The sequence below is a fragment of the Shewanella indica genome (assembly GCF_002836975.1).
GTDB lineage: Bacteria > Pseudomonadota > Gammaproteobacteria > Enterobacterales > Shewanellaceae > Shewanella > Shewanella indica.
This window is the reverse complement of the sequence record NZ_NIJK01000054.1, coordinates 115,344-206,793: the sequence shown is the minus strand read 5'-3', so window position 1 is coordinate 206,793 and position 91,450 is coordinate 115,344. Positions and strand designations below refer to the sequence as shown.

The 91,450-nt window shown below is 52.5% G+C and carries 71 protein-coding genes, 16 tRNA genes and 1 pseudogene (1 of these 88 running past the window's edge); 35 read left to right on the top strand and 53 right to left on the bottom strand.

The window, feature by feature from the left end:
• Window positions 1–216: 216 nt before the first annotated feature.
• Window positions 217–307, bottom strand: a tRNA-Ser gene (locus tag CX650_RS19890).
• Between the two features lie 621 nt (window positions 308–928).
• A tRNA-Ser gene (locus CX650_RS19885) sits at window positions 929–1,016 on the bottom strand.
• Window positions 1,017–1,399: 383 nt separating this feature from the next.
• On the opposite strand from CX650_RS19885, the gene CX650_RS19880 reads away from it, so the two are divergent.
• Complete coding sequence (locus CX650_RS19880; RefSeq protein WP_083399903.1) at window positions 1,400–3,349, top strand: TonB-dependent receptor plug domain-containing protein; 1,950 nt, start codon at window positions 1,400–1,402, stop codon at window positions 3,347–3,349.
• An 87-nt stretch (window positions 3,350–3,436) separates the two neighbouring features.
• Here the strand turns inward: CX650_RS19880 and CX650_RS19875 are convergent, their stop codons facing one another.
• From CX650_RS19875 to CX650_RS19850, 6 genes are all read right to left on the bottom strand, one after another.
• Window positions 3,437–4,828 carry an ATP-binding protein gene (locus CX650_RS19875; RefSeq protein ID WP_101096812.1) on the bottom strand — a complete coding sequence of 464 codons (1,392 nt, stop codon included), beginning with the start codon at window positions 4,826–4,828 and terminating at the stop codon, window positions 3,437–3,439.
• Window positions 4,825–5,484 carry a response regulator gene (locus CX650_RS19870; RefSeq protein WP_039035905.1) on the bottom strand — a complete coding sequence of 220 codons (660 nt, stop codon included), beginning with the start codon at window positions 5,482–5,484 and terminating at the stop codon, window positions 4,825–4,827. Before CX650_RS19870 ends, CX650_RS19875 begins: the two co-directional genes overlap by 4 nt.
• A 164-nt stretch (window positions 5,485–5,648) precedes the next feature.
• Window positions 5,649–6,581, bottom strand: a complete 933-nt coding sequence (locus tag CX650_RS19865; protein WP_229800127.1) for an FAD:protein FMN transferase — start codon at window positions 6,579–6,581, stop codon at window positions 5,649–5,651.
• A 57-nt stretch (window positions 6,582–6,638) separates the two neighbouring features.
• A complete protein-coding gene (locus tag CX650_RS19860; protein ID WP_101096811.1) occupies window positions 6,639–7,988 on the bottom strand; it encodes a DUF3570 domain-containing protein in 1,350 nt (449 codons plus the stop codon).
• On the bottom strand, window positions 7,979–8,203 hold the full coding sequence (locus CX650_RS19855) for a DUF4266 domain-containing protein (RefSeq protein WP_101096810.1): 225 nt from the start codon (window positions 8,201–8,203) through the stop codon (window positions 7,979–7,981). Before CX650_RS19855 ends, CX650_RS19860 begins: the two co-directional genes overlap by 10 nt.
• A 3-nt stretch (window positions 8,204–8,206) precedes the next feature.
• The gene (locus tag CX650_RS19850; protein WP_101096809.1) at window positions 8,207–8,704 is read right to left on the bottom strand and encodes a TlpA disulfide reductase family protein; all 498 of its coding nucleotides are present in this window, start codon (window positions 8,702–8,704) and stop codon (window positions 8,207–8,209) included.
• A 321-nt stretch (window positions 8,705–9,025) separates the two neighbouring features.
• Here CX650_RS19850 and hyaA point away from each other — a divergent pair, with 321 nt between their 5' ends.
• From hyaA to CX650_RS19770, 15 genes are all read left to right on the top strand, one after another.
• Entirely contained in the window at window positions 9,026–10,162 is a 1,137-nt protein-coding gene (gene hyaA, locus CX650_RS19845) for a nickel-dependent hydrogenase small subunit (protein ID WP_039035909.1), read from the top strand.
• Window positions 10,163–10,165: 3 nt separating this feature from the next.
• Window positions 10,166–11,869, top strand: coding sequence for a nickel-dependent hydrogenase large subunit (hyaB, locus tag CX650_RS19840; RefSeq protein WP_039035910.1), 1,704 nt, complete (start codon window positions 10,166–10,168; stop codon window positions 11,867–11,869).
• A 12-nt stretch (window positions 11,870–11,881) separates the two neighbouring features.
• Window positions 11,882–12,553: a Ni/Fe-hydrogenase, b-type cytochrome subunit gene (gene cybH, locus CX650_RS19835; protein ID WP_028779964.1), complete on the top strand. Its 672-nt coding sequence runs from the start codon at window positions 11,882–11,884 to the stop codon at window positions 12,551–12,553.
• A gap of 7 nt (window positions 12,554–12,560) precedes the next feature.
• Window positions 12,561–13,160, top strand: a complete 600-nt coding sequence (locus CX650_RS19830; protein WP_093982780.1) for a HyaD/HybD family hydrogenase maturation endopeptidase — start codon at window positions 12,561–12,563, stop codon at window positions 13,158–13,160.
• A complete protein-coding gene (locus tag CX650_RS19825; RefSeq protein ID WP_101096808.1) occupies window positions 13,147–15,030 on the top strand; it encodes a NiFe hydrogenase in 1,884 nt (627 codons plus the stop codon). The genes CX650_RS19830 and CX650_RS19825 overlap by 14 nt, the downstream gene beginning before the upstream one ends.
• Entirely contained in the window at window positions 15,030–17,516 is a 2,487-nt protein-coding gene (gene hypF, locus CX650_RS19820; RefSeq protein ID WP_101096807.1) for a carbamoyltransferase HypF, read from the top strand. The genes CX650_RS19825 and hypF overlap by 1 nt, the downstream gene beginning before the upstream one ends.
• A gap of 75 nt (window positions 17,517–17,591) precedes the next feature.
• Window positions 17,592–18,461, top strand: coding sequence for a hydrogenase nickel incorporation protein HypB (hypB, locus tag CX650_RS19815; RefSeq protein ID WP_101096806.1), 870 nt, complete (start codon window positions 17,592–17,594; stop codon window positions 18,459–18,461).
• Entirely contained in the window at window positions 18,461–18,709 is a 249-nt protein-coding gene (locus CX650_RS19810; RefSeq protein ID WP_025010286.1) for a HypC/HybG/HupF family hydrogenase formation chaperone, read from the top strand. Before hypB ends, CX650_RS19810 begins: the two co-directional genes overlap by 1 nt.
• Window positions 18,696–19,820 carry a hydrogenase formation protein HypD gene (gene hypD / locus CX650_RS19805; RefSeq protein ID WP_101096805.1) on the top strand — a complete coding sequence of 375 codons (1,125 nt, stop codon included), beginning with the start codon at window positions 18,696–18,698 and terminating at the stop codon, window positions 19,818–19,820. The genes CX650_RS19810 and hypD overlap by 14 nt, the downstream gene beginning before the upstream one ends.
• Window positions 19,820–20,824, top strand: coding sequence for a hydrogenase expression/formation protein HypE (gene hypE / locus CX650_RS19800; RefSeq protein ID WP_101096804.1), 1,005 nt, complete (start codon window positions 19,820–19,822; stop codon window positions 20,822–20,824). The genes hypD and hypE overlap by 1 nt, the downstream gene beginning before the upstream one ends.
• Window positions 20,824–21,171, top strand: a complete 348-nt coding sequence (gene hypA / locus CX650_RS19795) for a hydrogenase maturation nickel metallochaperone HypA (RefSeq protein ID WP_101096803.1) — start codon at window positions 20,824–20,826, stop codon at window positions 21,169–21,171. The genes hypE and hypA overlap by 1 nt, the downstream gene beginning before the upstream one ends.
• Window positions 21,172–22,622: 1,451 nt before the next feature.
• The gene (locus tag CX650_RS19785) at window positions 22,623–23,138 is read left to right on the top strand and encodes an SF0329 family protein (RefSeq protein ID WP_025010283.1); all 516 of its coding nucleotides are present in this window, start codon (window positions 22,623–22,625) and stop codon (window positions 23,136–23,138) included.
• A gap of 36 nt (window positions 23,139–23,174) precedes the next feature.
• Window positions 23,175–23,618: a DUF2000 domain-containing protein gene (locus CX650_RS19780; RefSeq protein WP_044734545.1), complete on the top strand. Its 444-nt coding sequence runs from the start codon at window positions 23,175–23,177 to the stop codon at window positions 23,616–23,618.
• Window positions 23,619–24,002: 384 nt separating this feature from the next.
• Window positions 24,003–25,016, top strand: a complete 1,014-nt coding sequence (locus CX650_RS19775; protein WP_062793447.1) for a suppressor of fused domain protein — start codon at window positions 24,003–24,005, stop codon at window positions 25,014–25,016.
• 372 nt (window positions 25,017–25,388) lie between these two features.
• Window positions 25,389–25,904, top strand: a complete 516-nt coding sequence (locus CX650_RS19770) for a hypothetical protein (protein WP_101096802.1) — start codon at window positions 25,389–25,391, stop codon at window positions 25,902–25,904.
• Window positions 25,905–26,193: 289 nt separating this feature from the next.
• On the opposite strand, the gene CX650_RS19765 is transcribed toward CX650_RS19770, so the two are convergent.
• The 4 genes and pseudogenes from CX650_RS19765 to CX650_RS19750 all read right to left on the bottom strand — a co-directional run bounded on the left by CX650_RS19765 (window position 26,194) and on the right by CX650_RS19750 (window position 33,439).
• A complete protein-coding gene (locus tag CX650_RS19765) occupies window positions 26,194–27,183 on the bottom strand; it encodes a transposase (protein ID WP_101096801.1) in 990 nt (329 codons plus the stop codon).
• 445 nt (window positions 27,184–27,628) lie between these two features.
• Window positions 27,629–27,781 (bottom strand): annotated as a pseudogene (locus CX650_RS20645) (alpha-amylase family glycosyl hydrolase); the annotation flags it as partial.
• Window positions 27,782–28,081: 300 nt separating this feature from the next.
• A complete protein-coding gene (locus CX650_RS20495; protein WP_101096799.1) occupies window positions 28,082–29,569 on the bottom strand; it encodes a YecA family protein in 1,488 nt (495 codons plus the stop codon).
• Window positions 29,570–30,202: 633 nt separating this feature from the next.
• Window positions 30,203–33,439: a S41 family peptidase gene (locus CX650_RS19750; RefSeq protein ID WP_101096798.1), complete on the bottom strand. Its 3,237-nt coding sequence runs from the start codon at window positions 33,437–33,439 to the stop codon at window positions 30,203–30,205.
• A gap of 330 nt (window positions 33,440–33,769) precedes the next feature.
• Between CX650_RS19750 and CX650_RS19745 the strand changes: the two genes are divergently transcribed.
• Window positions 33,770–34,570, top strand: coding sequence for a phosphatase PAP2 family protein (locus CX650_RS19745; protein ID WP_157823091.1), 801 nt, complete (start codon window positions 33,770–33,772; stop codon window positions 34,568–34,570).
• Between the two features lie 70 nt (window positions 34,571–34,640).
• Here the strand turns inward: CX650_RS19745 and CX650_RS19740 are convergent, their stop codons facing one another.
• Window positions 34,641–38,069, bottom strand: a complete 3,429-nt coding sequence (locus CX650_RS19740; protein ID WP_101096796.1) for a hybrid sensor histidine kinase/response regulator — start codon at window positions 38,067–38,069, stop codon at window positions 34,641–34,643.
• Between the two features lie 327 nt (window positions 38,070–38,396).
• Between CX650_RS19740 and acs the strand changes: the two genes are divergently transcribed.
• Window positions 38,397–40,349: an acetate--CoA ligase gene (gene acs / locus CX650_RS19735; protein WP_044734647.1), complete on the top strand. Its 1,953-nt coding sequence runs from the start codon at window positions 38,397–38,399 to the stop codon at window positions 40,347–40,349.
• A 449-nt stretch (window positions 40,350–40,798) separates the two neighbouring features.
• Here the strand turns inward: acs and CX650_RS19730 are convergent, their stop codons facing one another.
• From CX650_RS19730 to CX650_RS19620, 23 genes are all read right to left on the bottom strand, one after another.
• Window positions 40,799–41,968 (bottom strand): DcaP family trimeric outer membrane transporter, encoded by a 1,170-nt coding sequence (locus tag CX650_RS19730; protein ID WP_101096795.1) that lies wholly within the window; start codon window positions 41,966–41,968, stop codon window positions 40,799–40,801.
• A gap of 225 nt (window positions 41,969–42,193) precedes the next feature.
• Window positions 42,194–42,269, bottom strand: a tRNA-Lys gene (locus tag CX650_RS19725).
• 19 nt (window positions 42,270–42,288) lie between these two features.
• Window positions 42,289–42,364, bottom strand: a tRNA-Lys gene (locus tag CX650_RS19720).
• Between the two features lie 35 nt (window positions 42,365–42,399).
• Window positions 42,400–42,475 (bottom strand) — tRNA-Lys (locus CX650_RS19715).
• Between the two features lie 28 nt (window positions 42,476–42,503).
• Window positions 42,504–42,579, bottom strand: a tRNA-Lys gene (locus CX650_RS19710).
• A 28-nt stretch (window positions 42,580–42,607) separates the two neighbouring features.
• Window positions 42,608–42,683, bottom strand: a tRNA-Lys gene (locus CX650_RS19705).
• A 37-nt stretch (window positions 42,684–42,720) separates the two neighbouring features.
• Window positions 42,721–42,796, bottom strand: a tRNA-Lys gene (locus CX650_RS19700).
• 35 nt (window positions 42,797–42,831) lie between these two features.
• Window positions 42,832–42,907: transfer RNA gene (locus CX650_RS19695), tRNA-Lys, on the bottom strand.
• Window positions 42,908–42,935: 28 nt separating this feature from the next.
• A tRNA-Lys gene (locus CX650_RS19690) sits at window positions 42,936–43,011 on the bottom strand.
• Window positions 43,012–43,046: 35 nt separating this feature from the next.
• Window positions 43,047–43,122, bottom strand: a tRNA-Lys gene (locus CX650_RS19685).
• A gap of 28 nt (window positions 43,123–43,150) precedes the next feature.
• Window positions 43,151–43,226 (bottom strand) — tRNA-Lys (locus CX650_RS19680).
• Between the two features lie 37 nt (window positions 43,227–43,263).
• Window positions 43,264–43,339, bottom strand: a tRNA-Lys gene (locus CX650_RS19675).
• Window positions 43,340–43,374: 35 nt separating this feature from the next.
• Window positions 43,375–43,450 (bottom strand) — tRNA-Lys (locus CX650_RS19670).
• A gap of 35 nt (window positions 43,451–43,485) precedes the next feature.
• Window positions 43,486–43,561: transfer RNA gene (locus CX650_RS19665), tRNA-Lys, on the bottom strand.
• A gap of 26 nt (window positions 43,562–43,587) precedes the next feature.
• Window positions 43,588–43,663: transfer RNA gene (locus CX650_RS19660), tRNA-Lys, on the bottom strand.
• Between the two features lie 137 nt (window positions 43,664–43,800).
• Window positions 43,801–44,529: a tol-pal system protein YbgF gene (ybgF, locus tag CX650_RS19655; protein WP_101096794.1), complete on the bottom strand. Its 729-nt coding sequence runs from the start codon at window positions 44,527–44,529 to the stop codon at window positions 43,801–43,803.
• A gap of 26 nt (window positions 44,530–44,555) precedes the next feature.
• The gene (gene pal / locus CX650_RS19650) at window positions 44,556–45,095 is read right to left on the bottom strand and encodes a peptidoglycan-associated lipoprotein Pal (RefSeq protein WP_025889363.1); all 540 of its coding nucleotides are present in this window, start codon (window positions 45,093–45,095) and stop codon (window positions 44,556–44,558) included.
• A gap of 24 nt (window positions 45,096–45,119) precedes the next feature.
• The gene (gene tolB, locus CX650_RS19645) at window positions 45,120–46,445 is read right to left on the bottom strand and encodes a Tol-Pal system beta propeller repeat protein TolB (RefSeq protein WP_039033353.1); all 1,326 of its coding nucleotides are present in this window, start codon (window positions 46,443–46,445) and stop codon (window positions 45,120–45,122) included.
• Between the two features lie 9 nt (window positions 46,446–46,454).
• Window positions 46,455–47,414 (bottom strand): cell envelope integrity protein TolA, encoded by a 960-nt coding sequence (gene tolA / locus CX650_RS19640; protein WP_101096793.1) that lies wholly within the window; start codon window positions 47,412–47,414, stop codon window positions 46,455–46,457.
• A complete protein-coding gene (tolR, locus tag CX650_RS19635) occupies window positions 47,415–47,852 on the bottom strand; it encodes a protein TolR (protein WP_071475836.1) in 438 nt (145 codons plus the stop codon).
• Entirely contained in the window at window positions 47,849–48,538 is a 690-nt protein-coding gene (tolQ, locus tag CX650_RS19630; protein WP_025011953.1) for a protein TolQ, read from the bottom strand. Before tolQ ends, tolR begins: the two co-directional genes overlap by 4 nt.
• Window positions 48,528–48,929 carry a tol-pal system-associated acyl-CoA thioesterase gene (gene ybgC / locus CX650_RS19625; protein ID WP_071475837.1) on the bottom strand — a complete coding sequence of 134 codons (402 nt, stop codon included), beginning with the start codon at window positions 48,927–48,929 and terminating at the stop codon, window positions 48,528–48,530. Before ybgC ends, tolQ begins: the two co-directional genes overlap by 11 nt.
• Before the next feature lie 128 nt (window positions 48,930–49,057).
• Window positions 49,058–51,235 (bottom strand): prolyl oligopeptidase family serine peptidase, encoded by a 2,178-nt coding sequence (locus CX650_RS19620; protein WP_039033357.1) that lies wholly within the window; start codon window positions 51,233–51,235, stop codon window positions 49,058–49,060.
• A 639-nt stretch (window positions 51,236–51,874) separates the two neighbouring features.
• Here CX650_RS19620 and CX650_RS19615 point away from each other — a divergent pair.
• Window positions 51,875–52,294 (top strand): hypothetical protein, encoded by a 420-nt coding sequence (locus tag CX650_RS19615; protein ID WP_071475839.1) that lies wholly within the window; start codon window positions 51,875–51,877, stop codon window positions 52,292–52,294.
• A 126-nt stretch (window positions 52,295–52,420) separates the two neighbouring features.
• Here the strand turns inward: CX650_RS19615 and CX650_RS19610 are convergent, their stop codons facing one another.
• Window positions 52,421–52,909: a CreA family protein gene (locus tag CX650_RS19610; RefSeq protein WP_039033359.1), complete on the bottom strand. Its 489-nt coding sequence runs from the start codon at window positions 52,907–52,909 to the stop codon at window positions 52,421–52,423.
• A 29-nt stretch (window positions 52,910–52,938) separates the two neighbouring features.
• Window positions 52,939–54,312, bottom strand: coding sequence for a molecular chaperone (gene yegD, locus CX650_RS19605; RefSeq protein ID WP_039033360.1), 1,374 nt, complete (start codon window positions 54,310–54,312; stop codon window positions 52,939–52,941).
• A gap of 467 nt (window positions 54,313–54,779) precedes the next feature.
• Here yegD and ppk1 point away from each other — a divergent pair, with 467 nt between their 5' ends.
• The gene (gene ppk1 / locus CX650_RS19600) at window positions 54,780–56,912 is read left to right on the top strand and encodes a polyphosphate kinase 1 (RefSeq protein ID WP_373297513.1); all 2,133 of its coding nucleotides are present in this window, start codon (window positions 54,780–54,782) and stop codon (window positions 56,910–56,912) included.
• Window positions 56,913–56,931: 19 nt separating this feature from the next.
• Window positions 56,932–58,422, top strand: coding sequence for an exopolyphosphatase (gene ppx, locus CX650_RS19595; protein WP_268248575.1), 1,491 nt, complete (start codon window positions 56,932–56,934; stop codon window positions 58,420–58,422).
• A 50-nt stretch (window positions 58,423–58,472) separates the two neighbouring features.
• Here the strand turns inward: ppx and CX650_RS19590 are convergent, their stop codons facing one another.
• The 4 genes from CX650_RS19590 to trhO all read right to left on the bottom strand — a co-directional run bounded on the left by CX650_RS19590 (window position 58,473) and on the right by trhO (window position 63,970).
• A complete protein-coding gene (locus CX650_RS19590) occupies window positions 58,473–59,264 on the bottom strand; it encodes a hypothetical protein (RefSeq protein ID WP_189484301.1) in 792 nt (263 codons plus the stop codon).
• A 271-nt stretch (window positions 59,265–59,535) separates the two neighbouring features.
• The gene (locus CX650_RS19585; protein WP_101096790.1) at window positions 59,536–61,173 is read right to left on the bottom strand and encodes an alkaline phosphatase; all 1,638 of its coding nucleotides are present in this window, start codon (window positions 61,171–61,173) and stop codon (window positions 59,536–59,538) included.
• Between the two features lie 14 nt (window positions 61,174–61,187).
• Window positions 61,188–62,690: an alkaline phosphatase family protein gene (locus CX650_RS19580; RefSeq protein ID WP_071475843.1), complete on the bottom strand. Its 1,503-nt coding sequence runs from the start codon at window positions 62,688–62,690 to the stop codon at window positions 61,188–61,190.
• A 299-nt stretch (window positions 62,691–62,989) separates the two neighbouring features.
• Window positions 62,990–63,970 carry an oxygen-dependent tRNA uridine(34) hydroxylase TrhO gene (gene trhO, locus CX650_RS19575; protein ID WP_039033453.1) on the bottom strand — a complete coding sequence of 327 codons (981 nt, stop codon included), beginning with the start codon at window positions 63,968–63,970 and terminating at the stop codon, window positions 62,990–62,992.
• A 282-nt stretch (window positions 63,971–64,252) separates the two neighbouring features.
• Between trhO and CX650_RS19570 the strand changes: the two genes are divergently transcribed.
• Window positions 64,253–64,957 (top strand): glutathione S-transferase, encoded by a 705-nt coding sequence (locus CX650_RS19570; RefSeq protein ID WP_226683985.1) that lies wholly within the window; start codon window positions 64,253–64,255, stop codon window positions 64,955–64,957.
• A 55-nt stretch (window positions 64,958–65,012) separates the two neighbouring features.
• Here CX650_RS19570 and CX650_RS19565 read toward each other — a convergent pair whose 3' ends face one another.
• The gene (locus CX650_RS19565) at window positions 65,013–66,800 is read right to left on the bottom strand and encodes a SulP family inorganic anion transporter (RefSeq protein ID WP_101096789.1); all 1,788 of its coding nucleotides are present in this window, start codon (window positions 66,798–66,800) and stop codon (window positions 65,013–65,015) included.
• Between the two features lie 549 nt (window positions 66,801–67,349).
• Here CX650_RS19565 and CX650_RS19560 point away from each other — a divergent pair.
• The 3 genes from CX650_RS19560 to ilvN all read left to right on the top strand — a co-directional run bounded on the left by CX650_RS19560 (window position 67,350) and on the right by ilvN (window position 71,287).
• Window positions 67,350–68,582 carry a multidrug effflux MFS transporter gene (locus tag CX650_RS19560; RefSeq protein ID WP_444544689.1) on the top strand — a complete coding sequence of 411 codons (1,233 nt, stop codon included), beginning with the start codon at window positions 67,350–67,352 and terminating at the stop codon, window positions 68,580–68,582.
• A 486-nt stretch (window positions 68,583–69,068) separates the two neighbouring features.
• Window positions 69,069–70,790 (top strand): acetolactate synthase 3 large subunit, encoded by a 1,722-nt coding sequence (locus CX650_RS19555; RefSeq protein WP_101096787.1) that lies wholly within the window; start codon window positions 69,069–69,071, stop codon window positions 70,788–70,790.
• Window positions 70,790–71,287 carry an acetolactate synthase small subunit gene (gene ilvN / locus CX650_RS19550; protein WP_039033365.1) on the top strand — a complete coding sequence of 166 codons (498 nt, stop codon included), beginning with the start codon at window positions 70,790–70,792 and terminating at the stop codon, window positions 71,285–71,287. The genes CX650_RS19555 and ilvN overlap by 1 nt, the downstream gene beginning before the upstream one ends.
• A gap of 85 nt (window positions 71,288–71,372) precedes the next feature.
• On the opposite strand, the gene CX650_RS19545 is transcribed toward ilvN, so the two are convergent.
• The gene (locus tag CX650_RS19545) at window positions 71,373–72,944 is read right to left on the bottom strand and encodes a mechanosensitive ion channel family protein (RefSeq protein WP_101096786.1); all 1,572 of its coding nucleotides are present in this window, start codon (window positions 72,942–72,944) and stop codon (window positions 71,373–71,375) included.
• A gap of 514 nt (window positions 72,945–73,458) precedes the next feature.
• Here CX650_RS19545 and CX650_RS19540 point away from each other — a divergent pair.
• Both CX650_RS19540 and CX650_RS19535 read left to right on the top strand, forming a co-directional pair.
• Window positions 73,459–73,632, top strand: a complete 174-nt coding sequence (locus CX650_RS19540; RefSeq protein ID WP_100145745.1) for a hypothetical protein — start codon at window positions 73,459–73,461, stop codon at window positions 73,630–73,632.
• A gap of 314 nt (window positions 73,633–73,946) precedes the next feature.
• On the top strand, window positions 73,947–74,183 hold the full coding sequence (locus tag CX650_RS19535) for a hypothetical protein (RefSeq protein WP_101096785.1): 237 nt from the start codon (window positions 73,947–73,949) through the stop codon (window positions 74,181–74,183).
• Between the two features lie 15 nt (window positions 74,184–74,198).
• On the opposite strand, the gene CX650_RS19530 is transcribed toward CX650_RS19535, so the two are convergent.
• Window positions 74,199–75,137: a pyridoxal-phosphate dependent enzyme gene (locus CX650_RS19530; RefSeq protein WP_101096819.1), complete on the bottom strand. Its 939-nt coding sequence runs from the start codon at window positions 75,135–75,137 to the stop codon at window positions 74,199–74,201.
• A gap of 348 nt (window positions 75,138–75,485) precedes the next feature.
• Here CX650_RS19530 and CX650_RS19525 point away from each other — a divergent pair, with 348 nt between their 5' ends.
• Window positions 75,486–75,893 (top strand): YccF domain-containing protein, encoded by a 408-nt coding sequence (locus CX650_RS19525; protein ID WP_025011114.1) that lies wholly within the window; start codon window positions 75,486–75,488, stop codon window positions 75,891–75,893.
• Window positions 75,894–75,958: 65 nt separating this feature from the next.
• On the opposite strand, the gene CX650_RS19520 is transcribed toward CX650_RS19525, so the two are convergent.
• From CX650_RS19520 to CX650_RS19510, 3 genes are read right to left on the bottom strand one after another with little or no spacing between them, the layout of a single operon-like run.
• The gene (locus tag CX650_RS19520) at window positions 75,959–76,735 is read right to left on the bottom strand and encodes an alpha/beta fold hydrolase (RefSeq protein WP_071475848.1); all 777 of its coding nucleotides are present in this window, start codon (window positions 76,733–76,735) and stop codon (window positions 75,959–75,961) included.
• Window positions 76,728–77,756: a M14 family zinc carboxypeptidase gene (locus tag CX650_RS19515; RefSeq protein ID WP_373297512.1), complete on the bottom strand. Its 1,029-nt coding sequence runs from the start codon at window positions 77,754–77,756 to the stop codon at window positions 76,728–76,730. The genes CX650_RS19520 and CX650_RS19515 overlap by 8 nt, the downstream gene beginning before the upstream one ends.
• 52 nt (window positions 77,757–77,808) lie before the next feature.
• Window positions 77,809–78,576, bottom strand: coding sequence for a substrate-binding periplasmic protein (locus CX650_RS19510; RefSeq protein ID WP_101096783.1), 768 nt, complete (start codon window positions 78,574–78,576; stop codon window positions 77,809–77,811).
• Window positions 78,577–78,919: 343 nt separating this feature from the next.
• Between CX650_RS19510 and CX650_RS19505 the strand changes: the two genes are divergently transcribed.
• Entirely contained in the window at window positions 78,920–79,909 is a 990-nt protein-coding gene (locus CX650_RS19505; protein ID WP_101096782.1) for a cytochrome-c peroxidase, read from the top strand.
• 63 nt (window positions 79,910–79,972) lie between these two features.
• Here the strand turns inward: CX650_RS19505 and CX650_RS19500 are convergent, their stop codons facing one another.
• Together CX650_RS19500 and CX650_RS19495 are read right to left on the bottom strand one after the other, a co-directional pair.
• Window positions 79,973–81,694 carry an AMP-binding protein gene (locus CX650_RS19500; RefSeq protein WP_101096781.1) on the bottom strand — a complete coding sequence of 574 codons (1,722 nt, stop codon included), beginning with the start codon at window positions 81,692–81,694 and terminating at the stop codon, window positions 79,973–79,975.
• Window positions 81,695–82,020: 326 nt separating this feature from the next.
• The gene (locus tag CX650_RS19495) at window positions 82,021–82,371 is read right to left on the bottom strand and encodes a DUF6508 domain-containing protein (RefSeq protein ID WP_100145733.1); all 351 of its coding nucleotides are present in this window, start codon (window positions 82,369–82,371) and stop codon (window positions 82,021–82,023) included.
• Window positions 82,372–82,514: 143 nt separating this feature from the next.
• On the opposite strand from CX650_RS19495, the gene CX650_RS19490 reads away from it, so the two are divergent.
• Together CX650_RS19490 and CX650_RS19485 are read left to right on the top strand one after the other, a co-directional pair.
• On the top strand, window positions 82,515–82,979 hold the full coding sequence (locus tag CX650_RS19490) for an EVE domain-containing protein (protein ID WP_101096780.1): 465 nt from the start codon (window positions 82,515–82,517) through the stop codon (window positions 82,977–82,979).
• Window positions 82,976–83,296 carry a hypothetical protein gene (locus tag CX650_RS19485; protein ID WP_028780804.1) on the top strand — a complete coding sequence of 107 codons (321 nt, stop codon included), beginning with the start codon at window positions 82,976–82,978 and terminating at the stop codon, window positions 83,294–83,296. Before CX650_RS19490 ends, CX650_RS19485 begins: the two co-directional genes overlap by 4 nt.
• A gap of 177 nt (window positions 83,297–83,473) precedes the next feature.
• On the opposite strand, the gene CX650_RS19480 is transcribed toward CX650_RS19485, so the two are convergent.
• Both CX650_RS19480 and CX650_RS19475 read right to left on the bottom strand, forming a co-directional pair.
• Entirely contained in the window at window positions 83,474–84,268 is a 795-nt protein-coding gene (locus CX650_RS19480) for a TIGR00266 family protein (protein ID WP_039033374.1), read from the bottom strand.
• Between the two features lie 118 nt (window positions 84,269–84,386).
• Entirely contained in the window at window positions 84,387–85,301 is a 915-nt protein-coding gene (locus CX650_RS19475) for a LysR family transcriptional regulator (RefSeq protein ID WP_101096779.1), read from the bottom strand.
• Between the two features lie 244 nt (window positions 85,302–85,545).
• Here CX650_RS19475 and CX650_RS19470 point away from each other — a divergent pair, with 244 nt between their 5' ends.
• The 3 genes from CX650_RS19470 (at window position 85,546) to CX650_RS19460 (ending at window position 88,582) form a co-directional block, all read left to right on the top strand.
• Complete coding sequence (locus CX650_RS19470; RefSeq protein WP_039033376.1) at window positions 85,546–86,706, top strand: homogentisate 1,2-dioxygenase; 1,161 nt, start codon at window positions 85,546–85,548, stop codon at window positions 86,704–86,706.
• Window positions 86,707–86,777: 71 nt separating this feature from the next.
• A complete protein-coding gene (hppD, locus tag CX650_RS19465) occupies window positions 86,778–87,818 on the top strand; it encodes a 4-hydroxyphenylpyruvate dioxygenase (RefSeq protein ID WP_101096818.1) in 1,041 nt (346 codons plus the stop codon).
• A 149-nt stretch (window positions 87,819–87,967) separates the two neighbouring features.
• The gene (locus CX650_RS19460) at window positions 87,968–88,582 is read left to right on the top strand and encodes a LysE family translocator (protein WP_039033377.1); all 615 of its coding nucleotides are present in this window, start codon (window positions 87,968–87,970) and stop codon (window positions 88,580–88,582) included.
• Here CX650_RS19460 and CX650_RS19455 read toward each other — a convergent pair.
• The gene (locus tag CX650_RS19455) at window positions 88,579–89,760 is read right to left on the bottom strand and encodes a GNAT family N-acetyltransferase (protein ID WP_101096778.1); all 1,182 of its coding nucleotides are present in this window, start codon (window positions 89,758–89,760) and stop codon (window positions 88,579–88,581) included. The two genes, CX650_RS19460 and CX650_RS19455, sit on opposite strands and share 4 nt — an antisense overlap.
• Window positions 89,761–89,852: 92 nt before the next feature.
• On the opposite strand from CX650_RS19455, the gene ggt reads away from it, so the two are divergent.
• On the top strand, window positions 89,853–91,450 hold the 5' portion of the coding sequence (ggt, locus tag CX650_RS19450; protein WP_101096777.1) for a gamma-glutamyltransferase. It continues 145 nt past the right edge of the window; 1,598 of the gene's 1,743 nt are visible here — the first part of the coding sequence; it begins with the start codon at window positions 89,853–89,855; the stop codon falls past the right edge of the window.

Genomic DNA, 91,450 nt, shown 5'->3' with positions numbered 1-91,450 from the left:
GAAATCCCCCAAACAACACCAAACGAATAACAATCATCAAAACTCAGATACGAAAAAGCCCGCCTGTTTGCACAAGCGGGCCTCTCTGAAGNGCATGACGGCGCTATAAACCCAGCAATCCCCGGAAATCCCCCAAACAACACCAAACGAATAACAATCATCAAAACTCAGATACGAAAAAGCCCGCCTGTTTGCACAAGCGGGCCTCTCTGAAGATGGCGGAGGAGCAGGGATTTGAACCCTGGATGGGCTATAAACCCATGCCGGTTTTCAAGACCGGTGCATTCAACCACTCTGCCACCCCTCCGGAACGAGGCGAATAATATATCTAACATAAAGGCGTGTAAACCTTTAATAAATCATTTCGTTCCAATTGCTTATTCGTTAGTCAAAGCGGCTTTTAGTTGAACATTCCAGCCTTGCAAGCCCTTGGAAATATACTGACGATATGGAGTTCCCAGTTTTGCCGCTCTGATGAAATTCAGTTCATGCCCCTACCTCCGAAGCCTCGTAATACCTTTCTGTTTCGGCTGTATCTTGTGCTAATCCGAAACTTACCCAGTCATTACATCGACATCATTGGCATGGCTATGGCCTTAAGCGCTTGAACTATCAGATTCTCGAACTCGTTAATAGCTAGAGAACCTTTGAGTCTTACTTCTGGGGGGCTTGATCTTGAGGCTCTAATTTACCCTCAAGGAAGGGGCTGAGTTCGACGGGAATAACCTGCCTGACCTTGTGCAAATCTTGTACAAGTCTGTCGTGGCGTCTGGCCTAGATTCAATCATAGACACCGCCTATGTTTGTACCAGCCTTTATCCCCTCCAGGCGCCAAAAGCTGACAGTGCTGGCTGAACCACTCACAATCATTCGAAAGACTGTGCTTAGAAAAGCAAAAACCCGACCATAAGGTCGGGTTTTTTAAATCTGGCGGTGAAGGAGGGATTCGAACCCTCGATACGTTGCCGTATACACACTTTCCAGGCGTGCTCCTTCAGCCACTCGGACACCTCACCATAGTTGGACTCTTGAGTCTCAACGGGGCGCTACTATAGAGAAGTAGGCAGACCGGGTCAATCTTTTATCGCGCATTCTCATTCGTTCGCTTGGTTTTTAGCCGCAACAAGTTGCTTCAGTGTCATCGCCTTAAAGCCTCCTCATCAGCATACGTCGAAGTCCATATCAGTATTACGAATATAATATTTTTCATACTCCTTGTCTGGAATTTGATCTCCATCAACAAATCACTTGGTTGAGTTTCTATAATCGTCACCGTGTTAATAAGCGATGTAACTCGGCGCACTCATACAAATCACACCTTTTGAATGCGCGGCAACACAAAGTTAACCCGATTAACGGTTGCCTGAATTATCACACAGTCTTTTTAAGGACGATTGAGATGTGTAGAAGTTACTCTTTAAAACGAACACAGCCTTGGCTGCCCTTTTACGCTATTGCCGCTTATATACTGCTGGTGCCTACCGGCCAGGCCGACGAAGCGATGGAGATCATCGCCGTCAACGGCACCCGCTATCAGGATGATTCTGTGTTGGCTCTAAGCCATACCGGTCAGAGTCTGACGGTTATCAGCCGCGACATGATAGTGTCGGCTGGTGCGGTGGATATCAATGAAATCCTCAACCAGTTTGTGCCCGGGCTATTTGCCAACGGCCGTAATGGCCGCCATACGGATACCGACTACTCGCTTCAGGGCAGTCGTCCTGTGGATATACTCTGGCTATTGGACGGCAATCGCCTCAATAACCGCCTCTATGGCTCCACCTATACCGACAGTATCAACCCCATGATGATAGAGCGCATTGAGGTGATCAAAGGCGCTCAGGGTTTGATCTACGGCTCGGATGCCATTGCCGGAGTGGTCAATATCATCACCCGCGACAGTCATGGCGAGCAAGGCGGCGAAGTTAACTTAAGCGCCGACACTCTCACCAGTTATGATCTCGGTGCTTATGTCAGTGGCGGCAGCGATACCTTAAGCTACAGCCTCAGCGGCAGCTCCAGTCAATCTGACGGTTACGCATTCTGGGAAGATGACGAATACTCGCCGGTAGCCGCGGAAGATAAAGACCGGGGTTATCGCATGATGAACATAGGCGGTAAGCTCAATTGGCAACCCGCTGCCGAGCACAAAATCACCCTGTTCGGCCAATACAATAATGGCGTACTAGAGCGGCCTCTGGCCTACAGCGCCATCGTCTCGGAAAACGAGCGCAAACAGACTCTGGCCTGGCTCGGCTGGCAATATCAAGCAACGGATAAGCTGAGCCTTGAAACCCGGCTTCACTATCAAAACTGGGACTCCTATTACTCTGAAATCACCCTGGAGCCGGATGGCAGCATGACCATCCCTTACCGGGATGCCTACTGGGGTTTTACCGACAAGGGCGCCAAGGTCAGCGGTCGTTACCGGGCAGATTCGGGTGACAACTGGCTCGGCGGCGTAGAGTGGCAAAGCTATTATGGCGCCGATGAAGTGATGGAGCTGCAAGCGCCCACCGACGATACCAAAGCCGCCTTTTTGCAATACAAGCCGAATTTTTCCGCTCTGCCAGGCACAGTGCTGGCGTTGGGGCTCAGGTATAACCGCCTAGCCAACAATGAAGACAAATGGGTGGCGTCACTGGGACTTGAGCAGGAGCTTGGGCAAAACTGGCAACTGAAAGCCGCCGTGGGCAATGGTTTTCGGCAACCCACTTCATCTGAGCTATGGGCCAAGGTCGGCACCCTGGGCAACCCTGATCTTGAGAGTGAAGAGAGTATCAACACCAATTTGACACTGGTTTATCAAGGCGACTTTACTTTCAGTGTCGAGGCCTACTGGCGTGAAACCGACAACCTGGTGGACAAACGGGAAATTGCTACCAATGTTTGGCAGTACGCCAACCTGGATGGCAAGGTTCGGGCTCAGGGGCTGGATATTCAATACATCATGAACCCCGCCCAGGGCTGGCAACTTGAGTTATCCGGCAGTTATAACCGTGCCCGCGAGCGCGGCAAAGATCAGCAGATAGAGCGGATCCCGCAATACATGGGCTTTGCCCGCCTCAGTTGGGATGCCACTGATTCACTGAATGTTTATCTTCAGGGACGTTATGTGGGTGAATTTACCGATTATGGGCTCAAGGCCGGCGACTATCTGCTGACAGGCATAGGCGCCGACTGGTGGTTGACCGCCAGCCAAAACCAGCAGTTAACGCTGCGGATAGATAATCTGTTTGATGAGGACAACACCAGCGCTATTTTCAAACATGGCCACAAGGCCGAGTACCCTATTGCCACTCTGGGCGCTCCGCGAACGGCGCAAGTAATCTATCGTTATCTGTTCTGAAAGTTGCCTTATTTAAAAGCCGCAACCCCATTGGAGGCTGCGGCTTTTATTTCTGCTCGGCTTTTTACTTGTCTTTGCCCGACTAACTCAAACCGGCAAGATGATCCTTACATCCAAGCCACGTTCAATGCCCGGTTGAATACTCAACTTACCTTTATGCAGCTCGACGATTTGAGCACTGATAGACAAGCCCAGACCTGCACCGGATACCGACTCATCGGCGAACCGGAAAAAGCGCTCAGTCAACTGCCGACACTGCTCCAATGGCAGCCCAGGCCCTGAATCCAATACCTGAATAACCACTTGTTTGCTGTCTTGGCGACCCTCTTGCCAGCAACTGACTTTGATCGGCTGATCTTTGCCCGAATACTTGCAGGCATTTTCCAGCAGGTTTTTCAGCACCAGTTTCATATAGAAGGGATCGACCCTGACACACACCTCTTCCGGCAATTCCAGCTGCCAACTGTAATCGGCAATCAGCGGCAGCAATTGATCCAGCACCTCCTGCACCATTACCGCCACCGGCGTTTGTGCCACTTCCAGCTCGGACAGGGATTCCACCCGAGACAGTAACAACAGCTGCTCTACCATATGGGTCATCTGACCAATACCTGTGTCTATGGCATTAAGGTGCAGCTGCTGCTCGGCCTCTGTCTTGGCCTGTTGCCAGGCCTGACGGTGCAGTTTAATGACCGCCAGCGGGGTCTTTAGCTCATGCGCCGCATCGGCGCTGAAACGCCGCTCTCGCGCTAAATTATCACTAATGCGGGTAATATAGGTATTGAGCGCATCTTGCACCGGCACTAACTCTTTGGGTAGTTGCAACGCCAGCGGCCGCATATCCGCAGGGCTTCGGTGCTTAAGCCTGACGGCCAAACTGTCCAGAGGTTGCAACAACCAATAAGAGAGAAACACCATCAGCAACGCCACTGCCGGCACCACCAAGGCCGGACCAATAAAACTGTTGCCCATGATCTGCTCCACCAGCTCGCCACGCACATCATCCCTTTGGCCGGTAATGATCCACACGCCCAGATCGTCAGAGAAATAACTGAACAGATGCCACAACTCGCCCTGATAATAGTGTCTGTGATAACCGCGCTCGAACGGCGCCATGGGCTCAATGTCACTGTTATCAGAACGCGCCATCAACTGTTTGGCCGGGGTCCACATCTGATAGGCAAGCTTCAACTCATAACTCAGCTCAGTGGCATCAGCCTGCTCGGTAAAAGTGTTGGCCTTGCCCGGGTTGACGCTCAAAATCAGCGGTTTTTCAAGCATATCCAGCTGATGCTCTTGCCCCTGAGCGCCATAAAACATCTCCAGCATCTTGGCACTTTGCAGCATCTGAGCATCGAACAGCTCTTCTATCTGACGGCGAGAATCCTGGGTGTTGAGGTAACTGCTGACACCAACCGACAAACAGATGCCAAGCAGCATCAATGCCATCATCACCACCCGCAAAGATACCCGGCTCATTCTACTGCCACCAAGGTATAGCCTATGCCACGTACTGTCTTGATAAGCTCATTGGCGGTTTTTTTACGTAAATGGTGAATATGCACCTCGATGGAGTTACTACCGACCTCATCCCAGCCATAGGTCAGCTGCTCAAGCTGATTACGGCTGAGCACCCGGCCACTGGACTGAGCCAGTTCAAGCAGCAATTGATATTCGCGCCGCGACACCTGAATATGATGACCGCGAAACAGCACCTGGTGGGCATCCATATCAATAACCAGTGCCCCCACTTCCAAACGGTTTTGATTAAGACCGTGTTGCCGCCTGACGATCGCCTTAATTCTGGCCACCAGCTCGCGTACATCGAAGGGTTTGGCCAGGTAATCATCGGCGCCGAGATCCAGGCAGGCAAGCTTGGTATCAAAGTCGGTGTTGGCGGTCAGCACTATAGTCGGGGTGTCTATGCCGCGGCGGCGCCATTGGGTCAATAATTGACGGCCGTTACCGTCAGGCAAGCCCAGATCCAGCACTATGGCGCTAAAGGTTTCATTCACCACTGCCGCCTCTGCTTGTTTGATACTGGTGACGTGATCTACTTGCATATCCAACTTGGCAAGACTAAGCAAGATTCCCTGAGCCAACAACTCATTGTCTTCTATCAGCAATATTCTCATGGGTATAACATCCGGTTTAGGTTGCCCCTATTTCGCAGCAGCGCCGCGCCTGTGTCAAGCTGAAGGCAAGAATCAAGCGGCCCGAAAAAACTCAAATGGCAGCATAATTACAAATAGTCAAAGAGAAGACTGCTGATTTCGGCAATCGCAACTCATTGAAGAGGTTATCTGATGACGCGATACTCCAGTTGCTGCACCTTGAGAAAGTCTTCTGCCGCCGCGCCTTTTAACATGGCAAGGGTCGCCAACATGCCGGCTGTGATGCAGCTCGCGGCCTTTACCGTCACGCTATGGGGCGCGTCCTGTACAGGATAACCGCTGCGAGGATCCAGAATATGACCATAACGATGCCCCTGATGTTCGATAAAGCGGCGACTGTCGCCACTGGTGGCCAATGCGCCCACATCGAGCGACATCAGCTCCGCTGCCCGGTCAAGATTGGCGGGATCTTCAATCCCCACCTGCCAACATCTGTTACCACTGACGGCGATATCACCACCGAGATTAACCAGCACCTCGGTGGTTGCGGCCCGGGTCATACACAGCCCGGCAACCCTATCGGTGGCATATTCTTTTACCAGGCCGCCGAAGTCCAACTGCATTGCCTCTGGCAGCATGATCCAGGGCGGCTCAGCTATTTCTCGGGGGCTTTTATCTTCAGCACTGTCATCAAAATGGGAACTGAACTTGAGGTGTTGAAAGCCAACCCGGGACAAGGCTTTTTTGATATCAGTCGAACCCGGCAGTGAAGTTTCTGAACCCTTTCCCTTTTCAAAACACCAGAGCGCGAGCAGAGGGCCGGCGGTGATATCAAATAAGCCCTCACTCAGTTGCCAGCAGCGTTTGGCAAACTGCAGCAACGCCGCCGCCTCGCTGTCCAGTATAACAGGCGCTCCGGCTGAATGATTGAGCTGCCATAGCCAGTTGCCCGCTAAAAAGCGGCTGTATTTCTGCTCAAGCCTTTGGCATTCCTTAATGGCAGCTTGAGTGAGGCTAAGCGCCAAACGCTCGTCATCGCTTGCAATCAGTAACTCACAGGGGCTAGCCATCGAGCGAAAACGGCCACGAAAACCAAAGTCGGTACGGCTAAGGTTCATCTCTGGCGCTGAGGTGTGGCTCTTAGTCAAAGGCAGCTTTCCTCTACTGTCTATTAACTAAAAACGGTAGCTGAGCTGGGCAATCACTGCCCTGAGTCTTGGAAACAGCTGCATATTACCAAGCTCACCGGGCAGTAAGGTGCCGTTGTTTTCACCCTGCTGCTGATAATATTCCAGGCGGTAGCTGAGCTCGCGACCCTCGCTGAGCTTATGTCCGAGCTTAACTCCGACCGTATAGGCTTGCAGCTCACCAAGGCGGTGGTCTGCGCTGGCGAATTCAGCTGAATAGCCGGGCATTGAGCCCTCATTGCGGAGCAACAAGGGCCGATAAAAGGATGCCGCACTCTGGCGGTAATAACGCAGGTGCAACTGACCATAGAAGCCATCAGAGAAATAGTGCCTGAAGTGGCTCTCCAGCGTATGAGAATCCAGCTGCCAATCATCGAAAGTGTAGCGCCAGGAAAGATCCAGCACGCCCCTATCAAGCGCCCCCTTGAGCAGCAAAAACAGGCTTTGCTTTTGCCGTGAGTCTGGCCTGGATTCATAAAGGTAACTCTGGGTGACACCCAGATTGTCCACCAGGCTCAGCACCTTGTAGGGGTCTGTCTGGTACCCCTTAACCAGGGAAAACCCATAGTTGCCCTGCAACAGCCAGCGACGGTTGAGCACCTGGGCAAAACCCAGCAGCAGGTCCAGGGTTTGCTTATGATCCGAGCCGCCTTCTCGACTTGCCTCAAAGGCTTGCCTGAAGGCCGTTTCCGAGTCGTAATCCACTCTTCTTGCCATGGTTGCAAGCGGCAAAGGTCGGCCGCCGACCGGATCTATGGTATCCAGGCCGTAAGCCAACGCCAGGGACGCGGTACTGTTGTTCTTGTTGAAGCTATGCTCCAGCGCGCCATTGACCCCGAGCGAAGTGTAATCATATTCCCGTGAGCCATAAAAGCCGCCTGCCAGCTGCCAGTTATTTTCAAAGAACTTATACCAATCGGCACTCAGTTGCAGTCGCTTATCATCAAAGCTGTCATCCAACACCTGCTCACCGGCGGCTATCTGATATTCGCCGTTGCCCGAAGGCCGGGTCAGGGTTTGGCTCTGTTGCTGCACCACGGCGCCCGTGGCCGATGCGCCGCTCAGGCTATCGAACACCAGTTTGATATCCAGGCCACTGCTGTCATCAAATTCGCCTTTAGCCAGCAGAACTCCCTCAAGAGTTGTCACCCTGTCCTGCTCGCCATAAAACATCAATGCGGCTTCCAACTGCCAATCGGTAGCCTTGTCGGCACTGTTATCCGGATAGCTGAGGTTATCATCTCCGGCATACGTCGCAACACTGGCAAGCAGTGAGCTGCTGGCCAGTGTCAGAGCTGCGGCAATATTGGTTTCGCCCTTTTGCCGCTTCAATTGCATCCGCAGCCTCCTCCGGCGAATGCGCGGCCACCACTGGCTCCCTCTTTGCTGAAGTAGATATGATCGTCCAGTGCCAAGTCCAGCCTTTCGTGCGCCAGCGACATATCCTCCCTCGCCAACTGATCCCGCTCCCAAGGTTCAACCCCGAGTTGAGCACAAGCTGTCAACCCAAGAGTGACAATAAGCGATAAGCCCAATAAACGAATCCTACGCATCTGTTACTCCTTTAACGCACGCTTGAGTTCAGCCTCATACTGGCTTTGTCGCTCGGTGAAAAAACCAACATGGCTACCGAGCAGTTTTCCATTCCGGTCAAATAGAAAACTTGAGGGCATCCCCTGCAAGTCCAGCCTGCGTGCCAGCCGCCCTTCTGGGTCATAAAGCACATCAAAGTCGGCATCCAGTTGCTGGAGAAACTCTCTACCTAATTGAGAGTCAGTGTCCAGATTCACCGCGATTATGGCGAGATCCGTCTCTCGGTATTTGTGATGCATCTGCTGCATCCAGGGGAACGATTTGCGACATGGCGCACACCACGAGGCCCAAAAGTCCAGATAAATCACCTTACCCTTGTAGTCATTGAGGCTGACTTGAGTACCATCATCACGGCTTAACGCCAGTGCCAGTGGGGACTGTAACGGTTTAGCATGCCCTTGACCACAAAAGACCAACAAAAGTATCACAAGTAGCAGTGACAGCAACTTTTTGACGCACATAGGTCGAACCCTCTCGATTCACTGGCAGCCCACAATTTCCAGTTTTTGAAAAATAGCTATAAAACGGATAGATAAGGATTTTAAGTTTGGCAAATAACAAATCTCAAATGCCTCAAAAGGGATAGTTGGACAATTTGTCCAATCCCTTGTCGTACCATTTTGATCCCGATCATGTAATTAAAAAGTAAACTTATCAAAAATCACACCCCGGCAGAAATCTTGACGCACATCAACTTTAATCATTCTGTTGCGACCTACACTCATAGGCGTGATTTGTGTGAGTTAAAAGCTATTACATTCTTATAAATAAAAGGTTCAACCATGGACACACATGCAGCCCTTTACGAGCAAGGACGGCAACGGCTGGAGAAGTTGCGCCAGCTGCCTGCCCGTCAGGACAAATCTTTACAGGAACGTATGCTGGAACTCGGCCTGACCCGCCGTGATTTCATGAAGTGGAGTGCTTCGGTTACCGCCATGATGGCGCTGCCATTGCCCTTCTCCAATCTGGTGGCCGAAGCCGCTGAACTGGCCGATCGGGTACCTCTGATCTGGTTACACCTGGCGGAGTGCACTGGTTGCTCCGAATCCTTGGTGCGCGCCGATACCCCGAATCTGGATTCGTTGATCTTCGATCATATCTCACTGGAATACCACGAGACCCTGATGGCTGCCGCCGGCTGGCAAGCAGAAGAGAATCTGGAACACGCCTTGGAAGCCTACAAAGGCAACTACCTGCTGGCGGTTGAAGGGGCCGTGCCAACGGCCAACAACGGCGCCTTCTTAACGGTCGGTTGTAAAGGCCACACCGGGCTCGAAATTGTCAAGCATGCCGCCGAAGGCGCTGCTGCGATAATTTCCGTGGGTACTTGCGCCGCCTTCGGTGGGGTTCAGGCCGCCGCGCCCAACCCAACCGGTGCCAAGGGTGTCCATGAAGTGGTCAACAAAACGGTCATTAACCTGGGTGGCTGCCCACCGAGTGAAAAGAATATTGTCGGCACCCTGATGTACTTCATCATGTTCGGCAAGCTCCCTGCCCTGGACATGTTCAATCGGCCCAAGTGGGCCTATGGTGCCAGGGTGCACGACAATTGCGAACGCCGCGGCCGTTTCGACGCCGGTGAATTTGTCGAGGAATTCGGTGATACCGGCGCCAAAGAAGGTTACTGTCTCTACAAGGTAGGCTGTAAGGGTCCTTACACCTACAACAACTGCCCGACCGAGCGCTTCAATCACCATACCAGTTGGCCTGTGCTGGCCGGTCATGGCTGCATGGGCTGCTCTGAGCCCAATTTCTGGGATGATATGGCTGACTTTGAAAAACCTCTTGGCAGACAACTGCTGCATGGCCTGGATGCCACCGCCGATACCATAGGCGCTGTCATTCTCGGTGCCACTGTGGTGGGTATCGGCGCCCATGCGGTTGCCAGTCTGTTTGCCGGTTCGAAGGAGGATTAATCAATGAACCAACGTGTAGTCATAGATCCCATTACCCGTATCGAAGGCCATCTGCGTGTTGAGGTGGAAGTCGATGAAAACAACGTGGTACAAAAAGCCTGGTCCTCCTCCACCCTGTGGCGCGGGATTGAGGTGATCCTCAAGGGCCGTACGCCTATGGATGTGGGCCTTATCGTGCAGCGGATCTGCGGGGTGTGTACCTATTCCCACTATCGCTGCGGCACCGAAGCGGTGGAAAATGCCCTCGGGATGAAAATTCCGCTCAACGCCCGCTATCTTCGCTCCTTGATGCATACTTCGCTGATCATGCACGACCATATAGTGCATTTCTATCATCTGCATGGTTTGGACTGGGTCGATGTGGTTTCAGCCCTCAGTGCCGATCCCGCCAAGGCGGCCCAGGTGGCACTCAAATACACTGACAAGCCGATTGCTGCCGGTGAAGGCGAGCTCAAAGCCGTTCAGGAGAGAGTCAAGGGCTTTGTTGAAACCGGTAAGCTTGGACCTTTCGCCAATGCCTATTGGGGTAACGGCACCTATAAATTCACCCCAGAGCAGAACCTGATCGCCCTGTCGCACTACCTTAAGGCATTGGAAGTACAACGAGTCGCGGCAGAGATGATGGCGATTTTCGGCGGCAAGCAGCCTCACCCTCAGTCTCTGGTGGTTGGCGGTGTCACCTCAGTGCGTGACATGTTGAGCCCGGCAAGATTGCAGGAATGGAAACAAAAACATGCCATTGTGGCCGACTTTATTGAACGTGGTTACAAGGCCGATATCGTAATGGCGGCCGAAGCCTTCGGCGGCGAAGCCTCGGTACTGGGCGGCGTTAACATCAAGAGCTTTATGGCCACCAACGACTTTGTCACTGCTGATGGTGAATATCTGTTTGAGCAAGGGGTTATCCTCAAGGGCGACCTGGCCGGTGTCAGCGATATCAACCCGGATCTGATTGCCGAAGACGTCACCCACGCCTGGTATAAGGCCGATAAGCCGCAACACCCTTACGATGGCACCACAATTCCGGATTACACCGGCTTTGTTGAGCGCGATACGGTTTACGGCAAACTGCCAACCCTGGATGGCGACAACAAATACAGTTGGGTGAAATCGCCTCGCTACCAGGGTGAACCTGTGGAAGTGGGCCCACTTGCCTGTATGCTGGTGAACTATGCCAGAGGCAATCAAGTGGTGGTCGATGCCGTCAATGGTTTGCTGCAACGTACCGGCTTGCCGATTGAGGCCCTGTTCACCACCCTTGGCCGCACCGCAGCGCGCATGTTGCAAACCTCGATTGTGGCCAAAGAGGGATTGCGCACCTTCGATGCCCTGCTGACCAATATCCAGAGTGACGACAGCACTTATATCAAGCCTGAACTTGACAGTAACAAGGAATATGTCGGCCACGCCATGCTCGAAGCACCTCGCGGTATGCTCAGTCACTGGATCCGCATCAAAGGGGGACTGGTGGAAAACTATCAGGCCGTGGTGCCCACCACCTGGAACGCAGGCCCCGTAGACGCCAACGGACAGATGGGACCTTATGAGGCATCACTGATAGGCTTAAAGCTCGAAGACCCCACCAAGCCACTGGAAGTGATCCGCATTATTCACTCTTTCGATCCCTGTATGGCCTGCGCCGTACACGTGATGGATTACAAGGGGCAGTCTTTGGGCGAATTCCGTATCGATCCCAATGCCCGCTAAGGAGGAAGCGTCATGGCTACATCGAGTGTTTCCTATAAACAGGAGATAGTATTCAGCGCCGCGATCCGGATATTTCACTGGCTCAGAGCGCTGGCCATTTTGGTACTGGTAGTGACAGGCTTTTATATCGCCTGGCCATTTCTGGTGGCGCCCGAGTCCAGTGATGTGTTGGTGCAAGGCTGGATCCGCTTTGCCCACCTGATCTTCGGCTTTATCCTCTGTGCCATTACCCTGGCCCGAGCTTATCTGTTCTTCTTCAGTAAGAGCGATATTGAGCGGCGCTCGTTTCGGGATGTGATGAGCGTGAAGAGTTGGATAGTTCAGCTCAAGTCCTATCTGTGGATGGGTAAGCTGAACAAGGCCGGTGTCTATGGCCCACTGCAGTTTATGACCTATCTGGCAGTGTCTGTAATGGCTGCGGTGATCTGTATTACCGGCCTGGTACTCTATGCCAACGTCTACCATCAAGGTATGGGCGGCTGGCTGTGGGATATCTCCGGCTGGATCACGGCGCAGATGGGTGGTCTGGCTATGGTCAGGATCTGGCACCACTATCTGACCTGGGCCTTTGTCATCTTCGTGGTTATCCACGTTTATATGGCAGTCTGGACAGGTATCCGCTTCAAACATAACTCAGTGGACTCTATTGTCTCGGGTTATGACTATCACCCGGACAAGCACTAGAGGTCAGATGAAGATATTGCTGCTGGGTATTGGCAATGTCCTGTACGCCGATGAAGGTATCGGCGTACATTTTGTCAATTACCTCAATGAAAACTACCAATTTACTCACCCAAGCGATCAGCTCGATCTCCTCGACGGCGGCACTCTGGCACAGGGGCTTACCCCTATCATCGCCAAGTACGACGCTTTGCTCTTGGTCGATACCGTCAATGCCGCAGGCGCCAAACCCGGCGAAGTCTATTTCTTCGACTTCGATAAGGCTCCCCCTGAAATCGACTGGCAAGGCAGCGCCCATGAAGTGGAAATGCTGCAAACCCTGATTATGATGGAGATGCTTGGCGACAGGCCCCACACCATGGTGCTTGGGATCACCCCTACCGTAATTGAACCCATGACCCTTGGGCTCACACCGCAAATTGCCGCCGCCGTGCCCTTGATGGAAACCACGCTTATCAACTATTTGCAGCACCTTGGCTGGCAATGCCAAAAAACCGGTAACACTGACATAGAAGCCCTTATTCCCCACTCCTATCGCCCAAAGCTGTCTGTAACTGCAAAGGTCGATGAAGAAGACAAACTGCCGGAAACATCCCATGAAACTCGTTAGATTCGAATTTGACTGCGCCTCGCAGCAGCCTTGGTATGGGCATTTATGTAACCAATATCTTAATTACGATAAGCTGAATATCACTATCGCCCTGTTGCCGCTGAAATCTGCGGCCAAGCAAAGCGCTGCTGCCGCCCTTGAGCACAATCATCAGGCGCCCAGGATCAGCTGGCGATATATTCTCGAAGCCGAGGGGGGCCAGAGTGAGCTTGAGCAGCTCGCCGATGAGATTGCAGGTGATTTTCTCTTGAGCACCAGCTTACTGGACTCACGTATTTTACTGGCAGAGGAAAGGCTCGGCGCCGCCACACCACTGGCTTTAGCCGACGTTCTTCCCAATGCAGCCACTCGGCCTAGCCTGGCGTTTTGTCAGCACTGCCAGCCACGTTTGGGCGATAACCAACACCCTGATTTTGCCAATATCCGTTTGCCCTGCCCCCACTGTCATGGTGAAGAGGCGGTATTGGCCGAGCCGGAGCTCTGCGCCCTGCAACCAAGCGATATCCGTGCCATGGCCGAGCAACTGCTTGAGGACAAATCGCTCACGCTTACCGACAGCGGCAATCGGCGCCTAAAACTGAGTCTCAAACAAGATGATATGCCTCAAGGCATATCCAACGGCCAAACACTTATCTGCTGCAATCCCAATAGCCTCAACGCCCACTTCCTGCTGAGCGATGCCGAAGTGCTGGCGCTTTCTTCGATGGAAAAACCTGCGCTGCGGTTAAGGCCCTGCTCGCAGCACCCCAGGCTCACACAGCCCTTGTACTCAGTGGCGTTTGCCGATAGCAGACTGCTGCTGATCATCTGCGAGTATTTGCGTATCAAGGGCTGCGATTATCTGTTTGCGGTTGAGTTATCCCAGCCTTCCCGTGTAGAGCTAAGCTGGATAGCCGGTCACTATCTGCCGCTCTATGCTCACCAGGCGCAGCTGAGTAAGGTAAGCTCAGGCCATGCCTTGCCGGAAACCCTGCACGATGAGGCAAGGTTCGGCAATTCAGTGGCAACCGTCCAAAACCTGGGCAACAAAAAAGAGCCGCAAATTGTATTGAGAGCGGCCACGGAGAATGACGCTAATATCTGGCAAGTGGCCACAGAGCACGGCGCCGAATGCGCCTTCAACGCGCTTAAGGCCGAATTCTGCGGTATAAAAAAAGCTGCACTGCTCTATTTCAGCGGCTCGAATCCCTCACAAATACGCTATCTGGATAAGGACGGCAAACAAGAGTGCTTCTTTGAACTGACTCAACTGCCCGCCAGCGGCTATGAAATAGTACACGCACTGGAGCAAAGTCCGCAGCGCACTGTGGTGCAAAAATTCAAAAACCAATTCCCCGAGTGTTATAACCGCCTGCTGGATATTGGCAGTCGCGAGCTATCTGTCTTCCCCGGGTTGGATGCACTGTGGGCCGTTATCGCCATCATCAGTGGGCTCGGGCAACAGGGCCAGTCGGCCACAGAGCTTAAAGATGCCTTTATTGCCGCCGCCATGAGTTACAAGGGCGCCAACGCACCGCGAATCGATTACCCCTTGGCCAAAGGCGAAGCGGTGCGCGGCCTTAACTGGTGCAAAACGCTGGGCACTGTCATGAGTTTCCGCCTCGCCGGCGACACAGATGCCGCCAAGCTCTGCTTCGCCGCCCAGGATTCACTGGCCGACTATCTGGCCAACTGGGTCGAGCATCTGGATCTCAGCGTTGGCATAGATTGTGTGTTTCTGGCCGGCAGCGCCATGGCCAACCCGGTTCTGAGCAAGAGAATCGCCATCCGCATCGGCAAAAACTTCCCACTGGCGGCCAGTCAGCTGCTCGATCTCGACGGCGCCCTGCTCGCCGCCGGCGCACTTTGGCTCAGGCAAAGGAGGCGCTGATGACAGCGCTTGTTGCCCAAAGCTTCAATATCAAAGGCATAGTCCAGGGGGTGGGTTTTCGCCCCTGGATTTTCCAGTTGGCAAAACGCTTTCAGCTCACGGGCCATGTGCTCAACGATGGCCAGGGCGTCAGCATATTGGTGCAAGGTCCGGAGATGGCGCTGGCAGGCTTTCGAGCCGCGCTCGATACCGAGCGCCCGCCGCTGTGCCGCATTGATGAACTCACCGTCAGCCATGCCCAAGTGCAGGACTTACAGGATTTCACCATAGCGCACAGCAGTGCGGGGCAAGCGGCGGCCATAGTCACTGTGGGCAGCGACAAGAGCAGCTGCGATGCCTGCCTGGCCGAGATACGCGATCCCGATAATCGCCACTTCGGTTACCCCTTCACCAACTGCACCCACTGTGGCCCCAGATACACCATTATCCGCAACCTGCCCTACGACAGACACAATACCGCCATGGCGGGCTTTGCGCTCTGTGATGCCTGTCGCCAAGCCTATGAAGACCCTATGGACAGGCGCTATCACGCCCAGCCGGTCAGTTGCCCAAAATGTGGCCCCGAGCTGACACTGCGTGGCGCAGGCGGCGAAATCCTCGCCAAGAGAGAGCAAGCGCTGGCGCAAACCATTGCCCTTATCGAACAGGGCAAAATCCTCGCTATCAAGGGCCTAGGGGGCTTTCATCTGATCTGTGATGCCGGTAATCATGACGCAGTCACTGAACTTAGGCGCCGCAAGTGCCGCCCGGCCAAGCCGCTGGCACTGATGATGCCCTCAGTCGAGTTCGCCAAACAGTATGCCGAAGGCTCAAGCGCCGAATGGCAACTGCTCAGTAGTCAAGAGCGGCCAATAGTGCTTATGGGCAAGAAGCAACACCAGGCTGACGCTCCGGCACTCAGCAGCGCCATAGCCCCGGATATCGACCGGCTGGGTTTGTTCCTGCCCTATACGCCGCTGCACACCCTGCTGCTCGATGGTCTGCAGCGGCCGCTGGTGGCCACCAGTGCCAACCGCTCCGGTGAGCCGATTATCACAGACGGCGACGAGGTGCTGCAGCAACTCGGCAAGCCGCCTCTGGCTGTGGTCGATGCAGTATTGGATCATAACCGCCCCATCATCAACGGTTGTGACGACTCTGTGGTGCAGATGCTGGATGATGAACTGCAAATACTGCGTCTCGCCCGCGGTTATGCACCGCTGAGCCTGCCAAGCAAGAGCTTGGCGAGCATGAACATAGTAAGCAAAAGCTTGGCGAGCATGAACAAAGCAAGCAAGAGCTTGGCGAGTAAGGACTCTGGAGACAACTGCTCCAACAAGCTGCCGTCACTGCTGGCCGTGGGCCCACAACAGAAAAACACCCTGGCGCTCAATATCGGTAATCAGCTCTATATCAGCCCCCATATCGGCGATCTTTTCAGTGTTGAGGCTGAAGGCTATTTCGAGCGCACTTTGCAGAGTTTCCAGCGCCTGTACCGCTTTGAACCCGAGGCCATCATCCGCGATAAACACCCCGACTACGCCTCCAGCCGCTGGGCCGAGCGGCAAAGTGCTCGGCAGCTTGAGGTGCAACATCACTTCGCCCATCTGCTGGCGGTGATGGCTGCCAATGATTACAGCGGCAAGGTGCTGGGCTTCAGCTTTGATGGCACAGGGCTTGGAGATGACAACCAGCTCTGGGGCGGAGAACTGCTGCTGGCAGATTGTCAGGGCTTTCAGCGCCTGGCAACCCTGAGCCCGATGACACTGCTCGGTGGCGATCAGGCCATTCGCGAGCCTTGGCGCCTACTCTATAGCCTGCTGTTGCAAAACCATGGTATTGAAGAGTTGCAGCAATTGGCGGTCTTTGCCGCCGAGCCTGCAGCCAAGCTGGCCAACCTTGGCAAGCTCGCCAACAGTGGCATAGGTCCCAAGAGCCATTCCATCGGCCGTTTATTCGATGCCGCCGCCGCGCTGCTGGCGAACTTGAGACTCAGCCAATATGAAGGCCAAGCCGGGATTATCCTGGAAACCCTTGCCCGCAGGGCCATTGCCGCCGGGAAACAGCAAAGGGTTGAGAAGCTTGGCTTAGAGCTGAAGCTTGAACATGAGCTCGAGCCGACTAACACTCGCGCCGAACTGGTGCTTGGGCAGTGGCAAAGCGCGCCGTTATTTTCGGCGCTGCTGCTAGCCTGGCGCACCGAGCCGGACAGTGAACTGCTGGCGCTGGCCTTTATTCAGGCCATAGGCAAAGGGATTATTACCGCGGCGCTCAAGGCCCGTAACTGGCTCAAGGCCGAAGGAATAGACGAGCTGCCGCTGGTACTGAGCGGCGGCGTGTTTCAAAGTAGGCTTCTCAGTGAATACTGCCACCGGGAACTCGCCCGGCTTGAATTTCACCGCTTGAAACCCGGCCTGGTGCCGGTCAATGATGGCGGTATCGCCCTCGGGCAGCTCTGGTATGGATTACATCAACCCGGGCTCACACAGAGCTTGGTCGAACGTTGAAATTACTGATTGATATCAAGGCATCTGCCGCCAAAGCGGCGCATGCTCAGATTAAGGAACCAAAGGGAGTTCATTATGTGTAAAGATTGCGGATGTTCACTGCCCAGGGGCAACGGCGGGCATCATTCTCACGAGCATGGTCATTCTCACGGACACGATCACAATCACGGTCACGATCACTTTCATGACCATTCCCATGAGCATTCTCATAGCCATTCTCATAGCCATTCTCACAGCCATGGCACAGTACACACCAACCCACAGCTGAACGACAGCAAGACACTGTCGGTGATCCACAAGATCCTCGACAAAAACGATATCGAAGCCCAGCACAACCGTGAACACTTCGAATCCCACGGGGTGATGGCCTTCAATATCATGAGTAGCCCCGGCAGTGGCAAAACCAGCCTGCTGGAGCATCTTGGTGCCTATACAGACAAAAAATACTGCGTCATTGAGGGCGATCTGGAAACCTCGCGGGATGCCGACCGCCTCAAGGCCAAGGGCATAGAAGCGATTCAGATCCAAACCGGCAGCGCCTGCCACCTGGATGCCTTTATGGTGCACGGTGCCCTGCACCAGCAAGCGCTCGACAACATGGATATCTGCTTTGTCGAGAACGTCGGCAACCTGGTGTGCCCGGCCAGTTATGATGTGGGCACCCACATGAATATTGTGCTGGTTTCCATCCCCGAGGGCGACGACAAGATTGAAAAATATCCTGTGATGTTCCACCGCGCCGATCTGGTGCTGCTGACCAAGTGCGATCTGCTGCCCTACTTTGACTTTAATGTCTCCGAGGCCCGCGCCCAGGTGAGTAAACTCAACCCCAAGGCCGAGGTATTGGAAGTCTCTACCAAAGATCCCGCCAGTTTGACCCGGGTCGCCCTGTGGCTGGATAAGCAGCTCGCCGCCTTTGCCGAGCGCACTTCGGAGGCCTGCTGATGTGTTTGTCTATCCCATCCCAGGTAGTGGAGCTGCACCCCGAAAGCCAGAGCGTTACCGTGGAGACCCTGGGGGTTAAACGCACTGTGAGCTGTCATCTGTTGGATGAACCGCTTGCCATTGGTGACTATGTGCTTATCCATATCGGCTTTGTGATGAACAAGATAGATGCCGAATCTGCCGCCGAGAGCCTGGCGCTGTACCGTGAGATAGCGGCCAAACTGGAGGCGGAAGATGGCAGAGCTTGAACTCAAGCAGCTGTACGACGGCTTTCGCTGCCCGGCCACTATCCGAAATCTGGCCGAGGAAATCGCCGCACTGGCTCCCAAGCTGGCCGAGCCGCTCAATATCATGGAGGTCTGCGGCGGCCACACCCACACCATAATGAAATATGGCCTACTGCAGCTGCTGCCGGAGAATATCCATTTCATCCATGGCCCGGGTTGCCCGGTATGTGTCATGCCCAAAGAGCGGATAGATCAGGCCGCCGCCCTCGCCCGCCTCGATGATGTGATCTTGGTGACCCTGGGCGATATGATCCGGGTTCCCGGCTCCAAGGGCTCGCTCGCCTCGGTGCGCGCCGAAGGCCATGATATCCGCGCCGTCTATGCCCCGCTCGATACGCTGAAAATCGCCGCCGATAACCCGGACAAGACCATAGTCTATTTTGCCATCGGCTTTGAAACCTCCACGCCGATGACGGCGGTACTGCTGGAGCAAGCCGAAGCCAAGGGCCTTAGTAACCTCTTGTTTCATATCAACCATGTGCTGGTACCACCGGCAATAGATGCGGTAATGAGCCACCCCGAGACCAAGGTCAACGCCTTTATCGGCCCGGCCCACGTCAGTGTTATCAGCGGCGCCCGCATCTATCGTCCGGCGGTGGAACGTTATCACACCCCTGTGGTGGTCTCGGGCTTCGAGCCTGTGGATGTCATGCAATCCATTCTCGCGCTGGTCAAACAGAAAGTCAGCGGCCGCTGTGAACTGGAAAACCAGTATCAACGCGCCGTCAGCGAACAGGGCAATCTATTGGCGCAGCAAAAGGTAGCGCAGTTCTTTAAGGTACGCCCCAGTTTTCGTTGGCGCGGCCTTGGCCCCATTGCCGACTCGGCACTGATGCTGAAACCCGAATACGGCCACAGGGATGCCGAACGCCGCTTTGCCGAGCGCTTGCCGGTGAAACAGATAGACGATCACAAAGCCTGCCAATGCGGCGATATTCTGCGCGGCATGGCCAATCCCAAGGATTGCAAAGTATTTGGCCGCGGCTGCACCCCGCAAACACCGCTCGGCAGTTGCATGGTCAGCTCTGAAGGCGCCTGCAATGCCTATTACAGATATGCCGGAGTAAACTGATGTCCGATAAACGAGTACAACTGAGCCATGGCGGCGGTGGCCGGGAAATGGCTGAGCTGATCAACAAGCTGTTTTTCGATGCCTTCGATAACCCCATTCTCAGACGCGAAGAAGACGCCGCCTGTTTGCATCTTGGCGGCGATTGCGCCTTTACCACAGACTCATTTACCGTAGCGCCGCTGTTCTTCAAAGGCGGCGACATCGGCAAGCTGGCCATTGCCGGCACAGTCAACGACTTAGCTATGATGGGCGCCGAGCCGCAATATTTAAGCTGCGGTTTTATCATAGAAGAAGGCTTTGAAATCAGCCGTCTGAAACAGATAGTCGCCAGCATGGCCGATGCCCTGTCTCAATGCGGAGCCCGCATCGTCTGCGGCGATACCAAGGTAGTGCCCAAAGGCTGCGCCGACGGCATTTTCATCAATACCTCAGGGGTAGGCCGCATTCTCAAGCCGGGCATTTCGGCTCATGCGCTAAGAAACGGCGATGCCATCTTGCTTTCGCGGGACATAGGCCGTCACGGCGCCGCCATCCTGAGTGCCCGTGAAGGGCTGGAGCTGGAGTCTGAACTCAGCTCCGACTGCGCCGTGCTCTGGAATGTGGTGGAGCAACTGATCGCCGCCAATCTTGAGATCCACGCCATGCGTGACGCCACCCGCGGCGGCTTGTCGGCCGTGCTCAACGAGTGGGCCAAGGCCTCTAACAAGGGCATTACCCTCAGAGAAACCGCCATTCCCGTCTGTGATGAGGTACGTGGCGTCTGTGAACTCTACGGTTTTGAGCCCTGGGATCTCGCCAACGAAGGCAGCTTTGTCGTCGCCCTGCCCCGCGAACTCGCCGAAGGCGCGGTCGAAATCATGCGCCGCTTCGGCCATTGCGACCAGGCCTGCATCATAGGCGAAGTAGGCGCACAACATCCGGGTAAAGTGGTACTGGAATCGGCCTGGGGCAGTCGCCGTTATTTGGATCTGCCACAGGGCGAACTGTTGCCGAGGATCTGTTGATGCACGAGTATTCTATCGTCAGCGCCCTGATGGAGCAGTGCCAGCAACTCGCCGCCGAGCACGGCGCCAAGGGCATTGCCCGGGTCGCCATCAAGATAGGCGCCATGAGCGGCGTCGAGCCTGAGTTGGTTCGCACCGCCTTCAACACCTTTCGTGAACACAGCGTCTGCCACAATGCCGTGCTTGATATCGACATAGCGCCGCTGACGCTCTCCTGCAATCAGTGCCGGCAGCAAAGTACCCCAGAGGAACGTACCGTCATCTGCCCCCACTGCCACAGCCAGGATACCCGGGTCATAGACGGTGAAGATATGCTATTGATGCAACTCGAGTTAATCACAGATTAATCCTGCCCAGGCAAAGCGGCGCCGCTATCTGTGTTGAGCTACACACTGTAAAACTTAGGGCCAAAGGCTATCGCGTTCGGTAATGCCTTTGGCCATATCTCTTTGGCCTTTCATCACTCCTTCCCCCATTACTGTCTTACCGTCAGTAAAAGCCTTTAGAGTCTCATTTCTAAACCATGGCTGCACTTGCGGCTTGTTTCGCCAAGCCAACTTGGTTATTCTAACGATAATTCAATTAGTTATAAAAACAGCCAATACAGGGATGACTGGCATCATTTCGCCTTCAGGCAAATTCAGGGACGAAGTCAGTTTCGTGCCCGTGCGGTAGCTATGGCGGAAACTTTATGGCAGATAGTTATTTAAGCTCAGACGCGACGCCCTTAATCTACGCGATTAAACTCATTCCTCGCCTGTGATTCTAGCGTGTGAACGGCTTCATGGCCGAGTACTACTTGTTTAAATATGGAGGAGACATGAAAATAAAAAAACTAGTTAATCTTAATCAGGTAAATTGTCCTGATTGTAGCACTCAGATGCCTTCGATAAGAATTCCTGATAACTTCCAACAACTTATATGGGGCGGTTGGGTATGCCCTAAATGTAAATGCGAAATGGATAAGCACGGAAATAAGTTACAAGATTCGAATAAATAGATTTTGCGCGTCATTTCTGTAGTATCAAATTAAAAGCTATAAAGGTAGATGTGTTAAATAATTAGTATATTTTAGGCCTAAAATCGTACATGTACGTTTAGTGTCAGGATTCTGGCCAAACTGTAACAATGCAAACTTACACTCCTCCGAGAATCGAATACGTATGTGTACAATATTATGAAGCTATTGGGATTAACGGTTGGTGAGATAATCGGCGCAATAATTGGGTGGGCGTTTCCTATCGGACTAGATAAGTTGTTCGGTATATCATAGTGCTACATAGTGGGTGAAATCGTATAGCAAAGCTCAAGCTGGATTCGCCAAGCATGCCATTTCTACTATGCGTTGATTTTAGTGATTAGGATGGAATGCGGCGGTATCGGTATTACGTTGCTTACTCCTTAACAGGGCGTTGATATGATTTAATTTACCGAAAGCTCGAGTGTTAGTGAGCAAAGTACCGTAGTAGTTGCACAACTTCGGTAGACTAGTCAAAACCCTAGTCACGTCATTGATTTACTTATGCACGTCCAACCCAATAATAAGCGTGTTAGCTTTAGACATGTCGGCCTCCTATAATTGTTCGCCTATTGGGTCAACAAATAGTATGGCTCTGACTCAATTCATCCGTAAGAAACACGGCAACTGACACTTGCTTGCATAGGGAATCATTATATTTATTGCTATTAAGGAATAGTTTTGAGTATATAGTCAACACCTTAAAACCGTTATTTACTGAATTAGCAAACAATATATTTAAAGCGCGTATACACCTTTCAACTGCCAAAAGTAGAAATTATGCAATGGTCAAAACTTAAAAAGCGAGTTGAAGAAAATTTTGCTGAATCCATCAAAGGCAGAATTGAAATATTTACAACTTCTTATCGACGACAAGGTGAAGTTGCTCGAAGTTGGGTTGTCATTGATGGCAAGCAAGGCATAAGTCTTACTGATTATGAGTCTTGGTCGGAACAAGGGGCATATTTTCATGAGTTAACCCCAACAGATTGCCTGAAACATAAATCAGTAGATGGCTTAGAAAGAACTGTGGGGAGTTTATATGAAGCAGGTGAATTCAGCAGTTATGACTTCAAAATTATATGTTTCGAGTCATTGAGCCTATCCGCTCATGATTGTATTAAATCTGAACATCCGCTATTGCGTGTCATAGGTGTTCTTCACCGTAAACTAGGTAAGGCTAAGGTCAATGAAATGCTAAAGGACCCTCATCCAATGGTTATTTACTTTGCAGATTTTCGTATAAAGGCAGAGGCAGCTGACCTTTCCCAAAAATTTAAAGCTATTTCCGGATAACAAGCTAGATACCTCCCTTAAAAACCAGGAAACTTCATGATTGATTTCACCTCTCTACCAGATGAAAACACAAAACGATTTGTCGCCGTACTAAATAAAAAAGTTGATATGGGGCGCCTGTACAATGCGCTGGGTCATATGACAGCCGGACTGGTCGCTGAAGTAAATGACTTAGACAGACTCTGTTTTCTGCAATATCGGGATAAGGAAGAAGGTATTCATCCATCAATATCCCATTATCCATTTATCGTTCTTAAGGCTGACAATTCGAACAAGATCAGAAAAGTCCGTGAAGAACTCCTGCAACGAAATATCCCATTCACTGACTTTACAAACACCATGATAGTAGGAACATCCGCCGAGCAGGTAAAAGCAACGGCTGAAACATCCGAGCAAGATCTGGAATACTTTGGTATTTGTATGTTCGGTGATACGACTGTGCTTAAAGAGTTTACCGGTAAGTTCAGTTTATTCAAATAGTAGGACCGCAGATATGGAGCGCTATACTACAATCTTCAGATTCCGAGGCAGATAAAATCAATGAATTAGCCGACAATGAGGGCAACTTTTATCGGGAATACTGTGTTTTGATTGCCCTATATGAGGCCGCAAGCGAGAGCATAGAAAACAATACAGCAATATATTTTTTCTAAGTTTAGTATTGCATCTAAGAGATAATCCCCCACAACCCTATTGAGCTATTTTTGATAGTGATCGATTGCAAATAGATGTTCAAATTAAGACGGCAGGTTAAATATAAACATCTATTTGAACATATAAAAGTAAAAGATAATAAGATACATTTTTTGGACTGATATTTTCGATAACAAATGAAGTCAAAATTTATTAAAAGGAGGTAATATAGTGACAGAAGTAAACCAAGAGATATTATGGGATAACGTATATGACGCTAGAACGGCTGTATTCGAAAAGAAATTCGGTCTGTTCCCAGATGAGATCCTTAAACTGGGTCATATGACAGGTGTATGGCCAGGTGGTGGCTTGTTTAAGTCTAAAGCCAGCGAATTGGGTGACGACCTATGGCTTTACACCACTTTTGGTTTAACCAACCCGGATATGCCAACCCAGTACTTGCCCCAAAACATTAATCAAACAGATGGTAACATTGAGCTGACTCTGACAAAAAAAGAAACAGTTCCTGTCTATCCTGAGCGGCCGGGTTATGGATACGAAATTATAGTAATTACCCAAGGCGAGGCAGATTGGCCACTAGGTTTGTTGCAATGGGCCGTCAATGCGGAAATGCTTAACGATGCAGACCTTTTGGGAAGAGTCAAAAAGTACAACGGCCTAACTATTGAAGATGTCATGGTGGGAGACGGCGATTACGTCAATGTACTTATTACCCAGGCACACAGTCCGCTGCCAGGTAGCTTCACATTACCTAATGGTGAAGGCCAACTACTGATAGCGACTGTGATTACTGACGATGAGATGGCCTGGTCAATGAAAAACGGTCGAGACAAGCTGTTAGCCAAACTCCTTGCATCGAACGATAAGCAAGTCAGTGTCATTAACAGACCTTCGGTGTTAAATCCCGCTTCCATTAACTACTCGGACATAGACAATCGAGAACAGGCAGAAGAGCTCGCAGCTCAAGGTATGTTACGAAAAACCTATCTCTTCCCATTGGAGTTTGGTGGTCAGGACGACCCAATGAATGTGGTCTATCTACCAAAGACGGCCTCACTGAGCAAAAAAGTGTTCGATCAACAGGTCATGGAGCTGGCCCAGCAAGGAAACATAAGTAACTACTCGGCCTCACCGAATTATCAAGCAGATAGTTTTATACCGGAAAGTATCGACATTGTAGCTGATGGCGAAGCCGGGATATCAACTAGAATTGAAGTGTGGTAATAGGTAGCTCTGGCTTTATTTGACTCTTGACACAAGTCGGTTAATAGCCCAGCTACCCGCACTGAAAGTAATTAAGGTGTTCTCATTGAGATACATTGAGGACACCTTATTAACAGCCTGTGCTTGTTGTCAGTGTACCTACTGCGAATGAAGCTTGAGCCTTGAGCCCCGAGGCGCTTGCAGAAGCACAGATGACTGTATCATTGAAATCCAAAGTTAGAATAATTTAGCATTGCCACCAATAGTTGCCAAGTTAAAGATGCTGCTATATTTCACTATCCATATATCATAAAGAAAAACCATGAATAACGAACAATTAATTAACGCTATCAGAAAGAAGCTGATAAATTAAAGTGCTATAGCTATGATGACATGTGGTACGATGTTATTTCCACGCAAGTACTAGCTGACTTTGAGTATTTACTAAACAACTACCCGTTTAAAAACAATGAAGAAAAGAAGGTTATCTTTCTTCAACTATTGATGAGTGATATAGAACATTATTTAAAGGAAGACTGCATTGGAGCATTCCTGAATAAATTCCACCCTGAACAGCTCAAAGTTGATTTCCCTGAAGGGATATTCACAATAATACAGTATGAGAACAGTTTTTATGTTTTCAAAAAACTCGTTGAGAATAAATTTCCGCTAGATCACAACTTGTTCCTACTTATGGGCTGCCGAAATAATCAGAAAGAGTATCTCGAATTTATCACTCAGCATTTTACTGTAACTGATGAGATCTTGGAGCAAGCGCTAGATCAGATCATAAACTCAGATTCTTTTGGTGAATCCAGCACAGATGCAACTCAAATTTACTTGATAAAGTACCTGCTAGAAATGTTGAATGTAAATTGCAAGCTACCAGGAACGTCCGACCATGATTAGTTATATCAAGAGTGCTTCGAAAATGTTCCTCCTGCAGCTAAATACTTCTACACTGATGATTTTGATATAGCAATTCTTTATGATCAAGTGAAATTCAGGACACCCTAAACACTTTGCGAGCTACGAGGAAGTATATCATTCGGTCTCAATCGCTTATAAATGACGATGAATTATTGGAAGTAGACTCTCTAAGACGACTAATCTGCATGCTTCATACAAAAACTGCGGTTGCCAGGCAGGCCTACGGCAGGCTTAGGCCTGTTTATGCAAAATCACCAAGGGTTTAAGGTTAATGGGGATGTATTGCTTGGCTTTGTTGCTTACCCCGGCACCATTTACCACCATATTTGGCCTTCATGGCACACATTGCATCCCATCGGCCACTCATGCCACTGTACTGACGGCGAAACTCCTTGGCAGAAGTTATCCAGGCATCGTCGCTGATACCAAGCTCAAGCAGTAGTTTGGGCCTGGAACAGGCAATAAAGCCACGCTTGTCTTCCCGCACCGCCCGGCCTGTCCAATCAATCAGTTCCAGATAGTCGGCAAAATGAAACGGGATACCGCTTTGTTCGGCGGCAGTGGCTGCACCATCAAATTGCAGCAGTGGCTTAAGTGAAGCGTTGGCAGTTGTTGGTTCAGCAACTTCTTCTATGCGCTCCTGAATGGATGTGTAATCAGAAGTTTGCAGCGAATCTGCAATACCGGCGCGAATGGGATTTAAATCCACATACATCATGCAGGCCAGCAGCGCCTGTTCATCGAGCAGCGCCTGCGACTTAAAGCGCCCTTCCCAGAATACGCCCTTGCAACCATCTTCTCGATTGGCCTTGCGGGCGATATCTTCGTTTAAACAGCGCATAAACCAACTGATACTGCCAAGGCGTTCCTGCCAATCGCTAATCAGCGTATCCAACAGTATTCGCTCACCTTCTGAGAGACTATCGCCCTTGAGGAACTTTGCCGCCACAGGATTGCCACTAAAAAGCAATGTCCAACGCTCGATGACTTCAAATGGCGACAATGATTGTTGCGCTGCAAGGTCGATTTTGAGCACCAAATGGTAGTGATTACTCATAACCGCATAAGCGCAAACGTCGATGCAGAATATTGACGACAACTGCCTGATTTTATCCACTATCCAGCCACGTCTATGCTCGTAACTGCGCCCCGACAGTGCATCTTCACCACACAAAAATGCCCTTCTCACGCAGCGATTAATCACGTGGTAAAAGGGCGTACTTTCAACATCTATCAACTGGCGGCGGGCTGTGGTCATAACCAACCTCGACTGAGCTTTGATGGGTATTTCAAAGCCTAGTCAAGGCTGAGCGAAACATCAAAAAGGATTGGCTGTCCTGTATTTGCCTCTTTCAACATCTATCAACTGGCGACGGGCGGTGGTCATAACCAACCTCGACTGAGCTTTGATGGGTATTTCAAAGCCTAGTCAAAGCTGTGTGAAACATCAAAAAGATATGGCTGTCCTGTATTTGCCTCTGTCAACATCTATCAACTGGCGACGGGCGGTGGTCATAACCAACCTCGACTGAGCTTTGATGGGTATTTCAAAGCCTAGTCAAAGCTGTGTGAAACATCAAAAAGATATAGCTGTCCTGTCTTTCTCGCGGTCCTATAAGACCTAGCTCCTTGATGGGTATTTCAAAGCCTAGTCAAGGCTGGGCGAAACATCAAAAAGATATGGCTGTCCTGTATTTTGGTGTGATTTTATCCACTATCCAGCCACGTCTATGCTCGTAACTGCGCCCCGACAGTGCATCTTCACCACACAAAAATGCCCTTCTCACGCAACGGTTAATCACGTGGTAAAAGGGCGTACTTTCAGCATCTATCAACTGGCGACGGGCAGTGGTCATAACCAACCTCGACTGAGCTTTGATGGGTATTTCAAAGCCTAGTCAAGGCTGAGCGAAACATCAAAAAGATATGGCTGTCCTGTATTTCCGTGTATTTCCATGTCTATCAACTGGCGGCGGGCTGTGGTCATAACCAACCTCGACTGAGCTTTGATGGGTATTTCAAAGCCTAGTTGAGGCTGTGTGAAACATCAAAAAGATTTGGCTGTCCTGTCTTTCTTCTCACATCGATCTGTGATTTTTAACGTGACACAGAATTTTGAACACCCTCTTTTCTTCTTAACGATTTCCAATGCTTTGTTACATGCAGCATTTTTTATACTTTTTACCTGAACCACATGGGCACTTTTCGTTTCTTCCATATTTTGCTTTCTTGTTTCTGTATGGCTCTTTAATTTTTGGTAGCAAAGGATTTCCTCTATGCAACCAAACATCATTTAATATACGATCTTCGTTAATCAATCTCTGCGCTTCAGATTCTTCTTCTTCCGAAAGGCTTTTACCGTATTCTATAGAGAATATATCTTCAGATCTGCCATCAGCCATAATTGGTTCGGTAGCGATAATTACTATATCTATGACTTTTGGATACTTGTATTTTGAAACCAGTGCGTAAGCATGAATATAATTAGATCGCTCATCTCTATAGTTTTCATATTCCCGCTCTTTATCCCGAGGAATAAAAAGAAAAACATATAATTTATCTTTCCGGCTCGGTGAAAAAATTACCCTGCTGCTACGTCTATTAGGGGGAACCTCTAGAAATTTTTCATGAAAGGCTTTTGCAAGAATATATCTCGATATTCGATTTTCTGCAGCCAAGTGTCTAACTGCTCGTTCGTGATACTCAAACTCTAGATCCGCGCCTCTACCAACAGTGCCTTTTAATATATGATATGAGAACCGTTCTATAAGCGCATCCCATAACAGGATTTCTTTATAAATACCTGAGAATAGTGAATAAATCTCTTCCTGTATATATTCAGACCAAAGCCCCTCGGACAAAGAAACAGGCCCATCTTTTTCAATATCTCCCGTAGGATGGATCATTTTCCCAGAAATTATAGACTCACCTCTTCCTCTAAAATAGTGAGCCAACAACTCCTCCTCACCTGCCGACTGGATAATCTCCCTGGATCTTATTGCATTTTCTTTTTCATCGAGATAGCTTACAAAATCTGATATAGTATTTAATTCATCCATTAATAGATCAAGCGAAAGCTCGTCTAAGACATGTATATAGGTCTTATTAGGAAATAAGTCTCCTACGATAAATGGTTTTTCGATGCACTCTTTAGCTTCAAAAGGATAAATTTGATATAACGAACCGGAACTTCCGCCGCCCCAATATTTTTCAGCAGGATTTACAGAGTTGCAAGTAACAGCAATCAAATGAATTTCATAATCAATTTCGGAGAGAGATATTGGAAATTTTTTTGTACATCCCCTATCAAGATAAACTCTTCCTGGATAATTTAGCAGCCAAGATTCCGCGCCAAATAATTGATTAGTCGATTTTATTACGGAACGTTTAAACCATCTTTTCCAAGCGACTGAGACATCAATATTAGTATTAAATGCAATATCTTTATCTGAGAAAATAATAATCTTATTCTGGAAGACAACAAGTAAATCACATAACTCTTTTCCAACACCTGATTTCGTTATTCCTTCATCGGTATAAACATTTGGAAATGACCAAAGACCAAAAAAAGTATTGTCCGATAATTTTGATAAGTATCTTTCTCGCTCTGTAGTTCCCGATTCTTTTATCGTTGGTGTTAGCAAAATAACCTCTCAGAACCTTGCCATGTAACAGCTGTACAGTGCGCATGCGCGTTTTAGTCCTCGTAGGAGTGTAAACGCGCATCGCTATCTCTTTGTATTAGTTGAATATAATAGAGTTTAGCCCGAATATCCCTTGCAGCAAAACGCGCATACGCGGTTTCCAAACCTATTATCTACCAAAATGGATTTTTATCTTTATGAATTTTAAGTTATTTTTTGATGTTGCAGAAAAAACGCACAAAATCATCTTCAAACTTCTGGGTACTATCTTGATTCGATGAGCAAGCATCCTACAAAAGCTGAGTAACCCTCATAGCTACCGCACGGGCGCGAATGTTGTTCGTCCCTGAATTCCGCTGAAAACGGAAAAATGCTACTGCTTCCGACCTTGAGTTTAAGTAAAGGCTAAAGATAAGCACCTGAATTAGTTACACAATACCCAGTACTGTTTGTTAAAACAATTAGTCATAGGTCAAGTTTTCGACAAAAGCCATAAAAGCCTGTCTTGGTTATTTTTTGCAAAATAATTGGCTGAGTTTTGATTATTTTCCAACAAAAAGCGCCGCTTGCCTGTAAGACTGAGGCAAGCGACGCAAGTTATTGAGCTATTTTATCAGAGCGATTTAAACCAAGTCATTTAACCTGAGGCACCCGCACTGGATCGGCGGGTTGTGGCAGCTTCACAGGCGCGGCAGATTTCAGCTCATCCAAGGCAATGGCGATGGCCTTTTCCAGCTGAGGATCTATGCCTTTGGCTGTGTCTTTGGTCCACTGCTCGACTTCCACATCCGGGGCCACACCTTCGTTCTCGACCCGCCACTGACCGTCGATACTGAAGAAACCGCTGCGCGGCGCCGTGATATGGCCACCATCCATCAAGGAAGGCACGCCCCAGATGCCGACCAAGCCACCCCAGGTGCGTTTACCAACCAGCTTGCCCACTTGGTAATAGCGGAACATATAAGGGAGCATGTCGCCGCCCGAGCCGGAGACTTCATTGATCAACATCACCTTGGGCCCCCAGATACCGCTGCCCGGACTGGTCATGGGGTGATCTCCGGCCATCTGGTTATTGAAGTAGCCGTTACGCTCGCGGCGCAGCACATCTATGATGTACTCGGCAATAAAGCCGCCGTGGTTGAAGCGCTCATCTATGATCACCCCCTGGCGCTGATTCTGGGCGAAGAAGTAGCGGTTGAAGTAGCTGAAACCGTTCTCGCCGGTGTCCGGAACCCAGACATAGGCCAGTTTGCCACCGGAAGCTTCATCCACCCGTTTGCGGTTATCCTCAACCCAGGCGTTACGTCTCAATGCCTGTTCGCTGGCCGTTGGCACCACAGTCACTTCGAAGGCTTTTTTGTCGCTGCCATCCGGACTGATGCTGAGACGGGTCTGTTTACCGAGAGTCCCCTGGAAGGCCTGATAGAAGTTGGCCTTGTTATCCAGCGGCTTGCCGTTGGCTGCCAGCAGATACTGGCCCGCCTTGACCTGGGGATAGAGAGCCAGCGGCGCACTGCCTTGGTCCGCCGGATACCAGTTTTCGCCACGATAGATGCGGCTGAAGCGGTAGCCCTTGTCGGTCGCCTCAACATCGGCGCCGAGCAGGCCGGTGCGGTTGTCGGCAATTTCCGGCAGATCGCCATCATTGGTAAAGGAGTGGCCCACAGAGGTTTCGGCGCCCATGTTATCGAGCAGATAGGTCATGTCGGCGCCGTGGCGCACATGGGCAACCAGTGGCTGGAACTCCTTGTATACCGCGTCCCAATCGGCACCGTGCAGATTACTAACATAGAAGTAATCGCGCTGGAAGCGCCAGGCTTCGCGGAAGATTTGCTGCCATTCGGCCTTAGGATCGATACGGGCCGTCAGCTTGACGTTAAGCGTCTTGGCATCGTCCCCCAAGGGCGCGGCGCCGGCAAATTGCTTCCAGTTGTCGCCGATTTTCACCAACAGGCTCTCGCCGTCGTAGCTCAGATGATACTCATCGACATCACCGGCCAGGGTATCGGCCTTACGTTCCTCAGTGCTGTACTTGCGAAGCTCTGTGGTTTCATCCAAGTCCTGCATATAGAACAGCTCACCTGGCTTACCGGCGCTCAGGCTGTGGATTTTACCGCTTTCACCCAGAGGCAGCACCCGCTGCGCTATACCGTTGAGATCGATTCGCACCGCAGGCGGCGCATCTGAGCCTTTGGCTTCCTCTTCAGTACCGCTGCCCTCTTCCTCGTCGCTTCTTGGCAGCATGGGCGCCTCGGTGCGGGTATTGAGCAGCATGGTATAGAGGCCGTAAGTCGGGGTGAAGGCAACCGAGGTCATATCCAACCAGGCGGCGTGAGGGCCATAATCGGTACTGGCGGCAAAATAGAGCTTGTCGCCGGCGCTGTCCCACACTGGGTAACGCACATCGGCCATGCCCTGGGTAATTCTGTTACTCTGATTATTGCGGGTATCGAACAGGTAGAGGCTGCGGAAGAAGCTGTCATCCTGCTTGCTGTAGGCCAGATAACGGCTGTCAGGCGACCAGCTGGGGGCCATTTCCCAGTCGGGATTCACTACCGGCTGGCTGTCGATAACCTGCGCCTTGCCCTTGGACAAGTCTGCCAGCCAAAGTTGCTGGCGCTGATCGCTGAACACCAGCTGTTTATCATCGGGCGACCAGATAAGCCCGCTATAGAAGCCCTTTTCGGCCAGTTTGATCTCTTGCTGCGGCTTGCCGAGTTGATCGGCTATCACCAGTCGATATTCGCCGCTCTTGTCGGAGAACCAGGCCAGCTGTTTGCCGCCGTTGGACCAGGCGGCGCCCACTTCGCGGCTGTCTGAGCTTTCAGTAAGATTACGGGCATCGCCGTGCTCCACGGGCACAGTAAATACATCGCCGCGGGCCACAAACAAGGCGCGCTTACCGGTAGGCGAAATGGCCGCCGACTCTATCTGCTTTTCAACCTCTTCAAAGCGTGGCCGCACCCAGGGGAAATCGGCATGCAGGCTGATGGCCAGTGCCTCACCCTTGTCGTTTGCATTAGCGTTGGCATTGGTGTTAGCCAGCGTTTTTTTCACCAGCTCGCCGCGGTATTCGTATACCAGAGTGTCGTTATCCAGGGTAAAGCCTTTGACATCGGCATCCTGGTAATGAGTCACCTGTTCCGGCTCGCCGCCCTTGGCCGCTACCCGAAAGATATTGGTGACCTGTGAGCGGTTGGAGAGGAAATAGATATAGTCGCCGTGCCACTGGGGCTCGAGATCCTGGGTGTTGTCCCAGGGCAGATCTTTTTCCTCCAGGCTATCGAGCGAAATCAACCTGAGCGGCTGATTCTGGCCGCCGCGATAGTTACGCCAACCCGGATCCCAAAGACCGGCGCGCCGGTAAACCAGCTGCTTGCCATCGGCAGAGAAACTGCCGTCAAAGGCGCGGTTCATGGGTAAAGGCTTGGGATTTCCGCCCTCTATGGACAGGGTAAACAGCTGCTGCCAACCTCTCGGGGCATTGGCCCTGCCGGAGCGCAGCAATACCGACTTGCTGTCCGGGCTCCAGCCCACCAGCTGATCCACATCCGGGTGGAAGGTCAGGCGTTTGGGCTCGCCACCGGCAATCGGCAGCAGGTAGATATCCTGATTGCCCTCATAGTCGCCGGTAAAGGCCACCCACTTGCCGTCGGGCGACAGCTTGGGTTGCATCTCCTGCCCCTGGAAGCTGGTGAGGCGCACCGCCTCGCCGCCCTTGAGCGACACTTTCCAGATATCCTTGGCGTAGGAAAACACCAGAGTATCACCGCGAAGATCCGGCTCCCGCAGGAGTTTGGCCTCGGCAGCCAGCAAATTGGGGCTGCCGAGCGCAAGGGCCGTCAGCCAAAAGAGTTTATTGAGCTTCATTCCTGTTCCTTGTATTTGAATACCAGCAAACCTGTGGGGATCCCCCGCCAAAACCGCAACTTAACCAGCGCCATAGCAGAGCTACCCCTGTAACATAACCAGTGGTAAAAAAATACGCAAAAAAGGTTTTGTTTCAACTCATTGCAATACGCCATTCCGGGCGATTGAGACAAAAATCCCCGGCCTTAAGCAGACCTTAATCTGAGCTGGCCAGAATAATTCCTATCCACCAACCGGGCCATGAATTCAACGCCCGCTTTTTCAGGCTTTTTATTTCGCAGATCTCAGCTGCGACTCTGTCTCAACTCGCACTATGTCACAGGAAACACAATGCCCATTGCAAGCCACCCGCTGAGCTTTCAACACTGGTTCAAACATCATCTGCTGTTGCCGTTATCGGTAGGACTTGGCGTGCTTATCTTGCTGCACATCACTAATGCCGACCTGTTGCTGGCACAGTGGATGTTGGCATTTGAGGGCACCAACACGGCCTGGCCCTGGCGCCATGCCTTTGTCGCAGACAAACTGCTGCACACAGGAGGGCGGGATCTGGTGGTGCTGGCGGCAGCTGTGTTGCTGTCGACCCTGGTATTGAGCAATTTCAAAGCCTCAATGAAGCGCTGGCGCCGGCCCTTGCTGATGTTGTTTATAAGCGCCCTGGCAACCGTGCTTTGGGTGCGTATCGGCAAGAGCATGACCAATGTTGCCTGTCCCTGGGATCTCAGTCTATTTGGTGGCCAAAAGCCTTATCTGCCCTTCCCCATGAGCCTGAGCGTTGACACTGAATTGGGCCAGTGTTTCCCCGGCGGCCACTCCAGCGGCGCCTTTGCCTGGCTGGGACTTTATTATCTGGCGTTGGTCTTGAAGCCAAAATGGCGCTTTAAGTTGCTCGGCGCGGTATTGCTGATAGGCGTTGTGTTCAGTCTGTGTCAGGAGTTTCGCGGCGCCCACTTTTTATCCCACGATATCGCCAGCGCCCTTATCGGTTGGACCATGGCGACCTTGAGCTACGGCCTGGCTTATCGCCCCTGGCGAGTGGAAGGATACGCCGGGGTTCCGGCGCAAGCACAGACACCGATACAGACACAGACACAGGCACAGGCACAGGCACAGGCAGAAATAACCCCATAAAATACGGGGCCTGATTTATCGGCTATTAATCAGGCCCCGTTTCCATAGGCTATTTCACTGAACTTGTGAATTACGCCTTCTTCACCAGGCTTGAGATCAAAGCTCTGAGCGCCGCCGGTTTAATCATCTTGGCCATATAGTGGTAACCGCGGCGCTCGACATCCTCCACCAGATCCTTGCGGGTGTTGGCGGTGATCAAAATGCCGGGCAGATGTTGCCCATACAGCGCCCTGAGCTCATCCATGGCATCGACGCCGTTTTGGCCCTTATCCAGATGATAATCCGCCAGCATGATATCCGGCGCCACCCCTTTGAGCCCCAGCTTGATCCTGGCATCACTCAGATCCCGGGCGCAGATCACCTCGCACTGCCAGCGACTCAACAGGCTTTCGAGCCCGGCAAGGATAGCCTCTTCGTTGTCGATACACAGCACCTTGACCCCGGCGAGCGGCTGCAACACAGAAGAAATGGCCTTGGGCTGCGGCACGCTGACAGTGGCCCCAAGCGGCACCCGAATGGCAAATACAGAGCCCTTGCCCTGCACCGAAGATACGCGGATATCATGCTCCAGCACCTTGCTTATTCTGTCGGCTATCGCCAGACCAAGCCCCAGGCCGTTGACACTGTTTGAATGGGGGTTATCCAGGCGCTTGAACTCGTGAAATATCTCCCTAAGCTGCCCGGCTTCGATGCCGCAGCCGGTATCCAGCACTTGCACCTCAAGCTCGCTGCCGCGGCGGCGACAGCCCATCAGCACCCGTCCGCCCTTGGCATAACGATAGGCGTTGGTGAGAAAGTTCTGCAGCACCCGCCGCAGCAGTGAAGGGTCTGAATTGACCGTCAGGCTACAGGGCATCATGGCAAAATGGATCTGGCAGTCTTTGGCCATGGCCTCAAACTCCACCGCCAGGGTGTTGAGTACTTCGGAGATGGCAAAGTCGCGCCGTTTTACCTCCACCATGCCGGAATCCAGCTTGGAGATATCCAAAAGATCGGTCAGCAGTTCACCGGCGGTTTTCAGTGAGCTGTTGACATGGGAGAGGGTCAGCCGCCCTTCCCTGTCAAGCCCAGGATACTGACTCAAAGAGGCGGTAAACAACCTGGCCGCATTGAGCGGCTGCATTAAGTCATGCCCCACCGCCGCCAGGAAACGGCTCTTGGAAGCGTTGGCCATCTCCTCCTGGGCCTTGGCTTCGAGCAGCTTGCTGTTGAGCAGCGCCAGCTCATAGGTGCGCTCCTTGACTCTGGCCTCCAGGGTCTCATTCACCTGCTCCAGCGCCTGTTGCTGCTCGCGATATTGGGTAATGTCGGTAAAGGTCATCACAAAGCCGCCGTCCGGCATGGGATTGCCCTGAATCTTAATCACCTTGCCATCGCGCCTGCGCCGCTCTGAGCTGTGGGCGGTGCCGTTACGCATATGCTGTACCCGACGCTCGACATGCTCATTCACATCCCCCGGGCCGCAGTAGCCGCGGGAGGCATTGAAACGTATCACCTCGCTGATGGACATGCCCGGTTGCAGGAAATCCTCCGGATAGTCGTAAAGCTCTACATAGCGGTAGTTCCAGGCCACCAGGTTGAGATCTTTGTCGACCACGCTCATACCCTCGTAGGCGTGTTCTATCGCGGCGCGCAGCATGTCCTGACTGAGAATAATCTTCGACGAGGCCTCATCCACCAGGCTGAAGACTTCATCGAGGGCCAGATCCCGCCCCTGCAACACTGAGTCCATCACCAAAGAGGCGCTGGAAGCCCCCAGCACCCCGGCCAGCATGTGCTCGGTATGGGCAATAAGCTCGGCCGGTGCCGTCTTGTGCCAGCTGTCGCTGCGCACCGCATCGGCAGAAAAACGCGAAAAACTCTCATAGGCCCGGGTCGGGCTGACAAAGCGGCTCGCCAGGATCAACAAGTCCTGCTGACTGATGGGGCCTGTCTTACGATTGCCTGTGTTTTTGAGTTCACCCGGGGTGACAAAGGCGCTGGCCTGAATACGCTCCACCAAGCCGGCGCGCAGCCAGATAGAGCCGCCGATATAGCCAATCAGGTTGGCGCCGAGTGCCAACAGGGTATCGTTGACATTGGGCTTCAGCGCCTTTAACAGTTCAAACTGACCTGCCAGCACGCCTTCCCAGACGCCCGAGCCCTTGAGCAGCAAAAAGCCCCACAGACCAAAGCCCGCCGCCATGCCGAGAAACACCCCGGCGCGATTGCCGTGTTTCCAGTAGAGCCCGCCCACCAAGGCCGGTGCCAACTGGGCAAAGGCGCCGAAAGACAGCATGCCCAGGTTGGACAGAGAATCGCTGCTGTCAAAGCTCAGGTAACTGAAGTACCCGAAAGCCAGGATCAGCGCGATGGAGAGACGTCTGGCATAGAGCAGTTGCTGGGAAAACTGGCTGAAGTTCTTGCGGCGGATCTGCCCGGTACGCAAGAGTACCGGCACCAGCCACTCGTTACTTATCATCACGCTGATGGTCACCACAGCCACTATCACCATGCCAGTGGCAGCCGAGAGAGTTCCCAGCAGCGCCACTATCGCCAGCCAAGGTGCGTCCAGCGCCAGCGGCAGATTGATCACATAGGTATCGGCAGAGACACTGTCGCCGAGCAGCACCTTGCCCGCCAGTGCCAGCGGCCCGACAAACAGGCCGAACAGGCCGATATAGAGAGGGAACAACCAGCGCGCCTTGGACAGAGTCTGCTCGCCTTCAGCCTCGACCACCATGACGTGAAACTGTCGCGGCATACAGAGAAAAGCCGCCATGCCGACTATCAGCTCGGGCATCAGCGCTTCAAGCCTTAGATTGGGATTGACTATTACCCCCTTGGCGCTGGCCTGGTTCCAGAGGTCGCCAAAGCCGCCGAACACCCCGAAGACCACTATGCCGCCCACCAACACAAAGGCGGCCAGTTTCACCAAGGATTCAAAGGCGATAGCCAGCATCATCCCCGGGTTATGCTCGGTGGCATCCAGTTTGCGGGTGCCGAAGAGGATGGCGAAGATGGCCAGCAGCACGGCGATGATAAGCGCGACTTTGGCGCCATCGAGCGGATCATCCGGGCTTTGGAACAGGCTTAGGCTGAATACCATGGCTTTCAGCTGCAACGCGATATAGGGCATGATGCCAAACAGGGCAATGAGTGTGATGATCACCGCCAGCGGCTGCGACTTGCCATAGCGGGCGGCGATAAAGTCGGCCACCGAGGTGATATTTTGCGCCTTGGACACCACCACCATTTTGCGCAACATGCCAAAGCCCAGGGTAAAGATGATGATGGGGCCGATAAAGATATGCAGATAGGACCAAAAGTCATTGGCCGACTGGCCAACCGTGCCGAGAAAGCTCCAGGAAGAGCAATATACCGCCAGGCTGAGGGCGTAGATCCATTTCTGTAACCTGCGGGTGACACCACTGAACCAACGCTCCGCGCCCCAGGCAAGCAGGAACAGCAAACAGACATAACAGACGGCGATCACCGCCACAAAAAGGGTCAAATTCATAGGGTTCTCTTTATTGTCGCCGTATCCTTCGGCGACTGTTGTTATCCCGGCTAGATTACACCAGCCAAGGGGTTTGATGAACCTCTGCGGCGTTCTCCATCTTATTGGGCGCCCATTGGGGGCAAAAAACCTTTATTGGATGCCAATCTAAACCCGCTAAAACCTTAAAAAACCACGCCGGCTCAAGTACTTCAAGCTGTTCGTTTTAAACGCAATAACCGGTTAATAAATAACATTTTTTCAGAACTAGACCAATGTCTAATAGAGACGGCACCGGCAAGCATCCCATACTTTGGCTCACGCATGACAAAAACAAAGGGAAGCCAAATGAGCACTCAGTCTCTTTATAAAGTGCCCGCAGCAATTGCGGCCAATGCACTGGTAAATGATGAAAAATATAAGAAAATGTACCAGGAGTCCGTGGTTAACCCCGAAGGTTTCTGGCGTGAACATGGAAAACGTATCGACTGGATCAAGCCCTATACCAAGGTCAAGAAAACCTCATTTGACGATCACAACCTGTCCATCAACTGGTTCTACGACGGCACACTGAACGCCTCGGCCAACTGCCTCGACCGCCATCTGGAAAAACTTGGCGACCAAACCGCCATCATCTGGGAAGGCGATGATGCCAAAGATCAACGCACCCTGAGCTACAGCCAGCTGCACACAGAAGTGTGCAAATTTGCCAACGCCCTCAAGAGCCAGGGCGTGCGCCGCGGTGACGTGGTCACCATGTATATGCCCATGGTGCCGGAAGCCGCCATCGCCATGCTGGCCTGTGCCCGCATCGGCGCCGTGCATTCCGTGGTATTTGGTGGTTTTTCCCCGGATTCCATCGCTTCACGTATCATAGATGGCCGCTCCAAGGTAATTTTGACCGCAGACGAAGGTCTGCGTGGTGGCCGGGCCATCCCACTCAAGCGCAATATCGATGAGGCGCTGGCCCATCCGGATGTCACCACGGTTGAGAAGGTGATAGTGCTCAAACGCACCGGCAATGATATCAACTGGGTCGATGGTCGTGATGTCTGGTGGGAATCGCTGACCGAAACCGCTTCCGAGCATTGCGAAGTGGAAGAGATGGGCGCCGAGGATCCCTTGTTCCTGCTCTACACCTCAGGCTCTACCGGTAACCCCAAGGGTGTACTGCACACCACGGGCGGCTACATGGTGTACGCCTCCATGACCCACGAATATGTGTTCGACTACAAGCAGGGCGAAGTCTACTGGTGCACAGCAGATGTGGGCTGGATCACCGGCCACAGCTATATGATTTACGGCCCGCTGGCCAATGGCGCCACAGTGCTTATTCACGAAGGTGTGCCCAACTACCCAAGCCCTGCCCGCCTGGGCGAGATGATTGACCGCCATCAGGTTAACATACTCTACACGGCCCCCACGCTTATCCGCGCCCTGATGGCCGAAGGTAAGGAGCAATTTGACCAGTTTGACGGCAGCTCGCTGCGGATCATGGGCTCTGTGGGCGAACCCATCAACCCTGAGGCCTGGCGCTGGTATCACGAGGTCATAGGTCATGAGCATTGCCCGATTGTCGATACCTGGTGGCAAACCGAAACCGGCGGCATTCTTATCAGTCCGCTGCCCGGTGCCACGGATACCAAGCCAGGCTCGGCCACCCGTCCCTTCTTCGGGGTACAGCCAGCACTGGTAGACAACATGGGCAATATTCTGGAAGGCGCTACCGAGGGCAACCTGGTGATGCTGGATTCCTGGCCGGGACAGATGCGCACGGTTTACGGTGATCATGAACGCTTTGCCCTGACCTACTTCAAAACCTTCCGCGGCATGTATTTCACCGGTGACGGTGCCCGCCGTGATGAAGACGGCTACTACTGGATCACCGGCCGGGTCGATGACGTGATTAACGTCTCCGGTCATCGTCTGGGTACCGCCGAGATTGAAAGCGCACTGGTGGCGCACGATCTGGTGGCCGAGGCTGCGGTTGTGGGTTACCCCCATGACATCAAGGGCCAGGGGATCTACGCCTATGTCACACTGACCAAGGGCATAGAAGCCACCGAAGAGCTGAGACAACAGCTGAGACAATGGGTGCGCAAAGAGATTGGCGCCCTGGCGACCCCGGATCTTATCCAGTTTGCCGGCGGCCTGCCCAAGACCCGCTCCGGCAAGATCATGCGCCGCTTCCTGCGCAAGATTGCCGCCAACGAGATAACCAACCTTGGAGATGCATCAACTCTGGCCGACCCAGCCGTGATTGATACTCTGATTGAGTCGCGACTCAACCGTACAGAGTAAAAGCTTACTTCCTCCTATTGCCCCTCCTGGAGGGGCATTTTTTTACTTTCAGCTTGCCCCAGAATCGGCTTAAACGGGTTACCGACGTAAGCCGCTCATACATTTCAGGTACCTCTCCAGTTGACCCCGAAGCATTAACATGTGAAGAATGACTTCTCAAATGTTATCAATGGCATGAATAGCGAATTAGTGTTTGGCAAGCTCAGCGCAACGATAACCAACATAATGGGCCATTGCCTGCTTCTGGCGTTGATGAACCTCTATGACCGGAATTTGCAATGAAGGGGAACCATGTCATTCATTACAGCCCCTAAACCTTTGAGGCAGATTTCACAATTGCCTGATATTTAGGGCCAGAGTAAAAAAGCAAGCCACCCTGAGGTGGCTTGGCTAAGAGTATAAATAGGGAGTCACAAGTAGGGAGTCACAGCTCCCGGTCGCAACAAGGGTTAGAGCACGTATTTGGCCGAGAAGGTGACCCGGTTAAGCTCACCATCTGTGCCATTTTCCCGTTCGTTCTTGGCATACATATACTCTACCCCAAAGGTCAGTGCCTTCACCGGCGAGTAAAGCAGATTGATATAACCTGAATAGGATTCCTTATTGGCGCTGCCTCCGGTCAGAGACACATCGTTATCGGCGCTGAAAGCAGACAAGGTAAAGCTTGATCGCCACTGCTCGTTCCACCAATGACGATAAGACACAAAGCCTGAGTAGGATTCTATTGCCTGCAGGTCGTTGTTGTTGTCCAGTACCGCGCCATTGGCAAAGTTCAGCGCCACATAGCGGCCCAGGCCTTCGCCATAGGTGGCGGTGAAACGGATATCATCACGGCCCACAGGAATGATCCCGGCCACGCTGGCGCCATAGCCGAGCTCAGTGCTGTCTATATCCTGATTGGCGATACGGGTCTCAAGCTCGAGCTGCCTCAGCATCCCCATCACAGAGAAACTGGCGCCGCCAGAGGTCTTGAAGTTATAACGGGCGATAAGATCCGGCATCACCCCATTGCCACTGGTGATCCGGCTGCCACCGCCATAGGGAGTAATGGTAGTTTCCGGGTTTTCAATGGCGATTTGAAAGCCACCATTGCTGTATCTCAGCTGCGCCTGACGGGCAAAGGGAGTCCCTTCGGTGGCACCCACAAAATCAAGGTTTTCTGGCAGTGCCCCCGGGTTCATAAAGGTGGTCCAGGTCTGGCCTATGGTCCAGTTGTCATAGCTGATAAAGGCGTGACGAATGCGCGGTGAATAGCTGTTGGATACCCGCTCATCACCATCGGTATGAGTCATGAAGTCCAGCTCAATAAAGCCGGTGAGAGTGTGGCCGTCGAGATCTGTTACCGTCTTGAAGTTAAAACGGGTTTCCCGCGCCTGGAAGTCGGTCACCTGATTGCCGTTGCCATCTACCCCATAGATGGCGCCGGGCACATAGAACTGGCGTGAGACGTTGTTGGAGTCGGGCGCGCCATTACTGTAATCGCTGAACATGATATCGGCCTTGAGATAGCCGCCAAACTGCACGTCAGTCTTTTCCAATACCGATGCCTGAGCCGTCCCCAAACCACCCAGAGCCAGAAGGGTTGCAGCGCATACTCCGGTGAGTCTTGCTTGTTTCATCTTGGATTGTCTCCTTGTTGTTATGCCAACCCATCCGGCAAAAAACACAACTGCCAAGACAGATTGAGAAAGCAAGAAGCACTATCCGATGTTTAACAGAATTGAAACATTGGCAATAGGTCTATGAGACAAAAGTAGAAAAGTATTGGCTAAATTAGCTTGGATATTGCGAATCGACTGAAGCTGGATATTGGCGAGCTTGGCGTTTTCAAGCGGAGTTCTGGATGGTGGGTCGTGAAGGATTCGAACCTTCGACCAATTGGTTAAAAGCCAACTGCTCTACCGACTGAGCTAACGACCCATACAGATTGAGCATTCAATGGTGGGTCGTGAAGGATTCGAACCTTCGACCAATTGGTTAAAAGCCAACTGCTCTACCGACTGAGCTAACGACCCGCAGGAAGATCTACCTTTTGCAGCACGCTGAGAAATGGTGGGTCGTGAAGGATTCGAACCTTCGACCAATTGGTTAAAAGCCAACTGCTCTACCGACTGAGCTAACGACCCATCTGGGTGTCACCTATTCTCAGACAAATGGTGGGTCGTGAAGGATTCGAACCTTCGACCAATTGGTTAAAAGCCAACTGCTCTACCGACTGAGCTAACGACCCATCTGGGTGTCACCTATTCTCAGGCAAATGGTGGGTCGTGAAGGATTCGAACCTTCGACCAATTGGTTAAAAGCCAACTGCTCTACCGACTGAGCTAACGACCCACGGATATACTGCCAGATTGTTTGATTTGGATTGCGATGGTGGGTCGTGAAGGATTCGAACCTTCGACCAATTGGTTAAAAGCCAACTGCTCTACCGACTGAGCTAACGACCCGACATTGACTGCCGAGGCAGACCGCAATAATTCAGTGGTGGGTCGTGAAGGATTCGAACCTTCGACCAATTGGTTAAAAGCCAACTGCTCTACCGACTGAGCTAACGACCCACTGAATGTTGTGGTCTATCTTTCCTGATGGTGGGTCGTGAAGGATTCGAACCTTCGACCAATTGGTTAAAAGCCAACTGCTCTACCGACTGAGCTAACGACCCGCAGGAAGATCTACCTTTTGCAGCACGCTGAGAAATGGTGGGTCGTGAAGGATTCGAACCTTCGACCAATTGGTTAAAAGCCAACTGCTCTACCGACTGAGCTAACGACCCATCTGGGTGTCACCTATTCTCAGGCAAATGGTGGGTCGTGAAGGATTCGAACCTTCGACCAATTGGTTAAAAGCCAACTGCTCTACCGACTGAGCTAACGACCCACGGATATACTGCCAGATTGTTTGATTTGGATTGCGATGGTGGGTCGTGAAGGATTCGAACCTTCGACCAATTGGTTAAAAGCCAACTGCTCTACCGACTGAGCTAACGACCCGACATTGACTGCCGAGGCAGACCGCAATAAATCAGTGGTGGGTCGTGAAGGATTCGAACCTTCGACCAATTGGTTAAAAGCCAACTGCTCTACCGACTGAGCTAACGACCCGACATTGACTGCCGAGGCAGACCGCAATAAATCAGTGGTGGGTCGTGAAGGATTCGAACCTTCGACCAATTGGTTAAAAGCCAACTGCTCTACCGACTGAGCTAACGACCCACTAAAAGGTTTACGAAACATGAAGTTGGTGGGTCGTGAAGGATTCGAACCTTCGACCAATTGGTTAAAAGCCAACTGCTCTACCGACTGAGCTAACGACCCATTCAAGTTTCGCCTCAGCAGGCCATGCCGTGCTGAGGGCGCCTATAATACCGCTTTGTGATTCTCATGCAAGTGTAAATTCCCGATTTTTTGTTGTTTGCATGAAAAACAAACTGGGCGGATGTTTTTTAGTTAAATCATGGTTTAATTGCCGCCAATTGCTGCTGTGCAATCCTTGCTGCAGCGCTGTTTGCGTACTGTTTCACCACTTGCTGATAGTAGTTCTTTGCCGCCGTTTTATCGCCGGTTTTTTCGGCAATCAGCCCAAGTTTAACCAGACTGTCGGCCCGCTTACCCGATTCTTTGAAGTTATCGACCACATTGGCAAAAGCGGTTTTGGCTTCGGCAAATTCATTCTTATTATAGAGCAGTTGCCCGAGCCAATAGTTGGCGTTATCGGCGAAGCCCGAATTGGGGTACTGCTTGATAAAGTCACGAAATGCCGGAATTGCAGCGTCGTACTGACGCTCTTTCAGTACCAGATCGACCGCCCTTTGATAGCTGTCGGTCTCGGACAAAGACGAACTGGCCACCACATTGGATGGGGTTTGGCTGACGACGGGCGCTGCAGGCTTGCTTTGCAGGTTGGCGATTTCGTCATAGAGCTGGCGCTGGCGCTGCAACATCTGGTTTATCTGATAGTTCTGTTGTTCGGTCAGGCCTCTGAGTTCCAGCACCTCCTGCTGCAGAGTATCCATTCTGCGCATGGTCTCAAACTCGGCTTGCTGACGGGCCTTGATGATCCGCTCAAGGCGGGCGATGCGATCCTCACTGGAACCGCCGCCAATGTCTTCAACGGGCGCTGGGGCCGCATAAGCGACCCCAGTTCCCAGAAGCATGGCCGTGATGATAACGGCTTTCTTCATTCTTCAATGTCCCTCTAATGCCGGGATCAATACACCAGCACAGCGCGACGGTTCTTGGCAAAACCTTCGTCTGTGTGGCTCATATCCAGAGGCTTCTCTTCACCATAGCTGACAATGCTCATCTGGCTTGGCAGTACCCCCATACCCTGCAGGTACTTGGCTACAGCCTTGGCGCGGCGCTCACCCAGAGCTATGTTGTACTCAGGCGTTCCACGCTCGTCGGCGTGGCCTTCGATCAACACGCGTACGTTAGGATGTTCAACCAGATAAGTACCGTGGGCTTCCAGAATTTCAGCAAATTCTGTCTGCACTTCACTGCGGTCAAAATCAAAGTAGATGATGTGTTCTTTACGCAGTTCCTGGAACTTGAGGCGCTGCTGCTCTTCCGGGCTCAGCACCGGATTGGCGCCACCGATTTCCACGCCGCCGGCACCGTTGCCGTACTCGCTACCGGAAGTTGTCGAACCGCTGGCGTCCGTTTCTGATTCTGAAGTTGAGCTACAGGCACCCAGAGCCAGTAATGGCGCAGCGATTACGATTGCCTTAAACAACTTGTTGAGATCCATCATGTTATCCTTCTGAAATATAAGTTATAGAAACGGTGACCAAGCGGGTGATTTCACCTCACCCTGCCCCACTGGCAACCGCGCCTTGAAACGGCCATCGACAGATACCGCTGCCAGCACCTGCTTGCCGTTATAGGTGGTGCCATAAATCACCATGGTGCCGTTAGGGGCAACGCTGGGTGATTCATCGAGCCGGGTTGAGGTCAACACCTGCATAAAACGCGTCTGCAGATCCATACGGGCAATATTGTATTTGCCGTTGGTTCTGTTGACGAAAATCATACTGCGGCCATCAGGGGTCACAGTCCCCCCCAGGTTCCACTCGCCTTCAAATGTCAGGCGGGTCACCTTGCCTGAGGCCAACTCTACCTGATATAGCTGGGGCCTGCCACCCCGCTCGGAGGTGAACAGCAGCGACTTGCCATCGGGGAACCAAGTGGCTTCAGTATCAATGGCATAGTGGTTGGTGATCCGCTTGAGCGCGCCTGTGGCAATCTCTACTACATAGACCTCAGGTTGACCGTCGCGGGACAGAGTCAGCGCCAGCTTAGTCCCATCGGGCGAAAAGCTTGGCGAGCCGTTGATACCGGGAAAACTGGTAACCTTGGTGCGGCTCTGACTGTAGATATCCTGGACAAACACTTCGGCCTTTTTGTTTTCGAAACTGACATAGGCCAGCTTACGCCCGTCCGGAGACCAGGCCGGAGACATCAAAGGCTCAGGCGAGCGCAGCAGCATCTGTTCGTTGTAGCCATCGTAGTCGGCAATCATCAGGCGGTAAGGGTTTTTCTCCTGGTGATTGACCACCACATAGGCGATACGAGTCAGGAAGGCACCGCGGATCCCGGTCAGTTTCTCATAAACTATGTCACTGATCCTGTGAGCATACTGGCGAAATTGCGCTTCGCTGATAACGGTTTCGCGGCTATCCAGCAAGAGTTCGCTGCGGGACTGAGGGCCACCGGACTGCATCTGCGCCTTGACCAAGTCCACCAGGTCAAAGCTCACCAGATACTTACCGGCGCCATAGGGTTTCACATAGCCCATCACCACGGCTTCGGCAGAAACATTTTTCCAGGCGGCGGCATTGAACTCGTCCATCTTGCTGATGGCACGCTGACCCAGTGACAATTCATCCAATGGCTTGAAAGTACCGCTGCGGGTCAAATCGGACATCACTACATCCGAAATCGACTCTGGGGCCGGCCCGGCGCCCTGCCAAACAAATGGCACCACGGCAATGGGACGCGCGGCGTCCACCCCTTCGGTGATCACTATATCCAGTGCCGCCTTGGCCGGCAGCACCAGCACGGCCAGCAAACAGATAAGACTCTTGGCAATTCGTTTCATGGGGCTCCCTTAGTTGAATTCCGGTCTAACTTCTAAATTAATCTCTTTCATCAGCTGATACACATCGGGCTCCTGGGAAACCGGCAAACGCCCGGCTTTATTGATGGCGGCCTTGGCGGCGCGACACACCACAGGATCCCCTTCGATGATCTGGCTGTTGGTAACAAAGCCATCTTTGGCCAGACGCACCTTGACCTTACAGACTCTGCCGCGCATCGACTCGTCCACTACCAGATTGCGCTGAATAGTGGCGGTGATCATCGCTCGATAACGGTCGACTTCACTCATAACCTGACGATTGCGAGTCGCCGACAAAGCGGCTTGCTCGGCGGCCAGCGCATCGGCCAACTCCTGCTCCTGACGGCGACGGGCCTCTTCCTCGGCCTTGCGTTTACGCTCGGCTTCCTCTTTGGCCTTACGTTCAGCTTCTTTGCGTTTGCGCTCATCTTCCGCTTTTTTGGCGGCAGCTTCTTCAGCCTTGCGTTTCTGCTCTGCCTTAAGAGCGGCCTCTTCGGCTTCCTTACGCTGCTGCTCCTTGGCCTTACGCTCGGCCTCGGCTTTCTGGGCCTTTTCTTTCTCCTGCTGCTCTTTCAGCTTGGCAACTTTGGCAGCGTCGGCAGCTTTCTGGGTCTCCAGTTCTTTTTGCTTGCGCTCGGCTTCCAGTTTGCGGATCCGTTCCTGCTCCTGCTCGCGGGCCTTTTTGGCCTCATTGGCCTGGCGATCCAGTTCCTGCTGCCGTTCGCGCTCGCGGCGCTCGGCGTCGGCCTTGTCCTGTTTCAGCTTCTGGACATAGTCATCCACTTTCTGCTGATCGACCACCACGGCCTGCACAGGCGCAGACTGGGCCTGTGGTGTCGGCAATTTGGGTTTGTCCTGAAAGTCCACACCCATGGCCAGAATCGCAATAACCCCAATATGCAGCACAGCTGAGATGATAAAGGGGACAGTAAAATCAGATTTCCCAGCCACTTACTTCTCCTCTGGCGAATCTGTCATCAAACCGACCGAAGGCACGCCGGCATGTTGCAGCGACACCATCAGTTGGATTACCCGTTCGTAGGGAATGGCGCGATCGCCCTTGACCACCACGGGGCGATCCGGCTCCATCTTGATGATGGCGCTGACCCGGGTGCTGATCTCTTCCAGATCCAGCACCTCATTATTGGGTGAGCCACCCAAGTCGAGAAAATACTCACCCTCGGCATTGATAGAGGCCACCACAGGCGGCTTGCTGTCGGCGGGCAGCGGTTCGGCCTCCCCCTGAGGCAAGTCCACCTTCACCCCTTGAGTCACAATCGGCGCCGTCACCATAAAGATGATCAACAGCACCAACATCACGTCGATATAGGGCACCACATTGATTTCAGCGACGGGGCGACGCCGCTTGCGCTGATATCCCTGCATCATACGGCTTCCTTATCGCTGTATGCCTGACGGTGCAATATGCCGGAGAACTCTTCCATAAAGTTGGCGTAGGAAGACTCGACCTTTTCCACCTGAGTAGAGAATCTGTTGTAGGCGATAACCGCAGGAATGGCGGCGAACAGGCCCATGGCGGTAGCAATAAGCGCTTCGGCAATACCCGGTGCCACCATGGCCAGAGTGGCATTTTCAACCGCGCCCAAGGCGATAAAGGAGTTCATGATCCCCCAAACTGTCCCAAACAGGCCGATATAGGGACTGGTAGAGCCTATGGTTGCCAAGAGTGGCAGATGGGTTTCCAGCTTATCCAACTCTTTGGAGAGAGAGATCCGCATGGCGCGGTAGCTGCCATCCATAATGGCTTCTGGCACCCGGCCGTTCAGTTTCGACAGGCGGGCGTATTCCTTGAAGCCGGATACAAACATGGACTCAAGCCCTGAGTTGCTTTCCTGGCGGGCCGACAGCTCCTGGTACAAACGATTGAGATCCACACCGGACCAAAACTTCTCTTCGAAGCGTTCGGCATTTTGCCTGGCCGCTTTCAGGAGTTTGCGCCTCTGGATAATCACAGCCCAGGACGCGATAGACAGAGACAATAAGGTGAGCATCACCAGTTTTACCAACAAACTGGCCTGCATGAACAATCCAATAAACGAAATCTCAGCTTCCACCTTTTTTAAACTCCTGCAATATGTGTTGGGGAATGGCCAGTGGCCGCATGCGCTCGAGTGAAATACAGGCAACCAGAATGCTGGCCGCGCAATAACACTCACCCTCGGCATCTACCAGGCGCTGTTCAAACACCAAAGATGCCCGCTTCACTTCTGAGACACGGGTTTCCACCCAAAGGTTCTGCTCAAATCGCGCCGCCTTGCAGAAATCCAACTCGGCGCGGCGTACCACAAAGGCGATATCCTGCTGCAACAGAGCGGTTTGGCTCACCGACATAGATCTGAGCCACTCACTTCGGGCTCTTTCAAAAAATTTCAAATAGTTGGAATGGTAAACCACCCCACCCGCGTCTGTGTCTTCATAATAGACAGTGATAGGCCAACGAAACATGCTTCCACTTGCTTTTAATGCGCCAAAAGTGAGGCCTACTATACCTTATCCACAATCCGCTTGTGAATGGCGGAAAAAGCAAAGGGGCCCGCAGGCCCCAGTTTATTTTTTCAAGGCTTAACTTAAGCTTAACCGTCGATTTTACTCGGCAGGGTCAAGCCAAAGTTGTGCCACAGGAAGGTGAAGATATCCGCCGCTTCATCTATCTTCATCGCCGTGGGTTTACCTGCGCCGTGACCGGCATTGGACTCGATACGCATGATAACCGGCTGATCCCCCTGCTGCTTGGCCTGCATCATGGCGGCAAACTTGAAGCTGTGCAGCGGCACCACCCTGTCATCATGATCGGCTGTCATCACCATAGTCGCAGGATAAGCCTGAGACTTGACGTTGTGATATGGCGAGTAAGCCAGCAGCGCCGGGAACTGCTCGGCATTGTCGGCACTGCCATATTCACTGGTCCAGGCCCAGCCTATGGTGAACTTGTGGAATCTGAGCATATCCAGTACCCCTACGGCGGGCAGTACGGCAGCAAACAGATCCGGTCTTTGGGTTACGGCGGCCCCCATCAACAGGCCACCGTTACTGCGGCCATAGGCGCCAAGTTTGCTCTTATTGGTATAGCCCTGATCCAGCAGGTATTCGGCAGCGGCAAAATAGTCATCAAACACATTTTGCTTCTTGTCGAACATACCTGCCTGGTGCCAGCTCTCACCATATTCGGCGCCGCCACGCAGGCTGGGCACAGCATAGATGCCGCCCATATCCAACCAGGCGATATTGGCCGGGCTGAACCTTGGGGTCATGGAGATGGCAAAACCACCATAGGCGTACAGGAGTGTCGGGTTGGTGCCGTCTTTCTTCAGCCCTTTCTTGTAGGACAGCATCATGGGCACCTTGGTACCGTCCTTGCTGGTGTAGAACACCTGCTCGGATACGTAATCATCCGGATTAAAGGCGATTTTAGGGCTCTGGTACAGCTCGGACTCACCTGTCTTGAAGTCAAACTTATAGGTGGTCTGCGGCTGCACATAGCTGTTGAAGGTGTAATAGAAGTAGTCTTTACTGCGTTTGCCGTATGGGCCGGCAATCTTGCCTTTACCCGGCAGAGTCACGTCCTGGCGCTTGACGCCGCCCATGGAGTAGATGGACAGCTGCCCCAGCACGTCATGCAGTGAGCTCACCACCAGGTGATCATTGATGATACCAACACTGGCGATAGGGTCCTTTGTCTCAGGGATCACTGTCTTCCAGTCTTTTTTGGCCGGGTGGCGCAAATCTATCGCAATCACTTTGCCGTTGGGGGCATCGAGATCTGTCTTGAAGTAGAACACTGACTTGTCGTTACCGATAAAGCTGTACTCGGCTTCCAACTCGGAAATCAGCTCGACCACTTCCGCTTTTGGATCTTTGAGTGACTTATAGAAGAAGCGGTTGCGGCTGTCGGTTCCCTGGGAGATGGACAGCAACAGATAGTCACCGTCTTCAGAGACTCCAATACCAAAGCCCCAGTCCTTGTTTTGCGGTCTTTCATAAACCAGCTTGTCCTGGCTCTGATCTGTGCCCAGCTTATGGTAGTAAACCTTTTGGTTGAAGTTGACATCGGCCATCTTGTCTCCGCCGGCCGGGGCATCATAACGGGCATAGAATACGCCTTCATTGGCGTGATCCCACACGGCAGAGGAGAATTTGATCCACTCCAGTTTGTCGCTGAGCAGCTTGCCGCTGGCAATATCCATAAACTGCCACTGTTGCCAGTCGGAGCCGGACTCAGAGACACCATAGGCCAGCACCTTGCCATCGTCACTCACTGACACACCTGACAGGGCAACTGTGCCCTTGTCGGAGAAGGCGTTGGGATCCAGCAACACCTTCTCATTCCCCTGCTTGTCTTTAACATAGAGCACTGACTGGGCCTGCAGGCCGTCATTGCGGTAGTAGAAGGTGTTGTCACCCTTTTCAAAAGGGGCAGAGATTTTTTCGTAGTTCCACAGGGTGGTGATCCTGTCGACTACCGCCTGTTTGTTGGGGATAGCCGACAGATATTCCTGTCCAAAAGCTTGCTGAGCCTTAACCCAGGCTTCTGTTTCCGGGGTGCTTTCTTCCAGGTGGCGATAAGGATCGGCAACCTGAACACCGTGAATGTTTTCAACCAGCACTTCGGCGCGGGTCGCCGGATACTGGGATTTAACAGCAGCCAGCGAACTCTGGCCATTTGGGGTATCTGTGCTCTGGCAGGCGCCGAGCGCCAGGCTCAAGCCTACAGCCAACAGCATAGGGCGAGCCAATTTTGTAGTTATTGTCATGGAAACTTCCTGTCCGACTAAATAAAGAGGCGTACAGCGGCGTTTTAGCAAAAAATGCAAACGCAGCGACTTGCAAAGTACTATACAAGCAAAAAAAACCGACACAATCGTCAAATGACAATCTGTGCAAGGATTGAACAATGACAAATGTTAATAAAACGGCAACAAGGATTAATTATATAAATTGCAGATTTATGCAGCCACATTGAGTAAAGAAGCGAAACACGGGCTATAACTGCATTTACGTGATTTACATCACCTTTGTGACATTAGTTTTATTTATCTCATGACGTAGTTTTTCTCGCTTGTTGCTGACACATTCTGTCACTAAAATATGCCTCGTTTTCAGGAAGTATTTACCCCGGTAAATATGAAAACCAAGAACTTTAAAACTGTTGTGTAGCTTTCATGGCAGTTTTCCCTGGTTCTTATGCTTGACTTCCTTCCTTCAATTTGTTGATTGCAATGATTTTATTTTTTGCGGCCCGCTTGTTTCAAGCGGGCTTTTTTTTATGTTTTAATCTCTTTTTGAAGGTTTGATTTGCAAAACCTTATAAGCCCTACGCGCTTTGCTGAGCCACACCGCGGATACGGCACCTAGCTCTGAAATCAACTTTTCCAAAGACAACAAGGACCCGTATGTCACTGCTACGTTTACTGTTTGCTCACCTATTACTGCTGGTTGGCGCATTTTCGGCTTATGTCTGTATTTTTGGTGCCTTCCAGAGCCTGCCGGAGCAACAACCGGCAAAATACTTTATGGTTATCTTTGGTGCCTTGCTGGCGGCTGTTAGTCTCACCCTCGCCGGTTTTCTCAACCGCCGCCGTAACTGGCGCCGCTCAAGCGGTATCGCCTTGTTGGCGGCAGCAGGTTTGGCGCTTCTGATCATAGTTTCCGATGCATCATACCAAGACACGGCCCAGTTACCGCCGATGATCGCCTTGAACGATTATGCTGTCGGTGGGCCCGTGATTATGTTGGTGCTGATACTCGGTGGTCAGCTGCTATGGCGAGGCATAAAGCAGAATCAAAGGGCTGATATCCTTGACTCTAATTAATTCAGACTAGCTGAACAAGGAACAGACTAAGTCTCCTTCTAACCATCACCGCCTCTGTGTATGACAATGCAATGAAAAAGAAGAATAAGCCTATTCCCAGGTGATTCTTATCTGCCCCCGGAATTATCAGTTTAGCGCCTGTGACCTTGGCTCGTAAGCGTCGGTTCCCCACAGCGGCACAGTGGACAGGGCGTGCTTGTGACTGCCGTTGGTTTCCTTGGTGGAATAAGACAGATACAGGAGTGTCTGGTGTTCACTGTCATAGATACGCCTCACCTTGAGGCTTTTGAACAAGATGCTCAAGGACTCGGTAAACACTATCTCGCCCTTCTTACCCAGTTCGATACCGGCCAGTTGCGCCTTGGTTATCGGCCCGGTCTGGCGACAGCTGATACTCATATCAGATGGATCGGCAAAATCCAAATTGGCCTCTATGCGGCTGATATGGCAAGTAACACCGGGCAGTTTGGGATCTGTCTTGGCATCTATGATCACATCTTTGGTGGTGAATACGCCCAGGCTGACCTTACCGACATCATCGCCACATCCGGCGAGCAAGCTTGTCGCCACAGTAGCAACCAAGGCGGCCAAGAGTGGCGTTTTTTTCAGTGCCATGAAGAATCCTCTTTCAATTAAAGTGCAATTTAACGGTACAGGCGCTCAGCCCAACGGGTCAAGCCGGCCACCACAGAGCCGAAGTGGTCGCCACTGACCAAAGTCACATCCGGGAAACGCGCGCGGATCTGCTCGGTAATATACGGGCTCTTGGCGCTGCCACCTGTGAGATAAATGACATCCGGCTGACATCCCCCTTCCGCCAAAGCCTGGGTGATGAGCTTGTGCACAGTTTCAAGCGATTCATCGATGGCGGCCACAAAGGTGGCGGCATCAACATTCACCATCAAAGGCTGCGGTTTGGGCGCTTCGACAAAACCTATATCCATAGCGGCTTGCTTACTGTCACTCAGGGCGATTTTAAGCTGCTCGGCACTGCGCACCAAACGATAACCCAGCTGATCTTTTTGCACCTTCAATAAGCGCGCAAGTTTCGCCTGCTCTTTGGCATCCCGTTGCAGCTCCTCAATCAACTTGCGACTACTCAAGGCAGAGAATTCCCGCTGGGCACTGACATCGTTGACGGCGACCGCATTCCAGAAAGGCTGCCTTGGCATAGGCTTGCCTGTGATCAGCGCACTGCCGAGCCCCAAGTGCGGCATAAAACCGGCCATCGCCAGGGCGATATCCAGATCGTTACCCCCTACCCTTTGACCACTGTGGCCCAGGCAGTCGTCACTGCGATCTTTCTTGTCTTTAAGCTCAGGCCCCATGCGCACAAACGAGCAGTCGCTGGTGCCGCCGCCAATATCCACCACCAGCACCCGCTGCTCCCGGGTGAGTGTCGACTCAAACTCAAGGGCAGCTGCCATAGGCTCATACAGAAAGGCCACATCGGTGAACCCGGCGCGCCGGGCCCCTTGGGTCAAAATAGCCTCGGCTTGCTTGTTGCTTTGCTCGCCGCCAATGCCCTGAAAGTTAACCGGGCGCCCTATCACCACCTGGGAAATCGCCTGTTTCAGGCTCTGCTGCGCCCGGGTATGAATTTCCTGCATCATCAAGGTGACGATATCTTCAAACAACGCCATCTGATTGCTGAGCAGGCCCGAAGCGCCAAGGAATGACTTGGGTGAGCGAACATAGAAGCCCTCTTCCGGCATCTCCATATAGGTTTCAATCGCCTGATTGCCGATGAATACCGCTTGCTCATTGGCAAGTAAATCCAGCTCCAAGCGCGCGATTCTGGCGCGACTCAACTCGGCGGCGCGTTTGGGTTTGAAATCAGCCTGGGCCGCCAAAGGCAAGCGCTGCAGCACAGATTCGGAAATGAGTTCCCGCTCCATGGCATAAATGGTCGACGGCATATAGTTGCCATCCTCGGCCAGAGGCAAAAGCCGGGTCTGGCCCTCCTCCATCACGCCAATAGCGCAGTTGGCACTGCCATAGTCAAAACCTGCAAACATTCCGTCCTCCTGCTTTCGCTGGCTCGAAGTGGCCAGGGCGCCGCTTTTTGCTTTGAAGACAAAGCCTCAGCGCCCGCTCCCGGCCAGGAAACCGGCCGAGAAAAAAGAGCGCAACATAGCATAAGCAGGGCAGAAAACCCAATCGTCAATATCGCTCTCTTTGACCAAAGTGGGGGATTGTCATTCTTTCGACATAAATTCGCTCTACCCTTAGGGAACGCTTCTTGCGTTCTGGCAAAGGACAAAGGACTAAAACCATTTGCTGGAACCACGCCTTGCATCCAGGTCTGTAAGCCGACGCGGAGCACACATGGGAATTGTTCGCACCTTCCTTAGCGCCGGCGCAACCCCGAATTCAAACCTGAGCCGGGCCCCAAAAGCGTAAAACCCTGAAACTGCGCCCCGCCTTTATTCTCTGATTACAAGCGGATATCGGAGTGTTATTGTATATCTACCGGGCTTTATCTATGCCCGGCGTCTGCTCACGAGGAGTCTTTGCCGTGTCACCGTCCGTCGAAAAATTTTCTCTGGATAAGGAGCTTTCCTGGCTGTCTTTCAATGAAAGAGTCTTGCAGGAAGCGGCCGATCCTCTGGTTCCTCTGGTGGAACGGGTTCGCTTTCTGGGCATATTTTCCAACAACATGGATGAGTTCTTCCGGGTTAGGGTTGCTGCGGTGCGCCGCTCGATTCTGTTATCCAGCCTGCAGGAAGGTCGCAACTCCAGTCGCCATTTGATGGCCAAGATCCAGACCAAGGTCTTGATACTGCAAGAGCGTTTCGATGCGATTTACGGCGAGTTAATGCGGGAACTGGCAAGACACAGCATCTTTCTCATCAATGAGAAACAACTGAGCGACTTTCATAGCCAATGGCTGAAAAAGCACTTCAAGGATCAGCTCAAGCGCCACATCACTCCGCTTATCCTCAGTAACCGTTCCGAACTGTTCAAACAACTCAACGATGACACCACTTATCTGGCGGTATGCCTATACAGCCGGGAAAAACGTCAGTACGCCCTGGTGGAAGTGCCCACCAAGAATGTGCCACGTTTCATCCAACTGCCGGCAGAAACCTCAAAGCGCCGCAAGCATTTGATCTTGCTCGATAACATAATAAGGCACTGTGTCGATGAGCTATTCGCCCCTTTCTTCGAATATGAAGAGATCGAAGTCTTCTCCATGAAGCTGACCCGCGACGCCGACTTCGATCTCACCGATGAGCTGGAACAGAGCCAACTGGAAAAGCTCACCAAGGGCCTGAAAAAGCGCCTCACTGCCGAGCCGGTACGTCTGGTGTATGACAAAGAGATGCCGGAGCATATGCTGAGCATGCTTACGGCGCAGCTGAATATCTCCAATACCGAGTGCCTGATCCCCGGCGGCCGTTACCACAGCTTCAAGGACTTTATCGGCTTTCCCAATCCAGGGCGCAAATACCTGGAAAACGACAAGCTTCCGGCACTGGACTCGGCCGGATTCAGCGTCTGTGCCAACAAGTTTGACGCCATTCGCCGCGGCGATATCATGCTTTATTACCCCTATCACAAGTTTTCCCACTTTACCGAGCTGGTGCGCCAGGCGGCCTATGATCCTGCCGTCAAGTTCATCAAAATCAGCCTCTATCGGGTCGCAAGAAAGTCCCATATCATCCAGTCGCTGATAGATGCGGTGAAGAACGGCAAACAGGTCACCACTGTGATTGAGCTCAGGGCCCGTTTCGATGAGCAGGCCAATATCGAGTGGAGTCGGGTGCTGGCCGAGGCCGGTGTCAAGGTACACCATGGGATCCCAAGTTTGAAGGTTCATGCCAAGATGTGCCTTATCGGCCGCGAAGAAGCCGGCGCCATTCGACTCTATGGCCATATTGGCTCAGGCAACTTTAACGAGGGCACGGCCAGGGTGTATACCGACCTTTCGCTGTTTACCGCCAATCAGGAAATTACCGCCGAGATAGAACAGGTATTTGAGTTGATTGAGCACCCCTACAGACGAGATAATTTCCAGCACCTGATAGTCTCTCCCTATAATGCGCGCCAGAAGCTGACCGGCCTTATCGAGCAGGAGATCATCAATGCCCAAAGCGGCATCAAGGCCGCCATCACCCTCAAGCTCAATAATCTGGTGGATGAGGCGATGATCCAAAAGCTGTACGAGGCTTCCAGCGCCGGCGTCAAAATCCGTCTGCTTATTCGCGGCATGTGCGCGCTTATTCCCAATATTCCCGGGATCAGCAACAATATTGAGGTCTTCAGCATAGTGGACAGATTCCTCGAGCACTCGCGGGTAATGCTGTTTCACTCAGGCGGCGAAAACAAACTCTTTCTCTGCTCTGCCGACTGGATGGGACGTAATATCGATAACCGTATTGAAGTCAGCACTCCGGTTTATGATCCCGCTCTCAAACAGATGATCCTCGATACCCTGGCGCTGCAATTTGCCGACAACATCAAGGCGCGGGTGATCAACAAAGATCAATCCAACCCCTACCGTAAGCGGGGTAACAAGCGTAAGGTAAGATCCCAGATAGCCATACATCAGTATCTGGGCAACTACGAAAAACAGCGGCAACTGGATCTGACCAAACCCCAGGAACCGAAGTAATAGCAAAATGAGGACCACCTTGACTGCAACACCCAAGCATTTTGTCGCCGTGGATATGGGCTCCAACAGCTTTCATCTGGTGATAGCCCGCGAGCAGGATGGCAGCATTCAGATCCTGCACAAAGAGAAACGTCTGGTACAGTTGGCCGAGGGGCTGGATCGGGACAACAGACTGGATAATGACGCCATAGCGCGCGGTCTCGCCTGCCTCAAGGATTTCAACCTCAGGTTTTCTACTCTGGATCAGGCCAGAGTCAGACTGGTGGCCACCCACACTCTGAGAGTTGCCCGTAACCGTGAGGCCTTTATCGAGGCCGCCAGGGCCATAATGCCCTACCCGGTCGAAGTGGTATCCGGCCATGAAGAGGCGCGCCTTATCTACAAGGGCATAGCCCACAGCCAGGAGCTGGCACAGCGCAACCTCATCATAGATATCGGTGGAGGCTCCACCGAAGTGGTGCTTGGCCAAAAGACTCAGGCGCAGATACTCTCGAGCCTGCGCTGTGGTTGCGTCAGTTATAACCAGAAATACTTTGTCGACGGTAAGCTGACGTTGGAGAACTTTCGCGCCGCCCAGGCAGCGGCCGATAAACAGTTTGCCTCGCTGGCCAAGGAATATTTCAGCGGCCATTGGGACCTCACTCTCGGCAGCTCAGGCAGTGTCAAGGCCATCTGCGAAGCGATGCAGCACTTCTTCAACGATGAAACCATCACTCTGCCCAGGCTCAAGCAGTTAAAACAGCAGTTGCTCAGCTGGGGTCATGTGGATCAGATTGAACTGCCGCAGGTGGACAGCAAACGTGCACCTTTGCTACCGGCTGGGCTGGCTATCTTGATCAGTTTCTTCAAGAGGCTGCCGGTCACCGAGTTGCAGTTTGCGCAAGGGGCACTGCGCGAAGGCGTACTTTACGAACTTGCCGGGATCAGCCAATTCGGTGATGTCAGCGGCCGCACCGTCCAAAGCATGGCCAAACTCTATCATGTGGACTTGAACCATGCCGCCAAGGTGGCCACTTCGGCCAAACAGCTGTTTGATGCCGTGGCCGACGGTTGGCAACTCGAGTCCTGGCGCGCCCTGCTGGAACATGCGGTGAAACTGCATGAGATAGGGATCCATATCAACTCCCGCGCTCACCACAAACACGGTGCCTACATCATAGCCAATAGCGATCTGCCCGGTTTCAGCCAAGAGCAGCAACAGCTGTTGGCACTGCTGATTGGCAACCAGCGCAAGAAACCCAACCTGGAGGCGCTGGCACAACTGGAGCCCGCTCAGAAATTACGCCTCATCCGCCTAATGGCGCTGCTGCGGCTCGCCGTACTGCTGAATCTCGGCCGTATCGCCCGCAGCTTGAAAATCACCCGGGTAAAACCCACGGCAACAGGGATGCAGATAAGCCTGCCCGAACCGCGTCAACGTATCAGCCTGTTTGCCAAAGACTTGCAGCGGGAGCAAAAGCAGCTCGCCCAGTTGGGCTTTGAGCTGCAGATAAGTTATGCCGATGTGTGACTAGGCTCTTCTTATATCCGTAACTGTGGTCAATTAATGGCTGGGGTTAATCAATGACTGTGGCTGTGATGCCCACCTTCAAGCTGCTGCCCATCTGCCGAGTAGAAGCCTGAGCTGCCATGTTGAATAAAGCCCTGGGTGATCATCTTGGCAATAAAAGGGTCAGACTCACTGTCGCCCACATCGGCAAAGTCGAGATCCTGGAAACCTGAAGTAAGCCGCTTGAAACTCTCCTGGCTCACAGGCGTCAGTTTGCTGAGCCGATAAACAATATGCTGCTCACCTTGAGTGATGGTCATCTCGGCCGGCAGTTCCAGCTCACTTATCCAGCTCAGTTGCATAGACTGCGGCTCGTTAGCGGCACTTTTGTTCGCGTGACTATGGTTTTCGTCATGACCCTTGCTCTTAAAGGAATAGCTCTGACGGGTGAAGCAGCTATCTTGCAGGCTTTGGCCCTTTTCAAATCGACTCAAGGCTGCAGGCGATATCAGATGAAACTGCCTATCGAGATCGGTGCGAATGTTCAGCGCCAAGAGATCGCCGCGGCGATAGCTGATAGAGCGTTTCTCCTGGGGGAAATAACGCACATACTCGCCATTTTTATGCCAAGCCTCATAGCTGACAGGGCTGCGTTGATAGATGATGGTATCGTCAAAGCGCGTCAGGATCAGTTGCTGCTGCCTGGCCTGCTCACCACTGCCAACAGTGATCTGATAGCTGGCTTGAAAACGGCCGGGTTTGGCGGCACAAACATTAGCATCATTGCCAATTGAGCCGCCCGCTTTGACATGGGCGTGCTCCTGGCTGCCTGGCTGGTTGCTGGCAGACTGGGTATTGGCCATGGCAAACTGCCCCAGCGAAGCTGTGAGCCCCAAAGCGAGTGAAAACGTGAGTGGGCGACAAAGAACGCGAGGGGCTGTGCAATGAGCTGTGCGAGGAGCGATATGAAGCGCTACGCGGGAAAAAAAGGGAAACGCTGGCTTGAATGTTACACGGGACATAATAAACCTACTGATATGACTCTAAAACAAAAGACTAAAACCAAAGAAGCAGCCTGGCACCCTGCCTGAAACTAGAGGCAGGCAGGGGCATCAGGCTGCGAAACGCTAAACTTTATTGCGCCGCGGCGGCCTCGGCCTTATTGACCAAATCACCGGCAAAGTTCATCACATGGAAGATGTGGTTCTGCTCAACCGTACCCTGAACCAGGCTGGCACCCGGGCCGCGAGCGAAGATGGCCACATCTTCACCGGCATGGGTTTCACTTGCCAGCGGCACCAATGCTTCCTGATGGAACCCCACACTCTGGGTGTCTATGTAATTCAGATCCACCCGACCAGGCTCGGCGGCATAGTTGTATCGCTCATCGCCACCGGTCGCCAGCGAGCCAAAGCCCAGACCATTGGCATAACCAACAGTGGTATAAGGCATGCCGTTGGCATCGGTAGAGTTGGTGACCGACGGCTGACCGTTGGCGTCGTTACTCTTCACCAGACCCAGGATAGGATTACCTCGGGTCGGATAGCCGGCGATGGTGAACACATGGCTGTGGTCAGCAGTAACCATCAGCAAGGTGTCATTGGCCGAAGTCTTCTCCATGGCGACACGTACCGCCTCAGACAAGGCTATGGTGTCGTACAGGGCGCGGGCCGCATTACCGGCATGGTGAGCATGGTCGATACGACCGGCTTCAACGATCAGGACAAAGCCTTTGTCGTTCTTTTTCAGAATATCGATACTCTTGGCCGTCATCTCTGCCAGAGAAGGCTCGCCGGTAACGCCTGCCTCGACTCTGTCGTAGTCATATTCCATGTGAGAGGAGTTAAACAGCCCCAGCGCATGCTCTGTGGTGCCGGTATCCATCGCCAGGAAACTGTCGCGGTCGGTAACGTAACTGGCATTGGAGTACTGAGACAACCACTCGGCGGTCAGATCGCGACCATCGTTACGCTTACCCGCTTTGCCTTCTGGATCGATAGTGGTGTTGGGAATAAAGGCGCGGCGACCACCGCCCATAACCACATTGATCCCTTTGCCGTTATTGAAGTCCAGCATCTGGGCGGCAATGTCTTTACAGCCGTTGCTGACGGCTTCGGCCGGCAAGTTGCTGTCCGCTTCCCAGTCGCGATCCGGCACATGGGCATAAGTGGCAGCCGGGGTAGCATGAGTGATACGTGCGGTCGAAACCACACCTGTAGCCATACCCGCCATGGCGGCCAGTTCCAGCGAAGTCACCAGGTTTTGACCCCTGGTGGAAGAACAAACGCCGCGCTCAACACCTTCAGCCTGTGAGATCACGCCAACGTCCGTCTTCACCCCGGTGACCATGGCCGTCATGGTGCCGGCCGAATCCGGGGTTTGACCATCGACATTATAAGTCTTGGCCAGGCCAAGATAAGGCAGAGTCTCAAAGGAAAGTGAGTTTTCCTCTCCGGTTTGCCCCTTGAGCTGACCATCGAGGATCCGCGCCGCAGTCACAGTTGAAACGCCCATGCCATCACCGACAAACAAGATGATGTTTTTCGCCGCACCCGCCTGGGTGTTATTGCTCATATTGGACGCCTTGGTGACGCGGTTTTGACCATCGACATACCATTGATTAACGGCGGTCCAGTCTTTTCCGTCACTGCCGTTGCTTCCATCTGTGCCCGGAGTGCCTGCGTTGCCGTCCTTGCCGTTGTCACCGTCACTTCCACAGGCCGCCAAGCCGAGAATCGCGGCCAAAGACAGTACCAGTAATTTCTTATTCATTTCCTTGCTCCCAATTAATACTTAGTACCGCCAAGCTCTTGGGCTTGATTGATAATGTGGAAAATCACGTTCTGCTCCATTACACCCTGCACCAGATTGGCGCCGGGGCCTGTGGCGTGCAGACTGATGTCTTCACCGGCGTGGGTTTCACTTCCCATAGGAATAAGAGCTTGTTGGATAAAGTCTTTGTCTTGAGTGTCCACAGAGGTTAGGTCGTCACGGTTCCCCACAACGGCGCCCGGGCCATTGGTGTAACCCAAGGTAGTGTATGGCTTACCGTCAAGGGCAGTAGAAAGGTTTCCGTCTACGCCGTGTACCAGACCAAGAATGGGGTTACCCCGCTTCGGATAACCTGCGATGGTGAACACGTGGCTGTGGTCGGCGGTGACCAGAATGAGCGTCTCTTCCGGGTTGGTGTTTTCTACCGCCGCCTTAACGGCGTTGGAGAGTTCCACCGCATCGGCCAGGGCGCGCTTGGCGTTACCGGCGTGGTGACCATGGTCGATACGACCCGACTCGACAATCAGCAGATAGCCCTTGTCGTTCTTCTGCAAAATCTCGATGGATTTCGCTGTCATCTGGGTCAATGAAGGTTCACCGCCCACATCATCGGCGCGGTCCGCTTCATATTCCATGTGGGAGGAGTTGAACAAGCCCAGCAGGTGATCTGTGGTGCCGGCATCTATGGCGTCAAACTCCGTGCTGTTCCACACATAGGCGGCGTTGTCCAGGTTGTCGACCCAAGCCTTGGTCAAGTCCAGGCCATCCTTACGTTGCCCTTTCTTGTTCTCGCCATCAGTCACGGTTTCAGGAATAAAGGCGCGGCGACCGCCGCCCAGGGCGACTGACAGGGCATTGTCTTTATCGCGCATCACCATCTGGTAGGCAATATCTTTACACTCGTTGGCTACCGCTTCGGCAGGCAGCTTGGCGTCAGATTCCCAGTCGCGCTCCGGGCTATGGGCATAGGTTGCTGCCGGGGTGGCGTGGGTGATACGTGCAGTGCTCACCACACCGGTAGATAAGCCTTTGGCATTGGCCAGATCCACCAGAGTCACCAGCTCATTACCTTTGGATGACAGGCAGTTGCCACGAAGGCTCTGTTCGGATACCGAAATCACCCCCGCTTTGGACTTTACCCCAGTCGCAATGGCCGTCATGGTGCCGGCACTGTCCGGTGTTTGCTGGTTGGTGTTATAGGTCTTGATCAATGCGGTATGATCAAACTTCTCAAAACTCAGGAAGTTCTCTTCACCGCCCTGGTTACCGGCTATCTGCTGTCCTTGGAAGATACGCGCGGCAGTCAAAGTGGAGATCCCCATGCCGTCACCGACAAACAAAATGACGTTTTTGGCTTTTGCTTTTGATTCTAATGTAGCCTTGTCTGACACGCGCTGAGCGCTTTCCTTATACCAATGGCTGTCAGTTTGAACACTGGGTAACACGGCGCTGTTGGCCGCCATGCTTACCAGGCTGCAAGAGATCAACGCAGCTAATCTATTTTTCATCACTTTCATCATCCGTATTGGGTTGAAGTAAATTGGTCGCAAGTAAAGGTAGAGCGGCCTGATTGTCTAAGATCCAGATGACAGATTTGGTTAATCAAGATTGCAGTTATGTGAAGGGCTTTGTCTGGACGGCACAAATTAAAGAAAAAGCTGTTTTTTTTGGCCAAGAAACCTGAATGGGTATTGAGTGGGGAAAGGCTGCTGTTTGTTCCGGTATCGAAAAACCATAATGACTGGAGGCACCTAAATCATCTGCATATCAAAAAGGAGCCAATGGGCTCCTTCGATGATTAGATTTCTTAGCGCTATCAGGACGTTTGCTTGGCCTGCTCTTTCTGACGCTGTTTTTGCTCGCGGCGCTTATGGATCACTTCTTTGACATCGGCGCCTATGTGGGCCTCACCGCGATGCTTGGCCAGTTGCATCTGTCGCTCACGCTCGATAAAGCGCCGGCGCTGCTTTTCATCCAGCTTATCTATGCAATGGGGACAGCTGACCCCCTGCTCGTAGGCCGGGCTCTGCTTATCGGCCTCGGTTATCGGCATCCGGCAGGCATTACACTGATCGTACTGACCTTTTTGCAGCTGGTGATCCACTGAAACCCGGTTATCGAAAACAAAGCACTCTCCCTGCCACAGACTCTGCTCTTCGGGCACATCTTCCAGATATTTGAGGATCCCGCCTTCGAGGTGATATACCTCATCAAAGCCTTGTTGCTTAAGGTAGGCAGTGGACTTTTCACAGCGGATCCCGCCGGTGCAAAACATGGCTACTTTCTTGTGCTTGGCCGGATCCAACTGCTGCTTCACATATTCCGGGAACTCGCGGAAAGTCTCGGTCTCGGGATTGACGGCATTCTTGAAGGTACCAATTTGCACTTCATAGTCGTTGCGGGTATCAACCAGCAACACATCGGGATCGGAGATCAGCGCATTCCAGTCTTGAGGTTTGACATAGGTGCCGACCACTTCTCTGGGATCTATGCCTTCCACCCCCATGGTGACTATCTCTTTCTTGAGTTTGACCTTGGTGCGATAGAACGGCATCTCTTCATCAAATGAGCGCTTGGAGACGATATTATCCAGACCATTTTGAGCGTCCAACCAGGCCATCAGGGTATTGATACCGTTTTCCGAGCCGGCCACAGTGCCATTAATGCCTTCGGCAGCCAGCAGCAAGGTGCCGCGAATACCATTGTCTTCCATGGTTTCCAGCAACGGCTGACGCAAAGCCTCATAATCCGGCAGGGAAACAAACTTATATAAAGCACATACAACTATTTTGGACATCATTACCTCAACTTCTGCTGGCTGGAACCTAATTTCCAGTGCATAACGGCGTCACCTTCTGAAACTTTTCTTAAGTGATTTGCCTCCCAAAATGGGGGCGCCATTCTATCCCAATCACAGTAGCGCAAATAGACAGCAAAAGTAGGGTTATTCAGCGATTCCTGCAGCAGGCCGCCATATAGTAGCGGTTTAATCCTTTACATGCGGTTATGAACAGCAACCTTGCCTGCCACCCGAGTGATTCCTACAATGGCTGTTTTCATTGAATTCCAAGGGACTCTTGTGACTCAAGTAAGCAGTCAAACTATTCTGTACAGCTTTCGCCGCTGCCCCTATGCCATGCGCGCCAGACTGGGCTTAATTGCCGCCGACTACTCTGTTGTAGTGCGGGAAATTCTGCTGAAAAATAAGCCGCAGCAGATGCTGGAACTATCGCCCAAAGGCACTGTGCCTGTGATGCAACTCGCTGATGGAAGGGTACTGGACGAGAGCCTGGATATCCTTTTCTGGGCACTGGCACAAGCCGACCCCCACTCATTGCTGCCGCAAAATCCTGAGGAAGAAAACCTTATCTCAACCCTGATAGCGACCAATGACAGGGCATTCAAGCCCTTGCTGGACAGATACAAATACTTTGACCGTTACCCTGAGTTCAGCCAGCAAAGCTATTTCGAGCAAGCGCTCCTGTACTTGCTGCCACTGGAGCAAAGGCTGGCTGAGGCTCAAGAACATCTCGGGCAGCAAAAGCTACAGGGGCAAAAAGAGCAACAACAGCAGGTCATGTTGCTCGGGCGTATGAGCGCAGCGGATCTCGCCATCTTCCCTTTTGTGCGCCAATTTGCCCATGTGGATAGAGCCAGGTTCAATGCAGCCCCCCTGCCCTGTCTTAATCAATGGCTGCAGGCCTGGCTCGAGCACCCCTGGTTTATCCGCGCCATGAAACCCAAACCATTGTGGCTGGAAAGCGGCGAGCAACAGCCTCTTTAGCGCCTGCCGAGTAATCCGGGCAGGCGTTTGCGTGCTGTCGGGATCCCGCCAGGTTTTACAGGTGTGACGGTCTGGGGGCGCTGGTATCATCGCCGGCCAAACGCCGCACTTCGGGTGCCTGGCCTTCAGCGACCGCTTGTTTATAGTTTTGATGCATACGCACCGCCAAGGCCAAATCAGGCCTGATGATCAAACCATCCTCCGCCAAATCTATACCGCTGGCTTCACACCAGCTGAGTAGTTGACGTTTACGGCCCGCCAGTACCAAACTGACGCCGCGGCGCTTCAACAGGTGCGCCAAATCGGCAATCATGGCCATCACACTGATATCCAGATGACTGAAACAGGCCACAGCATCGACTATCACACAGTCCACCGGCTCGGGCTGCTCTTTTAACCTGAGCAGCAGCTGGCGTTTGAAATAACCGGCGTTGAAATAGGTCAAGGGTGAGTTGAAACGGTAAATCATGATCCCCGGGATCGCCGTGGCCTTGTCACTGCGGTCGATACTGCGCAGCACCCCCTTGCGATCGACACCGAGCAGTTGCTCCGAGGGTTTCATCACTACCCGGATAAATTGGAATAAGCCCAGCAGCACCGCCAGGGTGATCCCCGGGATCACCCCGATAAAGAGCACGGCCAACAGGGTGATCAGCGCCAGGGTAAAGGCGCCATTGTCACGCTTTCTCAGCTTCCAGATCCCCTTGATATCAATCAAAGAGAGTGATGCGATAACCAGCACCACCCCGAGCGCCGCCGAAGGGATATATTGCAGCGGCGCAGTCAGGAACAGGGCCACCAGGGCTATCAGCAGCGCCGCTATCACAGAAACCAGCTGCGATTTGCCACCATTGGCATCATTGACCGCGGTGCGCGAATCGGCGCCGCTGATAGCAAACCCCTGGGACAAACCCGAGGCGATATTGGCAAATCCAAGCGCGCGAAACTCCTTATCGGGATCTATGTCGTAGCCATTTTTGGCGGCAAAGCTGCGCGCCGTCAGCATCATCGAGACAAAGCTCACCATGGCAAGGTTCAGCGCCGGCATCACCAATTCACGACTCAGCCCCAAGTCAAATACCGGTGCCTGAAACTCCGGCAAACCGCCTTCAATAGTGCCGACCACCGCCAGTTGATACTGCTGCAAATCTAGCAGCCATACCAATAATCCGGCCACAGCTATCGCTACCATAGAAGCAGGCAATTGCGGCCGCAGACGCTTGACCAGCAGGAACACCAGCAAGGTGACCAGACTCATGCCCAATGTTGGCCAGTGAGTGCGCGACAGATACTCGGCGCCGCCAGCCAGGCGCTCCAGCAAATAGCGGGAGTCAAAGCTAAAGCCAAAAATCTTCGAAAACTGGCCAACGATAATGGTTATCGCCACCCCGTTGAGCAGTCCCATCAAAATCGGCCGTGAGAGAAACTCGGCAAGCACCCCGAGCCGAAAGCGACTGGCCAGCAGGCACCAGGCGCCCGTCATCAGGGTCATGGTCATCACCAACTGCCAGTGCACCTTGGCATCGCCGGCGGCCAGTGGCGTCACCACAGCGGCTATCACGGCGCAGGTTGCGGCATCCGGCCCCACTATCAGTTGCCTCGATGTACCAAACAAAGCATAAATCATCATAGGTAAAATACAGGAGTATAGCCCGGCAACGGCGCTGACCCCGGTAAGCTGGGCATAGGCGATAGCTACAGGCAAGGCCACCGCGGTTACCGACAAGGCGGCGCGCAGATCATCCCGCAACCATTCTTTTTGGTAATGCAGTAATCCTGCCAGCCCTGGAAGTAATTGAGTCAGCGACTCCCTGGTGTTCCATTGTGGAAAATTAACTCGCATATTCAGCACTCAACTCCGTCAATTTAAGCGCATTCTGTCCTGAGTGGATAATGTAGTGAGCTTATGCCAGGAAGTCATCCAGGGCGAAATAAAATATTCTCACTATTCACTTTTCCATCTTCCTTTGTCAGTAATGTAAAGAAACGACTCTGGGGGATTGGCTAAGGAAGGCGCAAACAAGTCCCATGTGTGCTCTGCGTCGGCTTACGGGCCTGGATGCAAGGCGTGGTTCGCAGCAAATGGCCTAGTCCTTTGCAAGAAGCACAACACAGCAGGCAGACCTGTAAGCCACGCCCTTCGGGGCTTTCACAGCAACCGGCTTTCTGCGTTATCCGACTTCGACAGGCCCCGGCATGCCTTCAGTCAGATGCCTTGAACGCCAATTGCTGTGCAAGCCACTCTCTACAAAAGAGAGTGCCACGAGGACTTATTTGCACCTTCCCTTATTGGGCGCCACGACTTAACATAAACCCCCAGCCCCTTTTCGTGGCACGAGTCACATTCCTGACCAAGCATCCAATGCTTTTTGGCCAATATAATGAGGTTAAATTGGATACCCAACCCCAGATAACCAGGCGCACGCCCCAAGGGCTGCATCTGGCCTTGCTTATTCCCATGCTGTCGGCCATCGTGGCGATAACGCCTTTGGCCATCGACATGTATCTGCCGGCCATGGCTACCATAGCCGAGAGTTTCCATTCCGATATCACGACAGTACAGCAGTCTCTGAGCCTGTATCTGGCCGGGTATTCTCTGGGTATGCTTACCTTTGGGCCTTTGGCCGATCGCTTCGGCCGTCGTCCTTTGGTGATCATTGGCCTATCGGGATTTATGTTGGTCAGCCTGGGATTGGCGCTGTCGCAAACGATAGAAATGTTTTTAAGCCTCAGATTTTTCCAGGCGTTTATCGGCGCCGCCGCTACCGTGGTAATCCCCGGCTATATCAAGGAGGTCTATGGTGACAATACGGCCAAGGGCATGTCCTATGTCAGCCTAATAATGATGTTGGCGCCGCTGCTGGCACCGTCCATCGGCAGCTTAATTTTGGAGCTGGGTGAATGGCATTTGATTTTCTTTATCCTAGCCTGCTATGCCCTGCTGCTGCTCATACTGGTATTGCTGAAACTGCGTTTGCCATCGGATATGCAAGGCGCCGAGCGCAGCCGCAAGTCATTCTTTGGCGCCTATGCCACCGTCTTTACCCGGCCCGGGGTCAAGCTGCATATTGGCAGCGGCGTGCTGACTTCATTCGCCTTTTTCTGCTACCTGACAGCCTCGCCGTTTGTCTATATGTCGGTATTTAACTTGGATAAGTCTCTGTTTGCCATACTATTCAGTACCAACGTAGGCGCCTTGATGCTGGCCAATATTATCAACTCACGCATTGTTGGTCGCTATGGTTCAAGACGCATGCTAGTTGCCGCCACTATGCTCGGCAGTATTGCCGCTGCCGGGCTGTTACTGGTGAACCTGCTCGACTTGAGTTACCACTTTACCGTGACCATGCTGATCCCCCTAATGGGATGCCTGGGAGTAATGTCGGTTAACGCCGACGCCATAGTACTGATGAAGTTTCAGCAGGAAACCGGCACAGCCACCGCGGTTATCGGCACCCTGAGGTTTGGTTTTGGTGCTCTGGCAGGGCCGCTGCTGGCGCTGTTTTACACCGGGACTGCCGTGCCCTTTGCCGCGCTGATGCTGGCCTCTGTGCTACTGGTGGGGCTGTGCCAGTTCGCTGTCAGTCGCCGCCCTGCGCCCGAATGTCGCAGTACCGGCTCCTAAAATAAAGCTGGCGGTAAATCACGCTCAAGCGTTTGAAACCGCTTGAGCGAAAAACGCCGTTTGTCGATTTTCCGCCCCCCCAAGAACCACAATTTTTCAAAGATTGGGGTCATACACATAGAATCGGCAGCGCTTTAGACTAAAGTCTAAAAACATCCTCAATTAATAATAAAACATAATTAATTCAATACATAACAAATTATACCTTCGCAATAACCTACCGCAATCAAGGCCGCTTTTCGGCGGCAAAAATGAAATTTATTCATGCTCATAAAAAAGCCGCTTCCAGGGGCTTGAAAACTTCTCTCTTTCCAATATGATGAAATTCTGTCCATTGGTGACAGAGACCCCTTCCCTACAGGGAGGTGAGCCCCCAGGGCCGGGTCGACAGCTGGCCGGAACTACCCTTCCGGCTTGGATTAGAGCGATAACCGTCGCTGTAAAAGTTACTGTTTACCGTAACGGTATCTTATCAAGGAGTACCAAATGGAGATGCTTTCAGGCGCCAGCATGATAGTGCGTTCGTTAATTGACGAAGGCGTAAAACATATATTCGGCTACCCGGGTGGCTCAGTTCTCGACATCTATGATGCCCTGCATCAAAAATCCGATATAGAACATATTCTTGTCCGCCATGAACAGGCGGCCGTGCACATGGCCGATGGTTACGCCAGAGCCACGGGCCAGGTCGGCGTGGTGTTGGTGACATCCGGCCCGGGAGCGACCAATGCCATTACCGGCATCGCCACCGCCTATATGGATTCAGTCCCTCTGGTGGTGCTTTCGGGCCAGGTGCCCAGTAACCTGATCGGCAATGACGCCTTTCAGGAGTGCGACATGATAGGGATCTCCCGCCCTGTGGTGAAACACAGCTTTTTGGTGACAGACCCCACCGAAATTCCCACCATTATCAAGAAAGCCTTCTATATCGCGGCCAGCGGCCGCCCCGGCCCTGTGGTAGTGGATCTCCCCAAAGACAGCCTCAACCCGGCGATACTGCACGAGTATCAATACCCGGAAGAGATTAAGATGCGCTCCTACAACCCGACGCTTTCGGGTCACAAAGGCCAGATCCGCCGGGGTTTGCAGGCCTTGATGGCCGCCAAAAAACCTGTGTTGTATGTGGGCGGCGGCGCCATTATCTCCGGCTGCCACCGGCAGCTGTTGACTCTGGCCGAACGACTGAAACTGCCTGTGGTCAATACGCTTATGGGGCTGGGCGCCTTTCCCGGATCTCATCACAACAACCTGGGCATGCTGGGGATGCACGGCCTGTATGAAGCCAATATGGCCATGCACCATTCAGATTTAATCTTCGGTATTGGGGTGAGGTTCGATGACAGAACCACCAATAATGTCGCCAAATATTGCCCGGATGCCACCATACTGCACATAGATATCGACCCTTCATCCATCTCCAAGACCATCAAGGTGGATATTCCGATTGTGGGCTCGGCCGATAAGGTGCTGAACGAGATGCTGCAATTACTGGATGAAGACAAGGTAACGCCTCAGGATGACGAGGCGCTGCAACACTGGTGGCAGCAAATTGCCTCCTGGCGCAGCCGCAACTGCCTCGACTATCAGCGCAATGCCGAACGGATCAAGCCCCAACAAGTGATAGAAACCCTCTATCGCCTGACAAACGGTGATGCCTATGTGGCCTCGGATGTTGGCCAGCACCAGATGTTTGCCGCCCTCTATTATCCTTTCGACAAGCCGCGGCGCTGGATCAACTCAGGCGGCCTGGGCACCATGGGATTCGGCTTGCCGGCCGCCATGGGGGTCAAGATGGCGATGCCGGATGAAACCGTCGTGTGCGTCACCGGCGACGGCTCGATTCAGATGAATATTCAAGAGCTTTCCACCGCACTGCAATATGATGTGCCGGTGAAAATCATCAATCTCAACAACCGTTTCCTCGGGATGGTGAAACAGTGGCAGGACATGATCTACTCCGGCCGCCACTCCCATTCCTATATGGACTCAGTGCCTGATTTTGCCAAAATAGCCGAAGCCTACGGCCACGTTGGGATCAATATCGACCATGTGGATGAGCTGGAGAGCAAACTGGCACAAGCCCTGACCATGAAAGACAGGCTGGTGTTTGTGGATATCAGTGTCGATGAAACCGAACACGTCTACCCGATGCAAATTCGTGGTGGCGCTATGAATGAAATGTGGCTGAGCAAGACGGAGAAAAGCTGATGAGACGTCGAATCATATCTGTATTGATGGAAAACCAGCCCGGCGCCCTGTCAAGAGTTGTCGGTCTCTTCTCCCAACGTGGCTACAACATTGAAACCCTCACTGTGGCTCCCACCGATGATCCGACACTTTCCCGGCTCACAGTCGCAGTCGAGGCCGATGAGAGCATTCTGGAGCAGATAGAGAAGCAGCTGCACAAGCTTATCGATGTGCTCAAAGTATCCAACATCACAGAGTCCACCCATGTGGAACGGGAGCTTGCCTTGGTCAAGGTCAAGGCCAGCGGCGCATTGCGGGCAGAGGTAAAACGCACCGCCGATATCTTCCGCGGCCAAATTGTCGATGTAACCGCCAATCTCTACACAGTACAGATGGCGGGCACCAGCGATAAACTGGACGCCTTTATTGCCGCGCTGACCGAGGTCACCAAGGTAGTGGAAGTGTCCCGCTCCGGCGTGGTAGGCCTTGCCAGGGGTGAAAAAGCGATGCGAGCTTGAATCCGGGACTGAAGACCCTGCTGATACCGTTCACTTTACCGTGAGCGGTATTTTCAAACCGAACCAATACGGAATCTGAGTAGCATTAAGGTGAAACCGGCCATACAGGTACCATCTTACTGCCGTGCTCGGCGACTATCGCCATGATCCCCAGCTGCAACTCCTCGGCGACTTCCTGATAAACAGGTAAACTGGTGGTGCCGACATAGGCCAGTACATTCAACTCGAGTCCGGCGTTGCCGAAGCCCTTGAAGGTGACCCGCATCGGTGACTCATCCACCTTCTCATGCTGCTTTAGCAACGCTTTGATATCATTGATTATCGCCTGCAACTGTTTGGCATCAGTGCTGTAATCGAGACGGATATCTGTCTTAAAACGGATTTTCTCCCGCTCTGAAATATTCTCTATCTCCATTTCGGCCAACTTGGCGTTGGGCATATGAATGACAGAGCGATCCAGAGTTCTGATGCGGGTACAGCGTAGGCCTATCTCCTCCACTGTGCCGCGAACGCCGCCGAAATTGCCAATATTGCCAACCTTGATAGGCGCCGCCGAATAGAGAGTGATGGTGCCAATAAGGTTTTCTATCGACTGCTTCGAGGCCAAGGCGATTGCCAGCCCGCCAATGCCCATCCCGGCCAGTATAGTGCCGGCATTAAACCCCAGGTGCTCGAGCCATAACAAGGTCGCCAGGCTGAGCAGGGTCACCCGCAGAAAATTTCCAAGAGGTCGCAACAAGGAGGCTGCCTGTTTGTTGCCCTTGGCTATCCAGCGCTCCCTAAGACTGCTCTGTGCCAGCCCCACCAGCGCCCATATCAACCAAACCGTGGCCAGAATAAAGAAAAAGCCTGTGTTGACTATCTCCTGCATCGCAGCGCTCAAGGTACTGTTGGCAAGCATGGCCCTATCGAGTGCCACAGCGGCAAAGAACCTGAGTGGGCCGCGAATAAAGGCGCCCAATTCAACCTTAAGCGGGTGTGATGAACGTGAAAGCGGCCATTGCAACAACCAGGTCACAGGTACCACGAATAAGAATGCCAGCGCCAGATAGGCCAGCATCATGGCCCATTCCCAAAGATTCAGGGTAAACAGGCGTCCTTCAGGAATGTGCTCGATAAACCACTCCACCACGGGGCCATAGCCCAAGGCCTGGTATAGTTTTGGAAGCTTGGCAACCGTGGCATTGGAAACCTTCCACAGACTGCCGTATTCAGAGCTCGGCACCCGCTGCAATAGGAGCTGGTAGGCCTTGTTTTCGGCTTCCAAACGGGCAAACCCCTCCCGGTAAGCAGGCAGCTTGTCGTCGGTTTTGCCCTCCGGGGTATCATCCAGCTCCTGAGGGTTAAGCCAGAGATTACGCTCGATAATCGCCAGCAACTGCCTGGCATAGAGCGGCCCCTGCTCCGCTGTCATACCGGCGGGAAGAAAACGCAGATCCAGATACTCGGCCGCGGTTTGATAATTCCCTTCTCTGGCATACTGCATAAAGCCCTGCAAGGCACCTCTGGGGGTATCCCTGAGCAAGGGGTCGCGATACTCATAAGCCGCTGCAGCACTTTGCTCGCTTGACGTTTCCGGCTCAGGTTCGACCGCCGGGCACAACCCTGGCCAGAGCAACAGAATAAATAACCCTATGCCAATCAACACTCTATTCATTAACGCGCTCCTTGCCACTATAAGGTAAGGTACCAATCCATCCGCTGTAAGCACTTCAAGCTGTGTTCAAGCCAAAGTGCGCCAGGGAGCCATTGGCACCTTTAGCAAAAAAAGAGTAGCAGAAACATGTAGTTCCGGATATATAGACGCAATATTTATACTGCTTGACTTATCGCCAACTGTCGATATAATGGCCGCCGATATTAAGGTACCCTCAGCTCGTCCCATCTCGCTCCAGGCCGCTTAAGTAAATCCGTTCAGTTAACAATTCCTCAGTTTAATTGAAATGTCACACAGCTGTGGTGAACTCTGTGCTGCGGCGATGGTCTGATGTTCTACTGACACCCGGAGTGTCTTTATGCGCTTTAGTCTATCGGGGGCTTGATAAAGGCTGACAAACTGGGTACATTCAATAGTCAACCAACGCATCTTTCGCAATAAATGCTAAGGATTTTCTATAGTTAAGATTGTATACGCCAATATCGGCGCTAACAGAAAATAAGGAGTGTGGCCCATGTCATACAAAGTAAACGGACATGAAATCGCAGTAAGTTTTCCTGTAGATTCAATTTCCATCAACAAAAACTCAATCGCCTTTACCGACAGCAAAGGCAAGAAGAAGCAAACCTTCTCAAAGCGCACGGAAACCCTCAAGTTTATGAAGTGGTTACTGAGCGCCAATAAGTAAGACTGTCGAAATACCCACTCGATACCCCTATCCTCTCACTGTATCGAGCGCTCAGGCAGATTGGACTGTTATCCAGCAGCAATCGGGTAGAACATCACATTTGGTCAAGGCCTTTTCCCGTGATCCCGGGAAGCAGCCTGACCAAATGGCGATAAACAGTAAATCAAGCGCCAGATCATTATCCAACCCTTCCACTTGAATTAAGCTGATGCTTAATAAACTCATCTGTCGGTGTTGTCTTGAATCAATCCATCACAGCCGCTAAAAGCAGCGCGACTAAACCCGGATCCATTAAACCGAATACCACGGAAGCGATGCGTTCATTGCTGGGCGAGATCCGGCGTTGTATTCCACTAAATTTGCCGGAAGCCAGCCTATGCGGTGGGAAATGCCTGGGTTGCTCCAAGAAAATGTTGGAGATGTTGGACACTGAGGTATGCTTTTGGGAGTACCGTCTCGATGACGAGGTGCCTGGGCTTGCCGATCTCAAATCCTTACAACGTTTGGCAGAGCGTACTCATAAGATCCTCAAGCGCAACCAGCTGATCTGAAGTCAAGGTTCCCACTCAACCGAATTTACGCCTGTATCTGGGAAGCATGGACTCATTACCAAGGAGCCCCCCCTGATGCAGATACAGTACCTGGCAGTCGCCCTCACATCGCAAGAAGTCGAGCAACACTTGCCAGCCGAGCGGATCGTACAAAAGCTCAAAGCGGATACCGCTTTGCTCCAGCTCTTGCCAAAGTTGGTAAAACTCGGGGTAACACTTACCAAAATGATACTTACGCTCGGGTGTAACAATAGTTGGATGCAATGCCTCATCGGGCGATAACTCAAGCAACTGGGTCTTGAGGTAACTGTCTCCGCCGACCACGGCGCAGGTCAGCACTTCAATATCAGCCTGTTGCTCACAAAAATACTTCTGTAGAAACAGTGCCGTTGTACCAGTCCCCGATGGCAGAAACAGCTTGAGGTTATGGGCAGCCTGTTGCTGCTGCCACTGTAAAATCTCGGCGCCCAACTGAGCTACGCCGTATTCGGCATAACTACAGCGGCCCCCTTCGGGAACGAACAGGCTGTGCTCGCACTCAGGTACAATATGCTGCCTGACAAAGTTCTCCAGAGTCATCCCGGTCATCAACTCGGCCTTGGGCGTATTCTTTACGGCAATCACCCGTGCGCCCAATTCCAACGCGGCGCGATAGTTACCCAGGGGGCGCTGCTGCAACCAGTCCGGCAGGTGATCCACATAAAAGTCCAGCTGCCAACCTTTGAGTTTGGCCAGCGCCGCCATAGAGTAGAGTGAGTTGGCCTGGGCCGAGCCATAACCTATCAGGCGCTTGATACCGGGAAAGTCATGGTCGAGGAAATAACGGAACTTGCGCGCCTTATTACCACTGAAACTGGGATGAAGTAGATCATCGCGCTTGATAAACAGCTGATGTCCCCGAAACTCAAAGGCTTGAACCGGGGTTTTATCCAGTTTGAAATCGGCTAAAGACATGGCAGTGGCGATATATTTCAAGGCTAAGGTGTGCAAGGGATAGCTATTGTATGTGTTTGCCGCCAAGGAGGACAAGGTTCAGGCCACAAATCCTCACAGGCACCAGTAGGCTTTATGCCGACTAAGTGATGGCTTGGAGGCTAATCCATTGCGGCTCCCCTCTGTGATGATTATCGCCACTTATTGGTATAAATCACCAATCCCCGCCATCCACCCAGGCTCAGAAATAGAAATATCCAATATTATTCAACAGGTTATAATTATGGCACGCTTCTGGCTATTAATCGAAATATCCCCAAGCTTTACAGCAAAACTGTGTGGCTGAACCGCCATTTAAAGGAGCACTCAATGGCTATTTTGCGTCTTATTTTTAATATTGCCTGGTTTATTCTTGGCGGCTTTGTCATGGGACTGGCCTGGTGGTTTGTCGGCTTGCTCTGTTTTATCAGTATCATAGGTATCCCATTCGGCCGCGCCTGTTTTGTCATAGGTGAACTGGCATTCTGGCCCTTCGGTCAGGAACATATCAGCCGCGACAGGCTCTCTGGCCGCGAAGATTTGGGCACCGGCGCCCTGGGTATGGTCGGCAACATTATCTGGTTCCTGCTGTTCGGAATTTGGCTGGCGATAGGCCACCTGACCCACGCCCTGGCCTGCTTTGTCACCATCATAGGCATACCTTTTGGCATTCAGCACCTAAAGCTGGCCTTGCTTTCTTTAACGCCCATAGGCAAGACAGTGGTCGCCTCCCATTAACCACAAAGCCCAGGTCGGATATCTGACTCGATTTTGACCTGGGCTCAAACTTTCCCCAAGCAAGTCTAAGGCGTTTGTCGACTCAAACGCTGCACCAACTCCAGCAATAACTCAGGCCTATCCAACGCCACATCATGACCGCAGCGGCAAAAAGGAATCGGCTTTTGTCGATATTTGGCCGCCAGGCGAACGCTGCACTTGGGCGAAACCAGGCGATCATCACAGCCATAAACAATGACTGCCGGCACCCGCAAGTTAGCCGGGGAGCGAAAGCGGGCCGAGGCAACAATTTGTCGCAGGCCATTGGCGAGTGTGGTTTTGGCCTCAAGCGCCAGTTGGCTCCAGTGACGGCACAGAGACTTATCTTTGGCATGGGCAAGACTGGTAAGCGCAAGAATCGTCGCCTCGCGCCATTGAATGCCCTCACCTTTGACTCTGGAGCACAAGGCTCGCAGCAGGGCTTGCAGCCGAAATCTCTGATACCAAGGCGAAAGATCGGCGGCGCTGCTGTTGAGCAATAAAAGCCCCTCAATCTGAAATTCCTTTTGGCGGCCATCTTCAGCGTCATTTTTCCCGGCTATTTCCATGGCCACCATGGCGCCCATGGAAATAGCCAATATTCGGCATTTAGCCACCTTGCGCCGCAGCAGTTCATCTGCAACAAAGTCTGCATAATCCTGAATATCCCAGGGGCTGATATCCGCCACCCTATCGCCATTTCCAGGCAGATCGATGAGCTCCACCCGAAACCCCGCCGCCAGCAGATTATCGGCAAAGGCTTGCCAATGACGTTTATCGCGCATCAGGCCACGGATCAGCACCCAGGTTTGCTGCTCAGTCATGACTTGGTTTCTCCGCCGCTTGTGGATACCAAAAGTTTCGTGCCTGATAGTCCAGGTGATGTCGATGAAGTTCAGGCAGTTGTTCCAGTACCTGAGCATACCCCACATCGAGCAAGAACTGCATCAGGGTAAAGTGACGCCGTAAAATACGCTGCAGCCTGTGCTGCTTTTGAGGGTTGAAATAACCGGAGAAGCGCAGCAATTGCCTGGGATTCTTTTTAACCCAGGCCCAGGAGCCCATTTCCAGCGTTAAAGGAAGGAAAGGCACTTGGGGGTTACAACTGACCAAATAATCCCAAATATCGCCGTGGGTGCGATAGAAGCGGCTTTGAGGCGCAATATGATAATGACAATGATGGGGGTAGCTCATTTCGAACAACTGCTTTAGATGATACACCTCCCCCAAGCGGGCAAAAGGCGTGTCCTTACAGGTAAAGGGAAACCAGATATGATCCACCAGGCCAAAACCTGAGTGAGCATCGAGCACAATCAAGCTGCTGCCGCGGGCCATAAGATCATTACTGTAGTCAATAATCGCCCGGGTCTCGGCTTCCAGCTGATTGCTGCGGCCCCGATACCAGGGAAGATGGCGGGAAAGCCGTTGACCGCCGACCATAAAAGTCACTGAGCCGCGGGCATCTATGGGAGCATTGCGCATCAAATCGACCCCATTGCCATTGGCGCGAGTTCCCCGGATAAGGCCGATGGGATTCAACACAGGTACAAACGCCAGCCGTATCTGAGTTAACATCAACTGCAGATGTTTATCCCAACTGCAGCGGGTCAACAGGCTGCCAAGAAGCGCCAGTATCACCTGGCTGCCGATGCGCTCTATCCCGTGAACGCCGCCGACGAACAGCACTGTGGGCACCCTGGCGTTTGGGTTCCCCAGCTCCAGCGCCCGCACATCGTGCGTCTTCCCGGCAAAGCCGACTTGGGCCAAAGACCTGGCATTCAAGTGTTGCTGGTATTTATGCTCCAGCTCGGCAAGCAGTTCAAGCTCATAGGCACTTTCTGTCACAGACACGTCCATCTGGGATAAAGAGCTCAATTTAGCCGCTTTGGATGACAACTCAATGATACTTTAAGTGTTGCTCCAATATGCTCTTGGCATCGATACGGGCCAGCCCCTGATCGAAAATATCCCGCCAGCGTTGTCCCTCTGCAGAATTTCGAAAAGCCACCAGCAAGCCCTTGCTGGCCAGCAGTTGCCGATTCAGTTTAAGTTTGCCTTCCATATCTTCCATCCCCTTTTGCCGCAGCAGGTAACGATAGACATTGGCATCGATCACCACGGCATCAATTCTGGCGGCCGCCAATTTGCGAAGGTTTTGTTCATCGGAATTGGCCAGCTCGAAGGGTTGTCGGCCTGAGTCCATGGCCCGATCCAAACTTTCGGTATTAACATAATCCTTGACCACCCCGAGATTGTAACGCTGCAAGTCCTGCAACTGTTGCCAGCTCACTGGCCGCTGGGATTGCTCCACCAAGGCCAATTGACTAAAGCCTAATGGCTTGGAAAAGATAAACTTATCGCTTTGGTGATAATACTCTGGAAAGTAACCAAGATAGGGAGATCCGGGCATGCCTGCCAACTTCACTGCCCGGCTCCAGGGGTAGAAATTGACTTTGAGGTCATGGCCCATGGCGGCCAGTGCCGCCTTGACCACGGCAACACAAGCTCCCTGTTGTTGCAGCATCTGACCTGTGTAGGGGGGCCAATTAAGCGAGCTCAATTGCAGGGTTTCGGCGCGCACAGAAAAGCAGCCACTATAAAGTAGCAACAACAAGAGGACGTGCAGCGCAAAACGGCCGAAAAAGGTAATAGCTGTTTTTGCCATAATGCCACTCCATTTGCCAAGGCCAACCCCATAAGCATTCAGGAAGTTAACAGAGTATAGCTTGTCGACGCCTGGCAGCTACCAGTCTCAATCAGCGCCGGACACAAAAAAACACAGCTTACCGCACACTTTAAATCAAAGTGTGACGAGAGATGAAAATGTGAAAAAGTTCGATTTGGGTAAGATAGCTAAAATTGGAGGCTAAAACCGCGGTAATCATCACAAAAAACCTATCTAAATCAACGATAGAGCCAATCGATATTAACAGCTGTCAAAGCTCTCCTTCTATCACTATGATGGGCAAATAACCACACACAAAGTAAGCCTATTAGAGGTGATAGCAATGAGATATCAAGCACTGGTCATGGCTGTAACGGCAGCCCTCGGGATGACTGCGGCTCAGGCGGCTGAGCCTATCGAAATTATCAAGCCGGTGAAAATCACCGAGCCGGAAAAAGTCGAACTCGGAAAAATGCTTTACTTCGAACCCAGATTATCAAAGTCCGGGTTTATCTCCTGTAATTCATGTCACAATCTTTCCATGGGAGGGGTAGATGCCCTGCCAACCTCTATCGGTCATGCCTGGCAAGAAGGTCCTATCAACTCGCCTACCGTATTGAACGCCGATTATATGCTGGCACAGTTCTGGGATGGCCGCGCCAAAGATCTCAAGGAACAGGCCGCAGGTCCAATAGCCAACCCCAAGGAGATGGGATTTACTCATGAACTGGCGTCCGAAACCGTTGCCTCCATGCCGGCTTACCGCGCCCGCTTCAAGCAGGTTTACGGCTCTGAAGAGGTCAACATCGACAGGATCACAGATGCAATTGCCGCCTTTGAAAAGACACTGGTGACCCCCAATAGCCCCTTTGACAAGTATCTGGAAGGCGACAAAAATGCCATCAGCGCCGAAGCCCAAGCGGGTTATCAGCTGTTCAAGGACAAGGGCTGTGTCGCTTGCCATAATGGTCCGGCGGTCGGTGGCACCATGTATATGAAGATGGGACTTATCAAACCTTTCCACACGGATAACCCTGCCGAAGGCCGCAAGGCGGTAACGGGTAAGGAAGCCGACAAGATGGTGTTCAAGGTGCCGACACTGCGTAATATTGAACTCACCTACCCCTACTTCCATGACGGCAGTGTTTGGGAGCTGGAGGAAGCGGTCAACACCATGTCGGATATCCAGTTGGGTCAGAAGCTGACCGAGAAAGAAACCCAAGAGATGGTGGCCTTCCTCAAGTCGCTGACCGGCGAACAGCCCAAGGTTGAAATGCCCATTCTGCCGCCATCCAACAAAGACACCCCTAGACCGATTCCTTTCGGCAAGTAATTCATGACCATAAAGAAGCGCCGCAATGCGGCGCTTCTCTTTTACTGTTGCGGTTTAAATGACTCAAGCGTTGATATCCCGGTGCAGCTCTTCATACATCAGCTCACGCATGCGGAACTTCTGGATTTTGCCGGTGACCGTCATAGGGTATTGTTCAACAAACTTGATATAACGCGGCACCTTGAAATAAGCCACCTTCTCGGTCAGGAAGTGACGGATTTCATCTTCAGTGACGGTACTGCCGGGACGTATCTTGATCCAGGCGCACACCTCTTCACCGTATTTTTCACTCTGTACCCCGAATACTGCAGCATCTTGAATTTCACTATGGGTGTAGAGTTTCTCTTCAATCTCCCGTGGATAGATGTTCTCACCGCCCCGGATAATCATGTCTTTGATGCGACCGACTATCTGTACATATCCTTCGCTGTCCATCACTCCGAGATCGCCCGAATGCAGCCAGCCTTCTTTATCTATGGTGGCTTGGGTTTTGGCCGGATCGTTCCAGTAACCCTGCATCACACAATAACCTCGGCTACAGACCTCCCCCGGCTGCCCTACAGTTACAATCTCACCGAATTCATCAATGATCTTCACCTCGGTATGGGGCAGTGCCCGGCCAACGGTAGTGACTTGTTTCTCGAATGAAGATTCCACCTCTGTCATGTTATTGATCGGGCTGCATTCCGTTTGGCCGTAAGCGATAACGACTTCTGTCATATGCATCAGCTTATGCACCCGTTTCATCAACTCCTCAGGACAGGTGGCGCCGGCCATCACCCCGGTGCGCAAACTGCTGAGGTCATACTCCTGGAAATTGGCCAGCTCCAATTCGGCGATAAACATGGTTGGTACCCCGTGCAGTCCAGTGCAGCGCTCCTGCTCGACCACCTTGAGGGTAGTCGTAGGGTCAAAGGCATCGGATGGGAATACGGCCGTGGCGCCTTTGGCCAGACACACCAGATTCCCCAGCACCATGCCAAAACAGTGGTACAGGGGCACGGGAATACAAAGCTTATCATCCGGGCCAAAGCCCATGGCATCGGCCACCAGCATGCCGTTGTTGAGAATATTATGGTGGGTCAGCGTGGCGCCTTTGGGGTTACCCGTGGTGCCTGAAGTGAACTGGATGTTGATGGCATCATTGGCCGATAGACGCTCACCTATGCCTTTGAGATCGGCATATTCCGCCTCAGAGCCCATGGCACATACCTCGGGGAAATTCAGCATGCCCGGCGTCTTGTCACTGCCGGTGCGAATAACGCAGCGCAGTTCCGGCAGACGACTGGACGCCAGCTTACCGGGCTCGGCATCACTGAGTTCCGGCGCCAACTCATTCAGCATCGCCAGGTAATCGCTGGACTTGAACTTATCGTGAGTGATCAGAGCCTTACAGCCCACATTGGTAAGTGCATATTCCAGCTCTTCCGGGCGATAAGCCGGGTTGATGCACACCATGATGGCGCCAATTCTGGCGGTGGCAAACTGAGTCAGACACCACTCGATATTATTGGGCGACCAGATCCCGACCCGATCCCCGGGGCCGATACCCAGTGCCAACAGGCCTGTGGCCAACTTATCTATCTCTTCAAGATAGCGCGCATAACTCCAGCGCAGTTGCTGATGATGCATCACCACAGCTGTATTGTCCGGATAGCGGTTGCAGATATCCTGCAAATACTGACCTATGGTCTTGTCTATCAAGGGAGTATTACTGTGCCCCAGATAACGGCTCTGTGACAGAGGTAAATCATTGAGTTGCTTGCTTGTCTTGTTGGCAGACATCTAAGCCTCCGTGCGTTGTTTTATCGTTATAGGAAGAGTCTGTCACCCTGAGCCGGCGGCCCTCCCCTCACAGTGTGAAGCCATATTGGCAACGTCTGAAAAGCATCAAAAGCAGCGGCAATGATCGGCTTTCACTGCGGCCTGGGCGCAGGGTTCATAACGACTCTAACGAATGGCGCATTGGAATAACAAGCAAGGAAACCGGCTTTTAGACTAAAGAATAATGGCTCAAAAACCATCAGGGCCCCCAAAGGAGCCCTGAATAAAAAGCCTGCCGATGACGGGATCATGGCCGCAAAATGCACGGTAACAGCGACCGAATATCCTCAGGCCGCCTTTTGCAATTGCTGCATTCTTTCCAGTAAGGCCAACATGACCCCCTGACGGCGCATGTTCTGCAGGACACCCGGGCTGAAACGCTCTAAGCGCACCATGGCACTGAGCAGCAAGCGGCATTCATACAAGGAAGCATCGGCGATATATTCAGGCCTGTCGACCATATGGCTGTTTTGATACCAATCATCCCAACTGAACTCGTTGAGCAACATGCCTTGGCGCTTCATTTCGGCAACAAATTTATGGACTGTCGCGGGGTCGTAATCCTGTTCCCCGCGGGCAAAATCATGGCGATAGGTTTGATAATCAGCAGTTGAAGCTGTCAGGCTGAGTGTGGCCATAGGCGACTCCTAATCTTTTACATCGATTATCACAATAATGCATAATCTACCAATCTAATGAAGTCAGTCTGCCCTTGCCTTGCTGAATAAGTGCTTAACAGGCTGGTAAGCTTTTCTGGTAAAAACACTCAAGGAGTGCCAGCATGAAGTACTGGTTGATGAAATCCGAACCCGATGAATTCAGCATCGACGATCTACAGCGGGTCAAGGTGGAACCCTGGTGCGGGATCCGCAATTATCAGGCTCGCAACTTTATTCGCGATGAACTGCAAATCGGCGACGCCATTTTGTTCTATCATTCCAGTTGCAAAACGCCGGGCGTGGTGGGCACAGCCAGAGTCGTCGGAGAGGCCAAAGCCGATACCACGGCCTGGGATCCGGAATCACCCTACTTTGATCCCAAGTCGAGCCCAGAGTCACCGCGCTGGTTTCAGCTGGATATCGGCTTTGAACGGCAGTTTGCCAGAACAGTCAGCCTGAAAGAGATCAAGGCAGACTCGCAGCTCGAACATATGTATCTGGTACAAAAAGGGGCCAGACTGAGCGTGCAACCGGTCACAGAGCAGGAATGGCAACGTATTCTTCTACTCGCAGGAGAGCAACTATGACAAACAAACTATCCAAAGCCTTGGTAGCAATCAGCCTGGGTGCCCTGCTGGCCAGTCCGGCCGTTTTGGCCAAGCAGGATAAAGACCACAAAGATTTGCCCCCTGGACTGCAAAAGAAAGCCGCCCGGGGTGAACCTTTGCCTCCGGGTTGGCAAAAGCGCTATCACAGGGGCGATATCCTTGATAATGATATCTATGCTCGCGGCCGAGTAGTTGTGCCGCTGGGCAATGATGGCCTGATAACGGTCGACATTGAAGGCACACTGTTCAAGCTGCACGACAAGACCCGCAGGATCATTGAGATCCTGGAACACTGATGCCGTTATCAAAGCCCTGAGTTCAAAAGCAAAAAGCCATGGTGGAAACCATGGCTTTTTTGTTTGTCAGCAAATGGGGTCAGCGCTTGACTGTCTTTCTTGACTGCCTTTCTTCGCTGCTATCTTTACCTTAATCTTTACTGCTACCTTTGCCGGTCATTTCGCCAATAGCGCTTCTCAGCGCCCATCCAGCATACGGCCAATTCCGCCAAGCACTGAGCCCTCGCCCCGGTCACTGCCACCGGCGGAAGGCGCATGGGCAATGATCCTGTCGGCCATACGGGAAAACGGCAAGCTCTGCAGCCACACTGTGCCATGGCCTGAAAGTGTCGCCAGAAATAAACCTTCACCCCCAAACACCATGGACTTGAGAGAGCCGGCTCTCTCTATGTCGTAATCGATGCCATTGGTAAAGCCCACCAGACAGCCGGTATCCACTCTCAGGGTTTCGCCCTTGAGCTCTTTACGGATCAAGGTGCCACCTGCGTGAATAAAGGCCATGCCATCACCCTTGAGACTCTGCAAAATAAAGCCTTCACCGCCGAAGAAACCGGTTCCCAGGCGCTTATTGAATCTCATGGTCACCTGGGTCCCCATAGCCGCAGCCAGGAAACTGTCTTTCTGCAAAATGAGTTCACCGCCGACCTCATCGAGATCGATTGCCAGAATAGTGCCTGGATAAGGTGCGGCGAACGACACCCGGCGTTTGCCCTGGCCCTGATTGCTGAAATGGGTCATAAACAGGCTTTCACCTGTCAGCATACGTTTACCGGCCCCCATCAACTTGCCAAAAAAGCCCGAATCCGGCTCTGAGCCATCGCCCATGCGCGCTTCAAAACTGATCCCTTCCTCCATGTAAGTCATGGCGCCGGCCTCGGCTATCACGGTTTCGCCGGGATCCAGCTCCACCTCAACCAGCTGCATGCTCTCGCCCTTGATCTCATAATCCACTTCATGGCTGTTCTTGCTCATTGAAACTCCCCCTCAATGGTTTAGGGTCTGAATGACCTGGCACTCAGTCTATGACATAAAATGTCAAAACGGCAAGTGAGGAGGTGGATGTAATTTGAGTAAAAAGTAACAGAATGCTTCAACCCAAACCGCTGGCGTTATCCCCTTGAAAGCGCTCAAACTCCTCCAGAATAAGCTCGGTAAACAGCCTTCCTGCGCGGCCAAGGGGGCGTTCCAGCGTTGACACCAACTGAGGAATAAAACGAAAACGGCTGCCGCCGACAAAGTCCAGCTCACTTAAATCACCATAAGCCAGCTCTTCGGTTATCAGAAAATCCGGCATCCAACCAAAACCCAGCCCCTTGAGCAAGGCGTTCTTTTTCATAATAAAACCGGAAAGATAAAAGACCTTGTCGCCGCCAAACTGCAGCTCATCGCGCTGGCTCTTGACCGGTGATGAGTCTTCGATGGTAAGCTCCACATGTTGCTGCAATTCAGACAGAGTTATGCCGCGGCGCGAAGTCAAGGGGTGGTCTTTACCTGCCACCAACACACTGGTGATGGCAGGCAGGGGCTTGGGGTGGTAACTGGGGCCGCTGCGATAGTCTTTCACCAACATAAGATCAGCGCTGTCGCGCTCAAACCTGTGTTGTACCCCACCGAGAAACTCCATATTAAGCTGGATTTTGGTCGGGATCTTATGCTCTGTCATGCGCTTGAGGGCAGTCATGATAGGCTCCATCGGCAAGGCGCCGTCTATCACCAGCTCCAACCTGGGCTCCCAACCCTCACTGAAACGGCTGGCCAGATGTTCTATGTTGCCAAGATGCGCCAGTAAGCGTTGTCCCTCGGCCAGAATAACCCGCCCTTCGTGAGTCAGCTCGGCCCGGTATTGATTACGGTCCAGCAGATTAACGCCAAGATATTGTTCCAGTTTCTTTATCTGATAGCTCACCGCCGACTGCGCCTTGTGCAGACGCTCTGCCGCCTTGGCAAAACTGCCCTCTTCCACCACCACCTTAAGCACATTGAAGGCGTCGATATCGATACGCAAGGTTTACACTCCCGTAAATCCAACAAGACAATCAAATTTTTAGATTGAGTATGCCGAATAATTATTCTTTTTTTTGTACAAGCACGCAACTAAATTGAAAGATAGATCACAAAAACGGCTCATTTGCGCTGCCAGCGACCAGCAATTCCGACAGACAAGAGCGCAAAGAGAACAAGAATAACAACAGTGGCCGCCGAAGGTTCCCAAAGAAGGTTAACAGCAAGCGCCACCAAGGAAGAGTCAAATGCCATTTTATGTAAAACAGGGGCAGGTTCCCAACAAGCGCCACATCGCATTTGAGAAGCCATCCGGTGAACTCTACCGTGAAGAGCTGTTTTCAACCCATGGCTTTTCCAATATCTATTCCAACAAGTACCACCACAATATGCCTACCAAGGCGTTAACTGTTGAGCCTTTTAAGCTCAGTCATGGAGAAGTGTGGCAGGACTCCCTGGTACAGAACTATAAACTGGACAGCAAACAGGCCGACAGGCAGGGGCACTTCTTCTGTGCCCGCAACAAGATTTTTTTCAATCAGGATCTGGCGATTTATACCGCCAGAGTCACCGAGGATACCGAGCTGTTTTACCGCAATGCCTACGCCGACGAGGTGGTATTTGTCCACGAGGGTGAAGGCGAGCTCTTAAGTGAATACGGCAAGCTCAAGGTGCAAAAGTGGGACTATCTGGTGATCCCCCGCGGCACCACCTATCAGTTGAAATTCAAGGACTACACTAATGTGCGCCTGTTGGTGATCGAGTCCTTCTCCATGGTGGAGATCCCCAAACACTTTCGCAATGACTATGGCCAGTTGCTGGAGTCGGCGCCCTATTGCGAGCGGGATATCCGGGTACCCGAACTGACAGAGGCCAAGGTCGAGCAAGGGGAATTCCCACTGGTCAGCAAGTTTGGCGACAAGTATCAACTGACTCAGCTGGAATGGCATCCTTTTGATCTGGTGGGTTGGGACGGTTTTGTCTACCCCTGGGCCTTCAATATCACAGAGTACGCGCCCAAGGTAGGCAAGATTCACCTGCCCCCCTCGGATCATCTGGTGTTTACCGCCCACAACTTTGTTATCTGCAACTTTGTTCCCAGACCTTACGACTTCCATCCCAAGGCTATCCCGGCACCTTACTACCACAACAATATCGACAGCGACGAGGTGCTCTACTATGTGGATGGCGACTTTATGAGCCGCACCGGCATAGAAGCCGGTTACCTGACACTGCATCAAAAAGGCGTGCCTCATGGGCCGCAGCCCGGGCGCACCGAAGCCTCCATCGGCAAGAAAGACACCTATGAATACGCCGTTATGGTGGACACCTTTGCCCCGCTGCAATTAACCACCCATGTGCAGAGCTGCATGAGTACAGATTACAACCGCTCCTGGCTCGAACGCTGAGCCCGGACCCGAATATCCAGCAAGGCCATCAGAGAATGGCCGCAAGCAACATCATTGAAGAGGACATAGAAATGGCAAGCGAAAAGAATCCACTGGGTTTGCTCGGTATCGAATTCACCGAGTTTGCAACCCCGGACAGTGATTTCATGCACCAGGTCTTTATCGACTTTGGTTTCTCCATGCTGAAAAAAGCCAAGGACAGGGAGATTTTCTACTACAAGCAGAACGACATTAACTTTCTGCTCAACAAGGAGCGTCAAGGCTTCAGCGCCGAATTTGCCAAGCACCATGGCCCGGCCATCTGCTCCATGGGTTGGCGGGTAGAAGATGCCAACTATGCCCTGCAACTGGCGGTATCCCGCGGCGCCCGCCCGGCAGATCAGGCCCACACTGACCTGCCTTACCCGGCAATCTATGGTATAGGCGACAGCCTGATTTACTTCATCGACCGTTTCGACGAGCAGAACAACATCTACAAGACAGACTTTGTCGACCTGCCTGCCCCTGTGATAGTCCCTGAAAAAGGCTTTATGGAAGTAGATCACCTGACCAACAATGTCCACAAGGGTACTATGGAACAATGGTCTGATTTCTATAAGGATATCTTCGGATTCACCGAAGTGCGTTACTTTGATATCAGCGGCGTACAAACCGCCTTGGTCTCCTACGCCCTGCGCTCTCCCGATGGCAGCTTCTGTATCCCCATCAATGAGGGCAAGGGTGACGACAAAAACCAGATTGATGAGTACCTGCGCGAATATAACGGCCCGGGCGTGCAACATCTGGCGTTCCGCACCCGGGATATCGTCGCCTCGCTCGATGCCATGGAAGGAACCTCAATCGAGACCCTGGACATCATCCCTGAATACTACGACACCATCTTCGACAAGGTGCCGCAGGTGACGGAAAACCGCGACAAGATAAAGCATCATCAAATTCTGGTGGACGGGGATGACAGTGGCTATCTGCTGCAGATCTTCACCAAAAACCTGTTCGGCCCGATCTTTATCGAAATTATTCAGCGCAAGAACAACCTCGGCTTTGGCGAGGGTAACTTCAAGGCGTTGTTCGAATCCATCGAGCGCGATCAAATGAAGCGTGGCGTGCTGTAACCGATAGCGAAATCCCCCGTTTGAGACCGATCTGATGATCGGTCTCTTGTTTTCCGCCTTAGTATATTGAGCGCTGCAATTTTTTACTTTGTCGCCCGGTAGGATTTCATTAGACTGATCTCCCTTTTTGAGAGACAGCTGTACCCAAAATGCAAGACTACGCCCTGCTCGCCGCTTTTATTCCAACCTTTTTCTTTGTTTCCGTCACCCCGGGAATGTGCATGACCCTGGCCATGACACTGGGGATGAGCATTGGGGTGCGCCGCACTCTGTGGATGATGCTGGGTGAAGTCGTGGGGGTCGCCCTGGTAGCTTTGGCGGCCGTGCTGGGTGTGGCCACGATTATGTTGAAACATCCGATGATCTTCCAGGGACTCAAATATCTTGGTGGAGCCTATCTTATCTGGCTCGGCATCAATATGTGGCGGGCCAAGGGCAAGATGGCCAATCTCGACCAACCACGAAGCATTAAGCGCACAGCGTTGATCTCCCAAGGTTTTGTCACCGCCATTGCCAATCCCAAGGGCTGGGCCTTTATGATTTCCTTGCTGCCTCCCTTTATCAATCTGCAGCAACCTATGGCACCGCAACTGACGGCACTCATCGGCATTATCATGTGTACCGAACTCATCTGCATGCTGGCCTATGCCAACGGCGGCAAGAGCCTGAGGCTGTTTTTGAGCCGTGGCAACAATGTCCGCCTGCTCAACCGGATAGCCGGCAGCCTGATGCTGGGGGTCGGTGTCTGGCTGGCGCTGGGTTAATCGCCCTTTTTGTAAGGTAAGGCCTGCTGCAACTGCGCTTGATACAAGCGGTTGTTGCCGGCCTCTGTTTGACAGAAATCGGCTATCGCCTCCCTAAAGCCTGGATGCGCTATGCCGTGCAGCGAATAGGTGGTGACACACTCAAAACCGCGAATCAGCTTGTGCTCCCCCTGGGCACCGGCGTTGAAGCAACTGAGGCCGTTCTTGATACAGTAGTCAATCCCCTGCCAGTAACAGGCCTCGAAATGCAGCGCCGGGATCTCCTCAAGTGCGCCCCAATAGCGGCCATAAAGCGTATCTTTCCCCTGCAGATAAAGCGCGCATGCCAGCGCCTGTTGCGGCGCTTCGCCCATTCGGTGAACCAGGAGCAAACGCACCTCGGCCGCCATCAACTTACCGAGTAGCTTGAAAAAGCCGGGCTGAAGATATCCCCCGTGGCCGGAGCGTTTCAGGTAAGTTTGCCGATAGCAGCGATAGAAAAGCTGCCAGTGCCAATCTTGCAGTTCATCGCCCCTTAGCCAGACAAACTGCAAGTCAGCCAAGGCGCGGCGCTCTTTGAGAATATTCTTGCGCCGTTTCGAATTGAGCCGCGCCAAAAAATCATCAAACTGGCTGTAACCCCGGTTAAACCAATGAAACTGCGTGCCTTCCCGCAACAAGGTCTGGGGCAAATGCCGCAATGACTCGAGCTGCCCCTTGCTGACAAACAGCCAATGCCAGGAGGAATAGCTTTCGAGCAGTTGCCAAAATAGTTTCCCCAGCGCCTGCTGGATATCAGCGGCCGCCGCCCTGGCCTCGGGCGCTATCCCGAGTCTTGGGCCGCTGACAGGCGTAAAGGGAATGGCGCTGACCAGCTTGGGATAATAGGCTTCACCGTGGCGCTGATAGGCATCGGCCCAGGCCCAGTCGAACACATATTCGCCCCAGGAGTGATCCTTGAGATAGAGAGGCATCACAGCCAAACGCCTGTCGTTGCAAAACAGCTGTAAATGCATGGGTTGCCAGCCGGCTGCGGCGCAAACACTGCCACTTTGCTCCAGCGCCTTCAAAAAAGCATGCCGGCAAAAGGGGTTGTCCGGCTCTGTTTGGCCATCTTCAGCCAGACACAGATCCCACTCGGCGGCGGGGATCTCATCAATGCCGGCGGCAAAACGCCACTGCCAGTGCTTATTGTCCAAATTTATTCCATATGCCGAGGCAAACTTGCAATCAAGGATAATTGGCGGCACATTGCATAGCAACTTAAGCAAAAGCAGTATAAGGAAATATAGTGCGTCTGATAAAACCGCTGATCTTCGCCGTCGCTCTGGCGCTGCCAACAGCCTCCACCCTGAGTTACAGCCCACAAGTTACCGCCAATGAATCCTCGATTTACAGTGAAATGGCCACAGCCCAGCCCGTTTGGGCCAAGCATGGCATGGTTTCCAGCCAGGAGGCACTGGCTTCCCGTATCGGGGTAGATATTCTCAAGCAAGGCGGCAACGCGGTAGATGCAGCTGTGGCCGTGGGTTATGCCCTGGCAGTGACTTTGCCCCGGGCCGGCAATATAGGTGGCGGCGGTTTCATGCTGGTACACCTGGCGAAGGAAAACAAGACCATAGCCATAGATTATCGGGAGATGGCGCCTTCCAAGGCCCACAGGGATATCTTCCTTGATGACAAGGGCAATGCGGTCAATAAACTCAGCCGCGAGCACGGCCTGGCAGTAGGCGTTCCCGGCACTGTGATGGGCATGGAGCTGGCCCTGTCCAAGTATGGCACCATGAAACGGGAGCAAGTGATAGCCCCGGCGATCAAACTGGCGCGGGATGGGATCAGCGTTACTTCAGATCTGGCCAACTCCCTCAATGGGGTTAAGCGCCGCATTTCCCAATGGCCAAGCTCTGCCGCTATCTTCTACAAGGCAGATGGCAGCAGCTTTGTACCGGGCGACATCATCAAGCAGCCTGAGTTGGCTCACTCACTGGAGCTGATTGCCAAACAGGGCAGCAAAGGATTTTACCAAGGGGAAACCGCCGAGAAACTGGTGAGAGCCATTCAGGCCGCCGGCGGCATCATGACCCTTGAGGATCTCAACAACTATCAAGCCATAGAGCGCCAGCCGGTGCGCGGACACTATCGAGGCTATGAGGTGGTTTCCATGCCGCCGCCATCATCGGGTGGTATTCATATCATAGAGATCCTCAACATTCTCGAGCAGTACCCCATCCATGATCTGGGCCATAACACCGCCGCCACTTTGCATCTTATGGCCGAGGCCATGAGACGGGCCTATGCCGATCGCAGCGAGTATCTCGGCGATCCGGATTTCTATCCTGTGCCGGTCAAAGCCCTGTTGAGCCCGGATTATGCCAAGACATTGGCCAAGAGCATCGACAGCAAGCACGCCACCCCTTCAAGCCAGGTCAAACCCGGCAAGCTGGCACCCTATGAAAGTGACCAGACAACTCACTACTCGGTCGTGGACAAATGGGGCAATGCAGTATCCAACACCTATACCCTCAACTTCAGTTATGGTTCTGGGCTGGTGGCCGATGGCACAGGGATTTTGCTGAACAATGAGATGGATGATTTCTCAGCCAAACCCGGCACCCCCAACGGGTATGGTCTGGTGGGCGGTGAAGCCAACTCGGTACAGGGCAACAAGCGGCCACTGAGCTCCATGAGCCCGACCATGATAATGAAAGACGGTCAGCCGTTTCTGGTTACCGGCAGCCCGGGGGGCGCCAGGATCATTACCACAGTGCTGCAGATCATCATGAATGTGATTGACCACGACCTGAATATCGCCGAAGCCAGCTTTGCGCCGCGGATGCATCACCAGTGGTTGCCGGATGAAATTCGGGTTGAGCGCAGCCTCAATGGTGA

Excerpts from the sequence above, each read along its gene's own strand:
- CX650_RS19880 (WP_083399903.1), top strand. The coding sequence starts at position 1,400 with ATGTGTAGAAGTTACTCTTTAAAACGAACACAGCCTTGGCTGCCCTTT.
- CX650_RS19875 (WP_101096812.1), bottom strand. The coding sequence starts at position 4,828 with ATGAGCCGGGTATCTTTGCGGGTGGTGATGATGGCATTGATGCTGCTT.
- CX650_RS19870 (WP_039035905.1), bottom strand. The coding sequence starts at position 5,484 with ATGAGAATATTGCTGATAGAAGACAATGAGTTGTTGGCTCAGGGAATC.
- CX650_RS19865 (WP_229800127.1), bottom strand. The coding sequence starts at position 6,581 with ATGAACCTTAGCCGTACCGACTTTGGTTTTCGTGGCCGTTTTCGCTCG.
- CX650_RS19860 (WP_101096811.1), bottom strand. The coding sequence starts at position 7,988 with ATGCAATTGAAGCGGCAAAAGGGCGAAACCAATATTGCCGCAGCTCTG.
- CX650_RS19855 (WP_101096810.1), bottom strand. The coding sequence starts at position 8,203 with ATGCGTAGGATTCGTTTATTGGGCTTATCGCTTATTGTCACTCTTGGG.
- CX650_RS19850 (WP_101096809.1), bottom strand. The coding sequence starts at position 8,704 with ATGTGCGTCAAAAAGTTGCTGTCACTGCTACTTGTGATACTTTTGTTG.
- hyaA (WP_039035909.1), top strand. The coding sequence starts at position 9,026 with ATGGACACACATGCAGCCCTTTACGAGCAAGGACGGCAACGGCTGGAG.
- hyaB (WP_039035910.1), top strand. The coding sequence starts at position 10,166 with ATGAACCAACGTGTAGTCATAGATCCCATTACCCGTATCGAAGGCCAT.
- cybH (WP_028779964.1), top strand. The coding sequence starts at position 11,882 with ATGGCTACATCGAGTGTTTCCTATAAACAGGAGATAGTATTCAGCGCC.
- CX650_RS19830 (WP_093982780.1), top strand. The coding sequence starts at position 12,561 with ATGAAGATATTGCTGCTGGGTATTGGCAATGTCCTGTACGCCGATGAA.
- CX650_RS19825 (WP_101096808.1), top strand. The coding sequence starts at position 13,147 with ATGAAACTCGTTAGATTCGAATTTGACTGCGCCTCGCAGCAGCCTTGG.
- hypF (WP_101096807.1), top strand. The coding sequence starts at position 15,030 with ATGACAGCGCTTGTTGCCCAAAGCTTCAATATCAAAGGCATAGTCCAG.
- hypB (WP_101096806.1), top strand. The coding sequence starts at position 17,592 with ATGTGTAAAGATTGCGGATGTTCACTGCCCAGGGGCAACGGCGGGCAT.
- CX650_RS19810 (WP_025010286.1), top strand. The coding sequence starts at position 18,461 with ATGTGTTTGTCTATCCCATCCCAGGTAGTGGAGCTGCACCCCGAAAGC.
- hypD (WP_101096805.1), top strand. The coding sequence starts at position 18,696 with ATGGCAGAGCTTGAACTCAAGCAGCTGTACGACGGCTTTCGCTGCCCG.
- hypE (WP_101096804.1), top strand. The coding sequence starts at position 19,820 with ATGTCCGATAAACGAGTACAACTGAGCCATGGCGGCGGTGGCCGGGAA.
- hypA (WP_101096803.1), top strand. The coding sequence starts at position 20,824 with ATGCACGAGTATTCTATCGTCAGCGCCCTGATGGAGCAGTGCCAGCAA.
- CX650_RS19785 (WP_025010283.1), top strand. The coding sequence starts at position 22,623 with ATGCAATGGTCAAAACTTAAAAAGCGAGTTGAAGAAAATTTTGCTGAA.
- CX650_RS19780 (WP_044734545.1), top strand. The coding sequence starts at position 23,175 with ATGATTGATTTCACCTCTCTACCAGATGAAAACACAAAACGATTTGTC.
- CX650_RS19770 (WP_101096802.1), top strand. The coding sequence starts at position 25,389 with ATGTGGTACGATGTTATTTCCACGCAAGTACTAGCTGACTTTGAGTAT.
- CX650_RS19765 (WP_101096801.1), bottom strand. The coding sequence starts at position 27,183 with ATGACCACAGCCCGCCGCCAGTTGATAGATGTTGAAAGTACGCCCTTT.
- CX650_RS19750 (WP_101096798.1), bottom strand. The coding sequence starts at position 33,439 with ATGAAGCTCAATAAACTCTTTTGGCTGACGGCCCTTGCGCTCGGCAGC.
- CX650_RS19745 (WP_157823091.1), top strand. The coding sequence starts at position 33,770 with ATGCCCATTGCAAGCCACCCGCTGAGCTTTCAACACTGGTTCAAACAT.
- CX650_RS19740 (WP_101096796.1), bottom strand. The coding sequence starts at position 38,069 with ATGAATTTGACCCTTTTTGTGGCGGTGATCGCCGTCTGTTATGTCTGT.
- acs (WP_044734647.1), top strand. The coding sequence starts at position 38,397 with ATGAGCACTCAGTCTCTTTATAAAGTGCCCGCAGCAATTGCGGCCAAT.
- CX650_RS19730 (WP_101096795.1), bottom strand. The coding sequence starts at position 41,968 with ATGAAACAAGCAAGACTCACCGGAGTATGCGCTGCAACCCTTCTGGCT.
- ybgF (WP_101096794.1), bottom strand. The coding sequence starts at position 44,529 with ATGAAGAAAGCCGTTATCATCACGGCCATGCTTCTGGGAACTGGGGTC.
- pal (WP_025889363.1), bottom strand. The coding sequence starts at position 45,095 with ATGGATCTCAACAAGTTGTTTAAGGCAATCGTAATCGCTGCGCCATTA.
- tolB (WP_039033353.1), bottom strand. The coding sequence starts at position 46,445 with ATGAAACGAATTGCCAAGAGTCTTATCTGTTTGCTGGCCGTGCTGGTG.
- tolR (WP_071475836.1), bottom strand. The coding sequence starts at position 47,852 with ATGATGCAGGGATATCAGCGCAAGCGGCGTCGCCCCGTCGCTGAAATC.
- ybgC (WP_071475837.1), bottom strand. The coding sequence starts at position 48,929 with ATGTTTCGTTGGCCTATCACTGTCTATTATGAAGACACAGACGCGGGT.
- CX650_RS19620 (WP_039033357.1), bottom strand. The coding sequence starts at position 51,235 with ATGACAATAACTACAAAATTGGCTCGCCCTATGCTGTTGGCTGTAGGC.
- CX650_RS19615 (WP_071475839.1), top strand. The coding sequence starts at position 51,875 with ATGTCACTGCTACGTTTACTGTTTGCTCACCTATTACTGCTGGTTGGC.
- CX650_RS19610 (WP_039033359.1), bottom strand. The coding sequence starts at position 52,909 with ATGGCACTGAAAAAAACGCCACTCTTGGCCGCCTTGGTTGCTACTGTG.
- yegD (WP_039033360.1), bottom strand. The coding sequence starts at position 54,312 with ATGTTTGCAGGTTTTGACTATGGCAGTGCCAACTGCGCTATTGGCGTG.
- ppk1 (WP_373297513.1), top strand. The coding sequence starts at position 54,780 with ATGCCCGGCGTCTGCTCACGAGGAGTCTTTGCCGTGTCACCGTCCGTC.
- CX650_RS19590 (WP_189484301.1), bottom strand. The coding sequence starts at position 59,264 with ATGGCCAATACCCAGTCTGCCAGCAACCAGCCAGGCAGCCAGGAGCAC.
- CX650_RS19585 (WP_101096790.1), bottom strand. The coding sequence starts at position 61,173 with ATGAATAAGAAATTACTGGTACTGTCTTTGGCCGCGATTCTCGGCTTG.
- CX650_RS19580 (WP_071475843.1), bottom strand. The coding sequence starts at position 62,690 with ATGAAAGTGATGAAAAATAGATTAGCTGCGTTGATCTCTTGCAGCCTG.
- trhO (WP_039033453.1), bottom strand. The coding sequence starts at position 63,970 with ATGTCCAAAATAGTTGTATGTGCTTTATATAAGTTTGTTTCCCTGCCG.
- CX650_RS19565 (WP_101096789.1), bottom strand. The coding sequence starts at position 66,800 with ATGCGAGTTAATTTTCCACAATGGAACACCAGGGAGTCGCTGACTCAA.
- CX650_RS19555 (WP_101096787.1), top strand. The coding sequence starts at position 69,069 with ATGGAGATGCTTTCAGGCGCCAGCATGATAGTGCGTTCGTTAATTGAC.
- ilvN (WP_039033365.1), top strand. The coding sequence starts at position 70,790 with ATGAGACGTCGAATCATATCTGTATTGATGGAAAACCAGCCCGGCGCC.
- CX650_RS19545 (WP_101096786.1), bottom strand. The coding sequence starts at position 72,944 with ATGAATAGAGTGTTGATTGGCATAGGGTTATTTATTCTGTTGCTCTGG.
- CX650_RS19540 (WP_100145745.1), top strand. The coding sequence starts at position 73,459 with ATGTCATACAAAGTAAACGGACATGAAATCGCAGTAAGTTTTCCTGTA.
- CX650_RS19535 (WP_101096785.1), top strand. The coding sequence starts at position 73,947 with ATGCGTTCATTGCTGGGCGAGATCCGGCGTTGTATTCCACTAAATTTG.
- CX650_RS19530 (WP_101096819.1), bottom strand. The coding sequence starts at position 75,137 with ATGTCTTTAGCCGATTTCAAACTGGATAAAACCCCGGTTCAAGCCTTT.
- CX650_RS19525 (WP_025011114.1), top strand. The coding sequence starts at position 75,486 with ATGGCTATTTTGCGTCTTATTTTTAATATTGCCTGGTTTATTCTTGGC.
- CX650_RS19520 (WP_071475848.1), bottom strand. The coding sequence starts at position 76,735 with ATGACTGAGCAGCAAACCTGGGTGCTGATCCGTGGCCTGATGCGCGAT.
- CX650_RS19510 (WP_101096783.1), bottom strand. The coding sequence starts at position 78,576 with ATGGCAAAAACAGCTATTACCTTTTTCGGCCGTTTTGCGCTGCACGTC.
- CX650_RS19505 (WP_101096782.1), top strand. The coding sequence starts at position 78,920 with ATGAGATATCAAGCACTGGTCATGGCTGTAACGGCAGCCCTCGGGATG.
- CX650_RS19500 (WP_101096781.1), bottom strand. The coding sequence starts at position 81,694 with ATGTCTGCCAACAAGACAAGCAAGCAACTCAATGATTTACCTCTGTCA.
- CX650_RS19495 (WP_100145733.1), bottom strand. The coding sequence starts at position 82,371 with ATGGCCACACTCAGCCTGACAGCTTCAACTGCTGATTATCAAACCTAT.
- CX650_RS19490 (WP_101096780.1), top strand. The coding sequence starts at position 82,515 with ATGAAGTACTGGTTGATGAAATCCGAACCCGATGAATTCAGCATCGAC.
- CX650_RS19485 (WP_028780804.1), top strand. The coding sequence starts at position 82,976 with ATGACAAACAAACTATCCAAAGCCTTGGTAGCAATCAGCCTGGGTGCC.
- CX650_RS19480 (WP_039033374.1), bottom strand. The coding sequence starts at position 84,268 with ATGAGCAAGAACAGCCATGAAGTGGATTATGAGATCAAGGGCGAGAGC.
- CX650_RS19470 (WP_039033376.1), top strand. The coding sequence starts at position 85,546 with ATGCCATTTTATGTAAAACAGGGGCAGGTTCCCAACAAGCGCCACATC.
- hppD (WP_101096818.1), top strand. The coding sequence starts at position 86,778 with ATGGCAAGCGAAAAGAATCCACTGGGTTTGCTCGGTATCGAATTCACC.
- CX650_RS19460 (WP_039033377.1), top strand. The coding sequence starts at position 87,968 with ATGCAAGACTACGCCCTGCTCGCCGCTTTTATTCCAACCTTTTTCTTT.